Raw genomic sequence first — 115343 nt, forward strand, 5'->3', positions numbered from 1 at the left:
CCTGCAACGAGAGGCGGTCGATGTTGGCAGTGCCGACGGTCGACCAGTTGCCGTCGATGGTGGCGGTCTTGGCGTGCACCATCGCGTCCTTATAGCGCAGGATCCGTACGCCCGAGTTGAGCAGTTGGCTGAAGTATCCGCGGGAGAGCCAGTCGGCCACGATGTGGTTTGACTTCAACGGCAGCAGGATGCGTACGTCCACGCCACGCTGTGCGGCGTCGCGCAGCGCGTCGACGAAGTCCTGGTCGGGGATGAAGTACGCCTGGGTCATCCAGATGTTCTTGGTCGCCCGATTGATCGCTTCGAGATACATCGACCGAATCGGGAACATCCACAGGCGCGGGATGTTGCGATGCAGCCGGATCCGGGGCTCCCACACGCTGGGGGTCTCCAACAGCAGGGGTCGCTCGCTGCGGCCCAGACGACGACGGCAATAGAGATTCCAGAAGTCGGCGAACGCTCGCTTGAGATCCCACACGGCCGGCCCGGTGACGCGTACGTGTGTGTCGCGCCATTCGGTGGCGTAGGCCGTCCCGATGTTGTAACCGCCGATGAACCCGACCTCTTCGTCGACCACCAACAACTTGCGGTGATCGCGGCCATAGCGGCTGATCTTCCAGAAGCGCACAGCCAGCCGTTGTAGACGGGGATATCGCAACACCTTGACCTCGGGCGGGAAAGTGCAAGAAGGCCGGGGAGACCACCAGGTTGGCGAAGGCGTCGTAGATGACATAGACGTCGACGCCGCGGTCGGGCTGCCTTGATCAGTTCGGTCTTGAAGCGTTCGCCGACCTCGTCGCCCTTCCAGATGTAGGTCTCCAGCAGGATCTGGCGTCTGGCCGCCTCGGATGGCCGCCAGCATGTCGTCGTAGAGGTCCTGACCGTACGTGTAGGTCGTCACCGTGCCGTCGGCATCGCCGACCTTGACCGAGCGTGGGGTGAGTCACCGGGAAGGGACTCGGGCTTCTTGCCGCGACGGCGATAGGAGTCGACCAGGGTCAGTCGCCACTGCCAGGGCGAGCTGGGACGCCGAAGACGCGCGAGCAAGAGGCGCCGCAGGATCGTCAGGATGCGTCCTGAGTCACGCTGCCACAGGATAGCCAGACGGGGGCGCGTACGATCCCGCGGACTCTCGCGCGCGACGCGGTGGCGGGGCGCGGGTCGGGGAATGTCCGTGGTCGCGATCGTACGCTCGGTCAGACATGCGACCCGATCACCGATCTCGAACGCCGCGTTGGCGCCCTTCGAGCGTGCATCTCGGACTACCAGCCCAGCGGTGACCAGCCGGCGGCGATCGACGAGATCACCGAGCGGCTCAAGGCAGTGGTGAGAAGGACGTCGTGCTGCTCGGCGCGACCGGCACCGGCAAGACCGCGACGGTCGCGTGGGTCGCCGAGCAGGTGCAGCGCCCGATCCTGGTGCTGCAGCCCAACAAGACGCTGGCTGCGCAGTTCGCCAACGAGTTGCGCGAACTCTTCCCCGACAACGCGGTCGAATACTTCGTCTCCTACTACGACTACTACCAACCCGAGGCGTACGTCCCACAGACCGACACCTATATCGAGAAGGACTCCTCGATCAACGAGGAGGTGGAGCGGCTGCGGCACTCGGCCACCAACTCGCTGCTGACCCGGCGCGACACGATCGTGGTGTCGACCGTCTCGTGCATCTACGGCCTGGGCACCCCGCAGGAGTACGTCGACCGGATGCTTCGACTCAAGGTGGGCGAGGAGCTCGACCGCGACTCGGTGCTGCGACGGTTGGTGGAGATCCAGTACACCCGCAACGACATGGCGTTCACCCGCGGCACCTTCCGGGTGCGCGGCGACACGTTGGAGATCTTCCCGGTCTACGAGGAGTTGGCGATCCGGGTCGAGTTCTTCGGCGACGAGATCGAGCGGCTGATGATGCTGCACCCGATTACCGGCGAGGTGCTGACCGACGACCAGGAGTTGTACGTCTTCCCGGCCACCCACTACGTCGCGGGTCCGGAGCGAATGGAGCGCGCGATCCGCGGGATCGAGGCCGAACTCGAGGAGCAGCTGGCCGTCTTCGAGAGCCAGGGCAAGCTGCTGGAGGCACAACGGCTGCGGATGCGCACCACCTACGACATCGAGATGATGCGTCAGGTCGGGTCGTGCTCGGGGATCGAGAACTACTCGATGCACATGGACGGGCGTACCCGCGGCAGCGCGCCCAACTGCCTGCTCGACTACTTCCCGGAGGACTATCTGCTGGTCGTCGACGAGTCCCACGTCGCGGTGCCGCAGGTGGGCGGCATGTACGAGGGCGACATGTCGCGCAAGCGCAACCTGGTCGAGCACGGCTTCCGGTTGCCCAGTGCGATGGACAACCGGCCGCTGCGGTGGGAGGAGTTCCTGGATCGGATCGGCCAGACCATCTACCTCAGCGCGACCCCCGGCAACTACGAACTCGATCGACATCGGCGGTGCCGACGAATGCGGTCGAGCAGATCATCCGCCCCACCGGTCTGATCGACCCCGAGGTGATCGTCAAGCCGACCAAGGGGCAGATCGACGATCTGATCCACGAGATCCGAGTCCGTACGGAGCAAGAACGAGCGAGTGCTGGTCACGACGCTGACCAAGAAGATGTCGGAGGATCTCACCGACTACCTGCTCGACGCGGGCATCCGCACCCGCTACCTGCACTCCGAGGTGGACACCCTCAAGCGGATCGAACTCCTGCGTGATCTGCGACTGGGGGAGTACGACGTGCTGGTCGGGATCAACCTGCTGCGTGAGGGTCTGGACCTGCCCGAGGTGTCATTGGTGTCGATCCTGGATGCCGACAAGGAGGGCTTTCTGCGCTCGGACAAGTCACTGATCCAGACGATCGGTCGCGCGGCGCGCAACGTGTCGGGTCAGGTGCACATGTATGCCGACAAGATCACCGCGTCGATGGCAGCCGCGATCGATGAGACCAACCGGCGCCGCGCCAAGCAGGTCGCCTACAACACCGAGCACGGGATCGACCCGACACCCGCTGCGCAAGAAGATCGCCGACATCACCGAGATGCTCGCTCGTGAGGACGAGACCACCAAGGAACTGCTCCAGACCTGGGCCGACGTGGGGCAGAAGGGTCGCGCGGGTGGTGTGAAGCCGGGCAGGCAGCCGGTGCCGACCTTGGGACAGATGCACGAGCGGATGCCCGACACCGCCGGCATCCCGTCGGCAGACCTCGCGGAGTTGATCCAGGGTCTGACCGACCAGATGAAGTCCGCCGCAGCCGAGTTGCAGTTCGAGGTCGCGGCGCGGCTTCGTGACGAAGTGAACGAGTTGAAGAAAGAACTGCGCCAGATGATGGCTGCGACAAAGTGACGAAGCAGGGAGAAGTCGATGTCTTTGGTGCCCACGATCCAGGTCACGTTCGACTGTGCCGAGCCCGAGTTGCTCGCGCGATTCTGGGCGCAGGCCCTCTCGTACGAGATCCCGGCCCCGCCCGGTGTGCTCCTCGGGCCCGAGGAGGACGTTTTTGTCGCCTGGCGAGAGTTCCTGGCTGCAGCAGGTGTCCCCGAGTCTGAATGGAGCCGCGCGGCAGCCGCCCAAGATCCCGAGGGTGTGGGTCCGCGGCTGTTCTTCCAGCGGGTGCCGGAAGGCAAGACTGTCAAGAATCGCCTGCACCTGGACGTACGCGCTGCGCCTGGACTGTCGGGTGACGAGCGGATGGCGGCACTGGAAGCCGAGTGCATCCGCCTCGTGGCGTGCGGCGCTACGCGGCTGGCGAGGCACGAACCTGCGATGCCGCTTAGCGGCGGCCACATCGTGATGGCCGACCCGGAGGGCAACGAGTTCTGTCTCGACTGAGGACGCGTCAATCTCGGTCGTCGTGCGCGCGTGCGTCCCAGTCGGCTCGTTCGAGTTCCTTTCGATGCTTCTTCTCCAACTTCTTCACCCGGTCGGCGATCTCGTCCTCGCGTCTCACGATCACCTTGGCGACGTTGAGCCCGGTCACCGCGATCACGATCAGTGGCCAGGGGAATCCTGGGTTGGAGAGGTCACCGCCGCTGAGGAACAGCCAGATGGCTACGCAGAGGACGCTCGTGGAGATCATGCTCCACACTGCTTCACGCCGGGCTCGGATGTAGTGCCGAACGGCTTCGGCATGCAGGTCGGTCGGGGCGGGCAACCCAGCCGCAGGCAGTGGGGTCGGGACGACCAGGTCGGCCACGATCGCGGGAAGCTCGCCGAGCGTCTTGGCCGACGTGACGGCGGTAGTGCGCTCTTCGAGTTCCAGTTGGTTGAGTCGCCCCTCGGCGTAGCTCTGCGTGAGAACCTCGAAGATCACTTCGCGATCGCGGTCGGCGGCACGCAGCCCGGCGTTCTCTGCGCGCCGCGGGTCGCGAGGGAAACGCCCCCAGAAGTCAGTGCTCACGAGAAGGAGACTAACCAGCGGCGGCGGCAGCCGAGAGCGGTCGGCTCATCTGTGCGGGTGAACCGTGGTTGCGCCATGAGCGGCTAGCGTCGTCGACCATGACCACTATCGATCTGGGCCGGCCCGAGCAGGGTGACGTCGTGGACTTGATCCTGGCGGACCACCGCCGCTTCGAGGCGCTGCTGCGGGACCTGCGCGACAGCACCTCGGACCGTGATGCCGTACGCCAGGCCTTCGCAGCGCTGCACGTGGCGCATGCGCTCGCCGAGGAGGAGATCGTCTATCCGAAGTTGCGGCGCAAGGACGCGATCACCGCTCACGAGGAAGAGCACGGCGAGGAGGAGCACGCGGAGGGCAACGAGGCACTGCTCGCGGTGCTGGAACTCAAGGGCACCGACACTCAGGCTTTCGACGACGCCGTGGAGGAACTGGCCAAGGTGGTCAACCATCACCTGACCGAGGAGGAACTCACGATCCTCAACCCGGCACGCGAAGAGGTCGGGGAGCAGGTGCGCGCCGATCTGGGAGCGGCGTTCGCCGCGCAACGCAATCGACTACTCGATGAGGACTGCGGCGCGATCGGCAACGTGCGTCGTATCGTCGCCGCAGCCCGCAAGGAGGGCAAACTCGACGACGAGGAGGAGGCGTGAGGTGGACGACCTGCTCGCCTCTCGCAGCCAAGACCCGGGGCCGTCGACGAGTCCTCTCGTCCGATCGTGGGTGGACTGCCCAAGATGCACCAGCCGGAGGGAAGCATGAACGATGACTCGACACAGGCACTGATCGCGGAGATCGAATCGTCGAGGTTCGCCTCCGTACGCATGCGGCAGGGCTACGACATGCTGGCCGTGGACGAGTTCCTCGATCGGTTGATCGCCGATCTCAAAGCGGGCCGAGACGTGGCCAAACCGTTGAGCGAGGCGCGCTTCCCCCTGACACGGGGAGAGAGTTATGACGTGGCGGCGGTCGACGAGTTCCTGGCAACGCTGCTCCAGCGCGCCGGCGCACCGCTTCGTGGTGACACCCCGAATGCCGGGTCGGATCGTGGGCCACGGCTTGGGTCGGGCGCGTCGCTGGAGGCGCATGGCGGCCCGGACAGCAGGCCCGTGGTGGAGAGCAGCCCAGTGGTGGAGAACAGCCCAGTGGTGGAGAAGCAGCGATCCCTCTGGGAGCGGCTCACCGGCAAGGGCAAGGACAGCGCCGGTTCGTGGTGACTGCCGAGGCGTCACAAAATCCGGACGAGGAGTCACAAAATCCGGACGAGGGGTCAAGAACTCACCAGAGTTCTTGACCCCTCGTCGTAGGTCACGCGGAAGACCCCATGAGAGGCCCCCGCGTGACAGCGACCCACGTCAGCGCGCGCGAATCTTGAACTTCTTGCGCGACGACTTGATCTTCTTGTTTCCGCTGTAGACGACCTTCATCTTGTGAACGCCCTTGCGCAGGCGAGGCATCTTGAAGGTGATCTTGCCCTTCTTCTTCGCCTTGAGCTTGATCGTCTTGACCTTGCGCTTGCCGTCGAAGATCTTGATCTTCCCGGTCGGCTTCTTCACCCCGACCACCTTGACGGTGATGCGCAGTTTCGGCCGAGCGCCGGCGCGGACAGTCTTGGGAGCCTTGACCTTCACCTTTGACGCCTTCTTCGGCGGCGGTGCCGGTGGTGCCTGGATGATCACCGGGGCAGAGGTCGCTCCGATTGGCGCGAACACGCCCCCGGCGACAGACACCCGCACGCTCACGGCCGCGCCACCCGTGCCCGGCGGCACGGTGAAGGCAGTGCCGTTCGCCACGGCGACGTTGTTGAGATACCAGGTGAAGACGTGTCCTTGGGCGGGGCCGATCCATCCGACGTCGGTGGCAGCAAGCACGCTTCCCGGCAACGGCGTACCGCTGATCGACGGCGCGCCGACCGGTGCGGGAATCTTGGTGGAGTCCACGATGCCCGTGCCGCACTGGTTGGTGTTGCAGGGGATGAAGTACGTCTTCCCGCTGGTGGGGAACCCGGTGACGGAGGCCTTGAGCGCGGCTTCCATCTGGTCTGGGTTGAACGGGCCGAGAGCCGCCAGGAGCGCGGCGACGCCCGCTGCGGCCGGCGTTGCCATGCTGGTGCCCTGCTTAAACGCGTACGTCGGCGCAGTCGGGGTGGTGGTGCCCTGGTCGACCGTGGACAAGATCGCTTGGGTGCTGCCCCACGAACTGTCTCCGCCGGGGGCGGACACGTCGGCTGGCGTGCCGAAGTTGGAGTACTCCGCGTGGTCGCCGTACGGAGTTGTCGAGTGCACTCCGATCACACCTGGGCAGTTGGCGGGGGTGTAATTCACGGCGTCGGCGCTGCTGTTGCCGAGCGCGACCACGATGCTGGCACCCACGCTGCGAGCGGCGTTGATGGCGTCGATGGTGGGTTGAGCGCACGTGCCCTGTCCACCCAAAGACAGGTTCAAGATCTTGGCCGGCGTGGGGTTGGGGGGCAGTCCCGGCACCGGCAATCCGGCGGCCCACATGATCCCAGCCGCGATGTCGGCGTCCGTGCCGCCACACCGTCCCAGGACTCGGATCGGCTGGATCTTGGCCTGGGGTGCCACGCCGACCACACCTTGGGCGTTGTTGCCGACCGCCGCGATAGTGCCGGCCACGTGGGAACCGTGCCAACTGCTGTCGCGGGCGGGCTGACCGGTATAGCACAAGCTCGATGTCGCCCAGTCGCCCGGATCGGACGGGTTCGCGTCGCGTCCGTCGCCGTCGTTGGCGCTCACGAAGGACGTTCCCGGGTTGGCCGAGATCATGTCGAAGCCAGACACCAGATTAGGTGCCAGGTCGGGGTGGTTCTCCCGGATGCCGGTGTCGAGGACAGCCACCACCACGCCACCGCCCTGAGTGGCGGGCCAAAGGGCGGGGGCCTTGGTGCCGTAGCCGCCGTTGGGCCACGGGGTGGACCCTGAGTTGACCACATCGAGGTTCTCTGCGGTGCGGGTGTCCCAGATGTTGTGCAGGTTGGTCCAGTACGCGTCGTTGACGGGAACCGGCCAGGCAGTGTCCGCTGCGTACCGCACGGTGTTCGGGACCGCCCACGCCACGCCGGGCTCTGCGCTCAAGTCGTCGGCGATGCGTTGGGCTTGGGCCTGAGGAACCATCTCCGCGCCGGCATAGGCCCTGGTGCGCCGGGCAACGGCGACGCCTGCTGACTCCGGGGCGTCGAGTGCCTGGGCGACCTCGGAACGAACTGCTCCGAGGTCCGCGCCGGACCTGGTCTTGACGATGACTCCCGCCGCCATTGCGGGCGGCGCCGGCGGCAGCCCTGACGTATCACCGAAATCTCGGCGAGGATCAATCTTGGAATCTGCTGCCGACTGTGGTCCGGCACCAAGTGCTTGAGTGGTTCCCAGCACCGCGAGTGACAGGCTCACTGCGGCGATGAGAACTGGTTTGCGTGCGCGCATAGATACTCCCCGTGATGGACCTGCCCGTTCGGTAGGTGCGCACCAGGCTAGCGGCCGGGCTCACCGTACACATACGCAAAAAGTAGTGACTTAGTTCCTGCGCGCAGGTTTCATGGTCAACCCCACGATCCGCGCGATGACCAGGGCGATATAGAAGACCCCGACGAACTCCTCCACCATCACCAGCGAGCGCGCATGAGCCTGCACTGGCGCGATGTCGGAGAGCCCGGTGTTGGTCATCGTCGTGAACGACAAGAACAGCAACTCGAACCAACTCTGCGCGTCGCCCGACGTGCTGTCGAAACTGCCGGGCCACAGCACCTGCACGGCCGCGAAGATGTACGCGAACGCCCACGCCACCACGGTGAAGGCCGCTGCGGTCGCGAAGAGTTCGTCGCGGGTGACGATGTCGTCGTGGAAGAGGTAGCGCAGCATCGCGTACGACACATAGAGGTAGAACGGTCCGTGCAGAGAAGCTGAGACGAGCACGATCCAGTCGTCGTGTGGGTTGAAGGCTTCGAGCAGGGTGAAGACCATGGCGGGAACGCCCAGCACGACCACGAACCAACTGACCGCGGGCGTACGGCGTACGGCATAGACCGCGAGGGCGACAGCGGTCATCTGCAGGACGCCCATCGTCGCGCGCCCTGCGGTGGAATGGTCCAGGAACGGCCAGCCCAGCACGCAGATGAGTTGGACGCACAGCAGCATCGCGGAAGGGTGCTCGGTGATCGTGCGCAACCGCTGCGACATCCGTGCCTCCTTCGGGTCTGGCCAAGGGCAAGCCCGGCCGTTGGGGAGTCTGGCACACCGAGGCCACCTGCGCGTGTCCGTCGACTCAGTGAGCCGTGGTGTGGTTTCGAGACGCGCCTGCGGCGCTCCTCAACCACCGGTGGGCGGCCTGTGCTGGGCGTGGGTTTCTCGGGTGGTTTCGTGACGCGCCTGGGGCGCTCCTCAACCACCGGTGGGCGGCCTGTGCTGGGCGTGGGTTTCTCGGGTGGTTTCGAGACGCGCCTGGGGCGCTCCTCAACCACCGGTGGGGAGGGCCGTGACCTCGTGCGGGCTGGCTCGTTCTTCCACCAAACCCGTCAGGTCAAGGGGAGGTGACCGGTGAGTTTCTCACCCACATCCGTCGTGCGCGGGCCAGGAGAGCTGGCCGCGATGGTGATCGACGTGACCAAGCGGCTCTTCACGACGCCGTTCCAGGTCAGGGAGTTCATCGAGCAGGCCTGGTTCATCACCAGCGTCACCCTGCTTCCCACGATCTTGGTCTCCATTCCCTTCGGTGCGGTCATCTCACTTCAGGTAGGCAACCTGACCGGGCAGCTCGGCGCTCAGAGCTTCGCGGGTGCTTCCGCGGTGCTGGCAGTCGTACGAGAAGCCGCGCCCATGGCGGCGGCCATGATCATCGCGGGTGCGGCCGGATCGGCGATCTGCTCGGACCTCGGTGCGCGCAAGATCCGCGAGGAGATCGATGCCATGGAGGTCCTGGGGGTCGACCCGCTGGCCCGCCTGGTCGCCCCGCGAGTGGCGGCCTGCGTCTTCGTGGCCGTCATGATCGCCGGCATCGTGATCACTGCGGGGATCGGCGGTGGCTACTTCTTCACCGTCATTGTCCAGGGCGGCTCCGCAGGCGCCTTCTTGTCGTCCTTCACTTCCCTGGCGAGCCTTCCCGACCTCTATGTCGCGATCGTGAAGTCAGCAGTCTTCGGCTACCTGGCCGCCATCGTGGGCGCGTACAAGGGTCTGCGCGCCGGGGGCGGTCCGAGCGGCGTGGGTCGTGCGGTGAACGAGAGCGTGATCGCGGCCTTCATGTTGCTCTTCTTCCTGAACGCGATCATCACGGCCGTCTACTTCCAGCTCGTTCCCCAGGCAGGGGTGTGACGTGTCGACCAGCGAACAACTCGGTGGGATCCGCCTGCTCGACCTCGCCGCGGCGTACGTCCAAGAGCGCAAGGCCAGCCTGGAGGAGCGCGGGGACCGGCTGCTGTTCTATGTCACGGCGCTCGCCTGGACGCCACGGGCCATCCGGCGCTATCGCCGCGAGATCGCCTCGATCCTGGCCGAGGTCGCCTTCGGGGTCGGGGGACTGTCGGTCATCGCCGGCACCGTCGGCGTGATCGCGTTCATGGCCTTCTTCGCCGGCACCGAGGTCGGCATCCAGGGGTACGCCTCGCTGAGCCAGATCGGCGTCGCGAAGTTCACCGCGTTCATCTCCGCCTACTTCAACCCGCGAGGTCGCGCCGTTGGTCTCGGCGATCGCGCTCGCGGCCACGGTCGGGTGCGGCTACACAGCTCGGCTTGGCGCGATGCGGATCAGCGAGGAGATCGACGCGCTCGAGGTGATGGGGATCCCGTCGCTGCCGTTCCTGGTCACCACCCGGATGATCGCCGCGTTCATCGCCGTGATTCCGCTCTACATCGTCGCGCTGTGCGCCTCCTACCTCTCGCCGAGGTTGATCACCACGATGATCTATTCGCAAAGCGCGGGCACTTATGACCACTACTTCCTGCAGTTCCTGCCGCCGATCGACATCCTCTGGTCGTTCGTGAAGCTGATCGTGCTCGCCGTGGCCGTCATCTTGATCCACTGCTACTACGGCTACACCGCATCCGGTGGGCCGGCGGGCGTCGGCATGGCCGTCGGTCGGGCGATTCGTTCGTCGATCGTGACGGTCGTGGTCGCGGACTTCTTCCTCAGCTTCGCGATCTGGGGCTCCACCACGACCGTCCGGATCACGGGGTGACCTGATGTTGTTGCACGTGCGTCACGACACTCCTGCCGAGCACCGTCGGTTGCTGCTGTGTGGGGTCGTCTTCATGCTGACGGTCGCGATGATGGTCGGCCTGGCGGTCGCGATCTACGGCAAGGCGTTCGAGCGTTCGGTCGACATCGTCTTGAAGGCCCAACGCGCCGGACTGCAACTGCCCAAGAACGGCGACGTACGCCTGCACGGCGTGCTGATCGGGCGGGTCAAGGACATCGCCCAAGACGGCAAACAGGCCTCGATCACGCTGGCCTTGCAGCCCTCGGCAGCGCGGCAGGTGCCCGCGAACGTCTCGGCCGAGATCTTGCCGACGACCTTGTTCGGACAGAAGTTCGTCGCGCTCGTGCCGCCCGCCAACGCCGGTGAGCCGATCCGATCCGGCGCGGTCATCCCGGCCACACGCGTGCGTACGAACGTCGAACTCAACCGGATCCTGGCCAACCTCTTCCCGCTCCTGCGTGCGGTCCGGCCGGCAGACCTCAGCACCACGTTGACCGCCCTCGCGACCGCCTTGTCAGGACGCGGCGAGGAGATCGGCGAACTGATGGGTGACTTCGACGGGTTCCTGACCCGGTTCAACACCAAACTGCCGACCCTGCGCGAGAATATGAGGCTGCTCGCGGACGTGGCCCGGACCTATCAGGTCGCCACCCCGGACCTGATCCGGCTGTTGCGCTCCTCAACCAAGACGATGCGCACTCTCAAGGAGAAGGACACGGAGTTCCAGACGCTGCTCGCCGACGTGACGGGCTTGTCCGTGGTCACCACCCGCGTACTCAAGCGCAACGGCGACAGCATGATCCGGCTCGGTGAGTTGTCGCGGCCGCTGCTGCGACTGCTGGCTGCGTACAGCCCCGAATATCCGTGCCTGCTCCAGGGACTCGACCGCTACACCGGGCGCCTGAGCCAGATCTTCCAGGGACGCCGGGTCCGACAGAAGCTCAACATCGAGATCGAGCAACGCAAGCCGTATACGGCCGCAGACAAGCCTGTCTATGGCGCGGTGGGCCATGGCCCCTGGTGCCTCGGGCTGCCCAACAACACCCCGATCCCGTTCCCGAGCATCAACCTGGCCGACGGCTATCAGGATGGGGTGGGCGCAGGTGGAGGCGCTGCCTCCAGCGGCTTCGCGGGCTCACCGATGGAGCAGAAGTTCATCGGCACGCTGCTCGGTGGTGAGCAGGGTCGCGACGCCGCGTCGTACGGCGCGTTCTCCTCGTTGCTTGCCGGTCCGCAGCTGCGCGGAACGCGGGTGTCGCGATGAGCGCCACGTCCCAGCGCAGCACCCAGACAGCCGTTGCGGCGGTGAAGCTCGCCATCTTCACCGTGGTGTCGATCCTGGTCACCGGCCTGCTGACGGTGATCATGGGCAACTTCTCGTTCGGTGCCCACCGCACGTACGCCGCCGTCTTCACCAACGCCAGCCTGTTGCAGAAGGGGGACGACGTCCGGATCGCCGGCATCCCCGTGGGCGAGGTGAAGGAGGTCGAACTTCGCGAAGGCGGCGGCGCGAAGGTCACCTTCAAGGCCGAGGCCGACGTGCCGCTCACCACGGCCAGCCGCGCCGAGATCCGCTACCTCAACATCGTCGGCGACCGCTATCTGGCCCTCGTGGAAGGCCCCGACGGGGCCGAACGCCTCAAGGATGGTGCCACTTTCCCGACCTCGCGTACGACACCTGCGCTCAACCTCACCGAGCTCTACAACGGCTTCCAGCCGCTCTTTGCCGCCCTGGAGCCCACCCAGGTCAACGAGCTGTCGATGAACATCCTCAAGGTGCTCCAGGGCGAGGGCGGCACCATCGAGAGTCTGCTGTCGCGGACCGCTTCCCTTACCCACGCGCTGGCCGATCGGGACGCGCTCATCGGTGACGTGATCGACAACCTCACCAAGATGCTCGGCACGGTCAACGATCGGCGCACGCAACTCACCGAACTCGTCGTGGGCCTGGACGAGTGGATGGGCAATCTGGCCAAGGACCGTCTCGCCATCGGACGCTCGATCGGCAACATCAGTGCGCTCACCAAGAGCGTGGCCGGCCTGCTGACGCAGGCGCGACCGCTGCTCAAGCGCGACGTCAAGCAGTTGCGCACGCTGATGAACACGCTGGCCGAACCCGAGCACAAGAACACGCTCCAGGAGTTGCTGGTCCGCCTCCCCGAGGCGATCACAGACCAGACCCGGATCGGGACGTACGGCAGTTGGTACAACTACTACCTCTGCGACTTCCAGGGCGCGATCACGCTGCCGAAGTTGCCCGGCGTCGACATCGGCAGTCTCCAGAAGCAACTCGACGACCTGTCGTTCCACTCCACCGCGGCGAGGTGTGACTGAGATGTCTCGTGGTCGCAGTGATTCCTCGGTGTTTCGCCTCGGTGTGATCACCTTGTCGTTGCTCGCGGTGTTGATGATCGCGTCCTTCAACCTGCAGAAGTTCCCCGGATTCCGCGGCAGCGAGTTCCATGCGGAGTTCGCGGACGCCTCGGGTCTGCGCAAAGGCCAGATGGTGCAGATCTCCGGCATCCGGGTCGGTCGCATCTCCAAGCTCAACCTGCAGCAGGACCGGGTCGTCGTCGACTTCGAACTCGATCCCGGAGTCAAGATCGGTCAGGATTCCGAAGCGTCGGTCGAGGTATTGAACCTCCTGGGCGAGAAGTTCCTCGACATCACACCCGAGGGTGCGCCGATGGCCGCCGGCGGCACCATCGAGCTGGCCAACACCCAAGCCGGCTATGACATCGTCTCGGTGCTGGGCGACCTCACCCACACGACCGAGGGGATCGACTCTGATCGGCTCGGTCAGGCTCTCTCCACGGTCGCCGACACGCTCAATGCTGCCGGCCCGGAGATCAAGAACAGCCTGACCGGCTTGTCCCGGCTCTCGCGCACCATTGCCAGCCGCGACCAGAAGTTGGGGGAGTTGCTGACCGAGGCGCGGGCCGTGACGGACCTGTTGGCCGAACGGCGCGGGGATCTGGTGTCGTTGATGAAACGCAGCCGCAGGATCTTCGCCGAGTTGCAGCGTCGTCGCGACGACATCCACCTGCTCCTGGTCAACACCCGCCAGCTCGCGACGCAGTTGACCGGACTGGTGGCCGACAACAAGCGGGGCCTCGGTCCGGCGTTGAAGGACCTGCGCGATGTCACCAAGCTGCTCAAGGACCAGCGCGACAACATCGATGCCACTGCGGCAGCGATGGGCCCGTACGTCGACATCCTGATCAACATCATCGGCACCGGCCCCTGGTTCGACGGCTACGTGCCCAACCTCGGTGGCATCGGCACCGGTGAATTCGTCCCGGGGAGGCGCTGATGACGGACTCGAAATTGGCCCCGAAACTGACCGGGTTTCTCGACTCACTGAGGTCGAAGAAGTACGCCGCGCTTGCGCTCGTCCTCGCGCTCGTTGCGGTGACGCTGTTGTCGCTGGGTCGCGAGTCGGGCACGCGTACGGTCACCGCGCACTTCTCGCGAGCCGTCAGCATCTATGAAGGCAGCGAGGTGCGGATCCTGGGGGTCAACGTCGGCAAGGTGACCGCCGTAATCCCCGAGGGGCGCTCGGTGCGTGTGGTGATGGAGTACGACGACGAGTATCGGGTGCCTGACGACGCGAAGGCCGTCATCATCACGCCGACGCTCGTTGCCGACCGGTTCATCCAACTCGCCCCCGTCTTCGCCAAGGGCGACGACCTGATGGCCGACGGTGCCGAGATCCCGCTGGAGGCGACGGGTACCCCGATCGAACTCGACCGGATCTATGCCAGCCTCCAAGACGTTTCGAGCGCGCTCGGCCCCAACGGCGCCAACAAGGACGGCTCGCTCAACGCGGTGCTGAGGGCGGGAGCTCGTACGCTCGACGGCAACGGCAAGACCGCCAACCAGATGATCCTCGACATGGCCGACGCCGCGGAGGTGTTCGACCAGCACAGCGGCGATCTCTTCCAGACCGTGGAGAACCTCGACGCCGTCACCAGCACCCTGGCCAAGAACGACCGGGTGGTCGACGACTTCCTCAAGGAACTCTCCGGGGCGGCCGGCCTGCTCGCCGGGGAACGAAAGAACCTCGACGCAGTGCTGCGAGCACTTGCCCGCGCGCTGGGAGCAGTACGCGGGTTCGTCAAGGAGCACCGCGGGGACATCACCGCCGAGATCCGCGACCTGACCGACGTCCTCGACGTGCTGGTCAAGAACAAGGACTCGCTCGCCACGACCCTGGAGAAGGGGCCGCTGGGCGCCAACAACCTCGCGATCGGCTTCGACCCCAAGTCGGGTTCGATGGGTTCTCGTGTCCAGCTCGGCCCCAACATCGCCGACGCCGACCAACTGCTGTGCGCGATCGTGCAGAATGCCGGCATCCCGGCCGCCGACCTCGCCTGCAAGATCTTCGAGGACACCCTCGAACCGCTCGGCCTCGACCTGCCGCAGGACGGCGGTGGGCCTCCTCTCCCGGACGGCACGATGCCCGGCTCGCAGCGACCTGCCCAGGACCTCACCCAACTCTTGGGAGGCACCCCATGACCGTGCTGCGACGTCTGACCGCGTCCCTCGCTGCTGTGGCGATGACGTTGGGCCTGAGTGCCTGCGACTTCGACGGCGCGTACGACCTGCCGCTGCCCGGCAGTCCGGTCGACCACGACGACACCTTCGAGATCACCGCCGATTTCCGAGACGTACTCAACGTGGTGCCGCGCTCTCCCGTGCAGGTCAGCGACGTCACGGTCGGTGAGGTGACCGAGGTGGAACGGGTGGGGTGGCACGCCAAGGTCACGATGGTGGTGCGCAAGGACGTACGCCTGCCGGACAACACCGTTGCCGCGATTCGTCAGACGTCGTTGCTCGGGGAGAAGTACGTCGACCTCTCGGCACCAGCAGCCGGAGCGACCGGACGGTTGGGCGAAGGTGACGCACTGCCGCTCTCTGCCACGGGTCGCAACCCGGAGGTCGAGGAGGTCCTGGGTGCGCTTTCGTTCCTGCTCAGCGGAGGGGGACTCGGTCAGATCAAGACGATCTCGACCGAGCTCAACAAGGTGATGACCGGGCGGACCGACCGGCTGCGTCATCTGCTCGGCGAGCTGGACACCCTCGTCGGCACGCTCGATGGCCAGAAGGACGACATCATCGCGGCGATGGAGGCGATCAACTCCCTCACCAGATCGCTGAACAAGGAGAAGCGCACCATCCAGGCAGCCCTCGACGCGACCGGCCCCGCGCTCAAAGTGCTCAACAAGCAGCACCGGCAACTGATGAGGATGCTCGGTGAGCTCGACAAACTCGGCCGGGTCGGCACCCGCGTCATCAACGCGACACAGCAGTCGATCGTGGACGACCTGGCGTACCTCGAACCGATCTTGACCAAACTCAACGAGGCAGGTGACTCGCTGCCGCGTGGCCTGTCTCTGCTGATCAGCTTTCCCTTCCCGCAGGAGGCGGCCGACATCGCGATGGGCGACTACGCCAATACCGCGTTCGCCCTCAAGGTCGACCTCTCGACGATGCTGCCGGTGCCGACCCTGCCGTTGCCCACCGTGACCCTGCCGTCGCTGCCGACGCTGATTCCCACGCTGCCCACACCCACCCTCTCGCTGCCCACGATCCTGCCTTCGCTGCCGACCACACTGCCGAGTCTGCCGACATCGCTTCCCTCTGGTTTGCCTTCTGGATTGCCGACGGCACTGCCCACGCTGCTGCGGCAGCCGGGCGATGGTGGTGCGCCGTCCCGGCCGTTGCGGCGCTACGGCTCGGCGGCCGGATATGACGGCCTCGCCGATCATCTGCAGTCCTCTCGCGACGGCGGGCTGCTGGCCGCCGGCTTGGGTCAGGAGCCGACGCGATGACCCGGGGCGTACGCATCCGGCTGATCGCCTTCGCCGTGCTCGCCGCCGTCGGCGTGGTCTACGTCAGTTCGGCATATCTAGGCCTGATCGACAAGTTGCTCGGCCGCGGGCTGGCTGTCTACGCCACGCTGCCCACATCCGGCGGCCTCTTCGTCGGCAGCGAGGTCACCTACCGCGGGGTCAAGGTCGGCAAGGTCGGCGCGATGACGGTCCGCAAGGACGGCCTGCGCGCGCGGCTGGACCTGGCAGAAGGCACCAAGGTCCCGCGCGACTCCGAGATCTTCGTGCACAACCTCTCTGCGGTGGGGGAGCAGTACCTCGACATCGAGCCGCACAGTGCCGAGCCGCCGTACCTCAAGGCAGGCCAGACACTGCACGGCTCTCAGGCGAGCCTGCCCGTCGATGAAGCCGAGCTTTTGGTGGATCTCGACGAGTTCGTCAACTCGGTCGACAAGGCGAGCCTGCGCACGGTCGTACGCGAGGCAGGCACCATGTTTCGCGGCACCTCTCGTCCGCTCTCACGACTCGTGGATTCCGCAGACGGAGTGTTGCGCACGGCGATAGACCACGAGGAGGCCATGTACCGCCTGCTCGACAACGGCCAGACCGTGCTGCGTACGCAGAAACGCAACGCCGCGAACATCCGCACCTTCGCTCGCGACCTCGCCGCCCTCACCGGCACGTTGGAACGACGCGACCCCCAGCTGCGCACGATCCTCGAAGGCGGATCGTCCTCGGCTCGCGAGGTCGAGAAGTTGCTTACCGGGCTCGAACCCACCTTGCCGGTGTTCTTGGGCGATCTGGTCACGCTGAACCAGATCGTGACCGTACGCCTGCCCGCCGTCGAGCAACTGCTCGTCACCTTCCCGGTCCTGGTGTCGTCGGGCTTCGTGGGCACGCCGGGTGACGGGTACGGCCACGTGGGACTGCAGTTCGACCAGTCACCCGCCTGCCGTGACGGATACCTGCCCGCGAGCCAGTGGCGACGCCCCAACGACCTGACGGACTCCGACGCGTTCGCGGCGAAATGCAACTCCGGGCCGCCGTTGAACATGCGCGGCACGAAATACGCGCCGTCCTTCGCCGAAAGTCCGGCTCGGGTGGCGCCGTACGACCCGGCGACCGGTCGGGTGCTCGACGGCAAGTCGGGCCGTAACCGAACCCCGGACGTGGGCGTTGGTAAGGCAGGCGAACTAACCAGCCTCTTCGGCACCGAATCCTGGCAATGGATGTTGGTAGGACCGGTGTCGGGGGCGTTCCCGGAGGAGGGCCGATGAACGAATCGCCAACACCCCACGAGTCGAGGGCACAGACCCCCGTCAGCACCCGTTGGACCTACGCCACCGCCGTACTCGGACTCATGGCCGCGCTGCTGGCAGGCGCCTTGGCGTTGGTCACGGTCGAAGCCGCGGCCACGTCCGGCACCAGCACCGCTGGCGACCTGCTGCGACGGGCGGTGACCGATTTCGGTGCGGTCGACGTCAACGCAGAGTCGACCGAGCAGCGTGAGATCTCGCAGGCGGCCGCGAAGGTCACCGAAGCATTCCTGGCCGTGGACTACCGCGACATGGAGCCGAGACTCGATGCCGTGCGCAAACTGGCCACCGGTGAGTTCAAGGATCAGTACGACAGCAATGCCGAGCAGATCGTCGAACAGGTGACGCGGAACAAGTCGATCTCCGAGGGCAAGGTCGAGGCGCTCGGCGTCGGCGAGGTTGATGGTGACTCCGCACAGGTCTTCGTCGCGGCGAACTCCGCCGTACGCAACGTCGCCACCGAGGGCACGTCGCAGCCGCGCTACTACCGGTTGCAACTGACGATGCAGAAGGTCGACGGGCACTGGCTCGCCGCCGGCGTGGATTTCGTGGGCTGATCGCGATGACGAAGATCTCGACGAAGGTCCCGACCGGGGTTGCGGGGACGGTGAAGTTGCGCTTCGGGGGTGAGCCGCACGAGCCTGTGGAGTCAGACGAGCCCACGCCGACTCCCGATGCCGAAGAGTCTGTGGAGCCCGAGGGACGCCGCTCCGGCTGGCGCCGCAGTCGTACGGCCGTCGCCGTGCTCGCGCTGATCGCCTTGGTGCTCGGGGCCTTGACCTTGCGCGTACATCATCTCGCGGGCGAGGATCAACGTGCAGTAGCCCGGATCTCCTCTCTGACGCCGCACGGCGAAGACCGTGCGGGTGTCGCGGCCAGCGAGATGCGTGGTGCCGTCGTGTCCTCGGACGCCGCTCGCCGTGCCGGGCTGCTGGCGGCGACCGGCGCGGTGGAGAAGGTGCTCAGTTATGACGCCAAGACGCTGGACGACAACCTCGCGTCGGCACGCGAGGTGCTGACCGGGGAGATGCTGGAACAGTACGACACCACGATGGCCTCGATCCGGGACAAGACGCTGTCTCGGCAGACCTCCGTGGAGGCCGTCGTGGTCGCCTCGTCGGTGATCGTGGCGACCGACGAGCACATCAAAGCCTTGCTCTTCGTCAACCAGACCACCGACGACGCGAAGGCCCGGCGTCCGCGCGTGGATCTCAATCGTGTGGTCGTGACGCTGCGTCGCGGCGCGGGCGATTGGAAGGTCACGCGGCTGACGGCCCTGTGACCTGTGCGTGTGAGGCGAGTCCCATCCGAAGGGCTAGACTCAAAATAGAACGTGTTCTAACTTTGGGTGTCTAGCCGGGAATCGTTGCTCTGGCCCGGAGAGGGAGGAAGGATCGCGGCGTGAGCGCACACGAAACCGACCTCCTGATCATCGGCGCCGGCCCTACGGGACTGTTCGCGGCCTACTACGCCGGATTCCGCGGCCTGAGCGTGGCGGTGGTGGATTCGCTGCCCGAATTGGGCGGCCAGATCACCGCGATGTATCCCGAGAAGGCCATTCTCGACGTGGCCGGGTTTCCCCATGTCAAGGGACGGGACCTGGTCGCGGGCCTCGTTGCGCAGGCCGAGACGGCCGGGGCGACGTACTTCCTGGAGCGCACCGCCGCGACGCTTGTCGAGGACGGCGACGTGGTCGAGGTGGGTCTCGACGACGGTACGTCGATTCGGGCCAAGACGGTGATCATCACCGCAGGCATCGGCAAGTTCAGCCCGCGCCCGCTTCCTGCCGGGGAGGGCTGGCTGGGCCGCGGCATGGAGTTCTTCGTGCCGACCTTCGAGCCGTACGCCGGCAAGGACGTCGTGATCGTGGGCGGTGGTGACAGCGCCTTCGACTGGGCCGAGCACCTGGAACCGATCGCGTCCTCGGTGACGCTGGTGCACCGCAGAGACGCCTTCCGCGCCCACCAGCGTACGGTCGACAAAGTGCGCGCCTCGCGCGTGGAGATCGTCACCAAAGCCCAGGTCACCCGATTGCTCGGCACCGATCAGGTGGAGGCCGTCGAGATCACCGTCGACGGTGCCGAGCCGGTGCAACGCCCTGCCCAGGCAGTGGTCGCGGCTCTGGGATTCGTGGCCGATCTGGGGCCGATCCAGTCCTGGGGGCTGGAGACGGAGAAGAGGCACATCGTGGTCGACTCGTCCATGCGTACGAACCTCGCGCGCGTCTTCGCTGCCGGTGACATCACCGACTACCCCGGCAAGGTGCGGCTGATCGCGGTCGGCTTCGGCGAGGCGGCTACCGCTGTCAACAACGCTGCGGTCGTGATCGACCCGAGCGCCCATGTGTTCCCCGGCCACTCGAGCGAGGGCTGAGATGACCAGCGGACGCGCCGCCGTCGCGATGAGCGACCAGGAGACCCTCGACTTCCTGCGCTCCCAGCGCAAGGTGCAGGTCGCGAGCAACGGTCATGACGGCATCCCGCACCTGACCACGCTGTTCTATGTCGTGGACGACGCCGGACGGATCATGTTCTGGACCTACGGCCGCTCGCAGAAGATCAAGAACCTCGAACGCGACGACCGCATCTCGGCTCTGGTGGAGGGCGGAGACGACTACTTCGAGTTGCGTGGCGTCAGCATTCGCGGCCGCGCCGAGGTCGTCACGGACCCGCAACGGATCTTCGAGATCGGATCGGCCGTCGCCACCCGGATGGTCGACGCAGAAACTTTCGAGGACCTCGGCGATCTGGGCCGGACCGAAGTCGAGCGCCAGGCGCGCAAACGCGTCGCCGTCGTCATCAACCCCGAGCGGGTCGCCACCTGGGACCACGCGAAGATGCTCAACACTGGAGGAACATCATGAAGATCAAGGTCGATTTCGACCTGTGCGAGGCCAACGCCCTGTGCCAGGCCAACGCTCCCGCCTACTTCGAGGTGGACGACGACGACTACCTGCACGTCTTGAACGAGGACGTCGCCGAAGCCGATCTTCCGGCCGTACGACGGGCGGTCGCCGCGTGCCCGCGCTCTGCGATCTCGCTGGTCGACGACGCTGCGGGTGCGGCGGAGGACGACGCGTGACCCTGGACGGCAAAGTCGCGATCGTGACCGGAGCCGGAGCCGGTCTCGGGCGCGCCGAAGCGCTCGCCTTGGCCGCTCAGGGCGCGCAGGTGGTGATCAACGACGTCTCGAACGAACTGGCCGAGTCCGTCGTCGCCGAGATCGTCGCCGGCGGGGGCACCGCGGTGACCGCGTGTGGAGATGTCGGGGAGCGGGCCACCGCGGACGCCATGATGGCGGCTGCTCTCGACCTCGGCGGTCTCGATGTGGTGGTCAACAACGCCGGGGTTACGCGCGACAAGATGCTGTTCAACATGACGGACGAGGAGTTCGACCTCGTCACCCGGATCCACCTGCGCGGACACTTCCTGCTGACCCGCAGCGCGGCCGGTTATTGGCGAGACCGTGCCAAGCAGACTGGTGCTCCGGTCGAGGCCGCAGTGGTCAACACCGCGTCGGAAGCAGCCCTCTTCGGTCCGCCCGGACAGGCCAACTACGGCGCGGCCAAGGCTGGGATCATCGCCTTGACACTGTCGACGGCGCGGGCCTTGGGACGTTCGGGCGTACGCGCCAATGCGATCGCTCCGCGCGCCCGCACGGCGATGACGGCCGACGTCTTCGGCGAGGACACCTCCGGCAAGTCGATCGATCCGTACTCACCCGACCATGTGGCGCCGCTGGTCGCCTACCTTGCCTCCCCGGCCGCCGCGAGGATCACCGGCCAGGTGTTCGTGGTCTATGGCGGCATGGTGGCACTGCTGGCGCCGCCGGTGGTCGAGCAGCGTTTCGACACCTCGGCCGAGGTCTGGTCGCCCGCCGACCTGGACGCACAACTGGGCGGCTTCTTCGCCGACCGGGACCCAGCGCGGGGCTTCTCCGCCGATTCGCTGGCGTCCCTCACCATCTGACTATCTGAGCAGTTCTGGAGGAATTTTCGTGAGTACGACTGGCCGGCTCGCCGGCAAGGTCGCCATCGTGACCGGTGGCGCGCAGGGGCAGGGAGCCGAGATCGCCCGGGCATTCGTCGCCGAGGGCGCGAAGGTCGTCATCGCCGACGTAGCCGACGAGGCCGGAGCGGCGCTGGCCGCCGAGTTGGGGGAGTCGGCGTCGTTTCGGCACCACGACGTCACGGACGCGGCATCCTGGGCCGACCTGGTGGCCGAGACCAACGAGACGTACGGTCCGGTCAACGTATTGGTCAACAACGCGGGCATCCTGCGCTTCGGCGAGGTCGACAAGATGCCGTTCGAGGAGGCTCAGTTGCTCTGGCGGGTCAACCAGGGCGGCTGCTGGCTGGGCATGCAGGCCGTGGTGCCGACGATGAAACGCAACGGTGGCGGCTCCATCGTCAACGCGTCGTCGGTCGAGGGCCTGGGCGGGATGGGGTCGGTCTCGGCGTACTGCGGCTCCAAGTGGGCCATCCGCGGCATGACCAAGGCAGTCGCGCACGAGGTCGCGGCTCGCGGCATCCGGGTCAACAGCGTGCACCCCGGCATGATCGACACCGGGATGACCCGCGAGCACGGCGGAGACGCCGCCATGGAGTACGGCGCCACCAAGATCCCGATGCGTCGCGTCGGCTACCCCGACGACATCGCCCCGGCGTACGTGTTCCTCGCCAGCGACGAGTCGCGCTACGTCACCGGGGCCGAGTTGGCCGTCGACGGTGGGGTCACCGCGACGCACGCCTTCGGCGGTTGACCTGTCGCGTTTGCTTCGCGAATTGGGGTCGACCTGTCGCGTCTGCGTCGCGAGATGGCGCTGACCTGTCGCGTTTGCTTCGCGAGATGGCGCTGACCTGTCGCGTTTGCTCACCTTCTCGCGAGAAGTCGCGCAGATGCGACAGGTCGAGGGCTTCCGGCGGAGCAGATGCGACAGGTCGAGGGCTTCCGGAGCAGATGCGACAGGTCAGCGCAGGATGAGGTGGACGGCGCGATCCATGTGATCGGCCGTCTCCTCGGGGGTCGAGCGGCCGGTGACCCAGGCGACCAGGGAGGACAGCCAGACGTCACCGATGACCCGGGCGACAGCGATCTCATCCTCGGTCGGATCTTCGTCCAACGCAGTCTCGGGATTGATCGCGTACGTGATCATCTGAGTTAGCAGCAGTCCGACCCGACGGATCTCCGCCTCGACCGAGGCGTCGGCGAACATGAATGCCCTGGTCAGGGCCTCGGCGAGCCGCTGGTCTGCCTCCAACCCGCGAGAGGTGCGCTTGAGCACCCAGATCACCCGATCCGCGGGCGTGTCGCCCGGCACTGCACGACGTCGTACGGCCGCCTCGGCGGCGGCGAACTGGCGTCCTAGGGCGGTCACCAGGAGGTGGATCTTGGACGGGAAGTAGCGGTAGAGCGTGCCGAGGGCGACGTCGGCGCGTTCGGCGACGGCGCGCATCTGCACGGCCTCGAACCCGCCCTGCGAGGCCAGTTCGATCGTGGCCTCCAGCATCCGTTGGCGGCGCTCGCGCTGAGCGGCCGAGCCGGTGCCGTTCACCGTGGTCGCCGTGGTGGTGCTAGTCATCGACTGTTCTCAAACCTCTCTCGTGCGGTGGCGCTGTGGGCCACGCCACATTTGTGCCGCGGAACAGGCTGCCGCGTGGTCACGTTGAATCCAGCACGCGGAAACCCAGCGTTCAGGCTAGCCGCCCGGTCCGCCATAATAGGAACACGTTCCAGTTGAGCGCGCCTCGGCGTGTCAGAAAGAGGCCACTCATGCGCATCGCGCTGTTGAGCTACCGCAGCAAGCCACATTGCGGCGGGCAGGGGATCTTCATCCGCCATCTCAGCCGCGAGCTGGTCAGACTCGGACACGAGGTCGACGTATTCAGCGGTCAGCCCTACCCCGAACTCGACGAGGGCGTGGCTCTCACCAAGGTGCCGAGCCTCGACCTCTACCGCGATCCCGACCCGTTCCGGGTGCCCAAGCTCAAGGAGTTTCGCGACCTGATCGATGTCGAGGAATTCGTGACGATGTGCACGGCCGGGTTCCCCGAGCCGCGTACGTTCGGCAAGCGCGTGCTGCGTGAGTTGAGCAAGCGTCGCGACGAGTTCGACGTCGTGATCGACAACCAGGTGCTGGCCGACGGGATCCTCGACGTGGAGAAGATCGGCCTGCCGCTGCTCACCGTCCTGCACCACCCGATCACCCTTGATCGCAAGATCGACCTCGAGTCGGCGCGCGCGGCCAAGGACTGGAAGAAGTGGCTGTCGTTGCACCGGTGGTACGGCTTCTTGCGGATGCAGGGTCGGGTCGCGCGCAAGGCGCGACGCATCATCACGCCCTCGGAGTCGAGCAAGCGCGACATCGCGCGCGACTTCGGCGTCGACCCGGCGAAGATGACAGTCATCCCGCTCGGTGCCGACGACGGGTTCGTACCCCCGACCGAGCCCCGCGTGCCGGGCCGCATCCTCGCGATGGCCAGCGCCGACGCCCCGATGAAGGGCATCGCCACGCTGCTGGAGGCTTTCGCCAAGTTGCGCACCGAGCGTGAGCTCGAACTCGTGCTGGTCACCAAGCCGGTCGCCGGCGGACGTACGGAGCGCATGGTCGAGGACCTGGGCATCAAAGACCACGTGAGCTTCGTGCACGGCGTGAGCCAGGAGGAACTCGTACGCATCATGGGTTCGGCCGAACTCGGCGTCGTGCCTTCGCTGTACGAGGGGTTCTCGTTGCCGACCGCCGAGATGATGGCGACCGGCACTCCGTTGGTTGCCTCCCAGGCGGGCGCGATTCCCGAGGTGGTCGGGCCGGACGGCCTGTGTGCCGATCTGGTACCTCCTGGTGACGTCAGCGCGTTGCTGGCAGCGATCGAAGGATTGCTCGACGACCCCGAGCGACGGGCGGCCTACGGCCGTGCCGGTCGGGCACGCGTCGAGGAGAAGTTCTCTTGGCGCGCGGTCGCCAAGGAGGTGACCGCCACGTTGGAGGAGGTCACCGAGGAATATCGCCGCGAGCGAGCAGGCACGACTGAAGGAGAGACTCGCTGATGTTGACCGTCGATTTCGACCGCTTGGGCCTGGAGCCCGGCGACCGGGTGCTCGACCTGGGCTGTGGCGCAGGACGGCACGCATTCGAGATGTACAAGCGTGGCGCCGATGTGATCGCGTTCGACCAGAACGCCGACGACCTCGCGACCGTACGTGAGTGGTTCGCCGCCATGAAGGAGGCCGGCGAGGTGCCCGAGGGCGCCGAGGCCGACGTGAAGGAGGGCGACGCGCTGGCGCTGCCCTTCGCCGATGGCGAGTTCGACCGGATCGTGTGTGCCGAGGTGCTGGAGCACATCCACTCGGATGTCGACGCGATCAAGGAACTCGTACGCGTGCTGCGTCCCGGCGGCACCCTGGCGATCTCCGTGCCGCGCTGGCTGCCCGAGGTCATCAACTGGAAACTCTCCGACGATTATCACAACGCCGAAGGCGGGCACATCCGGATCTACACCTCCGAGGAGCTCATCGACAAGGTCACCAAGGCGGGCCGTTTCAACGACGGCACTCCCGGTGACGCGATGGTCTTCGAGGGCAAGTCGTACGCCCACGGGCTGCACACGCCGTATTGGTGGATCAAGTGCGCCGTCGGCGTCAACAACGAAGACCACCCGCTCGCCAAGGCGTACCACAAACTCCTGGTCTGGGAGATCATGAAGGCGCCCAAGACCCTGCAGTACGCCGGCAAGGTGCTTGACCCGGTCATCGGCAAGTCGATGGTGCTCTACTTCACCAAGCCCGAGCTCAAGGACGCCGCCGGTGCGGCCTGACACTCCCGCGGTCGAGCGGATCATCACCACCCACCAGATCGCGCAGACCGCGGACTCCATCGTCGCGATGCAGGAGGCCTCGGGCGCGATTCCGTGGACGACCGGGGAGCACACCGACCTGTGGAACCACGTCGAGGGCGCGATGGCGCTGCTGGTCGCGGGGCGCGTCGCCGAGGCCGAGAAGGCGTACGACTGGGCGCTCACCCAGCAACGTCATGACGGCTCGATGCCGCTGAAGATCGTGGACGGGGTCCTGGAGGACGCCTCGGGCGAGACCAACATGACCGCGTATCTGGCCGTCGGCGTCTGGCACCACTGGCTGATCCGGCACGACGAGGCTTTCGTACGCCGGATGTGGCCGGCCGTACGCGCCGGTCTCGACTGGGTCGTGTCGATGCAGCAGCCGTGGGGCGGCATCCGCTGGTCGCAGGAATGGACCTCAGTTGAGGTTGACGGGCAGCCCGCCAAGCGCAACGAGGAGTGCCTGCTCGCGGGTTCGTCTTCGATCTATCAGTCGCTGCGCGCCGCAGTGGCGATCGCCGAACTGCTCGGTGAGCCGCAACCGGAATGGGAGCTGGCCGGTGGCCGGCTGGGTCACGCGCTGCGTGAGCACCGGGACCGCTTCTTGGACAAGTCCGAGTTCTCGATGGACTGGTACTACCCGGTCCTGGGAGGCGCGGTCCGTGGCCAGGCGGCGCAGCGGTTGCTGGAGTCGCGTTGGGACGAGTTCGTGATGCCTGGGCTGGGAGCGCGCTGCATCCTGCCCAACGCGTGGGTGACCGGTGCGGAGACGTGTGAGCTGGTGATGTCGCTCGACGCGATCGGTGACCGTGAGCGGGCGTTGCAGTTGTTTGCCGACATGCAGCACCTGCGCCACGAGAACGGCTCGTACTGGACCGGTTCGGTGCATCCAGAAGGCGTGAATTGGCCCGTGGAACAGACGACCTATACGGCCGCGGCGATGATCTTGGCCGCGGACGCGCTGTCACTGTCGACCCCCGGCGCCACGATCATGCGGGGCACCACGCTGGCGCCGGACTTCGGCGAACTCGGTCTGGCCTGCGGCTGCGAACGCGCGGACGTACGTTGACCGCGTTCCCGGCCGATCTGGCACCGCACGTGGAGGCGGCGCGCGGGTTCATGCCCGAGGACGAGGGCCTCGCCCTCTTCGAGGCGGCCTGCTCGGCCCTGTCGCACGGGCCGGTGCTGGAGATCGGCACCTATTGCGGCAAGTCGGCGGTGATCCTCGGCGCGGCAGCTCGTACGGTCGGGGGTGTGGTCTTCACCGTCGACCACCACCGCGGTTCGGAGGAGAACCAGGCCGGCTGGGAGCACCACGACGCCACGACGGTCGACCCGGAGTTCGGGTTGATGGACACGCTGCCATTCTTCCGGCGCACGATCGCGCGCGCCGACTTGGAGGACGTGGTGGTGGCGATCGTCGGGCAGTCGACGACCGTGTCGGCGTTGTGGCGTACGCCGTTGTCGCTGGTCTTCATCGACGGTGGACATTCCGAGGAGCCGGCGCAGGCTGACTATGTCGGCTGGGCACGTTGGGTGCGCCTGGGTGGCCTGCTGGTGATCCACGACGTCTTCGAGCACCCTGAGGACGGGGGACAGGCGCCGTTCCGGGTGTGGCGGCGGGCACTGGATTCGGGCGACTGGGAGTCGTACGCGTCGTGCGGGTCCCTGCAGGTGTTGCGTCGGGTGCGCGGGGAAGCGGGCGACCCGGTCGGGTAGAGTTTTCTAGAACGTGTTCTAGTTATCGCCTACCCGGAGGTCTCCGTGCCCCTCGGCATCACCCCCGACCAGATCGAACTCGGCAAGGCCATCCGCGAGTGGGCCGCAGACCTCGAGGGTCGTGCGCTCGCGCGTGCCGCTGAGTCCGAGCCGGACGAGAAATTCGCCTCCACGTGGGGGGCTGTGACCGAGATGGGGCTGCACGCCGTCGCATTGCCCGACTCGGTCGGCGGCGGCGACGGGTCGGTGCTCGACCAGGCGATCGTGCTGGAGGCGTGTGCGCACGAACTCGTGCCGGGTGGGTTGTTGCCCGCGGTGTTCGCGTCGTTGCTGGCCCGCACGACGCCCGACCTGGCAGCCCGGCTGACCGCTGGCGAGCGGGCGGGCTTGGCGTACTCGAAGAGCCCGGCCTGGATCGCCGACGGCCGGATCACCGGTGAGTTGAGCGTGGCCTGGGATGTGCCAGGTGCGGACCTGGTGCTGCTGCCCGCGGGATCGTCGTGGTGGTGTGTGCCGGGCAGCGCCGTCACCTTTGTTTCGGGGTCGGGGCTCGACCTGACCCGGCGGTTGGGGACGGCTCGCGTTGACGCGGCCGTGACCGAGGCGATCGAGCTCGTGGGGGTCGAGGCGTCGCAGGTGCGGCGTACGCTCCAAGCGATGGCAGCGGCCGAGTGCGCGGGGATCGCACGCTGGTGTCTGGACACTGCGGTGTCGTACGCGAAGGTACGCGAACAGTTCGGTGCGCCGATCGGTTCCTTCCAGTCGATCAAGCACCTGTGTGCCCAGATGCTTGAGACCACCGAAGCGATCACCGCCGCCGCCTGGGATGCGGCCAACGCCCTGGACGAGGACCCGATCCAGGCGGGCTTCGCCGCCGAAGTCGCTGCGGTGACCGCGCTCGACGGCGCGGTGTCGGTTGCCGAGGACTGCATCCAGATCCTGGGTGGCATCGGGTTCACGTTCGAGCACGACGCGCATCTCTTCCTGCGCCGCGCGGTGGCACTTCGGGCTCTGGTGCCGAGTGGTCGTGCGGCCGCAGCTCGCGTGGCCGAGTTGGCGAAGGGTGGCGTACGTCGGCAGTTGCGGGTCGATCTTGAGGGACGTGACGCGTCGATCCGTCCCGGCGTACGCGACACCGTGGCAAGCATCGCCGCAGCCGCGGATCAGCGCGTGGCACTTGTGTCGACCGGCTATCTGACTCCGCACTGGGCCGCTCCCTACGGTGTGGACGCCGACGCCGTGACGCAACTGGTGATCGACCAGGAGTTGGCCGCAGCGGGGGTCACGCGCCCTGACCTCACGATCGGCGGCTGGGCGCTGCCGACCATCGTCGAGCACGGATCGGACGAGCAACGTGAGCGGTTCGTACTCCCGACTCTGCGCGGCGAGATCGAGTGGTGCCAGCTCTTCAGTGAACCCGGCGCCGGTTCGGACCTGGCGGCACTGCGTACGAAGGCCGAACGTGTCGACGGAGGCTGGCGCCTCACGGGTCAGAAGGTGTGGACTTCGCACGCGGGGCGCGCGCACTTCGGGATCTGCCTGGCGCGCACCGATCCGGAGGCGCCCAAGCACAAGGGGATCTCGTACTTCCTCGTGGACATGGCGTCCGACGGCATCGACATCCGCCCGCTGCGTGAGATGACCGGCGACGCCCTCTTCAACGAGGTCTTCCTCGACGGAGTGTTCGTGCCGGACGACATGGTCGTGGGGGAGTTGGGCGACGGCTGGCGCCTGACCCGTACGACGCTGGCCAATGAGCGCGTCGCGATGGGGTCCGCTCGACTCGACAAGTCAGCCGAGCAGGCCGTGGCGTTGGTGAGCCAGGACGGAGACCTGGAAGCGGTCGGCCGGTCCGTGGCCTTGGCGACGGTCTGCGCGCAGTTGGGTGTGCGTACGACCCTGCGGTCGCTGGCCGGACAAGGACCTGGCGCGGAGTCGTCGGTGGCGAAGTTGCTCGGGGTGAAGTCGCGTCAGGATTCGTCGGAACTCGTGGTCAGCCTCCTGGGCGATGCCTTGGCGACCGGCGGACCCGACGTCGACTCGGCCGTGCACGAGATGCTGTTGACGCGGTGCCTGTCCATCGCGGGCGGGACGACACAGATCCTGCGCAACGTGGCCGCCGAGCGGATTCTCGGCCTGCCCCGCTGACCTGTCGCGTCTGCTCCGCGAAGGTGCCTCGACCTGTCGCGTCTGCTCCGCGAAGGTGCCTCGACCTGTCGCGTCTGCTTCGCGAAGGTGCCTCGACCTGTCGCAAATGCGCAGATCACACCCGCGGTACGCCGATTCCGCTACAAACGCGGGCAACATGGACTAAGCCTGGATTATGCGATTGGGAGAGGGCTCCGCGGCCCACGACACTAAGGAAATCCTGTCGACCCTGTGGACCTCGATCTCCACTGGCGGACTGGTAGCAGGCATCGTCGCCACCGTCATGCAGTTCCTCGGCCAGTCCGGCTATCCCTCGGCTGTCGCCTTCGTGCTGATCCTGGTGTTCTTCTCGCTTACTGCCTTCAACGTGCTGCTCTTCCGAGCGGCCTTCCGAATGCGGCCGGTTTCGAGATTTATCGAGGGTTTCGACGACGTCTACGACACCATGACGCTCGCCATCGCAGGTGCGAAGGACAGCATCTGGGCAACCCGGGTGACTCGGTCCACGATGGCGCTGGACCATGAGTACTTCAACACGACGATCCGTCGGATCAAAGGCCAGAACTGCAAGCCCATCAACAACTATCGGCGAATCATGAGCGTCTCGACCGCCGACAAGGCCGAGTTGATGTGCAAGCTCTTGCACGAGCATGCGGGGGACCGCGGTTTCGCGTTGCGTACGACTGAACTCGAGACTGATTATGAGCTTGTCATCGTCGACCACGAGGTCGCTTTCATGTTGTTCCACGACCCGGAGTCTGCGAGTTCGGTGATTAACGGGGCCTTGCAGATTTATGACCGCGATGCCGTGGAACGGCTTCGCGGCCTCTTCAACGCGGTCTGGGCGCGGGGCGCGGTGATCAAGGACGGCCCGGTGCTCACCGACGCCCGACAGCAGCAGTTGCTGACCAAGTACGAGGCGCTAATGCAAGAGCTTCCTGACTGACCCACTTGTGCCCGGTCGGCGGGATTTACGCGTGCACCTGTGCCCGCTGAGCGGGATTTACGCGTGCACTTGTGCCCGGTCGGCGGATCGGTGGGTGTTCCACGACCAGGTCAGGAACCTGTCCACCGCGCGGATGGAGTGGGCGCCGCGGATCGAGTGGAAGATGTCGAAGGCGTGCTGGGCGCCGGGGAACTCGGCGTACGCCACCTTGTTGCGTGACACCTGGCGCAATCGATCCACGAACAGCCGGGCCTGACCGACGTCGACCAGGGTGTCGTTGGCGCCGTGCAGCACGAAGAAGTCCGGCGCCTGGTCGGTGATCCGCAGGATCGGTGAAGCGGCCTCGAAGGCCGCGGGGTCGTCGGCGAATTTCCGCTTCAGTACCCGCGGGGCCAGGAACCCGTCGCGCATCAGTTCGGCGCTGCGCAGCCCCGTCGAGCCCGCGAAGTCGTACACGCCGTAGAACGGCACCGCCGCCTGCACACTCGTGTCGACGTCCTCGAAGCCGGGCTGCCACTCCGGGGCGTTGGGAGTCAACGCCGCCAAGGCTGCGAGGTGACCGCCCGCCGAGCCGCCGGTGATGGCGACGTACGACGGGTCGCCGCCGTAGTCGGCGATGTGCTCCTTGATCCACGCCAGCGCCGCCTTCACGTCGAGGATCTGGGCGGGGAAGTAGTCGCGTGGCGCGAGCCGGTAGTTGATCGCGACGCAGATCCAGCCCTTGCGCGCCATCCGGTACATCAACGGCTGACCCTGCTGATCCTTGCGCCCCACCGTCCAGGCGCCGCCGTGCACCTGCAACAACACCGGAGCGCCGGCCAAGTCGTCGATGTCGGGACGCAGGATGTCGAGGTGCCCGCGCTTGCCGTAGTCGGTGAAGACCACGTCACGCTCCACGCGTACGCCCGGCTCGGGGAAGCGGAAGGGTCGTGCGACCTGACGCCACGGAGTGGCGAGTTCCGCGGGCGTGGGCGCTGCGTCGAGCCGCTCGACGTACGCTCCCAGGCCCTCCACCAACGCGTCCTCGGCGACCTGTTGGCTGCGCTGGCTCTGCTTCATCTTGTACGCCAACCCAGCCGCGCTCGCACCCGCAGCCAGGAGGCCCAACCGGCCCACGCGGCCGCGTACGACACTCAGGCCGGTATCCACGGCGATCAGACCCAGCAGGTGCGGCGCGAGTTCGTCGGTCAGCCAGCCGGCGAAGAACGACGGGACCCCCGAGCGGGGACCACGAGACGGTCGCAATGCATTGCCGACCAGAGCCGAGATGACCAGAGAACGACGCAGATATCCCACAACTTCAGCCTAACCAGAGACAAGTGAAACTAGAACGTGTTTCATTCGTTGTCATGGTCATGAACGACTTGGGATCCGCAGGCGTAGAGCGACTGAGCGGGCTGGATGCGAGTTTCCTCTATCTGGAGACGCCACAGCAGTTGATGCACGTGTGCGGGCTGCTGGTGCTGGACCCCGGCACCGTCCCGGGTGGGTACGACTTCGAGCGGATGCGGCGACTGATCGCACAACGGATGAGCAGCGTCCCCACCTTCACCCGCAAGTTGCGCCATGTGCCGTTCGACCTCGACCACCCGGTGTGGGTGACCGACACCGACTTCTCGATCAAGCGCCACGTGCACCGGATGGCGCTCCCGGCGCCCGGCGGCGAGAGCGAGTTGATCGAACTCGCCAGCCACCTCGCCGGACTGCCCCTCGACCGTGGTCGGCCGCTGTGGGAGATGGCGATCATCGAGGGCCTCGAAGGTGGCCGGATCGCCGTACTGACCAAGATGCACCATGCGACCGTCGACGGGGTGAGCGGCGCGAACCTGATCTCGCACCTGTGCAGTCTCGAGCCGGACGCACCGCCGCTGATGAGCGGGACCGCGTTGCCCAACACCGCCGAGCCCAGTGACCTCAACCTGCTCGCCCGTGCGGTGGTGAGCAACCTGGCTCGCCCGCTCGGCGCCGCCCGGTTGGTGCTGCCTTCGGTCAGCGCGCTGGGCAACACGCTGGGACGAGTCAGGCGAGGCAAGGCGATGGCGGCACCGTTCACGGCTCCCCGCACCTCGTTCAACGGCACCATCACCGGTCATCGGGTGCTCGGACTCGCCGAGATCCCCCTGGCTGCGGTCAAGGACGTCAAGAACGCGACCGGCTCGACGGTCAACGATGTCGTGCTGACGATCGCGGGGGGCGCGTTGCGTGCCTACCTGGAGCGGCGTGAGGAGTTGCCCGAGCACTCATTGCTCGCGACCGTGCCCGTGTCCGTACGCGAGATCTCGACGCACGGGGGCGGATCCAACAAGGTGTCCGCGCTCTTCGCCCGGCTGGGCACCGACATCGCGGATCCGTTGGAACGACTGGCGCAGATCACGGCCGCCAACGCGATCGCGAAGGAACACAACCAGTCGATCCCCGCCGACACGCTGCAGGACTGGGCGCAGTTCGCGGCACCTCGCACGTTCGGGCTCGCGGTGCGGGCGTACGCCGGTTGGCGACTCGCCGAGCGGCACCCGGTCGTACACAACCTGGTGATCAGCAATGTTCCGGGTCCACCGATGGCGTTGTTCTTCGCCGATGCGAAGGTGGAGCGGATGTATCCCCTTGGTCCGGTCTTCCACGGCGCGGGGCTCAACATCACGGCGATGTCGCACAACGACAAGATCGACATCGGCGCGATCGCGTGTGCCGAGCAGGTCCCCGACGTCGAGGACCTCGTCTCCGGGTTCCCGGTCGAACTTCAGCGGCTCCAGGAGACGCTGGCTGCCAAGACCCCGAAGGTCAAGAAGCGCCCCGCGCGTTCGCGCGCGCGTTGACGCTGTGCACCGCTTCGACGAAGACCGGAACGAAGCGCTCGGACTGCATCACGCACGAGGCGTGGCCCGCGTCGAGGTCGTGGATCGTGGCTCCGGGGATCCGACGCGCCAGGACGTACTGCCGCCCGGTGGGGATCACCCGGTCCTGGTTGTTGATCACCACGGCCGTGGGGACGTCGATCTGACGCAGCCACGGCACGGAGTGGTGCTTGCCGAGGCCCGCCAGCGCCTGCGCGATGCCGTACGGACTGGTGCTGCGCACCTGCTGCATCGCCCAGTCGTGGATGTCGTGGTCCACCAAATCGAGCGCCTCGGCGGAGTTGCGAGCCATTTCGGTGGCCGCGGGGGAGCGCGAGACGACCTTGGCACCGAGGATCGCGGTCGACATGCTGGCGAAGAACGCGTGCTCGGTGATGCTGCGCCGGAAGCGGTCGGTGCTGGCGGCCAGGATCAGCCCGCGTACGCGCGAGGGATGCTGGCGCCACACCCGCTGGGTGATGATCGAGCCCATCGAGTACCCCGCGACGATCGCCTGGTCGATCTCCAGCACGTCGAGCAGCGCGACGGCGTCATCGGCTGCGGCTCGCAGACTGAAGCCCTGGTCGCAGATGCCTTGTCCGTGCATCCGCTGGTCGAGGGTGATCACGCGATAGCGCTTGATCAGCGTCGGGATCGAGGGATACCAGGTCAGCAGTCCCGTGCAGCCAAGGGCGTGGAGCAACAGCAGCGCCGGTGCGTCGGGCGTGGGGCCGGGGGTGTCGGTGACGTACGTCGTGCCGCGTCCGGGCAACGTCACCATCCGGCCGTCGGGAATCGGGGCGTACGGCAGGTAGACCTGCTTGAGCAACCCTCGTGGCGACAGCAGTGACATGCCTCTAGACTAGAACACGTTCTAACTTTCTCAACCGAGGAGCACGCGTGAGTGTCGACCAGGAAGCTCTGGAGGCGATCGGAGAGGTCGCTCGCGAAGCCTTCGAACGTGGCGGCGGGTGGGAGCAACTGGCTGCCTCCGGTGTGCTCAGCGCCGGTGTGCCGGAGGAGTACGACGGCGCCGGTCTCGGCCTGGCAGGAGTCGCCGAGGTGCTGCGCATCCAGGGAGCCGCGGCCGACGAGTCGCCGCTGCTCTCCACGATGATCGGCGGGCTGGTCATCGAGGCTTTCGGGACGCCCGAGCAACGCGACACCTGGTTGCCTGCCATCGCGTCCGGTGCAGCGCGCCTCGGTCTCGCACTCAGCGAGCCAGGTCATGGACTGCTGTCGGGACCCGACACTCGACTTGAGAACGGCCGACTCACCGGCCGCAAGATCCGAGTCTCGAATGCGACTGACGCCGATCTGCTGATCGTCAGCGCCCGGGCGGCCGACGAGTCGGTGCTCGCGCTCGTGGACGCTTCGGATCCCGGAATCGGTGTCACCACAGAGCCCAGTTCGCTCGGTCTGATCAACCAAGACTCGTCCTACGCGACGGTGGTCTTCGACAACGTGCCGACCGTGGCGCTGGGCGCCGGTGCCGTGGACCAGACCCGCGCGCTGGTGATCGCCGGCATCCTGGCGCGTGCGGCCGGTCTGGTCGCGGGTGCGTGCGATCTGACTGCCGGTTATCTCAAGGAGCGGACGCAGTTCGGCCGCGCGCTGGCCGAGTTCCAGGCCGTCGCACAGCAGATCGCCGACGTGTACGTCGCCGCGCGCACCCTCGACCTGGTGGCCGCCAACGCGGTCGAACGCGTCGGGTCCGGCGCTGTCGAGGCCCGCGATCTCGACCTCGCCGTGGGTGCGTACTGGGCCTGCGTCGAGGCCCCGCAGGCGCTGCACACCTGCCATCACCTGCACGGTGGCATGGGCGTGGACGAGACCTATCCGCTGCATCGCTACTACAGCCAGGTCACCGACCTGGTGCACGTCCTGGGTGGTGCCGACGCGAACCTGGAGGCCATCGCGCCCGAGGACCCCTCCTGGAAGAACCCCGAACTGACCGAGGACCAGCGCACACTCAAGGCACAACTGCGGTCCTACTTCGCCGGACTTGCCTCTCCCGAGGAGCACCACGAGATGGGCCGCGACCGGCATGGCCCGGTCTATCAGCGCACCATCAAGCAGATGGGCACCGACGGCTGGATGGGCGTCGGCTGGCCCAAGGAGTACGGCGGGCACGGCTTCGGAGATCTGGAGCAGACGATCTTCGCCAACGAGGCGCAGTACGCCGACGTCCACCTGCCGTCGGTCACGCTGCAGACCGTGGGCCCGACGCTCCAGGCGTACGGCACCTCGGAGCAGAAGGAGCGCTTCCTCGGACCGATCCTGGCCGGTGACGTGCACTTCGCGATCGGCTACTCCGAGCCGGATGCGGGCACCGACCTGGCGTCGCTGCGTACCAGTGCCAAGTTGATCGACGACGGCGAGGGTGAGCCGTTCTATCTGGTCAACGGGCAGAAGATGTGGACCACCGGTGGCCACCAGGCCGACTTCGTCTGGCTCGCGGTGCGCACCGACGCCGACGCGCCCAAGCACAAGGGCATCTCGATCCTGATCGTCGACACCACCGATCCGGGCTATTCGTGGACGCCGATCATCACCGCTGACGGCTCCCACCACGTGAACGCCACCTTCTATCAAGACGTACGCGTGCCGGTGTCGATGCGCGTAGGTGAAGAGAACGCAGGCTGGCAGTTGATCACGACCCAGCTCAACCACGAGCGGGTCATGCTCGCTCCGGCTGGGCGGATCGAGGGACTGCGCGACCGCGTGGTGCGATGGGCCGAGAAGGCAGGGGTCGCCGACCGCGCCGACGTGCAGCGCGTGCTCGGGCAGGCCACTGCGGTCTTCCGCGTCAACGAGTTGCTCAACTGGGAGGTCGCGCACGCGGGGGAGCGCAACAAGACGATCCCGGCCGCGCAGGCCGCAGCCGCGCAGAAGCGCGCGGTCGCCGACGCGTCGTCCTCGAAGGTCTTCGCCGCCGACCGGATCCAGACGGTGGGCCGGGCCCTGGCGGGGATCGTGCACCGCTATGGCGATCCGGCCGACCCGGAGACGGCCGAGTTGATGAGCTATCTCGACGCCCAGGCCAAGCGCAACATCGTGCTCACCTTCGGCGGTGGTGTTACCGAGGTGCAGAAGGAACTGATCTCGATGTTCGGTCTCGGACTGCCGCGGGTGCCGCGATGAGCGCGCCCGAGGGGGTCGAGCCCTCCGAGGTGGTCGAGCAACGTCGAGACCACGACTGGATCATGGCGCAGGCAGCCGAGATGCAAGCTCGTGGTGAGACCGCGCCACGACCGGCGCTCGATGCCGTGAACCCCGCGATGATCCGGCACTGGGCGGAGGCGATGGGCGACACCGACCCTCGCTGGCAGGGTGCCGATGGCGTGGCGCCGCCCGCGATGGCACAGGTGTGGACGATGTACGGACTCGACCCGCATCGCCCGTCCGACGACCCGCTGCACGGCACCATGCAGGCACTAGATGCGGCCGGCTTCACCAGTGTGCTGGGCACCAACTGTGATCAGACCTACGCCCGTCCGCTCGCGATCGGGGAGCGTCCCGAGATCTCGACCCGGCTGACGTCGGTCGTCGGCCCGAAGCGCACGGGAGTCGGTGAGGGCTACTTCGTCACCACCGAGTCGATCTGGCGAGTCGACGGTGAAGAGGTCGCGACGATGACCTTCCGGGTGCTGAAGTTCAAGCCCGGCACCGGCCGTCCCAGCGTGGACCGTACGAAGACCGTGCGACCGGTGATCAACCGCGACAACGCGTTCTTCTTCGAGGGGACTGCGCTCGGCGAGGTGCGGATCCAGAAGTGCAACGCCTGCGGCGAGTTGCGGCACCCTCCCGGCCCGGTCTGTCCGTCGTGTCATGCCATGGATCGTGGCTGGATCGTCGCCTCGGGGCGTGGAGTCGTACATTCGTACGTCGTCCACCACGCGCCCCAACTGCCCGGCAAGCGGCTGCCGTTGCCGCTCGCGGTGGTGGAGTTGGAGGAAGGCGTACGCCTGGTCGGTGCCGTCCAGGGTGTCACCGAGGACGCACCCCTGGAGATCGGTGCGGCGGTCCGGGCGGTCTTCGACCGGATCGACGACGACCTGACCCTCGTCGCCTTCCGCCCCGAGTCGGCAGAAATCCCCGCCGAGTCGGCAGGAATCCCCGCCGAGTCGGCAGAAATCCCCGCCGAGTCGGCAGAAATCGCGCAGTGGTCCCTGCCGATCACGCCGACCCTGATCGTCTCGACCGCATTGGCCACCCGCGACTTCCAAGACGTCCACCACGATCGCGACCTGGCGATCAAGCGGGGCAGCAAGGACATCTTCCTCAACATCTTGACCACCACGGGTCTGGCGCAGAAGTACGTCGGCGACTGGGCGCGCGAGCAGCGCTGGGACGAGTTCAAGATCACCGCCTGCGCGCTGCGACTCGGCGCCCCCGCCTACCCGTACGACACCCTCACCTTCACCGGCGCCATCGTCGAGGAAGAGGGCAACACCCTGGTGGTCGACGTGACCGGCAAGGTGTCGCTCGGCGATCACGTCACGGCTCGGATCACCTTGGAGAAGTCATGAGTACGTTGCGCGGCGTCGCCGCCATCGCGGGCATCGGCGCGACCGAATTCTCCAAGGACTCGGGGCGATCCAGCTTCAACTCAGTGCCGAGGCCACGCTGCATGCCCTCGCCGATGCCGGGCTCACTCCCCAGGACGTCGACGGGCTGACCACGTTCACGATGGACACCTCGTCGGAGATCGCGTTGGCGCGCGAACTCGGTATGGGGGAGTTGCGGTTCTTCAGCCGGATCAACTACGGCGGTGGCGCGGCGTGCGCCACCGTCCAGCAGGCGGCGATGGCGGTCGCGACCGGGGTCGCCGATGTGGTGGTCGCCTACCGAGGCTTCAACGAACGGTCCGGCCAACGCTTCGGCCAGGTGCAGAACTGGGCCGCTCAGCAGGTCAACACCAACGGCCTCGACAACGCCTGGACCTATCCCCACGGCCTCTCCACGCCCGCCGCGACCGTGGCGATGCAGGCTCGGCGCTATCTGCACGAGTATGGCGCGAGCGCCGACGCCTTCGGCCATGTCGCCGTCGCGGATCGCCGTCACGCCGCCACCAACCCGGACGCGTTCTTCTACGGCAAGCCGATCACCCTCGACGACCACCGCAACTCGCGGATGATCGCCGACCCGCTGCGGCTGCTCGACTGCTGCCAGGAGTCGGACGGCGCGGTGGCACTGGTGATCACCTCGACCGAGCGTGCGCGTGACCTGGCCCAGGGCGCCGTACCGATCCTCGCCGCCGCGCAGGGCAGCGCCCCCGACCAGTTCGTGATGACGTCCTACTATCGCGACGACCTCGGCATCCCCGAGATCGGCATCGTCGGGCGCGAGTTGTGGCATCAGTCAGGCCTGGTTCCACGCGACATCCAGACCGCAGTTCTCTACGACCACTTCACGCCGTACGTGCTGATGCAACTGGAGGAACTCGGCTTCTGCGGTCGTGGCGAGGCACCGGATTTCGTCGCCGACGGCGCGATCGAGATCGGCGGCCGGCTGCCGATCAACACTCATGGCGGGCAACTCGGCGAGGCATACATCCACGGCATGAACGGCATCGCCGAGGGCGTACGACAGGTGCGCGGCACGTCGGTCAACCAGGTCGAGGACGTGGCTCATATCCTGGTCACCGCAGGCACCGGTGTGCCGACCAGCGGGTTGATCCTGGGCAGGGACTGAAGTCGTACGACGCGGCTGTCATGCTGCGTAGATGGAGCAACTGAATCGGCTGCGCGAGCGCGGACGCACGGGCCTTGGGGACCTCTACGCACTGCTCGACGAGGTGCCGTACGCCGTGCTGGCCACGGTCGGCGACGGTCGCCCCTGGCAGGTGCCGCTGCTGCATGCGCGAGATGGTGACCGGGTCCTGCTGCACGGCTCGACCGGTGCGGGGGCGTTGCGCGCGCTGGATGCCGGAGCGCCTGTCTCATTGTGCGTCACGGCCTTCGACGGCCTGGTGGTGGCGCACTCGACGTTCGACTCCTCCGCGAACTATCGCTCGGCAGTGATCTGGGGGCACGCGATCCGACTGACCGGTGACGACCAGGCTGCGGCGCTCGACCTGTTGAGCGACCGGCTGCTGCCGGGGCGTACGAAGGAGGTGCGGGCGTCGCGGCCCAAGGAATGGGCGGCGACCTTGGTGCTCGCGGTCCCGATCGTCGAGGGGTCCTGGCTGATGAAGGCCAGGTCTGGTGGACCGTCGGCGGCCGACGAAGAGCACGATGTCTGGACCGGCCTCGTGCCCGCGAGCCTGAGTTTCGGCACCCCGGAGCCCACGCCCGACAGTGTCGACCGGCCGATCCCGGCGTCGGTGCGTGCGCTCACCGCCGACTGACGAGGCAAACTCGCGGGCGGTTCGCCGGACATGAACAGCAGGTGAACGGCACACTAACGCCGTGCGAATCATGCGGCTGCCGGAGGGGCTTCGGCTGCTCCCCGGCTATCACCGCGAGTTGCTGCCCGGTGATCTGCTTGCCGGGCTGCTCGTCGCGGCGCTCGCCGTTCCGCAGGCGCTGGGCTATGCGGCGGTCGCCGGGGTCCCGATCCAGGTCGGTCTCTACACCTTGCCGCCGGCGCTGTTGGCGTACGCCGTCTTCGGCTCGTCTCGCTTGCTGTTCGTCGGGCCCGTGTCGACGGTGGCGGTGCTGTCGGGATCGATCGTACGAGGACTCTCCGGCGGGGATCCGGCGCTCGCGGCCGACCTCACCTCCGCACTGGCGGTCCTGGCGGGCATCGCGCTGCTGATCGCGGGGACCTTGCGCATCGGTTGGGTCGCCCAGTTCTTGAGTGAACCCATCGTCACCGGATTCGTCGCCGGACTCGTCGTGCTGATCGTGGTCGGGGAGATTCCGGGTCTTGCCGGGCTGCCGATGCCGTCGGGCCCCCTGCTGGAGCGCGTCGGCGAATTGGGGCGCACGCTCCCGGACGCGCACCTCACCACGTTGTGGCTCGGCCTAGGCGCTCTTGCGGTGCTGTTCGCTGGCCAACGGTTGCTGCCTCGCGCGCCCTGGTCGTTGTTGACGGTGGCGGTGGCCATCGTGCTGTCGGACCGTCTCGATCTCGCGGCACAAGGCGTACGCGTCGTCGGGTCCGTTCCCGCTGGGGTTCCGTTGCCGCAACTCCCGGCTGTCCCGCTGGAGACCTGGGCCGGGTTGATCACCGGGGGCCTCGCGATCGCCGCCGTCGGCATCGCGGAGGGTCTCGCCGCCGCGCGTACGTTCGCCAGCGAACGCCCCGGTGAGCAGGTGCGTGACGACACCGAACTTGTCGCTACCGGGGTGGCGGACCTGGCGTCGGGGCTCTTCGGCGGCATGGGTGTCGGGGGCAGTCTGTCCAAGACGGCCGCGAACGCCCGTGCCGGAGCGCGTACGCAGATAAGCGGCGTAGCAGCGGCGCTGATCGTGCTGCTGTTCGTCGCGTTCGCGACCCGACTGCTCGCCGCCCTCCCGCTCGCCGTGCTGTCGGCCGTGGTGATCAACGCCGTGTGGGGACTCGTACGCCTCTCGGCATTCCGGCACTTCGCGCGCGTGCGCCGCAACGACCTGGTGGCGGCGCTGGTGGCGTTCGGCGGGGTGCTGCTCGTCGGGCCGCTCAACGGACTGTTGCTGGCGGTCGCGCAATCCCTGCTGGGGCTGGTCTATCGCTCGATGCAGGTCGATCTCGACGAGATGGGCAAGGTCAAGGACGAGAAGGCGGCCTGGGGGTCGGTCCACAACGACGCGTCGCGCAGGACCTACCCAGGAGTGCTGGTGCTGCGGCCCGACGGCCCGCTGTTCTGGGCCAACGCGGCCAAGGTGACCGACGAGATCCAGGCGCGCGCGCTGGCGTACGAGGACCTGCGCGCCGTCGTACTAGACCTCGAAGCGACCAACCAGATGGACACCACCACCGCGGATCGGTTGGGGCATTTGCTGGCGCGCCTGCGTGGCCGGGGAGTCGACCTCTATCTGGTGCGGGTGTTCGGCAACGTACGAGGCGTGCTCGAAAGGTCGGGGTTCATCACCGAGTTGGGGGAGGGGCGGGTCTGGCATTCCATCGCCGCGGGCGTAAAGGCCGCGCTCTCGGCACCCACGAGGGTGCCGGATGGACCGTCTGCTTCAGCAGACGACCTGGAGGGATCTGGAGACGAACTGATCGCCAGCGAGCGCTAACCGCGCAACTTCTCCTCGAAGAACCTCAGCACCCGATCGACTCCCTCCTGCTGGCGCTGCTCGGTCACGGTCGAGTGGCCCTCGCCCTCGAACTCGACACGGAGGAAGCGGTCCCCGATCAGGTCGGTCAACGTGTCGAAGCGGGTGCCGGTCATCTTGTCGGACCGATAGCGCAGACCGAGCACCTCACACCCTGCCCGCGCGCGCTCGCGTACGGTCGACGCGTCAGCCGCACTGAGATTGAGGTCGGCGTTGCGCGCCTGCGACCCGAAGAACGGCACGCTCGGCTGACACAGCACGGGCGCCACGGTCGACTCGTCGAGCATCATCGCCAGCGCGAAGCCACCGGTGAAGCACATCCCCAGAGCGCCGACTCCGGGGCCGCCGAGTTCGGCATGCAGTGACCGGGCGAGTGACTGCAGCCAGCCGGCCATGGGGGTCGTGACGCCGGTCGCCAGTTTGGTGAACTCACGGCTCACGCAGATGCCGGGAAAGATGCGCAGCGTGTCCGCCGCCGCCCACGGCTTTCCCGCGGCACCGAAGAGATGGGGGAGCACCACCGTGAACCCTGCGTCGACGACCTCCTGACCGAAGCCGATCACGCCCTCGGTCAGCCCGGGCATCTCGTGGATGACGATCACGCCGGGGCCGGTGCCACGGCGATAGGTCGGGAAGGTCCGGGGCCGGCCGTTGACGTGCGCCGTGTGTTCGCCACTGACCCAGCCGTCGAGCGCGCTCATGGTGGCGATCGTACGAACTTCAGGCCTTGGTGACCACGCAGTCGGCCAGGGCGGGACGATCGTCTTGGCCCACAGTCGCGGCGACGACGATCTGCTCGCCCTCGTCCCACGCCTTGACCCGGATCGTCTCGCCGGGGAAGACGACACCGGCGAACCTCGCAGTGAACTCGCCGACCGCGTCCGTAGACCCACCGAGTAGAGCGTCGGTCACCTCGCGCAACACGATGCCGTACGAACACAGCCCGTGCAGGATCGGGGCCGGGAAGCCGGCCGCCTGCGCGAAGGCCGGGTCGGCATGCAGGGGGTTGCGGTCGCCGCAGAGGCGATAGAGCAACGCCTGCTCAGGACGTACGGCGTACGTCGTCTCGGCATCGGGCGTGCGGTCGGGGATCTCGATGGCGGTGGACTCGCCGCGTGAACCGCCCCAACCGCCCTCCCCGCGTACGAAGATCGAGGACCGCACGGTCCAGAGCTCTTCGCCGGACTCGGCGCGGGCGACGCCCTCCTGCCAGATCACGGCGGCCTTGCCCTTGTCCCAGACATCGCTGATGTGGGTGCTGAGCGTGGCCGTGCCCGCAGCCGGGATCGGCGCGTTCACCGAGATGGACTGGGCGCCGTGCACGACCTGCGCGAGGTTGATGTCGCAGCCGGGCAGGTCCAGCGGCGGCGGCTCGGAGGCATGGAAGGTCGGCGCGACGATGCCGAACGACGGCAGCACCTGGAAGCCGGCATCCGACTCCAGCGTGTAGCGCAGGTCGGTGGTCGCCCCCACCCCGAGGTGATAGAGCAGCACGTCGGAAGGGGTCCAGGAGAACGTACGGTCGGGCAGTGCGGCGCCGATCGCGATCTCGGGGTTGATGGGCATGCGTACTCCTCAGTGCATTAGCGACAGGTCGGACTAGTTTCGCGAAGCAGATGCGACAGGTCGGACTAGTTTCGCGAAGCAGATGCGACAGGTCAGTGGGCGGCGATGTCCTCGGCCGCGAGATAGCCGAACGTCAACGCGGGGCCGATGGTGGCGCCGGGGCCGGCGTACGTGTGACCCATCACCGCCGACGACACGTTGCCCGCGGCATAGAGACCGGCGATCACCGAGCCGTCCGGACGCAGCACCCGGGCCTTCTCGTCGGTGACCAACCCACCCTTGGTGCCCAGATCGCCCGGCACGATCTTGACCGCATAGAACGGGGCCTGATCGATCCGGTGCAGCGACGGGTTCGGCTTCACGGTCGGGTCGGAGTAGTAGCGGTCGTACGCCGACTCGCCGCGGTGGAAGTCCTCGTCGACGCCACGGTCGGCGAAGTCGTTGAACCGCTCCAGCGTGTCGCGCAGCGCTTCGAGCGGCACCTCGATCTCGGCCGCCAGCGCGTCGATGGTCGCGGCCTGCTTGATGGTGCCGTTCTTGAACCACCGACCGGGGATCTTCTGTCGCGGCGGAAGGCCGGCGAACAGATAGCGATTGCGGTAGCGCTGGTCGATGATCATCCACGACGGCACGTGCGAGACCCCGGTGGCCTCACCGGCGTACATCTCGTGCACGGCCTCGACATAGGGCAACGCCTCGTTCATATAGCGCTTGCCGGCGGCGTTGACGATCATCGAGCCGGGCAGGTTGCGCTCGGCGAGGAAGAACCACGGACCGCTCGGCAGCGGGATGGTCGGACCCCACCAGGCGTCGTCCATCAGATCGGTCGCCGCGCCGACCGCCACGCCGGCCTCGATGCCGGCGCCGGTGTTGAACTTCGAGGCCGGTCGACCACTCGGCGTTGGTGGGATGAGGGCAGATGCTTGTCTCGCATCTCGGGGTTCTTCTCGAAGCCGCCGCTGCCCAAGATCACGCCCCGGCGGGCGCGGATGTCGCCGCGCGAGGTGGTCACGCCGACGACCCGGCCGTCCTCGACGAGCAACCCGGTGAGCTCGGTTTCGTACTCCACCGGCACGCCCGCGTCGATCAGCCCCTTGCGCAGGCCGATCGCCAGCGCGTTGCCCATGGCGTACATCTTGCGCTTGCGCGCGGTCGCCACGACTCGCTTGCCGACGACCTTGGCCATCGTGATCGGACCCTTGAGGGTGCGCATCCCGAGACTGATCTTGCGGAAGTCGGCCTGGGTGACGATGAGGTTGGCGGGAGCCTTGGTGTACGCCGGGTGCAGCCGCTTCAACTCCTCGCCCAGGAAGGAGGCGTCCAGCGGGATCGGCTCGACGGAGCGACCGCGCGGGCGACCGCCGGGCTGCTCGGGGAGATAGTCGGCGTACTCCGGCACCCACGCGAAGCGCACGGGCGTCTTGTGCCGAATGAAGTCCATCACCTCGGCACCGCGGTCGAGGAAGGTGTCGCGGCGCGCCTTGGGGACGTCATCACCGACGATCGCGTCGAGGTAGCGCTTGGCGTTCTCGCTGTCGCGCGGCTCGACCTGATGGGCATCGCGCAAGGCGTAGTTGCCGGGGATCCACACGCCGCCACCCGAGCGAGCGGTCGCTGCCACCGAAGTAGCCGCTCTTCTCGATCAGCACGGTGTCCAGACCGCAGATCATGGGCTCGCAGGGCGGCAGTCATGCCGGCTCCGCCGGCGCCTACCACGATGACGTCGTACTCTTCCTTCACGCGAAAAACTGTAACAGGTTCTAGTTCTGCGACGGCGTGATCTGTGGCATGCCGACCCGTGTCGAATGTCGCGCGCGGAGACGTGACACGAAACTAGAACGTGTTCTAGTATTGCCCCATGACCACGCATGTTCTCGACGCCGTCCGCGATCTCCTTCCGACCTTCCGTGAGCGCGCCGACGAGGCCGAGCGACTCCGGGTCGTGTCCGAGGCCTCGGTCAAGGAACTTCAAGACATCGGCTTCTTCCAGATGCTCCAGCCCAAGCGTTGGGGTGGCCTGGAAGCCGACCCGATCGACTTCTACACCGGTGTGCGCGACATCGCGGGCGCCTGCGCCTCGACCGGCTGGATCTCCTCGGTGCTCACGGTGCACCCGTGGCAGATCGCGTTGTTCCCCGAAGAGGCCCAGCAGGCGGTCTGGGGGGAGGACAACAAGACGCTGGTGTCGAGCTCGTACGCGCCCACGGGCAAGGCGATCCAGACCGACGGGGGCTACCTGCTCAGCGGCAAGTGGTCGTTCTCGTCGGGCTGCGACCACGCCTCCTGGGTGCTGCTGGGCGGGTTGGTGTTCAACGCCGAGGGCAACGTCGTCGACTTCAAGACCTTCCTGATCCCGCGGGACAAGTACGAGATCAAGGACGTCTGGAACGTCGTGGGCCTGCGTGGCACCGGCTCCAACGACATCGTCGTGGCCGAGCACTTCGTGCCGGAGGCGTTCACGCTCTCCATGAGCGACACCGGCCGTTGCTATGGCCCCGGTCAGGAGCAGAACACCTCCGATCTCTACAAACTGCCCTTCCACTCGCTGTTCACCACCACGATCAGCACGCCGATCATCGGCATGGCGTACGGGGCGTACGTCGAGCACGTGGAGATGCAGCAGAGCCGGGTGCGGGCCGCCTACCTCGGGGAGAAGGCAAGCCTCGACCCGTTCGCCGCCGTGCGCGTGGCTCGTGCCGGCTCGGAGATCGACGCGGCCTGGGCGCTGACGATGAACAACATCCGCGAGGAGATGGCTCTGGTCGCCAAGGGCGAGAAGATCCCGCTCGGTCTGCGTCTGAAGGTCCGTCGCGACCAGGTGCTGGGCACCCAGCGGGCCATCGACGCGATCGACGCGCTCTTCGAGGCCTCCGGTGGTCGTGCGCTGGCCGAGGGGACGTACCTCCAGCGCGCCTGGCGCGATGCCCACGCGGGACGCGTACACGCCGCCAACGACCCTGAGCGTGCCTTGCAGATGTATGGCGCCCACGAGTTCGGCCACAAGGTCGACCCGGGGATGTACTGAGATGCCGCTGACCAAAGCGGACCTCCAGCGCTCGGCCCAGGTCGACGGGCTGACGATCAACTACTACGACACCGCAGGCACCCCGCTGCCTGAGGAGGCCTCGGCCGAACGCTCCCCGCTGGTTGAGGAGCGAGGTGAAGCCGAGCGTCTCGAAACCAAGCCCACCCTCATCCTGCTCCACGGCGGGGGGCCGGGCGCGTCGTCGTGGTCCAACTTCGGGTCGGCGATCGAGGGCTTCGCTCAGGACTTCCGCGTGGTGGCGATCGACCAGCCGGGCTTCGGCGGCTCCGACAAGCCGCCCGTCGAGGGCAACTACTACCGGTTCTCGTCGACGTACGTGATCGGTCTGATGGACCACCTGGGCATCGACAGCGCGCACGTGTTGGGCAACTCGCTCGGCGGCGGTACGGCGATGCGGCTCGCGCTGACCTGGCCTGATCGAGTCAAGCGATTGATCCTGATGGGGCCGGGTGGGCTGAGTCTCAACCTGTTCCACGCCGACCCCACCGAGGGCGTCCAGCGGCTGATGGACTTCAGCGCCAACGCCACGCGCGAGTCGCTCAAAGCTTTCATCTCGACCATGGTGGTCAACCAGAACCTGGTCACCGACGAACTGGTCGAGGAGCGGTTCGCCGATGCGACCGCACCCGGAGCCCAGGACGCGATGAAGTCGATGGGCTGGTCCTTCTGGAACCCCGAGACCGCCGAGGACGGCATGTTGTGGCGTGAGGCCCACCGCCTCAAGCACCACACCTTGCTGACCTGGGGTCGCGAGGATCGGGTGAACCCGCTCGACGGGGCTTTCGCCGCGCTCAAACTCATCCCCAAAGCCCAGTTGCACGTCTTCCCCCGCTGCGGCCACTGGGCCCAGATCGAGGCCGCCGACGAGTTCCGCGAGATCTCCACGGCCTTCCTCAAACGACACAAAGAGCGACCAACCGGTGGTTGAGCAACGCGCTCAGCGCGTGTCTCGAAACCACTCACGGGAGACAACATGATCGACATCAAGTCCATGGGCTACGTGCGCGTGGCCAGCACCGACCTCGACGCCTGGCGTACGTTCGCCGGCAAGGTCCTGGGCCTGGGCGAAGGCCGGGGCCCGAACCCCGACAACCTCTACTACCGCATCGACCAGGTCTCGGCCCGGCTGGTCGTCTTCCCCTCCGACGTCGACCGGCTCGAGGCGACCGGGTGGGAGTTGGCCGACCACCAGGCGCTCCAGGCGGCCCGCGAGCACCTGGGCCAGGCAGGTGTGGAGTTCGAGGAAGGCACCGCTGAGGAGTTGGCCGAGCGCCGGGTCCAGGAACTGATTCGCTTCAGCGACCCGTGGGACAACGTCTTCGAACTCTTCCACGGGATCACCTACGAATCACGGCCGGTCGTCACGCCGTACGCCGCGAAGTTCGTCACCGGCGACCAGGGGATGGGCCACATCGTGGTGCCCGTCACCGATGACGTGGAGGCGCTGCGGTTCTACACCGAGACCCTCGGGTTCCGACTGCGAGACTCGATGTCGATGCCGGGCGAGTTCGTCGGCAAGGAACCGGGCAGCAAGGTCTGGCTGCGCTTCCTGGGGATCAACCCGCGACACCACAGCCTGGCTTTCCTGCCGATGCCCAACCCCAGCCGTTGCGTGCACATCATGTTGGAGGTCGACAAACTCGACGACGTAGGCCGGGCACTGGAACGCGTACGCAAGCACAAGGCTCCGTTGTCGGCGACTCTGGGGCGACACATGAACGACGAGATGGTGTCGTTCTACGTCAAGAGCCCCGGGGGCTTCGACATCGAGTTCGGCTGCGAGGGTCTGCAGGTCGACGATGCCCGTTGGGTGGCGCGCGAGTCGACGGCCGTGTCCTATTGGGGGCACGTCTTCGGCGGCAGCTGAGCTGCTCGGGCTGCAAGGATGGGTGTCATGGCTGACGAGATCCCCGAGGGCATGTCCCCGGATGCGCGAGCGACCTGGCCGAGTCGTGAACTGATCGAGTCGTTCCTGGGTGACTCGTTCGCCGTGGAGATGTGGCCGGGCGAGACGATCGAGGTCGACTCGGCGGAGGAGGCTGCGGCCGCGCGTGAGTTCCGCGACGTGCTGTCTCGCTTTGCCTCCGGTGTCACGGTCGTCGCCTCGGTCAGCGGTGGGCAACCCGTGGGAATGACCTGCCAGAGCTTCATGTCAGTGTCGTTGCAGCCGCCGCTGGTGATGTTCTCTCCGGCCAAGTCGTCGGGTGCGTGGCCGCTGATGCATCGCTCGGGATCCTTCTGTGTCAACTTCCTCGCCGAGGACCAGGCCGACGTCTCCAACCAGCTTGCCGGGCGGGGCATCGATCCGGCGACGGGTGCTCGCGTCGACAAGTTCGCGGGTATCGACTGGGCTCCCACGCGTGAGAGCGGATCGCCGTTGATCAAGGGCGTCGTCGGTTACGTCGACTGCCGCATCCACGCCGTACATGAAGCCGGCGACCACTATCTGGTGATCGGCCGGGTGCTCGATCTGGCTGAGACCGACGCCGAGCACGGGTTGACGTTCTATCGGGGGAAGTACGGCTCGACGCGCTGAGCGTTCCCTCTTGGCGAACCGGGCCGCCGCCGCGCGTCGGTGGTGGTCGAGCGGACTCGGGTCCGCTCAACCCCTGGCCAGCCGGGGGCTGAGCGGCCAGAACGGGGGCTGAGTCGGCAATCGGCGACGCGTGGGGCTCGCGTACGTGCTGGCCCACGTGGGTGGGGTTATTCCGTTCGCCTGCTCGGCTATCGGCGTACCAGTTCACGCGTACGCTCGAACTGACACGCGTTAGATCGATCCAACCGGTGCCGCTTCGCGCATCTGCTCGAACGGGTACGGCGGGCAAGCGGACCTCCCGAGGTCGCGGCGAATCCCCCCGTCGCGTCGGTCGGGATGATCACAGCGCGTATCCCGAAGGCACTCAGCGCCACTCTCGCCTTCTCCGGACTCCCCGCCGGTTGGAGCATGACTGAGGAAGGCGGTGGGACGCAGTTGGAGTACGTCTTCCTCGACAATTCGACCCCCATTCCGATTGGGGGCAGTGTCACCTGGGACGGAACCGCGCGCTTTGGGTCAGGCGATCAGGGTGGACTCTGCGCCTGTCGCTCGATGCCGGCTCGGGTGGTGACTACAACACCGCCAACAACACCGCCGAGAACAAGTGGCGGATCTGGAAGACACCTGGCGGCGGTGGCGGCCCTTGTCGCACATCGCAATCGATCATCGTCTGCTGAGTCCCCTATGAGTTCCCCATACTCACAAGCACTTCAAACTCTTGTGAAGAGGCTCTAGCGCGGTCGTGACCCCGTGGTGCCAGACTGAGCCCTGTGACACAAGCCGCTGCTGCCGAGGGGCCGGGTTTCAATGGTGTCGGCCCCGCCCAGCGCGCTGCTGAGGCCGCCGGTACTAGCTCGGGCGTACGCGTACGTGCAGTCGAGGAAATGGACGACCTGCGCGAGGTCGCCCGACTCTTCGCGGACGTATGGGGACGCAGCGCGGAGGGAGTGCCGATCCCCAGCGAGATGCTGCGCAGCCTTGTGCACGCCGACGGTCTGGTGAGTGCCGCGTACGACCTGGGCACCGGTGACCTCGCGGGTGCCGCCGTGCTGGGACGTGGCGTGCCCGGTGCCTCGTACTCCTACATCGCGGCCGCCGCTCCAGGGGTCGGCGATCGGGGCATCGGTTTCACACTCAAGCAGCATCAGCGCGCGTGGTGCCTGGCACGCGCGATCACGACGATGCAGTGGACGTTCGACCCGCTGGTGAGCCGCAACGCCCGGTTCAATCTCAGCAAGTTGGGCGCCCGCGTGCGGACGTACGAACGCAGCTTCTATGGGCAGATGAGCGACGAACTCAATGGCCAAGACGAGGCGGACCGACTGGTCGCCGATTGGCGCCTGGACGCACCTGCGGCCGTAGCAGCCGCGGATCGTACGCTCGCAGAATCCAGCGAGCCGAGCGCGCACGCCGAAGCGCTGGCGAGCGGCCCGGATGGTGCACCATCGTTGGTGTCGGATGGCTCCAGCCGTTGGTGCCGCGTGCCTGCGGACATCGTGTCGCTGCGGCGTACGGACCCCGAGGCGGCTAGTGCGTGGCGCATGGGCGTGCGGGGTGCCCTGACCGCCGCCTTCGCCGAGGGGTTCGTCGCCATCGGCGCCAGCCGCACCGGCTGGTATCACCTGAGCAACTCTGAGGAGACCGTCGCGTGAAGATCGACCTGCTGGAGTTGCACTGGGTGAAGATCCCGTTGGTGACCCCTTTCCGCACTTCGTTCGGGACGTCGTACGACCGGGACACCTTCTTGGTGCGTCTGGTCACCGCCGACGGTGTCGAAGGTTGGGCCGAGTGCGCGGCCGAGCCCGACCCGCTGTATTCGTCGGAATACCTCGACGGGGCACAGGTGGTCTTGCGTGACCAACTCGTGCCACGACTTACCGCACTCGGCGACGACCTCTGCGCGACGCGGGTCAAGACGGCATTGGAGCCGGTCAAGGGGCACCCGATGGCCAAGCATGTGCTGGAGACTGCACTGCTCGACGCTGAACTCAAGCAGTCGGGGGTCTCCTTCGGGCGCTATCTCGGGGCCGTCAAGGAGCGCGTGCCGGCCGGTGTCTCGGTCGGCATCTATGACTCACTCGACGAGATGCTGGGACACGTCGACGACTACGTCGCCCAGGGGTACCTGCGGATCAAGCTCAAGATCGAGCCGGGCTGGGACCTGGAGCCGGTGCGGCTCGTACGCGAGAAGTACGGCGACGACCTGCTGCTGCAGGTGGACGCCAACACGGCGTACACCCTCGCCGATGCTCGTCACCTGGCCAAGCTGGATCCCTTCGATCTCCTGCTCATCGAGCAGCCGCTGCCCGAGGACGACCTGCGCGGCCATGCCGAACTCGCGAAGGTGATGTCGACGCCGATCTGTCTGGACGAATCGATCGAGTCGGCGCGCGATGCGGCCACCGCGATCGCGCTGGGCTCTTGCTCGGTGATCAACATCAAACCGGCCAGGTGCGGCGGCTATCTCGAAGCGCGCCGGATTCATGACGTCGCCGAGGCCAACGGTGTGCCCGTGTGGTGCGGCGGCATGCTGGAGACCGGGATCGGCCGGGCCCCCAATGTCGCCCTGGCCGCGCTGCCCGGCTTCGTACTTCCCGGCGACACGTCGGCCTCGAACCGCTATTACGCCACTGACCTGACCGCCCCCTTCGTACTCGACGAAGGTCATCTCGCGGTGCCGCAGGGCCCTGGCATCGGCGTCGAGATCCTTCCCGACGTCCTGGCAGAACTCACCACCTCGGTCGTCTCGATCCCGCTCGGGTGATCGGCGCGATCCTCACCACCATGAAAGATCCCAAGGAGAACCGATGAAGCACCTCACCCGTTCCAAGGCCGCCCGAGCCCTCGCCCTAGCCGCCCTCGGCGCTGTCGTGTTCGCCGGATGCGGCTCGTCGGATACACCGGCGAAGAAGGAGCCAGCAGCCACAGGCGACAAGGCGCCGCTGTTCAAGGACCTGCCCAAGGCGATCCAGGACGCCAAGACGATCAAGGTCGGCTCCGACATCGCGTACGCGCCCATGGAGTATTACGACAAGGACGGCAAGACCGTCCTCGGCTTCGACAAGGAGCTGACCGACCTGATGGAGCCCGAGCTCGGCGTCACCTTCACCTGGACCAACGCCGTGTTCGACAGCCTGATCCCTGCGCTGGATTCTGGTCGCATCGACGTGGCGATCTCGGGCATGAGTGACACCGCCGAGCGCCAGCAGAAGATCGACTTCGTCGACTACTACCAGGCCGGCGCGATGCTGTTGGTGAAGAAGGGCAACCCCGAGGGTCTGACCCAGATCGCCGACCTGTGCGGCAAGACGGTGGCGGTCCAGCGCGGCACGACGCAGGAGGGTTATGCCAAGGAGCAGAGCACCCAGTGCGAGGCCGACGGCAACGACAAGATCAACGTGCTGAGCTTCGACCGTGAGACCGAGGCGATGCTGCAGGTCAAGAACGGCCGCGCTGCCGCAGGCATGCAGGACTACCCGGTCGCGACCTACAACGCGCGTACGTCCGGTGGCGGCAACGACTTCGAGGTTGTCGGCGACCAGATCCAGGCCGGTCCGCTCGGTATCGGTGTCGGCAAGGACAACACCCAACTGCGGGACGCCCTGCAGAAGGCGCTGCAGCAGGTGATGGACGACGGCGACTACCAGAAGCTGATCGACAAGTACGAGACCCCGCTGGGCGCCATCGAGTCGGCGACCGTCAACGGCGGAGCTGAGCCGTTGAGCACGGCGTCCGAGGCCGACCTCGTCGCGATCCCCGTCCGGCACTACGGACGGTGGATCGGGGCGGTGGTCGTCATCGCCTTGCTGGGTCTGCTGGCGTACGCGTTCAGCCAGGGGCAGATCGACTACTCGATCACCAGGCAGTTCCTGACCGAGCCGACGATCCTGCGCGGCATGTGGAACACGCTGCTGATCAGCGTGCTGGCCCAACTGATCGGCATCGCGTTGGGGATCCTCGCGGCCGTGATGCGCAAGTCGGCCAACCCCGTGACCAGTGGGGTCGCCGGCCTCTACATCTGGTTCTTCCGCGGCACGCCCGTCCTCCTGCAGTTGCTGATCTGGTACAACCTGTCGCTGGTCTTCCCGACGATCTCGATCCCCGGGATCTGGTCGTCGCCGACCAACGACGTGATGACGCCGTTCCTCGCGGCCCTGCTGGGTCTGGGCATCAACGAGGGCGCCTACATGGCCGAGATCGTCCGGGCGGGCATCAACTCCGTCGACGAAGGCCAGACCGAGGCGGCGCACGCGTTGGGACTGTCACCGGCCAAGACGATGCGCCGCATCGTGCTGCCGCAGGCGATGCGCGTGATCATCCCGCCGACCGGCAACGAGTTCATCAACATGCTCAAGACCTCGTCGCTGGCCTACATCGTGCAGTTCCAAGAACTGATGTTGTCGGCGCAGAACGTCTACTCCAACAACCTCGCGGTGGTCGAACTCCTCTTCACCGTGGCGGTCTGGTATCTCGTGCTGACCTCGATCTTCTCGGTGTTCCAGTACTACCTGGAGCGACGCTTCTCGCGCGGCTCGAGTCGCAACGCACCCCAGGCCGGGGTGCTGTCCAAGGTGCTGGGCAATCTCAATTTCGGGAGGCGATGATGACCGGATTCGACGATCTGGTGGCCCACGACCAGGAGCCCTCCGTGCCCATGGTCGAGGCGGTCGGCGTACGCAAGCACTTTGGTCAGTTGGAGGTGCTCAAGGGCATCGATCTGACGGTCGGCAACGGCGAGGTGATGTGCCTGATCGGTGCGTCCGGGTCGGGCAAGTCGACTTTCCTGCGCTGCATCAATCACCTCGAAAGACTCGACGGTGGCTCCTTGCGCGTGCAGGGGCGCCGGGTGGGCTTCGCCGAGCGCGACGGAAGGCTCTACCAGCTGCGGGAGAAGGAGATCGCCGCTCAGCGCAAAGACATCGGCATGGTGTTCCAGCGCTTCAACCTGTTCCCGCACATGACGGCCATCGAGAACGTGATGGAGGCACCGGTGCAGGTACGCGGCGAGAGCAAGGCCTCCGCGCGGGCGAGAGCGACGGAGTTGCTGGAGCGCGTCGGCCTGGGCGACAAAGCCGCGGTCTATCCGGCGATGTTGTCCGGTGGCCAGCAGCAGCGGGTGGCGATCGCTCGGGCGCTCGCGATGGAGCCGAGCTTGATGCTCTTCGACGAGCCCACCTCGGCGCTGGACCCCGAGTTGGTGGGCGAGGTGCTCGACGTGATGCGCGGGCTCGCCCAGGCGGGCATGACGATGGTCGTCGTCACCCACGAGATGGGCTTCGCGCGCGAGGTCGGGGACTCCCTGGTCTTCATGGACGGAGGCGTCGTGGTGGAGAGCGGCGCGCCGCGCGAGGTGCTCGCCAACCCGCAGCACGCGCGTACGCAGGCGTTCTTGTCGAAGGTGCTCTGACTAACTCTCGAAGTGCCGCCAGGCGCCCTCGGAGATCACCCGGCTCTCGCCGTGGATCACCGTGATTGCGCTCTGGTCGTCCATTGCGTACGACTCGTGGCCGATCTCGCGGGCCCAGCGTTCGGCATGCGCCAGGGTGTTGCTGGGCATGTCGGGGTGCTCCAGGTGCGGGAAGATCGAGAAGTTGACCACCCGAGGGTCGTGTCGTCGGGTGCCTGACTCCAGCTGATGAAGTCCTCGCCGATGCGGGGCGTCATCACCATGCTGCCTGCGCTGACGCCGACCCAGACGGTGTTATTGAGCTCGCCGAAGAGGTCGACGAGGCCCGACGTACGTAGGTGGTGCGCGAGGTAGGTGGCGTCTCCGCCGTCGACGAGGAGGGCGTCCGCCTCGCGTACCCACGTCTGCCAGCGGTCTTGCTCGATCGTCGGCAGCGCGGTGAGTTCGAGCAGGCCGATGCTCTGCCAACCGAGGTCGGTCAGTGGCGCGGGGGAGTTGCCGCTCACGAAGCGCCAGGCAGACTGCGGCGTGCACGACCGGTGGCCCCACTCGGCGGTCGGGATGCACAGCGCCGTCGACGAACCGCGCCGACCGGGCGTAAACGCGCGCAAGAATCGCGCCGACCGGGCGCAAACGCACGCCGGAATCCCGCTGACCGGGCGCAAATGCGCGCGGTTCTTGCGGGGCCGGGGACCTGCAGAAATGTTGGACGTGTGTGCTGGTCAAACCTTGTGACACGAACGGAAGTTCGATAACGTGACTAGCACGTCACGGCAGTGGCCGGGCCACCGGATCACATGATCGGGTGCGCATTCCCGGGGGCTGTTGTCGCGAGTTGTGAGGTCGCCCGTAATTGTGCCGTGAGAATCGGCCCCCCTCCGACGTTGGGAATCAAGCGCGCCCGCTTGAGCCCGTCGTCCGGGAAGGGGAGTGGTGTCATGACCGCATCGGTGGCTGCGGCAATCACGCACCCCATTGAGCGCGCCGCCGAGGTTATCCACGAGTCGCTGGCCGAGGTGTCGGAGTCGAACCCGACGTTCATGTCCCCGGCTGACAAGGCGAGCGTGCTGGTAAAGCTCACGTCGGCGGCCTCGTCACTGCATGAACTCACGCTGCGTGTTCTCGCAGCCTCGGGTGAGGTCGCCGCACAGTCGTCGTTTCGTGGCGCCGGGGACTGGTGGGCTGCCGAGACTCGTACGCGTCGCGAAGACGGTCGGGCTGCACAACGCCTGGCCGAGGCGCTCGACCGGCGGTACGCCCAGGTCGCGGCCGGGATGGCCTCAGGTGAGGTCAACCCTGCCCAGGCCCATGTCATCACCACCGTGTTGGACGAGTTGCCCGATGACCTTGACCCGACGTTGTTGCCGAAGGCCGAAGCTCACCTCGTGGCGTTGTGCGCCGACCACGGCCCGCGCGAACTGCGCCGCCTCGGCGCCCACCTGATCGACGTGCTGGCACCTGAGATCGCCGAAGAGGCCGAACGCAAGCGTCTCGAAAGACTCGAGAGGGCAGCTGCCGCCAAGACCCGGCTGCGGATGCGCCGACTCGGGGACGGCACCACTCGACTTTCGGGCTTGATCCCCGACGCGTCCGCCACTCGGCTGGCGACCTTCCTCGAAGCGTTCACCAACCCCCGCAAGAACGCCGATGAACTCCCCGACCGGGTGGTGGGAGCCTCGCCCGCCCACGGCGGTGACCCACTGGCCAGGCTCACCCAACCCCGCCGACTCGGGGAGGCGTTCCTCCAACTCCTCGAGAGCCTCGACCCCACCCGGCTGCCCCTGCACGGCGGTGACGCCACCACTCTCACCATCACCATCGATCTAGAGGCCCTGCGCACCGGCCTGGGATCAGGCGACGTCGTCGGCGCATCCACCGTCCCGGGTGAGGACGCCAGTGGTGGTCGCATCACAGCAGCCGAGGTACGCCGGCTTGCGTGCAACGCCAAGATCATCCCGGCCGTCCTCAACAGCCAAGGCGAGATCTTGGACCTTGGCCGCGCCCAACGACTCTTCACCCACGCACAACGCCGAGCACTCCTCCAACGCGACCGCACCTGCCGCGCCGAAGGTTGCGACATCCCCGGCACCTGGACCGAAGCCCACCATTGGCTGGCCTGGTCACACGGCGGCGCCACGGACCTCGACAACGCCGTCTTGCTGTGTCATCACCATCACCAACGCGCACACGACGAGGCGTACGTCCACGACCGCATGCCCGATGGCAGCATCAGATTCCACCGGCGCAGATAGCACGTCGTGCCCGCAACGACGCCTCGATGCTCGGTTGCGAGCGCTGGGCGTCAAGCCAGGGCGGCGCGCAACTCGTGCGGCTGCCCGAAGAGCGTGGCGAGTGCGTGGGCTCGCTTGAAGATCAGGTGCGCGTCGTGCTCCCAGGTGATCGCGATGCCTCCGTGAAGTTGGACTACCTCGCCGGCGACCGCTTGCGCGGCTTCGAGCGCGTACGCGGCTGCGACATGAGCCAGGCGATCAGCCTCGGGATCGTCGCAGCCCAAGGCATTCGCGGCGGCCCAGGTGATCGAGCGCGCCATCTCCAGGCGTACGAGCAGGTCCGCCATCCGGTGCTTGAGCGCCTGGAAGGACCCGATCTGGCGGCCGAACTGCACGCGCTCCTTGCTGTAGGCCACCGTCATGTCGAGGCCGCGTTGCATGCAGCCCACCGCGAGGGAGGAGGCTGTGACGAGAGCCGTACGTCGACCTGCGGCGAGCGCGTTGGATCCATCTGTCGCCAGGATGGTTGTGGCGGCAGTCGCGGTGTCGTACGACGCCAACCGCAGCGTCGGATCCATTGCCGGGGTCGACGTCCAGTCGGCTGAGTCGATCTGGACGAGGGCGCCGTCCACGAAGCCGAGCACGATCTGCGCCGAATCGCCGAACAGCACGTCCGAGTCGTCGAAGGCCACCGTCGCGACCTCGCCCGCGGCGATCCGTGGGAGCAGGTCCGCGCAGGCTGAAGCGTTGCCCGACGCGAGCAGCGCCGCCGTCGCGAGCAACGTGCCCAGCAGTGGCGATGGCGCGAGGGAGCGCCCGACCTCCTCGGCTACCACCAGCGACTCGGCGAAGGTGAAGCCGGCCCCGTCGTACGACTCGGGGATCGGGAGTGCGGCGAGTCCGACCTGCTCACACAGCATCGACCACAGATCGGCGTCGTAGCCGGCCTCCGACTCCATCGCCGCGCGTACGGCGCCGCTGTCGGCGCGCTTGTCGAGCAGCGAGCGGACCATCGACGCGAGTTCGAGCTGTTCCTCGGTGCGGGTGACGTCCATCAGCCGCGCTCCGCCACCAGCGACTCGAGGATGCGCGCGCGGTGTTGCGCGGGTGTGCCCCACGCGTTGACCAGCGCGCGGGTGCGCAACAGCCATAGGGAGAGGTCGAGTTCGCGGGTGTAGCCGATCGCGCCGTGCACCTGGAGCCCAACCCGTGACGCCAGGTACGCCGCGTCGCCGGCCTTCACCTTGGCCGCCGAGACCGCTCGCGCGAACTCGGCGGTGCCGTCGGCCAACGCCGCCCCCCAAACCAGCGGGCGGGCGAAGTCGAGCGCGATGCGTACGTCCGCGAGTTGGTGCTTGATCGCCTGATAGGAACCGATCGCGCGACCGAACTGATGGCGCTGCAGGGCGTACGCCACCGTCTCGGCCAGGATCTTCTCGCCCAGCCCGAGCAGTTGCGCGGACGCGGCCAGTGCGGCCAGATCGAACGCCGGGTCGTCGGGCAGCGGGTCGGATGCGGGCTCGCTCGTGACGGCGAACAGCCGACGTACGGGGTCGATCGCCGACGTCGGCTCGTCCAGGGCGGAGGTGTCGAGGTCGGAGAGAGAACCAGCGGACGAGAGGTAGGCCTGCGCGGCCACGTCGGCATCCAATGCGTACGCCGACACCGCCGGCACCGCGACGGTAGCGACCAAGCCTTCGGCGACCTGCTCTTGCAACTCGCCGGTGGCGGCGCGCGCGAGATAGGCCGACGACTCGATCCACGGGCCGGGGACCACGTGGCGTCCGAGCACCTCGTGAGCGAGCACGAGTTCGACAGCAGTGGCACCGAAGCCGCCGGACTCCTCGGGGATCACCAGTGCGCTGACGCCCTGCTCGGCGAGCCGACTCCAGAGTGTCAGTCCCGGTTCGTGGTTGCCCCCGGCCCAGGCGCGCGCGGCGCCTGGGGTGTCGGCACCGGCAAGTAGTTTGTCGAGCGAGGCGACGAAGTCGGCCTGCTCGGCGGTGGGGGAGAACTTCATCCCCGGACCTCCCTTGGCACACTGTGTTGGATGGTTCGCCTTGCTGCGCACGGATAGTCCATCTGGATCACGAGCCTCACTGTCCGCCCCGTGCTTCGCGCGGCAAACGAAGGATCCGCTCGGCCACGATGTTGCGCTGGATCTCGTTGGTGCCCGCATAGATCGGGCCGGCGAGCGAGAAGAGATAGCCGTCAGGCCAGTGCCCCTCGGCCTCCTGCTCGGGACCGAGCAGGGTCAGAGCGGCCTCGTGGAGCGCCACATCGAGACCGGACCAGAACACCTTGTTGACCGAACCGGCCGCTCCGATGTCACCCCCGGCCGCGAGCGTGCCGACGGTGCCCCAGGTGTAGAGCCGGTACGCCTCCGCACCGATCCAGGCGTCGACGACATCATCGGCAGCCGCCGCGCGAGCCAGCGGTGACTCGGTGGCGGCGTACAACGAAAGCAGCCGATCCGCCGCCGCGCAGAAGCGCCCGGGCGAACGCAGCGACAATCCGCGCTCGTTGCCCGCCGTACTCATCGCGACCCGCCAGCCGTCGCCGACACCGCCCAGCACATCGGCGTCCGGAACGAAGGCGTCCTCGAAGAACACCTCGGCGAAGCCCGCCTCGCCGTCGAGTTGCTCGATCGGGCGGACCGTGATGCCGGGGGCGTCGAGGGGGAAGCAGAAGTAGCGTCAGCCCGCGGTGGCGTTCGGCGCTCGGGTCAGAGCGGAAGAGTCCGAATCCCCACTGCGCGAGGGCGGCCCGTGAGCACCAGGTCTTCTGGCCGTTGAGGACCCAGCCCCCACGCGCCTCGTCGCGGGTGGCGGTCGACGTGAGCGAGGCCAGGTCGGAACCGCTGCCGGGCTCCGACCAGCACTGGGCCCAGACCTTCTCGCCGGTCGCCATCGTCGGCAGCCAGCGGTCCTGCTGCTCGGGGGTGCCGTGGTCGTAGATGATCGGGGCGAGCAGGAAGATGCCGTTCTGCGAGACCCGAAGCGGTGCACCGGCGCGGTAGTACTCCTCCTCGAAGAGCACCCACTCGATCAGCGACGCGTCTCGCCCGTGATAGCGCTCCGGCCAGGACACGACCGCCCAGCGATCCTCGGCCAGCTTTGGCTTCCCACTCCTGGTGGGCGACGAAGCCCTCGGGCGTGTCGAGGGAGGGCAGCCGCTCCGCGGGCACATTGGCCGCCAGCCAGGACCGCGCTTCTTCTCGGAAGGCGAGTTCGGACTCGCTCAGTTCCAGGTCCATCAGTTTCCTTTGGTCGGTTCCTGTCGAAGGGCGTTCTTGAGCACCTTGCCGCCCAGATTGCGGGGGAGTGCGTCGACGAAGGTCACGGTGCGAGGCACCTTGAAGTTGGCGAGGCGTTCCTTGCAGAAGGTGATCACGTCGTCGGGAGTCAGGTCTTCGCGGGTGCGTACGACGAACGCCGCCCCCACCTCGCCCAAGCGCTCGTCCGGCACCCCGACGATCGCGGCCTCGACGACGCCGTCGAGCCGGGCGAGTTCCTTCTCGATCTCGGCCGGATAGACGTTGAAGCCGCCGGAGATGTACATGTCCTTCTTGCGATCGGTGATCGCGAGGTTGCCGTCGGCGTCGACAGTGCCGATGTCGCCGGTGTGCAGCCATCCGTCCGCATCGATGGCCTCGGCGGTCGCCTCGGGGTCGTCGAGGTAGCCGAGCATCACGAAGTCGCCACGCACCAGGAGTTCTCCGTCGTCGGCGATGCTCGTCTCCATGCCGTCGATCGCGCGCCCACACGTGGACGCGACGACCGCCGCGGTCTCGTCGCCGCGGCACATCGTGACCACGACCGCCTCGGTCATACCGAAGGCGGTGACCACCTGCTCGATCGCCAACTCGTCGCGCATCCGCTCGATGAGTACGACCGGCACCACCGCCGCGCCGGTGACGGCCAGCCGGAGGGACGAGAGGTCGTACGACTGCCTCTCGGGCGCGGCGAGCATCGACGAGAAGATCGTCGGTGCGCCGGGCAGGACGGTGATCTGCTCGTCCTGGATCAGCGCCATCAAGGTTGCCGGGTCGAAGGTCGCCATCGGGTAGAGGCAGGCGCCGGTCAACAGCCCGGTGACGATGCCGACCTTGTAGCCGAACGAGTGGAAGAACGGGTTGACCACCAGATAGCGGTCGTCCTCGCGTACGCCGCCGATGGTTCCCCACGCCCGTGCGACGCCCACCGTCTGGCGGTGGGCACTCATCACGCCCTTGGGCTGGCCCGTGGTGCCGGAGGTGAAGAGGATGTCGGCGACATCCTCGGGGGAGACCGCGTCGGCGCGCGCGTCGATGTCGGTGGTTGAGGAGCCGCGCAGCGGCGTCTCGAAACCACTCTCCTCAACCACCGGGGCGGCGCTGGATTCGGTGTGGTTTCGAGACGAGCCCTCCGGGCTCTCCTCAACCACCGGGGGCGTGGGGCTGGATTCGGTGTGGTTTCGAGACGAGCCCTCCGGGCTCTCCTCAACCACCGGGGGCGTGGGGCTGGATTCGGTGTGGTTTCGAGACGAGCCCTCCGGGCTCTCCTCAACCACCGGGGGCGTGGGGCTGGATTCGGTGTGGTTTCGAGACGAGCCCTCCGGGCTCTCCTCAACCACCGGGGGCGTGGGGCTGGATTCGGTGTGGTTTCGAGACGAGCCCTCCGGGCTCTCCTCAACCACCGGGGCGGCGCTGGATTCGGTGGTTGAGGAGCCGCGCAGCGGCGCCTCGAAACCATCCTGCAGGTTCCTCAACTCCAGGACCTCGATCACCGACTCCAAGGACGACGCCGCGCGCAGGTCGGCGGTCTGCGTACGCCCGAGGAAGCCGTCTTCGACGATCACCAGCCGCGCGGAAGTGCGGTCCACCAGCGCGGCAACCTCGTGGCCGGTGTAGCGCGAGTTGGCCGGGATCAGGGTGCCCCCGGCGTACGACACCGCGAGCGCCGCGACCACCCAGTCGACCGAGTTGGGCGCCCAGAGGACGACGCGATCGCCGGGCGCGAGACCCAGTGCGACATAGCGAGTCGCCACCGCACGCACCCGGTCCAGCAAACCCGCGAAGGTCGTGGTGACGCCCGCCTCGACGTACGCCGGACGGTCGGGCCAGCGCGCCGCAGCGGCACGCAGCACACCGGGGATGGTGTCGGGCTCCGTCATCGCGATCCTCTCGCCGTACGCTCCGGCTTGCTCCACACGAACCAAGCAAGTGCTTGGTAGGGTAGCACTCATGACCGCTGACGACGCCGCCTTCCGCGCGGAGATCCGCGACTGGCTGGCGACCCATCTGGTCGGCGAATGGGCCGAACTCAAGGGGCTCGGCGGTCCCGGCAAGGACCACCTGGCGTACGAGCAGCGCCTGGAGTGGAATCGTCTGCTCGCCGAGCACGGGTGGACCTGTGTCGGGTGGCCGAAGGAGTACGGCGGGCGCGGCCTGAGCCTGGCGCAGCAGGTGATCTTCCACGAGGAGTACGCCCGAGCCGACGCTCCCGCGCGCGTCAACCACCTGGGTGAGGAACTGCTGGGGCCGACCCTGATCGCGTTCGGCACCGAGGAGCAGAAGCAGCGATTCCTGCCCGGCATCGTGGCCGTCACCGAGTTGTGGTGCCAGGGCTATTCGGAGCCCAACGCCGGATCCGACCTGGCGAACGTCCAGACCAAGGCACGCCTCGAGGGCGATCACTGGGTCGTCGACGGACAGAAGATCTGGACCTCGCACGCCCACACGTCCGACTGGTGTTTCGTGATCGCGCGCACCGAGCCGGGCTCGCAGCGCCACGCCGGCCTGAGTTTCCTGCTGGTCCCGATGGACCAGGAGGAAGTGGACGTACGCCCCATCGAGCAACTCACCGGTGGCTCGGAGTTCAACGAGGTCTTCTTCACCGGTGCCGGCACCGACGCCAGCAACGTACTCGGCGAGGTCGGCGACGGCTGGCGGGTCGCGATGGCCCTGCTCGGGTTCGAGCGCGGCGTCTCCACGCTGGGCCAGCAGGTGGGTTTTCGTCGGGAGTACGAGTCGGTGCTGGCTCGTGCGAAGGACAACGGCGCCTGGGACGACCCTGTCCTTCGCGACCGCCTGCTCAAGTCTGAGGTCCAGTTGGAGACTATGGGCGCCAACGCGCTGCGCGTGCTCGCCGGCGACTTCCCGGGAGGCGACAACATCGCCAAGTTGGTCTGGGCCAACTGGCATCGCGACCTGGGTGAAGCTCGCGATGGCAGTCGCGGGGCGCGACGGGCTGACCGTACGACCCGGTGCCACCGACTACGACCTCGACGACCACCAACGGCTCTACCTCTTCACCCGCGCTGACACGATCTATGGCGGCAGTGACGAGGTGCAGAAGAACATCCTGGCCGAGCGGGTGCTGGGCCTGCCACGCGAACCACGAGGAGATGCCCGATGACCGTCCACCGCGAAGAGCAGCCGACCCCTGCGTACGTGCCCGGCCATGGCCTGCTGAAGGACAAGGTCGTCGTGATCACTGCCGCCGCCGGTGCCGGTATTGGTGCGGCAGCGACCCGACGCGCATTGGAGGAAGGCGCCACGCGGGTCGTCTTCTCCGATACCCACGAGCGGCGGCTCGCGGAGGCCGAGGAAGCCCTGGCGGGCGAGTTCGGCGCCGACCGGGTCAGCAGCGTCGTGTGTGACGTGACCGACGAGGCAGCCGTACAAGCGCTGTTGGATTCGGCTGAAGGTTTCGACGTGCTGCTCAACAACGCCGGACTCGGTGGCACCGCGCCGATCCAGGACATGACCGACGAGGCCTGGAGCCGCGTCCTCGACATCACCTTGACCGGCACGATGCGCGTCACGCGTGCGGCGGCACAACGCTGGATCGCGACTGGTACGCAGGGTGTGATCGTCAACAACGCCTCGGTCATCGGCTGGCGCGCCCAGGAGGGGCAGGCGCACTACGCGGCGGCCAAGGCGGGCGTGATGGCGCTGACACGTTGCTCCGCACTCGACCTGGCGCCGCACGGCATCCGGGTCAACGCGGTCTCGCCGAGCCTGGCGATGCACCCGTTCCTGGCCAAGGTGACCTCCGACGAACTGTTGGCCGAACTCAAGCAGCGCGAGGCGTTCGGGCGGGCGGCGGAGCCATGGGAGGTCGCCAACGTGATGGTGTTCCTCGCCTCGGCGTACTCCTCCTACCTGACCGGCGAGGTGATCTCGGTGAGCAGCCAACATGCCTGAAACGACCCTGACCCGGCGTGCCGAGTTGTTGCGGATCGCGGCCCACCTGTTTGCCACCAAGGGCTACCGCAACACGACCGTACGCGACATTGCCGACGCGGCCGGGATCCTCTCGGGCAGCCTCTACCACCACTTCCCGAGCAAGGAGTCGATGCTCGACGAGATCCTGCGGACCTTCCAGGATCAGCTTTTCGAGGAGTACGACGCGATCCTCGACGCCAGTGACGACGCCAGGACCAAGCTTGAGCGAGGCGTACGCGTGTCGTTCGCTGCCATCGCCGAGCATCACGACGAGGTCGCGATCTTCCAGAACGACTCGACCTTCATCGCCTCGCTCGACGGCTTCTCCTATATCAGTGAACGTCACGAACAGTCGCGCGACTTCTGGCTCCGCCTGCTGCACGAGGGGGTGGTGTCAGGCGTGCTGCGCAAAGACCTCGACGTCGATGTGGTCTACCGCTTCCTGCGCGACGGCATCTGGTTCGCCGTGAACTGGTATCGCCCCGACGGCTCCCTGACCACCGCCGAGGTGGCCGACCGCTACTCCGCGATGCTGCTCGACGGCATCGCCACCCCCGCACCCCCGGTGGTTGAGGAGGACGCGAAGCGTCCGTCTCGAAACCACGCCCCGGCACGACCCGCACCACCCGCTGGTTGAGGAGGACGCGCAGCGTCCGTCTCGAAACCCCGAAAGGAACTGACATGACCGAGGCCTACATCGTCGACGCCGTCCGTACGCCGGTCGGCAAGCGCGGCGGCTCGCTGGCTGCCGTGCACTCTGCTGATCTCGGGGCACACGTGTTGTCCGCGCTCGTGGAGCGCACCGGGATCGACCCTGGGCTGGTCGATGACGTGGTGATGGGCTGCTGCGACACGATCGGCTCGCAGGCGGGCGATGTGGCGCGTACGGCCTGGCTGGTCGCGGGCCTTCCTGATCACGTCCCCGGCGTGACCATCGACCGCCAGTGCGGATCGTCGCAGCAGGCGGTGCACTTCGCGGCGCAGGGAGTCATGTCGGGCACCCAGGATCTGGTCATCGCAGGTGGGCTGCAGAACATGAGCGCCATCCCGATCTCGGCGGCGATGCTGGTGGCAGATCAATATGGCTTCACGACCCCGACTGCGGAGTCGCCGGGCTGGCTGGCGCGCTATGGCGACGTCGAGGTATCGCAGTTCAACTCCGCCGAGATGATCGCGGAGAAGTGGGAGATCAGCCGCGAAGACATGGAAGCGTTCGCGTTGGCCTCACACCAGCGCGCACGAGTCGCCATCGACGAAGGCCGGTTCGCGTCCCAGATCGCGCCGGTGACGCTGCCCGACGGTCGGGTCTTCGACACCGACGAGACCGTACGCGACACCTCGCTGGAGAAGATGGCCGCGTTGCAGCCGCTCGCGCCCGGCGGGCGGATCACAGCCGGTGTCGCCTCGCAGATCTCGGACGGGGCGTCGGCGATGCTGATCGCTTCTGGAGATTTTGTGGACCGCCACGGCCTGACGCCGCGAGCGCGCATTCACCACCTGTCCGTACGAGGGGACGATCCGATCTGGATGCTGACCGGGCCGATCCGCGCGACCAGGTATGCGTTGGAGAAGTCCGGGATGTCGCTCGACGACATCGACCTCTTCGAGTGCAACGAGGCGTTCGCGTCGGTCGTGCTGGCGTGGATGAAGGAACTCGACATCCCGCACGAGCGCGTCAACGTCAACGGCGGCGGCATCGCGCTGGGCCACCCGATCGGCGCGACGGGCACGCGGTTGATGACCACGCTTTTGAACGAACTCGAACGCACCGGTGGTCGCTATGGTCTCCAAACCATGTGCGAGGGCGGCGGCCAGGCCAACGTGACGGTGATCGAGCGGGTCTGACGGAGCGCGGGACGAGCGTAGTCAGGGGCTCAACGCCCCCTCAAAGGAATGAGCGCTTCAGCCAATCGGGTGGCGATGTCGGGGACCTCAAGTGACCCTTCCGCCACGGACATCACCAGGGTGAAGGCATCATCGTCCGGCATCTCCACCCAGCTGTCATTCAAGGCGAGGAAAGCGACTGCGGCTGCCCAGGCGAGTCTCTTGTTGCCATCCACAAGAGCGTGGTTGCGACATATCGAGTGCAACAAGGCCGCGGCCTTGTCAGACAAGGTCGGGTAAGCGTCTTCCCCGAACACGCTCGATCGCGGCCGCGCCGCCGCCGAATCCAAGAGTCCTGGATCCCGGACTGGCCCAGCGCCTAGGCGCTTGGTGAGGAAGAGCAGGTCTTCGAGCGAGAGATAAGTCGTCGCCATCACGCGGAGCCGAGGCGGTCGAGCACGTCGCCCCACCGGTCGAGCACGTCGTCCATGATGCGATCGATGCGCTCGCGGTGTTCCGACCTCTCATAGCGCTCCAGCACCGCGCGGCGTACGACCTCCTGCTTGGACAAACCTTCCGCCGCGGCCAGGGCGGTGAGTGCCTTGTCAAGTTCGTCGTCGGTGCGCAGAGTCATGGCCACAAGCATCATGATACCAACTCGGTATCGAAACCCGACTTCTTTCACCCGTAGAGAACGCGGCGCTCAACGCAGCGGGTGACCCCGCGGGCGCGGCGGGTGACCAGCCCAGACGTGCGCCAGGGTCCCGACCGTCAGCAATCCGAACGCGACCACCCAGGTGACATCCCAGGTCGCCGGATACATCAACCAGCCCGGTGCCGCGAGATGTGGGTGCAGGTCGTATTCCCTAGGCACCGTCAGATAGCTCACCGAGACCCAGAGGAAGGGCAACATCCAGCCCAGTTGCGGTCCAACCGCAGCTCCGCAGAGCAAGCCGAGCCCCGACAGCCCGAGCGCGTTGCGCGCCATCTCCAGTCCGCCACGCTCCAAAGCGAGTTCGGGCAAGAGAGCCCAGGCGAGCAGGCAGCAGACCACGACGCCACCCACCACGACCGCGAGGTCAGCCCGCACGCTCGGTCGACCGGCCGAGCCGTCAACCTCATGCTGGACGTACGCTCCCGGTGCCAGCAGCACGGCGACCGCCAGACCGCCGAGCACCACCGCAGGCACTCGGCCCAGGTGATCGTCGTGCGCCCAGTCGCGCACCCAGTTGGCGAACCATGCGGAACCTACGACCGCTGCCAGGGCGCTCGGCCACGACCACCACAGGCCGCGCATCCGGACCCAGCGCGTCATGGTGATCAGACCTTGGGCAGCACGGCGGCCGCAGCTTCTGCTGCTTCGACATCGCATGAGCGCGCCGCAGCAAGGAGCAGGCTGGCGTACTCAGACTTCTGCATCTGTGTCGCGGCTGCGAACCTGGCACCCACCCGCTCCTCCGGGTAGACCTCGTCACTGTCGCTGAGCCAGTCGGAGACGGGAAAGGCCGCATAGAAGAAGACGTTGAGAACCTTCTCCTGCTCGGGGCTGGGCCTTCGGGCTTGGAAGTCGAACCGCTCAGGGCAATAGCCTTGCGGATCGAAGAGTGCACCGACATAGAGTGGATCCACGTTCCACAGGACCCCACCTGCGACATGGCCCCAAGGATCGATCGGGACGGACTGCGTCGGCAGTTGGGTGTGGTCCAGAGGGGCGTTGTATCTCGTCGGCCCCGCCCATGTTGGTGCTCCGCGGATGCCCTCCATCTGTTTGAGCATCCTGCGCGCGGCGTCCTTCGTGACATCCAGCGAGTGTTGGTTGGCGGCAAGCACGCACACCTTGGGGCCGGAGTCCTTCGTGCAGACGACGGCCACGTCCGTTGCTGCCTCGCCTTGGGCGCCAGCCGCCATGGCCGGTGCCACGCACGCGCCCCCGACAACCGCCCCCACGACTCCCAGTGTCAGTGCGCCTCGGCCCCGTCCAGGTCCGCGCTGCATCGACGAAAGCCCCCACGCCGCGAGAGCGCACGCGGTGAGCACGAGAGCACTCCATGCGACCGCGTCACGTTGGAAGACGGCGTACGTGTCCTCCCCCAAAGTGCCACTGCCCACCATCGCGTTCAGACCGTCGTTGCGATAAGCCGTCAGGCCGATCAGCAGATAGCCGAGCAATCCCGCCATCGGCGCCACCACCCGCCACCGCAGGAGCCGCCCGAGCGCGTAGCCGAAGGTGACGTACGCCAGCACGGTCGGCGCCATCGCGAGCACATACCAAGCCGCCGCGCTCGTGCCCCAGCCGCCGACGATCAGGATCGACGCGGCGGCGGTGCTCCAACCGAGAAGCACCCCTGCAAACACCGCGAGGGCCAACGCCGCGATCTCCGTTGAGGCGCGAGTCAGCGCCGCGGTCGGCATCGATTCCAGGGTTTCGGTGACGTCAGACCTGGCCGTACGCCCGCCCTGCCATGCGCCCAGGGTGAGCGCCACCGGGCCGATGACGATCGTGAGATCGCGCAGCAGCATGCCCAGGTCGTTCCAGCGAGTGCCCCACGAAGCCCCCTTGGACCAGAGCAGCACCGTCACGAGCAGCGTCAGCGCCGAGACTGCGAACACGCAGGTGCCATGTCTCAGTTCGCGACGGACCGCGCCTGCCCACCCTCTCATCGGATCGCCCGACTCGTACGCAGAGTTGCGGTGTAGCCGCGCTCGACCGCTGAGTCTCCTGCGGACTCAGAGTCGAGTCCGCGTGCGGCGAGCGCGTGCGGGTCGGTGCGCTCGACGACCCGGCCCTCGTCCATGATCGTCACGGTGTCGCAGGCGTGCGCGACGTCTTCGACCAGATGGGTCGAGACCACAACACACGTGTCGGAGCCGAGTTCACGAAGGAGTTCGCGGAATCCGACTCGTTGCTCGGGGTCGAGCCCCACTGTCGGCTCGTCGAGCAGCAGCAGTCGCGGATCGTTGACGATCGCCTGCGCCACGCCGACGCGGCGCTGCATGCCACCCGACAGTTTGCGCAACTTGGTGTCGGCGCGGTCGGCAAGGTCGACTCGAGACAACGCGCGGTCCGCCGCGAGCGGGATCTCGCTGCTGGGCATCCGGCGCAACCAGGCGACGTACTCGACGTACTCCCGAGCCGTGAAGCCCCGATAGAAGCCCAGGGTCTGGGGGAGGTAGCCGAGTTGCTCGCGCACCTTGCGTACGCCGGCCGCATCGGTGAAGGAATGCCCCAATACCTCGACTGTGCCGCCGTCATGGCGCAACGTGGTGGCGAGCACCCGGATCAAGGTGCTCTTGCCGGCCCCGTTGGGGCCGAGCAGTCCGTGTACGCCCGCAGCGAGGTCTAGGTCGACCTCGCGCAGCACCTCCGTACGCCCGAAGCTCACGCTGACTCCCTGCAGATCGATCATCTGGTGCTCCTCGGGATCGAGTTGACGCGATGTTGGATCACCCACGCGAGCAGCCCGGCGACGACGCAGGACCACAGCACCACCCCCGCGCCGGAAGGAGCCACCAGCCAGGTGCCGCCGTGCAGGGCGAAACGAGGGGTGAAGACTGCGATCACGGCCATGGACCACACGACGAAGAGGCCCTGTGCGGCTCGCTCCACTCCCGCCCAGGTGCCGAGAACGAGCGCCCCGAGGCTGAGGCCGAGTCCGGGCAGCAGCCAGACGACGAGTTGGCCAGGTGCCGCCCCGACGAGATGCAAAACCAAGATCCCGCACGGGATGCTCAAGGCGAGCACCGCTCCCGTACGAAGCAAGGCGATCTCGAGCCCGCCGCGAGGAGAAGCATCCGTGACCGCGTCGCGGTCGGCCGCTGCGTAGACGGTGGCGACGAGCGCGAGGGGGAGGAGGGGAGCCAGGCCGACCGCCCAGGGAGCCGATCCGCCTGGTCCGCTCCACGCGTCCGCGATCAGCAGCACCCCTATGCCGACGAAAAGGGTGCCGATCCAGGCCCACCACGGTCCGAGGACTCCCGCGACGATCGCGGAGATCGGCGTACGTGCGTAGGAGCGTTCTTGCAATGCCAGTGCCTCGCGGGCCGACGCCAGCGTGTTGCGGTCCTGGGCGGTCAACAGTCGGGTGAGGACCTGTCTGCATTCGACGCAGGTCGGCAGGTGCGTCTCGATGGACCAGGCAACCGCGTCCGTGGCGCCGCCCGTGGCGTACGCCTGAAGTGCGGCGGCATCTGCATGCCATTGTGCCGGTTGCGTCATGACTCCTCCTGCAGTCGGTTGGGGTGGGCCAGCCACTCGCGCAGTGAGCCGCGAGCGCGAGACACGCGCGACTTCACGGTGCCTTCGGCGACGCCGAGCAGTACGGCGGCATCACGAGTGCTCAGCCCGTCGATCACGGTGGCTTGGAGTGTGGCGATGAGTTCGGGGGAGAGGTTGTCGAGTGCCAGCGTCAGACGAGGATCGACCATTCCGGCCAGTGCCTCGTCCTCGCTGGACGCACTGGTGGCCTGTGGAGCGGAGTCGCTCGGCACTGCCCGGTTGGCGCTGCGGCGGTGGAGGTCGATCAGGCGACGAGACGCGATCGTCCAGAGCCAACCGCCGGCGTCTTCGCCCTTGAAGGATGCCGCGTTGCGCCAGGCAGCCAGGAACGTCTCCTGGAGCAGGTCGGCCGCGTCGTCGGGCGCGCGGCGCTTGAGCCGGAGCAACAGCGTCGAGGCGTGGCGCGACCACAACTCGTCGAACGCGCCCTCATCCCCGCGCGCGATGAGCCGCAGCAGGTCGCCGTCGCTCTGGTAGTCGCTCACATCGGGTCAATCGCACCACACCGCCCCCCGGTTCCGCCGAACTGTCGCGTCTGCTCCGCGAAAACACGCTGACCTGTCGCGTCTGCTTCGCGAAAACACGCTGACCTGTCGCATCTGCTTCGCGAAAACACGCTGACCTGTCGCATCTGCTTCGCGCACGGAGACTTTGACTCGTCCGGAGGGGAGCAGCAGGGTGACGTACATGAACTGGCTCGTCGCGGACGAACGTACGACCTTGCGAGCGCTAGTGGATGACCAGCGCAACGCGATCGCCGACCTCCTCGATGGACTTACCGAGGAAGAGGCCCGAGCATCCTTGGTGCCGTCGTTGACCACCGTGCTGGGTGTTGTGAAGCACGCAAGTTTCGTCGAGAACGTGTGGTTTGCTCATCGCATCGGAGGTTCAAGTCGTGAATCACTCGGACTCCCAGAGACGGTCGACGAGAGTTTCCTGTTGACTGCAGACGACACGATCGACTCCGTTCGCGCGCGGTTTCTCGCCACATGCGAAAGATCTCGCCAGATCGAGGCCCAGCGTTCGCTCGACGAGATCTTCGATTGGCGCGGGACGCCCGTGAGCCTGCGCTGGATCCAGGGACACATGGTGCGCGAACTGGCCCGGCATGCAGGTCATGGCGACATCCTGGTCGAGCAACTCAGGGCGAGACGCGCGACCTGACCGGAGCAGATGCGACAGGTCGACGCCATTGCGCGGAGCAGATGCGACAGGTCGACGCCATTGCGCGGAGCAGATGCGACAGGTCGACGCCATTGCGCGGAGCAGATGCGACAGGTCGAGGCCGTTCCGCGGAGCAGATGCGACAGGTCGAGGCCGTTCCGCGGAGCAGATGCGACAGGTCAGCGTACGGCGGCGGCTGCGGCGCTCAACGCCTCCACAGCGCCGAGCACTACGCGATCGATCAGTTCCTCGCACGACGGAAGGTCGTCCAGCAGGCCGACGACCTGGCCGCTCGCCAAGACTCCGGCCGACACGTCACCTTCGACGAGGCCCGCCTTGAGCATCATCGGCGTGTTGGCCGCCGCAGCGGTCTGCGCCAGCGAGCGCTCGCCCGAGCGAGCCAGGCGTACGCCGTCGCGCGCCAGTGCGCCCCATGACATGCCGGACGAGCGCTTGAACTCCAATGTCCGGCGCACCGTGGGCGCCACCCGGCGTACGACCGAGGTCTCCAACAGCGACTCGACGTACGGCGTGCGCAGCATCCGGTGCGGCATCCCGTCGGCCTTGTCGGTGACGACCGTGCCGTTGAGGTCGTACGACAGGTAGAGCCTCCTTGACCGCCTGCGGCACCGCGGAGTCCGAGGTCAGCAGGAAGCGGGTGCCCATCCCGATCCCGGCGGCGCCGTACGACAAGGCCGCAGCCAATCCGCGCCCGTCGAAGAAGCCACCCGCCGCGATCACCGGGATCGAATGACCTGCGGCAGCCAGCCCGTCCAGGACGGAGGGCAGCAGCAATGTCGTCGGAGTCGAACCCGTATGACCACCACCCTCGCCGCCCTGGATCATCACCGCGTCGGCGCCCCACGACGCGACCTTGATCGGCGTGCTTGGGCAGGCCCACGCTCGGGATCACGACGATGTCGTGTTCCTTCAGGCGAGCGATCAGTTCGGGCTTGGGCGCGAGCGCGAACGACGCCACCTTCACGCCGTGTTCGATCAACAACGAGCAGCGGTCGCCCGCGTCACCGGCATCGGCGCGCAGATTGACCCCGAACGGCGCAGACGTTCGTCCGCGAACCTCGACGATCGCCTTCTCCAACTCCGGCAACGTCATGGTCGCCGAGGCCAGGATGCCCGAGCCCGCCGGCATTCGCGGTGGCGGAGACCAGTCGTGGCCCGGCCACCCAGCCCATCCCCGTCTGCACGACCGGGTGTCGTACGCCCGCCAATTCCGTCAAAGCAGTCGACAATCGCTGCTCAATCATTGGGGACCTCCTTGAAGCGCAGCCCCTTCGGGTCGAGCATCTCGCGGATGAGTACGAGCTCGTCCACGGCGCGGCGCCGCGGGTCTCGGGCACGGAGGCCGGGCAGGTGGATCTCGAAGCCGGACGCCTCCTGCACCTCCGAGACGGTCACCCCCGGATGCACCGACAGCAACTGCACGGTGTCGTCAGGGCCGTTGACGTCGAACACGCCCAGGTTGGTGACGATCCGGTGGATGTCGTTGAACTCCGAGGCGCCGCGGCCGGCCGCGCGCGCCCGCGCAGGCCCGACGCCCGAGACGATGTCGACCGCCTCCACGAAGACCCGAGGCGATTGCCGCGGCACCCAGTAGGAGGTCCGGTTGTTGACCGTGTTGCCCGGTGCGCCGCGCGACCCCAGCAGTTGCCGCTTGGGTTGGGTGAAGGAGCCGATCGCGGAGATGTTCTGGTTGCCGTGCTTGTCGATCTGGGTCGCACCCATCATCACGTGACGCTTGCCGTACGCCACCACGTCGAAGACGCGGCGAAACGGGATCCAGCCCTCGACCACGTCCGCGCGCGCGAACAGCGGGGGAGTGCCCGCCAAGAACAGCGACTCGCCATCGGAGATCACCAGGTCGGGGTTGGACGTGAGCTTGGCCAGCCTCGCCCCGAGCATCGGCATGATGCCCATCGGCGACCCGAAGATCTCTCCGTCCTCAGCGAAGGCATCCGCGACCGCACAGGCGCAGACCTCGGCGCGAGCGAATTCGTCCAGGTTCATGATTCCTCCCCAAAAGCGCGTACGGCGTCCTGATAGGCAGCCTCGTCGCCGGCCAGGAAGCGCGACTCGAAGGCCGCCCATTCGTCGTCGGTTCCAGATGCCGCTGCGGCGTACGCCTTCTGGAACGCCTCGTCGCGTTCGTAGTCGGGCACGCAGTTGGTGAAGTGCGCACCGTTCGGCGTCTCCACCACCCCGGTCACCATCATCCGGTTGAGCAGCAGCCGCTGCACGGGGGTGTCTACCGTGAGGCCGGCCGTGTCCACGATCTGCTCGACGGACACGTAGGTCTGCGACGCGGCCATCGCGAACAGGTCGTCGAAGTACGGGTCCGGGCCCAGGTAGGACGCGTTGCCGTGCACGTCGGCGCGGTTGAGATGCACCAGGGCGACGTCGAGACGCAGCGCCGGCATGGCGACGAGTTCGGTGCCGTCGGAGTACGGCGAGGTGACGGTCTGCAACCACGGGTTGTTGACCATCACGTCCGAACCCAGCCCCGCTCGCACCGGCAGGAACGGCAGCCGCTGAGCGGCGGCTTGCAACCCGGTCATGAACATCCCCTCGTCCAACTCGACGATCTCGGGGATGGTCGCGTTCTGCCGCGCACGCTGGAAGTTGGGCTCCAGTGGGATCGAGTCCAGCGAGACGAACGCGTAGATCAGTTTGCGGATCTTGCCCGCGCGCGCGAGCAGGCCGACGTCGGCACCGCCCCACGACACGATCGTCAGATCTTTGAGGTCCGAGCGCAGGATCGCGCGTACGAGTGCCATCGGCTTGCGCCGCGGTCCCCAGCCGCCGATGCCGATGGTCATCCCGTCGGACAGCGACGCGACGATCTCCTCGATCGTCATCGTCTTGTCGCGTGGCTTGCTCATGCATCCTCCGTTGACTCTGAGTGTGTGCTTGACGCCTTGGAAGTCCCGGCGAACTTGTCGCGCAGCTCGTCGCTGACGCCCATCAGGTTGAGTTCGAACGTGAAGCCCTGCTCCCAGCGGTAGGACTTGTTCACGTCGATCGGGTCGATCCCGTTGAGCGCTTCCTTGGCGGCCCGGATCACGCGCGTGTCCTTGGCCGCGATCTCTTGGGCCACCTCGAGCGCGGCGTCGAGGAGCTCGTCACTCGGCACCACCTGAAGCACCGAGCCGTACGACACCAGATCGCGCGCCGGGATCGTACGCGCGGTGAAGTAGAGGGTGCGCATCATGTGCTGCGGCACCAGCCGGGCCATATGCGTCGCGGCACCCAAAGCGCCCTGATTTACCTCGGGCACCCCGAAGTACGCATCGTCGGACGCGACCACCACGTCGGCGTTGCCGACGAGTCCGACACCGCCGCCGAGACAGAAGCCGTTCACCGCCGCGATCACCGGAACCGAGCACTCGTACACCGCCTTGAAGGTCGCGAAGCAGCCGCGGTTGGCGCCGAGCAGGTGCTCGAAACCGGAGTGGTGCTGCATCTCCTTGATGTCCACGCCGGCGTTGAAGCCGCGCCCCACCGCGCGCAGGATCACCACATGCGTGTCGGGATCGGCGCTCGCCTCGTCGAGTGCGGCAGCCACGTCGAACCAGCCCTGCACCGTCAGTGCATTGACCGGCGGAGCCTCCATCGTGATGACGCGGACGTGATCGTCACGCAGGACAGATGAGATCGACACGGAACCTCCATCGGCAACCAAGCAAGTGCTTGGTAGGGTAGCACCGTGCCGATCTCACTGAACCTCACCGAGCGCGTCGCTCTCGTCACAGGCGGAGCCAAGGGCGTCGGCGCGGGCATCACCCGCCGACTCCTGGACGCGGGCGCGACCGTGATCACCTGTGGGCGACGCGAAGTCGACCCCGTGAAGGGCAGCACGCACCGCACCTGCGACGTACGCGACCCCGAGTCGGTGAAAGCCCTGATCGACGGCATCGTCGCCGAGCACGGTCGTCTCGACATCCTGGTCAACAACGCGGGCGGATCGCCCTGGGGGTTGGCCAGCGAGATGGGCTTCGCCCGCCAGGCCAAGATCATCGAACTCAACCTCACCTCGCCGATGCTGGTCTCGTTGGAGGCCAACCGGGTGATGCAACAGCACGGCGGCGGCTCGATCATCAGCATCTCGTCGGTCTCCGGCGTACGCCTCAGCCCCGGCACCAGTGCGTACGGCGCTGCCAAGGCGGGCCTGGACCACCTCACGCGCTCCCTGGCAGTGGAGTGGGGACCGAAGGTGCGGATCAACACCATCGACCTGGGCATGACCCGGACCCATGGGCTGGAGGAGTTCTACGGCGCCGATGGCGCGGCCGAACTCGAACGCCTCGAAGGCACCGTCCCGCTGGCCCGGCTCACCGACCCGACGGATGTCGGTGACCTCGTCACCTTCCTGGCCTCCCCACTGGCCAAGCACATCAGTGGCGCTTGCATCGAACTTCACGGCGGCGGCGAAGCCGGCGACTTCCTCAACGAACAGCGCAGGCTCAACGAACAGCGCAGGCTCAACGAACAGCGCAAGAAGGAGAACAACCTATGACCGGCATCCTCGACGGCCGCATCGCCATCATTACCGGGGCGGGGCGCGGCATCGGCCGCGAGCACGCCCTCGAGTTCGCCCGCCAGGGCGCCAAGGTCGTCGTCAACGACTACGGCGTCTCGCTGTCCGGCGAAGGTACGGGCGACACCCCCGCCGAAGAGGTCGTCAAAGAGATCCAGGCGTTGGGCGGCGAGGCCGTCGTCAACACCGCGGACGTCGCCGACTTCGGCCAGGCCGAGGCGATGATCCGCCAGGCGATCGACACCTTCGGAGGGCTCGACATCCTGGTCAACAACGCGGGATTCGTCCGCGATCGGATGCTGGTCAACGCCACCGAGGACGAGTGGGACGCCGTCATCCGGGTGCATCTGAAGGGCCACTTCGCGCCGCTTCGTCACGCGGCTGCCTACTGGCGTGCCGAGTCCAAGGAAGGACGCCAACGCGTCGGCCGCGTCATCAACACGTCCTCGGGTGCCGGGCTTCAAGGCTCGATCGGTCAGAGCGCCTACAGCGCAGCCAAGGCCGGGATCGCGGGACTCACCCTCGTGGCGGCTGGAGAGTTGGGTCGAGTCGGTGTCACCGTCAACGCGATCGCTCCGGTCGCGGCCACCCGGATGACCGAAGGGCCGTTCGGCGCAGGTCTGCCCGACGCGGGCGACAACTCGCCGATCGTGGCCTGGCTGGCGAGCGAGGAAGCCGGTCACGTCACGGGTCGAGTCTTCGAGATCGAGGGCGGCAAGCTCACGCTCGAGGACGCCTGGCGGCACGGAGCCAGTCGCGACAACGGCTCGCGTTGGAGCGCCGCAGACCTGGGCGAGGTCGTCGATGCTCTGATCGCCGAGGGAGCGGTGCCGGAGAAGGTGTACGGCAGCTAATCCCGGTTGCCTCAGCGGCGCAGCAGTCCCTTCGCGACGTGCGTCGTCTGCACCTCGTTCGACCCGCCGTAGATCATCAGCACCTTGGCGTCACGGGCGAGTTGCTCCACGCCGTACTCCGCCATATAGCCGTTGCCCCCGAGCAACTGCACGGCTTCGAGAGCAACGTTGGTCGCTTCGCGGGAGGCGTACAACTTCATCGCCGAGGCCTCGGCCATATCGAGCAGGACCCCACGTCGACGCGCGTCGATCGCCTTGAGCACCATGTTCTCGACGTTGACCCGCGCGATCTCCATCTCGGCCAGCTTGACCTGGATCAACTGGAAGTCGCTGATCGGCTTGCCCCACAGTTCGCGACCCTTGGCGTAGTCGACCGAGATCCGCAGGCACTCCTCGATGATGCCCAGCGCGAACGTCGCGATGCCGACCCGCTCGGCGACGAAATTCGCGCGCGCCGAGTCGCGGCCGTCGGTGCCTTTGGCCCCACTGCCCGCCAGCAGCCGGTCGCGCTCCACGCGGACGTTGTCGAAGAACAGTTCGCCAGTAGGGGAGGAGTGCATCCCCATCTTGCGAAACGGCTTGCCCTGAGTCAGGCCCCCCATGTCCTTGTCGAGCACGAAGATCAGTACGGGTGCCTGGCGGCGCTCGGCCTCCGTCGCCGGTTGACCGGCCCGGGTCGAGGGGTCGTCGAGCTTGGCGTAGACGACCATCGTGTCGGCGTACGGCCCGTTGGTGATGAAGGTCTTCTGGCCGTTGAGCACCCAGCCGTCACCGTCGGGTCGGGCGGTCGTACGCATCCCGCCGAAGGCGTCGGAGCCCGCGTCGGGCTCGGTGATCGCCCAGGCGCCGACCTTGTCGAGGGTGATCAGGTCGCGGGCCCAGCGCAGCCGCTGCTCGACCGTGCCCATCGCATTGATCGTGCCCGCGGTCATCCCCGTCGAAATGCCGATGGCGGTCGGGATGCCGGGGCAGACCTTCACCAACTCGATGTTGGCCACCGAGCCCAGTGCTGGGTCGAAGTCGTCGGGTTCGGGCTCTGCGAACGATTCACCGGCCGCCTCGGCCTGCAGGCGTCGGATGTCCCAGTCGAAGCGCTCGGCGTACTGCTCACCGATGCCGAAGGTGTCCCAATACTTCTTCGCGATCGCGTACGGCGGCACGCCGCCGTGCTCCAGATCGTCTCGGATCGGGCGCACCTCGTTGTCCACCCAGTCGCGCACCGCGGCGCGGACCGTACGGTCGTCCTCGCTCCAGTCGAACATCTATTCCACTCTCTGTTTCGTCTTGCGAGCGGACCCTGACTCCGCTCGTGCCTCGCTGCGTCAGATCCGCCCTGTTTGTCTGTGAGCGGACCCTGACTCCGCTCGTGCCTCGCTGCGTCAGATCCGCTCAATCACTGTGCCGGACGCCTGCGCGCCACCCGCGCACATCGAGATCAGGGCGGTAGCGGCGTCCCGGCGCTCAAGTTCGTGCAGGGCGGTGGTGATCAGTCGGGTGCCGGTCGAGCCGACGGGGTGGCCCAGGGCGATCGCGCCGCCGTTGACGTTGACCCGGTCCTCGGCCGGTCCGTGCACCTTCGCCCAACTCATCACGACACCGGCGAACGCCTCGTTGACCTCGAAGAGGTCGAAGTCGTCCATCGCCATGCCGGTGTCCTTGAGCAACTTCTCGGTCGCCTGGACCGGCCCGTCCAAGTGGTAGTACGGGTCCGAACCCACGAGGCACGACGACACGATCCGGGCCTTGGGTGTCAGCCCGAGCGAGTCGGCCAGGTCGGAGTCCATGAAGAGCACCGCCGAAGCGCCGTCGGAGATCTGCGAGGAGGTGCCCGCCGTGTGCGTGCCGCCCTCCAGCACGGGCTTCAGCGCTGCCAAGCCCTCGAGCGTGGTGTCGCGAGGGCCCTGGTCGGTCGTGACCGTACGCATCTCGCCGGTCGGCTTGCCCTCGTCATCGAGTACGGGGGCCTCAAGTGCCATGGTCTCGCGGTCGAAGCGCCGCTCGTCCAGGGCGACTCGAGCCTTCTGCTGCGACGCCAGCCCGAACGCATCCACATCGGCTCGCGAGAAACCCCGGTCCTTGACGATGCGGTCGGCGCCCTCGAACTGATTGGGCAGATCGATCGACCAGTCGGCCGGGCGTGGGTCTCCCATGCCGGCCGGGACGTTGGCGCCCAGGGGGACGCGTGACATGGCCTCGACGCCACAGGCGATCCCGACCTTGATCTGGTCCGCGCCGATCAGCGCGTTGATCAGATGGGCCGCCTGCTGGCCCGACGAGCACTGAGCGTCGAGCGCGGTGGAGGCGGTGTGCAACGGCAGCCCCGCGTGCATCCAGGCGCGGCGCACCATGTTGTTGGACTGCTCGCCCGCCTGGGTCACACAACCTCCGATGACCTGGTCGACCAATGTGGGATCGATCCCGGACCGGCGTAGCACCTCGGACTGCACCGCGCCCAGGAGTACGGCCGGGTGCAGACCCGCGAGCCAACCTCGGCGTTTTCCAAGCGGCGTACGGACGGCGTCGATGATGACTGGTGTTCCCATAATCGGGAGCCTAACGGAAAAACTAGAACGTGTTCTCGTTTGGTCCTTCCGAAACGCGCCACCGAGCGTTAGCCTTCGGACTAGAACATGTTCTGATTTTGGAGGGAAGCTGTGACTTCTACCGCGTTGCCCGTCGACTTCGACCCCACGGAGCCGGACATCAACCTCGTCGCGATTCCGCACGAGCAGTTCAAGGCCCTGCGTGAGACCTCTCCGGTCCACTGGGTCGCCCAGGACGCAGCCGCTTCTGCCGGTTTCGTCGATGTCGCCGCCGAGGGCTATTGGGCGGTGACGCGGCACGTGGACATCTCGGCGGTTTCCAAGAACAGCAAGGACTTCTCCACCAACGTCAACGGCGCGATCATTCGCTTCGCACCGGACATGACCCGAGACCAGGTGGAACTCCAGCAGGTCATGCTGATCAACCAGGATGACCCGGGCCACGGCACTCTCCGCCGGATCATCAGTCGCGGCTTCACGCCGCGTGCGGTCAACAGCCTCAAGGACGCCCTGGAGGGGCGCGCCCGCAAGATCGTCGCCGACGCCAAGGCCAAGGGCGCCGGCTGCTTCGTGGAGGACATCGCGGCCGAACTTCCGCTGCAGGCGATCGCCGACCTGCTCGGCGTGCCGCAGGAGGACCGTCGCAAGCTGTTCGACTGGTCCAACCAGATGCTGTCGTACGACGACCCGGAGATCGAGGGCGACGCGACGCTCGCGTCGATGGAGATCCTCGACTACTTCATGCCGATCGCCGAGGACCGCAAGGCCAACCCGCGCGACGACATCGTCTCCAAGCTGGTCAACGCCGGCGAGGACGGCGAGGGCCTGACCGCCGACGAGTTCGGGTTCTTCGTGATCTTGCTGACCGTCGCGGGCAACGAGACCAGCCGGAATTCGATCACGCACGGCATGAAGGCGTTCTTCGACCACCCCGAGCAGTGGGAGCTCTTCAAGGCCGAGCGCCCGGAGACCGCGGTCGACGAACTCATCCGTTGGGCCACTCCGGTCAATGCGTTCCAGCGTACGGCCCTCAACGACGTGCAGGTCGGCGACCAGTTGGTCAAGAAGGGCCAACGCGTCGGCATCTTCTATGGCTCGGGCAACTTCGACGAGAGCGTCTTCGAGGACCCCTACACGTTCAACATCCTGCGCAACCCCAACCCGCACCTGGCTTTCGGCGGACACGGCGCGCACTACTGCATCGGCGCCAACCTGGCGCGGCTGACGGTCGGGCTGATGTTCAACGCCATCGCCGACGAGTTGCCGGACATCTCGCTGGTCTCCGACCCGCGCCGGCTGCGGCACTCCTGGATCAACGGCATCAAGGAGATGCAGGTCAAGTACGTCTGAGACCGTGGCGGACCACCTCGGTCCGGACAGGCTCAGGATTTGTGGGCGGGGCTTCGGCCTCGCCCACGCCTGAATTCAGGCGCCCGAGTGACGCGACGCCGTCACGCGCGGGCTAGCCGGCGACGAGCGACACCACCGCCACGACGACCGTGGACACGATCTCGCCGATCCCCAGAGCGCGCGGCGACCAGCGCCTCGGCGGGACCGCCCACGCGCGCACCGTGAGCAGCGCGAAGACTGCTGCCAGCGGCCACGACAACGTGGCCACGAGCACCGTCGAGAGTGCGTGGAAGGCCACCGACAACGCCAGGATGCGCGGATTCTCGCGCTCGCGGATGGCGCTCTTGACATAGAACACAGTGCCGGCGAAATACAGGAACTGCACCAGGGCCAACTGCCACGCCCGCTCGAGTGAGGCCGAGCTTCCCGGCGTCGTAGGCGACCACCGTCATCAGGGCCGAGCCCACGACGGTGGTGAGCCCCGCGAGCAGGTCTCGCTCTCGGCGCGCCGCCGCAGCCCAGAGTCCGACCGCGAGCGGCACGACGAACAGCGGTGCCCACCGCAGCAGGTCTGGTCGTGCGAGAGCCACGACGAGACCCAGCACGGCCGCGAGACCGGCGTACGCGCGCACGGGTGGCCAGAACCGCTCGCGGCGCCCGCTCTTGAGCCACAGTGAGGTCGCGAAGAAACAGAAGTACCCCGCGAACCAGAACACCGCCAGCGGGAGGTCCACCCATGTCCAGCCCCCCGCGATGATTCCCACCAGCAACGGCGAAGCGAGCATCGCCCAGGCGCCGTGCTGATTGGGGATCCACCCCGGCGAGCGTCTGCGCGCGCGGGCGTCCGTTCTCTTCGCGCGCAGGCTCGGGGACGCGTTCATGGTGTCAGTCGCGCGCGGTCAGGATGATCGGGCCGTCGGGCGTGATGGCCACCGTGTGCTCGCTGTGCGCGCCCCGCGATCCGTCCTTGCTGCGCAGCGTCCAGCCGTCCTTGTCGGTGTAGATCTCGTCGGTGGTCTGCAGGAACCACGGCTCCAGGGCCAACACCAGACCAGCCTTGAGGGGCAGCCCGCGACCCGCGCGACCGTCGTTGGCCACGTGCGGGTCGCCGTGCATCGTGCGCCCGACCCCGTGGCCGCCGAACTGCAGGTTGATGCCGAGGCCGGCCGCGCGTGCGACGTCACCGATCGCGGCGGAGATGTCACCCATCCGGTTGCCGACCCGGGCCTGCTCGATGGCGGCGTCCAGGGCACGACGGGTGGTGTCGATCAGGGCGAGATCCTGCGGGTCGGCGTTGCCGGCGACCACACTGAGCGCCGAATCAGAGACCCACCCGTCGACCGCGACCGCGAAGTCCACCGACACCAGATCACCGTCTGCGATCACGTAGTCGTGGGGAAGGCCGTGCAGCACGGCGTCGTTGACGCTGGTGCACAGCACGTGACCGAACGGCGAGGCTCCGAAGGACGGGTGATAGTCGAGGTAGCACGACTCCGCGCCCCGGTCACGGATCATCTGGTGGGCCAACTCGTCGAGTTCGAGGAGATTCACCCCGACGTCGATCTTGGCCTCCAGCGCGGTGAGCACCTCGGCCACGAAACGGCCGGCGGGGCGCATCTGCTCGATCTGGGCAGGCGTACGGAACTCGATCACCCGACAACCCTAGGCGACAGTGTCACTGCGGCTTCTGGCTCCCCACCACCCACATCGAGAAGAACTGCGAGCCCCCGCCGTACGCATGCCCAAGCGCCCGGCGTGCCCCGTCGACCTGGTGCTCACCGGCCTGCCCGCGCACCTGCAGCGCGGCCTCGGCGAAGCGCAACATTCCCGACGCGCCGATCGGGTTGGAGGACAGCACCCCGCCGCTCATGTTGACAGGCAGGTCCCCGCCGAGCGCCGTGACACCCCGCTCGGTCAACTGCCAACCCGTGCCCTCGTCGGCGAAGCCGACATTCTCCAACCACATCGGTTCGAACCAGGAGAAGGGCACATAGATCTCGGCGCAGTCGATCTGGCGCCGCGGGTCGCTGATCCCGGCCTGCTTGAAGACCGCGGTCGCTGCCGCCTGTCCAGCCTGGGGGTTGACCTGGTCGCGCTCGGCTGCCGTCGTGGGCTCGCTGCGCATCGCGGTGCCGTGGATCCAGGCGGGCGCGTCGGCGGCGTCGGCGGTCCGCTCGTCGGCGATCACCAGTGCGCAGGCGCCGTCCGAAGACGGGCAGGTCTCGTCATAGCGGATCGGGTCCCACAACATCTGACTCGCCAGCACCGACTCGACGGTGGTGTCGGGGTTCTTGAGGTGGGCGTACGGATTGCGCAGCGCGTTCTGCCGGTCCTTTGCCGCCACGATCGCGCCGATATGGGTCGGTGCACCGGAGCGGCGGATGTACGACCGGACGTGCGGCGCGAAGTAGCCGCCCGCTCCGGCGTGCACCGGCATCACGAACGGGATCGGCACGCTCAGTGCCCACATCGCATTGGACTCGGACTGCTTCTCGAAGGCTACGGTCAGCACCCGGCGGTGTACGCCCGACTGCACCAGCGAGGCCGCCACGATCGCCGTCGACCCGCCCACCGAACCGGCGGTGTGCACGCGAATCAACGGCTTGCCGGCGGCACCCAGCGCCTCGGCCAGATAGAGCTCGGGCATCATCACGCCCTCGAAGAGGTCGGGCGCCTTGCCCACCACGACCGCGTCGATGTCCGCGAAGCCGAGACCGGCGTCGGTGAGTGCTCGGTCGATCGCCTCGCGGCACAGGCCTGCCATCGAGACGTCCTCGCGCTTGGCGCGATGGTGTGTCTGGCCGATGCCGATCACGGCTGCCCGCTGCTTGCTCATGCCCAGACTCATGATTGGGCTCCCATCACGCACAGGAGGTTTTGTTGCAACAACGGCCCGGAGGTCGCGTGCCCCAGGGTTCGGTTGGCCGCGCCCGACCAGATCCGTGCCGCCGCCTCACCGATCCGGTTGGCACCGCCACCGAACATCGGATTCCCGGCGAGCGCCCCGCCGCTGGGATTGACGCGTACGTCGTCGGCCAGCCCGAGTGCGTGCCGCAAGATCAACTCCTGGTGAGAGAACGGGGCGTGGAGTTCGGCGATTTCGATTCCGGCCAGATCAAGCCGCGCCGCCGCGTTGGTCGCACTGGCCGAGACGGTGAGATCGCGGTGCCCCAGGTGATGGGGGTCGATCGCATGAGCGAAACCCGTGATCCACGCGGGTTGTTCGCGCACCTCGCGTGCCCGGTCACCCGCAGCCAGCACCAGCGCCGTGGCTCCGTCGGTGACCGGCGCGCAGTCGGGCTTGCGGAGCGGGTCGGCGTACACCTCGTGCGCCAGCACCTCCTCGGGCGTGATCGCCCCCTTGCGTACGGCGTGCTCGTTGCTCGCCGCGTCCGTCAGGGACCGCGCGACGACCTCGGCCATCGCGCGTTCGTCCCACAAGCCGGCATCCAGCCCGAGCCGGCACTGCAGCGCCGCCAGGGACACGCTGTCCGGCCACAGCGGTGTCATCGTGTAGGGGTCCAGTTGCAGCGCGAGCGTACGGCGCAGCACCCCCGCGCTGGACTTGCCGAAGCCGTAGACGATCGCCGTGTCGACCTCGCCGGTCTGGATCTTGAGCCAGGCCTCGTACAAAGCCCACGCCGCGTCCATCTCGACATGGGACTCGTTGACGGGAGGGAGGACGCCGATCGAGTCGACGGCGCTGACGAAGGAGAACGAGCGCCCGGCCAGATAATCCGACGAGCCACTGCACCAAAAGCCGACGTCGTCCTTGGTCCACCCGGTCTGTTCATAACACTCGGCGAGTACGGGCACGAGCAACTCCACGCACTGCGGGGAGCCGTCGAAGTTCTGTATCTGTCGGTGGGCGAAGCCCACGACTGCGGTGTCTCTCATGATCGCCTCAGAGGTGCTTGCGGTAGGTGTCGTAGTCCGCGTCGGGTTCGCCGGTCGGCCGGAAGTACGCGATGTTCTCGATCGAGGTGGTCCACTCGTCCTCCGGGCGCCACACGGCTTCGACCCGCATCCCCATCCGCACCTCGTCGGCCGGGATCTCCTGGATCAGGTGCTGGATCGCGATGTCCGCGCCGTCGAGCAGGACGTACGCCGAGACGTACGGCGGCTGGATCCGTTGACCCAGGAACGGCACGTTGACCACACAGAAGGTGGTGATGGTGCCGGTGCTCGGCAACTCGATCTCGCCCGCGGTCGGGACCCCGTCGACGGGGCACGCGCCGCGCGGGGGGACGTAGACCTTGTCGCAGACCGGACAGCGCTGGGCGAGGATCCGCCCTTGGGCGAGGCCCGAGAAGAACGCGGACTCCTCCGGCGAGGCCGAATACACGTAGTCGAGGGACACCGGCGTGACGATCCCGGTGACCGGCTCGTCGCCGCCTTCCGGTGGTTGAGGAGGCCGCGCAGCGGCCGTCTCTGGTTCCCGTGCCGCAGCTTCCGGTGGTTGAGGAGGCCGCGCAGCGGCCGTCTCGAAACCACGTCCGGCCGCGCTCATAGGCTCGAAGCAGGCGATGTCGGTCATCGCGCCCACTCGTTCCTCGGACCAGCGCACGCGTACGCGCTGCCCCGTCGCGACCTCCGCGGCGGTCGCGACGTCCAGAGCATGCAGCATCGGGGCATCCGCCCCGTCGAGTTGCACCAGCACCCACGCGAACGGCCGGTCGAACGGCTGTCCTGCCACCGGCTCCGGCACCCAGGTCCACGAGGTGACGACGCCTTCGGGTCCGACCTCGACGAACTCGCTGATCGGCTCGTGGTTCGCCGGGTCGAACTCAGGTGGAGGCACCAGCGTGCGTCCCTCGGACGTACGACCCGCCAACACCACGCCGTCGCGCAGTCCCGAGAAGAACCGACCCAGGACCGGTCCTGTCGAGCGGGTGTAGTCGAACGACACGGTCACGGGCTTGGACAGTGTGCGTGGAGCCATTGGTCGAAACTAGAACATGTTCTAGAACTCGGCAAGGGAACCTGGCAGGCTGTGAGCCATGAAGCTCGGTCTGCAACTGGGGTACTGGGGCGCACAGCCCCCGCAAGGGGTCGCCGAACTCGTGGCGGCCGCGGAGGCAGCCGGCTTCGATGCCGTCTTCACTGCCGAGGCGTGGGGGTCGGATGCCTTCACGCCACTGGCCTGGTGGGGACGCGACACCGAGCGGATCAGACTCGGCACCTCGATCGTGCAGATGTCGGGACGCTCGCCGACGTCGATCGCTATGCACGTACTCACGCTCGACCACCTCAGCGGCGGCCGCGTGATCCTCGGCATGGGCGTGAGCGGGCCGCAGGTCGTCGAGGGGTGGTACGGCGCCCCGTTCGGCAAGCCGCTCGCGCGCACGCGCGAGGTGGTCGACATCATCCGTCAGGTGCTGCGACGGGAAGGCCCGGTCACCAACGACGGCCCGCACTACCCGTTGCCGTACGCCAGTGAGGGCAGCACCGGTCTGGGCAAGCCGCTCAAGCCGATCGTGCATCCACTGCGCGCCGACGTGCCGATCTGGCTGGGCGCGGAAGGTCCCAAGAACGTCGCGCAGACCGCCGAGATCGCCGACGGGTGGATCCCGATCTTCTATACGCCCAAGTCCGCGGCCATGTATCAACCGTGGCTCGACGAAGGCTTCGCCCGCCCCGGTGCGCGGCACACCCGCGACACTTTCGAGATCGCCGCGACCTGCCACCTGCAGATCACCAGCGGCCCGGAGGAGACCCAGGCGGTCGTCGATGCGATCAAGCCGATCGTCGCGCTCTATATGGGCGGGATGGGCGCCAAGGACGCCAACTTCCACAAGAACGTCTTCGACCGGATGGGCCTGGCCGACCTGACCGAGGAGGTGCAGCGGCTCTATCTGAGCGGCGCCAAGGATCAAGCCACCGCCCTGATTCCCGACGATCTGGTCCACGACATGCACATCATCGGCACGCAGGACGAGGTGCCTACGAAGATCGCTGCCTGGGAGGCCACCGGCGTCACCACGCTGCTGCTGTCGTGCCGTACGCCCGAAGAGGTCCGTCGCGTCGCCGAGGTGGTCGGCTCGTGAACGATCTGCACGCAGGCACCCACAACGGACAACTGATGGTCGCGGCGTTGAAGCGACAACGCCACGAGCCGGTCGTGTCGTTGGGCGAGGTGACGCTGACCGGCGCCGAGGTGGCCGACGAGATGAGTCGCTACATCCAGGCCTTCGAGGCTCTCGGCGCAGGTGCGGACTCACCCGCCGCGCTGCTCGCACTCAACCGTCCCGAGGTGCTGTTCATCCTCGGTGCCGGGCAGACCCAGGGCTACCGGCGCACGAGTCTGCATCCCCTCGGCTCGGCGGACGACCACGCGTACGTCCTGAGCGATGCCGGCATCGAGACCCTGGTGGTGGATCCGGTCTTCGCCGAGCGCGCGGTCGCGCTGTTGGAGAAGGTCGACGGGCTACGACAGATCCTCACGATCGGTCCCGTTCCCCAGCCGGTGACTCAGGCCTGCGAGCGGCTGGGCCGTCAGGCTCACGACCTCGTCGAGGCCGCGAATTCGTACGACGCGCGCCCGTTGACCGCGGCTGTGCTCGCCGACGACCACGTCGTGTCGATCACCTACACCGGCGGCACCACCGGACGCCCGAAAGGAGTCCTCGGCACCGCGCGCCAGATGGCGACGATGACCCAGATCCAACTCGCCGAATGGGAGTGGCCCGACCGTCCGCGCTTCCTGCTCTGTACGCCGCTGAGCCATGCCGGTGCCGCGTTCTTCGTGCCGACCATCGTCAAGGGTGGCAGCCTGCTGGTCCTGCCCAAGTTCGACCCGGCCGAGGTGCTGCGCACGATCGAGGAGCAGCACATCACCGCCACGATGCTGGTGCCATCGATGCTTTATGCCCTGCTCGACCACCCGGATTCGCGCACCCGCGACCTGAGCAGCCTGGAGACGGTCTACTACGGAGCCGCGGCGATCAACCCGACCCGCTTGCAGGAGGGGATCGACCGGTTCGGACCGATCTTCGCGCAGTACTTCGGCCAGTCCGAGGCCCCGATGGTGATCACCTACCTCGGTCGCCACGAGCACGACTCGGCTCGCCTGACGTCGTGCGGGCGGCCCTCCGCGTTCTTGCGTACGGCCCTGCTCGACGAGTCCGGCTCGGTCGTGTCGCCGGGGGAGCCGGGGGAGATCTGCGTAGCCGGACCACTCGTGGCCGCGGGCTATCGCGAGCGACCCGAGGAGACCGCCGAGACCTTCCGCGACGGGTGGTTGCACACCGGCGATGTTGCGCGTGAGGACGACGAGGGCTTCTGGCACATCGTCGACCGGACCAAGGACATGATCGTCACGGGCGGTTTCAACGTCTTTCCTCGTGAGGTCGAGGACGTGATCGCCGCTGACCCGGCAGTGGCCCAGGTGGCGGTGATCGGGACTCCCGACGAGAAGTGGGGCGAGGCCGTGACCGCACTGGTCGTCCTGCGTGACGGCGAGGTGCTGGACCAGACGGTGGTCGAGCGGATCACTGCGCGCGTCAAGGAGGCCAAGGGCAGCGTCCAGGCGCCCAAGCAGGTGCTGGCGATCGATGCGATCCCGTTGACCGGACTCGGCAAGCCGGACAAGAAGGCGCTGCGCGCGGCGTACGCCTGAGTGCCCGGCGTCAGTAGCCGGTGCTCGGAGCCTGTCGTGCCGCCGGATCACGCAGTTCGAAGAACTGGGCTGGACGGAAACTGAACAGCGAGGCCACGATGTTGGAGGGAAAGGTCGCGCACCGGGTGTTGTACGCGCGCACGTTGCCGTTGTAGAAGCGCCGGGCCGCCGCGATCCGGTCCTCGGTGACGGTGAGTTCGCGCTGCAGTTGCAAGAAGTTCGCCGACGCTTTGAGGTCGGGGTACGCCTCGGCGCGTACGAACACCTCCTGTACGGCCCCGCCCAGCGACTCCTCGTACGACTGCCGGTTCCCTGGTGGTTCGCTGCGGTGCGCCGTGGCAGCTTCACGGGCAAGTGTGAGTCGTTCCAACACCTCGTGCTCGTGGGCGGCGTACCCCTGCACGGTGCGCACCAGGTTGGGGATCAGGTCATGGCGGCGGGTGAGTTCGACGTCGGTCTGCCCCCAGGACTCCGACACCAAGGTGCGCTGACGCACGAAACGGTTATAGCTGGTCATCACCAACAGCGCCGGGATCAGCAGCAGCACAAAAGGCAGACACAACACCCCGATGATGCCGAACTCGGCACCGCCGATTCCGAAGACAAGAGCGTCCACGTCATTCACCCTTCAAGTTGCGCCACACGTGCTCCGGCACCCGATCGATGATCGCATCGAGCATCGCCAACCGGGCGGTGATCTCGGGAATCTCCGACGCTCCGGGACGCGACGACATGATCGACGGGCCGTCGAAGCAGAACGCGAAATGCGGCTCTTGCATCAGCAGTTCCATCATCTGCGGATGCAGCAGGTCGCTGGCGAAGCGTCGGCTGTCCGAGGTGACGGTGAACATCCGGTTGAAGTCCTCGGACTCCAACTCGATATCGGTATTGGTCAGCCGCCCGATGAAGCGGCCGAAGAACCCCTCGGGCGTCACCGAGAGCGGCGGGAAGTTGGCGCCGGTGTTGAGGACCACCACGCCGTACGGGTGCGCCACCTCGCTGCTGCGGGAATTTCCGTCGGAGTCTGTCGAATGCTCGGTCGTGTAATACAGGTAGTCCATCGCGACGAAGCCACGGCCTTCGAACTGACCGGCGATGATGTTGTGTGCCTGGCGGTTGTGGCCCTGTTGGAATGGCGCCACGTTGAAACGCTCGCTCCAGGCGTCGTCGCGTTGGACGTACGTCCACCCGCGCGCCTGGGCGAGCCCCGCGATGGACTGGCGGCGTTGCTCGGCGAGTTTGTTGTTGCGGATCACCAAGAAGATGATCACGACGAGCCCGACGACGAAGAGCAGGCACGGCAGCAACATCCCGGCGCCCATGATCATTTCCACGGGCGTGAGTGTAGAAGTCAGGACCCAGCAGTCAGGACCCGGTGAACTCCGGGCGTCGCTTCTCGACGAACGCGCGTGGGCCTTCCTTCGCGTCGGCGCTGGCGAAAACGGCTGCCCCTACGCGGGCATCCTCGGCCCAGCAGTCGTTCTCGTGCTTGCCTTCGCTGTCGCGGATCGTCTGGAGCACTGACCTCACTGCGAGAGGTCCGTTGGCGGCGATCAGCTCTGCGAGCTCGTGCGCCTTGGCCAATGCCTGGCCGTCGGGGACGACGTGGCCGATCAGGCCGACCTCCTTTGCTTCGGGTGCCTTGATGTGGCGCCCGGTCAACAAGAGATCGGCGGCGACGGTGGCCGGGATCTGACGGGGCAGGCGTACGGCCGACCCCCCGAGCGGATAGAGCCCCCAGCGGACCTCGGAGACCCCGAACCGTGCAGATTCGCCCGCGACCCTGATGTCGGTGGCCTGCAGGATCTCGGTGCCGCCCGCGATCGCCGGGCCCTCGACAGCCGCGATCAGGGGCTTGGTCAACCGAAAACCCTTCAGCAGCGACTTGATCACGCTCGGGTCGAACTCGCCGGACTCGAAGGAGTCGCTGGGTGCCTTCGCGCTCATGGCCGAGAGGTCGGCGCCGGCGCAGAAAGACCCTCCGGCGCCGGTGAGGATGCACACGCGTACGTCGTCGTCCTCGTTGACCCGGTCCCAGGCCTGGCTCATGATGGCGAGCATCTCGCCCGAGAGTGCGTTGCGCTTCTCAGGGCGGTTCATGGTGACGACGAGCGTGTGTTCGTGCAGCTCGACGAGGGCGTGCGGAGCGTCCGACATGAGGGAAACCGTAGCGAGAAAATAGAACGTGTTCTAGTCTTCCGCCCATGGCGCTGAACATCGCAGACATCTTCGAGCACGCGGTCGACGTCGTACCCGACCGTGGAGTGATCCAGGTGGGGGACCGGATCGTCACCTACGCGGAACTGGAGGCCGACGCCAACCGTCTCGCCCACTATCTGCGCGCGCAAGGTGTCGGCGCGGGCGATCACGTCGGCATCTATGCCAAGAACAGCGTCGAGCACGTCGTGGCATTGCTCGGGATCTTCAAGATCCGCGCCGTCGCGATCAACGTCAACTACCGCTACGTGGAGGCCGAGCTCGACTACCTGGTCGAGAACTCCGACATGGTGGCGCTGCTGCACGAGCGGACGTACGCCCCCCTCGTCTCGGTGATCGCGCCCAAGCACCAGGCGCTCAAGACCATCGTGGCGATGCCCGACCCGACCGCACTGGACGACGCCTCGGACGTGTCGGCGTACGGCGGGGTGCTCTGGGAGGACGCCCTGGCCGGTCAGAGTGCGGAGCGAGACTTCGAGCCGCGCAGCGATGACGACCTCTACATCGTCTACACCGGCGGCACGACCGGCTTCCCCAAGGGCGTGATGTGGCGCCACGCCGACTTCTGGCGCGTGCTCGGTGGCGGCATCGATTTCATGTCCGGCAACCGGTTGGAGGAGTACGACCAGTCCAAGCAGGCCGCGAGCAACGAGCCGATGGTCACGTTCCCGCTCAGCCCGCTGATGCACGGCGGCGCACAGGCCGCGATGCTGATGCACCTCTTCGCGGGACACCGGACGATCCTGGCGCCGAAGTTCGACCCCGACGAGGTCTGGCGCACGATCCAGGACAACGGCGTCCAGTTGATCTTCATGACCGGCGATGCGATGGCGCGACCGCTGATCGAGGCGTACGAGGCAGGGGAGTACGACGCCTCGACGCTGGTCGCGGTGGCGTCGTCGGCCGCGATCTTCAGCCGCCCGGTCAAGGAGCGCTGGATGAAGGCGTTCCCCAGCACCTTCTTCACCGATTCGATCGGCTCTTCGGAGACCGGCTTCTCCGGCACGGGACTCCAAGACAGCGAGAACATCAAGGGCGAGGGCCCCATGGTCTCGCTGGGACTCGAAACCGTCGTCCTCGACGAGGACAACCAGGTGATCGACCCGAGCCGGGTCGGCGCGATCGGGCGCCTGGCGAGATCGGGGAGTGTCCCGGTGGGCTACTACAAGGACGAGAAGAAGTCTGCGGAGACCTTCATCAACGTCGACGGTGTGCGCTACTCGGTCCCGGGCGACTTCTGCCGGATCGAGGCCGACGGCAAGGTGACGATGCTGGGCCGTGGCTCCAACTGCATCAACACCGGAGGCGAGAAGGTCTATCCCGAAGAGGTCGAGATGGCACTCAAGGGCCACCCCGACGTCTATGACGTGCTGGTGGTCGGGGTCGCCGACGAGACGTACGGCAGCCATGTCTCCGCGGTCATCCAGCCGCGGGGGGAGGCGCGCCCGACCGCCGAGGAGCTGCGTACGTTCCTGAGCGGCCAGCTCGCCTCCTACAAGATGCCGCGCTCGGTGTCGTTCGTCGAGGAGATTCCGAGGTCCGCGACAGGCAAGGCCAACTATCCGATGGCCAAGCAGATCGCGAACGACGCACACGGAGGCTGACATGCGTACCCCTATCTGTGACCTCTTCGGCATCGAACTGCCGATCTTCGCCTTCACTCCCTCGGAGAAGGTGGCCGCGGCGGTGTCGCGCGCGGGCGGTCTGGGCGTGCTGGGGTGCGTCCGTTTCAACGACCCCGACGAGCTCGACAAGACCCTGACCTGGCTCGACGACAACACCGACGGCTTGCCCTACGGCGTCGATGTCGTGATGCCGATGAAGATCCCGACCGAGGGCGCGGCGGTCGACCTGAAGGCGATGATTCCGCCCGAGCACGTGACGTTCGTGGAGCGCACGTTGCAGCAACTCGGCGTGCCGCCCCTGCCCGAGGGAGAGGGTCGCGAGGGCGTGTTGGGGTGGTTGCACTCGGTCGCGCGCTCGCATGTGGACGTGGCGCTGGCGCACCGACCGGTGTTGATCGCCAACGCGCTGGGGTCGCCGCCGGTCGACGTGATCGAGCAGGCGCACGCGGCCGGCGTGAAGGTCGCGGCACTCGCCGGCGCGGCCAAGCATGCGTTGTCACACGTGGCCAACGGCGTCGACGTGATCGTCGCCCAGGGTTATGAGGCCGGTGGGCACACAGGCGAGATCGCCTCGATGGTGCTGACTCCCGAGATCGTCGACGCGGTCGGCCCGTCCGTACCCGTCCTCGGTGCCGGCGGGATCGGCTCCGGCCGTCAAGTCGCGGCCTCGTTGGCGCTCGGAGCCCAGGGTGTGTGGACGGGCTCGATGTGGCTGACGGTGGAGGAGTACGACCTCTCGTCCGGCACCGGCATCCGTGACGGCCTGCTGCGCGCGAGCTCGGCCGACACCGTGCGTACGCGGGTCTACACCGGCAAACCTGCCCGGCTTCTCAAGACCAAGTGGACCGAGGCATGGGCCGCATCCGATGCCCCCTCGCCCCTGCCGATGCCGCTGCAGAACCTGCTCGTAGCCGACGCGCACAACCGGATGAACTCCGGCGACAATCCCGACACGGTCTCCATGCCCGTAGGTCAGATCGTGGGCCGGATGAACGACGTACGCCCCGTCGCCGACGTGATCGCGCAGTTGGTCGCGGAGTACGAGGCCGCCGTCGCCGCCCTCCCGCGCTGACTCACGTGGGGGAGTAGGACGTGCCGCGCTCGGCGCGCACCCACGTCGCCGCGCTCGCCCCACCCCGGGCCAGCTCCCGCTTGAGGATCTTGTGTGTCGCGGTCTGCGGGAGCTCGTCGAGCAGGCGTACGAACCGCGGCCACGCCTTGCCGGACAGGTCGTCTTGCGCCGCGAGGAAGGTCTCGAATTCCTCGGGGGTCAAGCCAGCGCGGGGCGCGTCCTGCGAACTCGAAGCAGCCTCGGGCGCCAGCCACAGCGCGGCCATCACCTGGTCGCCCACCGAGTCGTCCGGCACGGCGTACACCGCAGCTTGGGCGATCGAGGCGTGTCGCATCAGGATCCGCTCGATCGGTGCGGCGGCGAGGTTCTCGCCGTCGACGCGCAGCCAGTCAGCCGTACGACCCGCAAAGTAGAGCCACCCGGAAGCATCGCGATAGGCCAGGTCCCCGGACCAGTACATCCCGCCGCGCATCCGCTCCAGATCGGCCGCCTCGTTGTTGTAGTAGCCCGCGAAGGCGCCCGCGCCGGAGGTGTTCACCAGTTCGCCGACCGCCTCGTCACCGTTGAGCAACGCCCCGGTCGAATCGAAGACGGCGTCGGGTACGCGCTCTCCGGTGTCGGAGGACAGCACCTCGACTCCCGGTAGGCCGCGACCCAGCGACCCCGGCGGCATCCCCGGGAGGCGCTGCACGATCACCGCGTTCTCCGTCGAGGAGTACGAATCCACCACCTCGCACGCGAACCGTGAGGCGAACGCCGCGATGTCGCGCTCGTTGGCCTCGTTGCCGAACACGAGACGCAGTGGGTTCTCCGCGTCCTGGGCCCGTGCCGGGGTCGCCAGCACGTACGACAGCGGCTTGCCGACGTAATTGGCGTACGTCGCGCCGTACTCCCGCACGTCGTCGAGGAAGTGCGTGGCCGAGAACTTCTTGGCCAGACCCATCGTGGCGCCCGACGCGACCGCCAACGCCCAGCCGGCCATCACGGCGTTGGAGTGGAACAGCGGCATCGACAGATAGCAGCAGTCGTCGTGGGTGAGGCCGAAGCGCCCAGAGAGCAGGACGCCCGGCACCGTCACCTTCTCGTGAGTGACGCGTACGGCCTTCGGGTCGCCGCTGGTGCCCGAGGTGAAGATCAACATGAAGAGCGTGTCAGGATCGATCGAAGCCGCCCACCAGGACGGGCCCGCCTCCCAGTTGTGGGTCGACGCGTCGATCACCGGGATGTCCAAGGACAGGCCGTCCAGCAACGCCGCCGGGCCGGGTTCGGTGACGATCACCTGACAATCCGAAGCCGCGATGTCAGCCGCCAAGGCCGAACCCCGCCGAGTGGTGTTGAGACCCACGACCACATGCCCACCCAGCCCAGCTGCGGCGAGCTGCGAAACCATCTCAGGGGTGTTGTCCATCAGCAGTCCCACGTGCGGCGGCCGATCGGGCGACAGCATCGACGCGAGCGCACGGGCACGGCGGTCGGCACCCGCGATGTGCCTGCGCCAGGACCACGACGCGGAGCCGAACCTGACGCCCACGCCCTCGTCGTGCGCCAACGCCAAGAGTTGCTCTCGCAGGGTGACAGGTCGCTCGTTCATCTCATTCCTTCACATAGAGCCACGCGGCTGCGTACGGCGCGAGTCGCACCCGGCCCTCGACCAGGTCGACGGTGCCGAGCGCGTCGAACCAGTCCGGGGCGGTGCAGGCCCAGCCAGTGCAGCACATCGGCCTCGATCCAGCGTTCGGTTGCCGTTACGTTGGCCGCACAGAGGATGGGGCCGTGCGCGGCCCGGCGTACGACCAACAGCACCCCGTCGTCGCGGGGATCCCAGATCTCGGTCGGAGTGGCGGCGTGCAATTCGGGCAGTTCTCGCCGAGCGCCGACCAGAGAGGCCAGCCCGGTGGCGATTCCTTCTGAGACCGGCGGCGAACCCCACGGCATCCGGGGCCGATGCACCCACCGGTTGTCCTCGGCATGCCCCGGCTCGCCGGCCCAATCCGGATCGTTGAGCAGGCCGATCTCGTCGCCCATCCACAGCACCGGGAGACCACCGAACGACAGTGCGATGGCGTACGCCAACAGCACCCGGTCGGCGCCGTACGGATCGCCGCACTCGACACCGGCCAGCGACGCCGCCATCCCGCAGATCCGCCGGTCGCCCGTGGCAGGATTCTCCTGGAAGACCAGGCCACGAGCCCATGACCCCGGGAACTCGCCCGAGTACCACGAGGACAGGAAGTGTCGGTGGCTCGCTCCGTCCACACCCGCCCGCCAGGCATCGGTGTCGTCGATCGCCCAGCCGATGTCGTCGTGGCAGCGGACGTAGGTGATCCACGAGGTCGTCGATGGCGGCTGGGGTAGCCCCTGCAAGGCGAGGGTCCCGACCGAAGCCGACCCGGACGCGAGCATCGACCAGATCTGCACCATCAGACTGTTGTGGTACGCCAGATCACTGACCTTGCCAACATGCGACCCCACACCGAGATAGGCCGGAAGGTCCGCCGGCCCGACGATTGCCTCGGCCTTGAAGAGCAGGGCTGGGCAGGCGATCCGGGCAAACGTACGCAGGGCTTGCGTGAGGTCGTGGACCTCGGGCTGGTTCTGACACGTGGTGCCCAGGCGCTTCCAGATGAACGCGATCGCGTCCAGCCGAAGAATCTCGACGCCAAGGTTCGCCAGGAATCCGACGATCGAGGCGTACTCACACAGCACATCCGGGTTGGCCCAGTTGACGTCCCACTGATAGTCGTTGAAGGTCGTCCACACCCAGCCGTTCACGTCGGCGTCCCAGGTGAAGTTGCCCGGTGCAAAGTCCGGGAAGACCTCGGGGAGTGTCTCCTCGTACGTGTCGGGGGTGCGGCGATCCGAGAAGACGTGGAAGAACTGCCGCTTGGCCACGTCGCCCGCCCGCGCCGCGACGGCCCATTCGTGTTCGCGCGCCACATGGTTGAGCACCAGGTCGAGGCACACGCTGATGCCGTGTCGGCGCAGCAGGGCGGTGAGCCCGCGCAGATCGTCGATATCGCCGAGGTCCGCTCGGATCGAGCGATAGTCCTGCACCGCGTACCCGCCGTCACTGGGCGCTGGTCGCGGAGTGAGCAGCGGCATCAGATGCAGGTAGGTGACTCCCAGGTCCTGGAGGTACGCCGCGTGCTTACCGACACCCGCGAGTGTGCCGGCGAATCGATCCGCGTACGCCGCGTAGCCCAGCATCGAGGACCGTTGGAACCAGTCGGGCTCGGCCAGGCGTCGCTGATCGAGTTCGTGGAGATCGTCGGGGCGCTGGTCGTGCACCTCGCGCGCGATCGCGATCAGGCGATCGGCGATGTGCTCGGCCCGCTCAGAGCCGTACGCACTCGCGAGCGCGGTGAGGAGATCGGGTCGCCATTGGCGGATGCGGTCTTCGAGCACGGAGTCAGTATGGCGAAGACGATTCAGCCGTCTGCCAGCGCACGACCGATCGTGAGGGCCTGAGCCGTCGCACCTGCGAAGGTGAATTCCCAGCGCTTCGCGGCAGTGAAGTATCGGTGTGCCTCGCCGTCGAGATCGATGCCGACGCCGCCGTGGACGTGTACGGCGGTGTGCGCGACGCGGTGAGCGGCGTCGGCGGCCCAGAGCAGGGCCGTCGCGACCTCCGTGGTGGCGGGCAGGCCCTCGGCCACGCGCCACACCGCCTGCCACAGCGTGAGTCGTTGGCCGAGCACGTCGATGTGTCCGTCGGCCAGGCGGTGACGCACACCTTGGAAGGTGCCGATCGGGCGACCGAACTGCTCGCGCGTGGTGGCGTACGACGCCGTCAGTGCCAGGGCGCCTTCGGTGATCCCGAGGAGTTCTGCGCACGAGGTCACCGCGAGCAGGTCGTGAAGTCGGGTGACCGTGCTGCCGTCGAGGGAGCCGACGAGTTCTGCGGTCGTGTCGGCGAAGGTGACCAGGCCCGCGCGGTCGCGATCACTGGTGTGTTGGTCGGCAATCTCCATGCCGTCCGCGAGCGCCTCCACCAAGAACACGCCGACCCCGTCATCGGTGTTCGCGGTGACCAGAATGGCGTCGCTGTGCGCAGCGGCGCGTACCAGCGTCTTGGTGCCGGTGAGCGCCCAAGACTCGCCGCGGCGTACGGCGCGCACCTGCGGCAACGCGGGCGCAAACGCGAGATCCTCGGCCACCGCGGCGCTGAACCGGCGCTCACCGGTGGCGGCGCCGAAGAGCCAGAGGTGCTGCTGTTCGTCGCTGCCGAGCTCTGCGACCAATTGCGCAGCGGCGATATGCGTCGCGACCGGCGCCGGGGCAAGTGCCCGACCGCACTCGACGATCACCGGGCACGCGTCGACGAGCCCGAGGCCGGCACCGCCCCACTGCTCGGCCAAGGAGAGTGAGAGCAGTCCGGCGTCGGCCAACGTGTTCCACACGTCTAGGTCATATCGATCGCCCTGCGTTTCGAGCGCTTTGAGCATGGCGGGGGAGCATTGCTCACCGAGGATGCTGCGTACGAGGGCCACAGCCTCGTCGGATTCTGGGGTGAAGGTGAAGTCCATCAGGCCCTCTTCTCGAACGGCAGCCCGAGGGCCACATAGCCGATGATGTCGCGTTGGATCTCGTTGGTGCCACCGCCGAAGGTCATCACCAACGACGAGCGGAAGAAGCGCTCGAGGCGGCCCGTGATCGCGGCGCCTGGGGAGTCGGCGGTGACGAGCGCGCCGGGTCCGACGATCTCCATCAACGTCCGATAGACCTCGGTCGCCAGCTCGGAGCCGTAGATCTTGATCGCGGACGCGTCCGCAGGCGAGAGCGCAATCCCGTGGTCGGCGTCGGTCGCGAGTTTGTAGTTCATCAGCGCCAGCGCTTCTGCTCGCGCATGTGCTCGGCCGAGCAGTCCTTGCACCCACTCCTGGTCGATCACCCGTCGACCATCGGGCAGCGTCGTCTCGCTGGCCCAGTCGACGACCAACTTGATCGAGTGCCGTAGGGGCGCGGCCGACGTCAGCGCGACCCGCTCGTGGTTGAGCTGGTTGGTCATCAGCCGCCAGCCGCCGTTGAGATCCCCGACCAGGTTGCTCGCGGGCACGCGTACGTCCTGGTAATAGGTCGCGCTGGTGTCCACGCCTGCGACCGTGTGGACAGGGGTGTACGACACGCCGGGCGCGTCGGCCGGAACCAGGATCATCGACAGGCCCTTGTGGCGGGGCAGGTCCGGATCGGTGCGACACGCCAGCCAGAGCCAGTCGGCGTACTGGATCAACGACGTCCACATCTTCTGGCCGTTGATCACCCATTCGTCGCCCTCTCGCACCGCGCGGGTCTTGAGCGAGGCCAGATCGGTGCCCGACTCCGGCTCTGAATAGCCGATCGAGAAGTGCAGTTCGCCCGCCAGGATCTTCGGCAGGAAGTACGCCTTCTGCTCGTCGGTGCCGTAATGCATGATCGTCGGCCCCACGGTGTTGAGCGTGAGGTAGGGGATAGGTACGCCTGCCACCGCCGCCACGTCGGTGAAGATCAACTGCTCGATCATCGGCCGGTCCTGGCCGCCGTACTCCTTCGGCCAGCCGATCCCGAGCCAGCCGTCGGTGCCGAGTTGACGGATCACGGACTTGTACGTCTCGGTGTCCCCGAACTCGCCACTCATCGCCGAAAGACCGGCGCGACGCTCCGGTGTGAGCAGAGTCTCGAAGTATTCGGTGAGTTCTGAGCGCAGTCGGACCTGTTCTGGAGTCAAGTCGAGGTGCAAAGCCACGCTCAAAACTATAACGTGTTCTAGTATTGAGAGCACGGGTCGGTCGAGCAGAGTCGAGACCAACCCAGCAGTCGGTCGAGCAGAGTCGAGACCAACCCAGATGGAGGACCCCCGATGCCCAACAGCACCCGCGCCCTTGACCGCGGACTTCCGCCGGAGCGCTTCGCGCGTGGCTGGCACTGTCTCGGTCCGATCGCCGACTTCCGCGACGGCAAGCCGCACTCCGTCGAGGCGTTCGGCGGCAAGTTGGTGGTGTGGTCCGACACCCAGGGCAACGTCCACGTGCTCGACGGCTATTGCCGCCACATGGGCGGCGACCTGACCCAAGGCACCGTGAAGGGCGACGAGATCGCCTGCCCGTTCCACGACTGGCGCTGGGGTGGCGACGGCAAGTGCAAGTCGATCCCGTACGCCCGCCGGGTGCCTCTGCGCGCGCGCACGCAGAACTATCCGACGCTGGAGCGCAACGGTCTGCTGATGGTCTGGCACGACCCCGAGGGCTCGGCTGCCGACCTTGAGATCGCGCCGCCCGAACTCGAAGGGATCATGGACCCCGAGGTCTATACCGACTGGAACTGGAACGTCCTCGACGTCCCGACCGCCCACTGTCGCGAGATCGTCGACAACGTCGTGGACATGGCGCACTTCTTCTACATCCACTTCGCTTTCCCGACGTACTTCCGCAATGTCTTCGAGGGCACCCAGGCCTCGCAGTTCATGGAGTCCACCGGCCGTCCGGACAAGATCGGCGAGGGGTACGGCGACGAGTCGCTACTGCTGAAGTCCGAGGCGACGTACTTCGGTCCGGCGTTCATGGTGAACTGGCTCAAGAACGACTACAAGGGCTTCATTACCGACGTCGTGCTGATCAACTGCCACATCCCGACCTCCAACAACTCGTTCAAGTTGATGTTCGGTCTCAAGGTGCTCAAGCCTGAGGGCATCGACGCGAAGACGACGAAGTACATCGGCGACAAGTACTCCCAGATGTTCGGCGACGGCTTCATGCAGGACGTCCAGATCTGGCTCAACAAGGCCCCGGTGCAGAACCCGCTGCTGTGCGAGGAGGACGGGCCGGTCTATCAGTTGCGTCGCTGGTACGAGCAGTTCTACGTCGACGTGGCCGAGGTGACGCCCGAGATGCAGGAGCGTTTCGAGTTCGAGGTCGACACGACCAAGGCCAACGAATACTGGCGCGCCGAGGTGGCCGAGAACCTGGCCGCGAAGGCGGCCCAGGACGCCGAACCGCTGGTTGAGGAGCCGGCGCAGCCGGCGTCTCGAAACCACCCGGACGTCGAACCGCTGGTTGAGGAGCCGGCGCAGCCGGCGTCTCGAAACCACGCGGAGGCCTGATGGTCTCCTTCGCGCCCCTTTCGAACGACACGTACGAGGACCAGCGCCTCTACACCGAAGCGCGCCTGGTGGATGTGGCGTGTCTGGACTGCCTGGTGCACGTACGCGTGAAGAAGAACAGCGATCACCAGACCTCGATCCAGTGGGGCGAGGACGGTCCGTCGCAGTGTCCGGAGTTCGCCCGGATGGCGGCTGAGTCGGGCGGTCGGCACATCTACCAGCGCTGTGAGCGCCTGGCCGCCTCCATCGAGGGTGCGGTACGCGACGGCGCGGTGACGATCGGAGCAGAAGATGGCTGGTGAGGAGTCCTACTTCCTGACCGTCACCGAGGTGACCCACGAGATCGACGACGCGGTGTCGGTCGAGTTCTCGGTGCCGGAGGGCGCCGAGGCGGAGTTCGCGTTCAAGCCGGGACAGTTCCTGACGCTCGGCGTTCCCTCGGACGAGACCGGCTTGGCCGCACGGTGCTACTCGCTGTGTGTGCCTCCTGGCGAGGCGCTGCGGGTGGCGGTGAAGCGTACGGCTGACGGGTACGCCTCCAACTGGATCAACGACAACCTGGCCGTGGGTGACACGGTCCGCGTGCTGCCCCCGTCAGGGATCTTCTCGCCCAAGTCGCTGGACGACGACCTGTTGTTGTGGGCAGGCGGGTCGGGGATCACCCCGATCATGTCGATTCTGCGCACAGTGCTGCGCGACGGCACCGGACGGGTCGTGTTGTTCTACGCAAACCGCGACGAACGCTCGGTGATCTTCGCCTCGGCGTTGGCGGCGCTGTCGCTCGAATTCCCCGATCGGCTCCAGGTGGTGCATTGGCTGGAGTCGGTGCAGGGGTTGCCGTCGATGGAGCAGTTGCGCGCGTACGCCTCGACGTACGACACCTGGACCTCCTTCTGTTGCGGTCCGGCGCCCTTCATGAAGGCGGTCTCGGACGCGTTGCGCTCCTTGGACTTCCCGCGCGAACGGCGACACCAGGAGAAGTTCGTCTCGCTGGGCGGCAACGTGTTCGGCGACGTCGAGGAAGTGCAAGCTTGCGGCCCGTACGTTGGCCGAGGCCGATGATGCGGAGCACAGCACAGCCGAAGGCGGCGATACGGTCGAGCAGTCCGCAGACTCGGTCGAGCAGAGTCGAGACCACTTCCCCGGCCCGATCGCGGTCGAGGCCGAACTCGACGGTGAGACCTACTCCTTCGTCGACTGGTCCGGCAAGGAATCCCTGTTGGAGTTCTTGGAGTCCAAGGGCATCGAGGCGCCGTACTCCTGCCGGCTGGGCCAGTGCTCGGCCTGCGCTTGCATGGTGCTGGAGGGCGAGGTCACGCTCGCCAACAACGAGGTGCTCGATGACGCCGACCTCGCCGACGGCATCCGCCTGGCGTGCCAGGCGCATCCGGCGTCGGAGAAGTTGCGCGTCACCTACAACGGCTGACGTCGGGACGCTTGACGCAGGGTGCAGCCACGCAAGCCGACCGCCGCCTACGTCACGGTTCCTGCAAGTTGGGTTCTGAAATTTCTCGGGACGACCGTTCGACTTACTGTTGACCGGTGAGTATGTCTCCCACGCCCGAACGTCGCCTCAACCGTCGCCAACTGACTCGCGGAGCGGCGTGGAGCGCCCCCGCTGTGGTCCTCGCCACGTCTGCCCCCGCCACGGCGGGCTCGGCCTCGCTGTGCAGCCCGATCTCAGTCTCGGCAGCGGGTCAATGGACCTATGACAGCAACGGTTGGGGGACCGGGCGCCAGCGCACAATTACGGTGACGAACATCGCTGCCGAGACTCTGCCCGCTGGTTACTTCAACATCGAGGTGAAGGACGCCAGGGTGTTTTGGTCCGATGGGGAGCCTGAGGTCACGACCACTGTCACGCTGGCCTACGACGAGACGCTCCTAGGGTTGACCGGCAGTCCCAACCCCTTCACGTCCACGGTGGAGGCTCCGAACAGTTACGGATTTGCCACGGCTCTCTGGACGCTGACTCCCCTCGGTCCGCTAGCGCCCGGTGAGTCCGTGACTGTCATTGAAGTCAATCCCCGCACGGAATCGTTGGACTTCCTGGCCACTGTCTCGGTGCAAGGCCAAGTGTGTTCGATGTACCCCGAAGGCGGAGGAGAGTAATCTTCGCCTGACCTACCAGCCGCGCTCGCGCCATTCCTCCAGCGACGGCTTCTCGTCCCCGAGCATGCCGTCGTTGCCGTGGCCAGGATAGAAGCGCGTGTCGTCGGGGAGCGGGAACAACTTGGTCTCCACCTCGCCGATCAACTGGTCGAACGCGGCAGCCTCGCCAAACGTCGCCCCGACCCCGCCAGGGAAGAGGCAGTCGCCGGTGAAGAGATGGTGCGATCCGTCGGAGGCTTCGAGATAGAGACAGATCGACCCCGCGGTGTGGCCGGCAATCGGGATCACCGTGAGGGAACAAGCCCCGATCGGCACGGAGTCCCCGGCGCCCACGCGGCGATCGATCGCCACACCGGTCTGCTCGGTGATCGCGTCCGCGTCCGGGATGCCGGCAACCGTGGTGGCACCAGAGGACGCGACTACGGAAGCGAGCGCCCGGTGATGGTCCCAGTGCTGATGAGTCGTCACGATCGAGGACACCGGGCGCCCGTCGATCAGGGCGAGCAGGGCAGCGGAGTCGTCGGCCGCATCGATCAGCACGAGATCGTCCTCACAGGCCAGCAGATAGCAGTTGTTGGACATCTCCGGGTCGACGGCCAGCTTGGTCACCGTCAGGCAACCGGCCGTGAACGTCTGCGGGTCCCCGCCGGGCTTGACCTTGCCGTCGTACGCACTCATCGCCATGGCCCCAGGGTAGGCAGGTCGCCAGTGAGCCCTTCGCCAGACCCGCGCCCAAGCAGCCACCAGGTCAGGTCCGGGACAGAGCCGGTCACCTCGGGTCCGCCGCCGGCGAGCGTCACGTCGCCGGTGGGCGTACGCAACACCGCCCCGGGTCCGGAAGCACGATCCGCCACGACCTCCTCGAAGAGCCCAGACGCAAATGATGGCGGCCACGACGCAGCGCCATAACCGCACAACAGGTCCGCGTGATGCACCTCCACCTCACGCAACCGCATCGCCGGAATATTGACGCGGGGGAGTTGCTCGCCACCGGGCGTACGCCAGAAGGTGCCGACCCAGCCGCCCTTGGCCACGTCCACCACGGCATCGACGAAGCGAGTCGTCGAGCCCAGGAAACGCTCGCGCATCTCGGGTGGGACCGCCACGGCCAGCGCCTCGATGTCGGCGTCGCGAGACTCGGGCGAGGCATACATCGGTACGTCCTCGTGCTCGAGCAGTCCCTCCAGCACTCCGGACAACCCCTCGGCGTTCAACGCCAGATGCGCGACCACATGCGCGCGCGACCACCCGGGAAGTGCCGAAGGCGCTGCAAGGTCGTCCTCCGAGAGCCCATCGACGCTGCGGATGAGCCCTTGCGTCGCCTCGATCAGCGGTTCCAACGAGAGTTCCATGGCGTCATCGTGGCTCACACCCCTTCGGTGGCGTGAGAGGCTAGGGCAGTTCGGCGTGGCGGGTTGCTTCCCCGGCGCTGCGCGACGAACATCTGTTCGAACACGCGTGCGTACGCCACGACAACTTACGAAGGACTCACCCGTGAGCAACCAGCTCATCATCCGCGGAGCCCGGGAGCACAACCTCAAGGATGTCTCGCTCGACCTGCCCCGCGATGCCCTCATCGTCTTCACCGGCCTGTCCGGCTCCGGCAAGTCCAGCCTCGCCTTCGACACGATCTTCGCCGAGGGGCAGCGGCGTTATGTCGAGTCGCTCAGCGCGTACGCCCGCCAGTTCCTCGGCCAGATGGATAAGCCCGACGTCGATTTCATCGAGGGGCTGTCGCCCGCGGTCTCGATCGATCAGAAGTCCACGAGCAAGAACCCTCGCTCGACAGTCGGCACGATCACCGAGGTGTACGACTACCTGCGCCTGCTCTATGCGCGCGCCGGTCGCCCGCACTGCCCGACCTGCGGTGCCCCGATCGAACGCCAGACCCCACAGCAGATCGTCGATCGTGTCCTGGCTCTCGAAGAAGGTGCGCGGTTCCAGGTGCTCGCACCTGTCATCCGTGGTCGCAAGGGGGAGTACGTCGAACTCTTCAAGCAACTCCAGACCCAGGGCTACTCCCGCGCGCGCGTCAACGGCGAGACGATCCAACTCAGTGAGCCGCCCAAACTCGACAAGCAGAAGAAGCACACCATCGAGGTCGTGATCGACCGGCTCGCGGTCAAGGCGAGCAGCAAGCGCCGCCTGACCGACTCCGTCGAGACCGCGCTGCAACTCGCGCAGGGCCTGGTCGTCTTCGACTTCGTCGACCGCGACGCGAAGCATCCCGACAGAGAACTCAAGTTCTCCGAGAAGATGGCCTGTCCCAACGACCATGCCATCGAGACCGACGACCTCGAGCCGCGCAGTTTCTCGTTCAACAGCCCCTTCGGCGCGTGCCCGGCCTGTCACGGCCTCGGCACCCGGATGGAGGTCGACCCCGAACTCGTCATCCCCGACCCGACCGCGAGCATCGGCGAGGGCGCGATCTCGCCCTGGTCGAGCGCGCACGTCGCCGACTACTTCCTCAAGCTCCTCAACGCGCTCGGCGAAGAGGTCGGCTTCGACCTCAACACCCCGTGGGAGAAGATCCCGGCCAAGGCGCAGAAGGCGATCCTCTTCGGCCACCCCACCAAGGTGCACGTCGTCACGACCAACCGATATGGGCGCCAGCGCGCCTATTACGCCGACTACGAGGGCGTGCAGTCCTACGTCGAGCGCCGCCACCGTGAGGCCGAGTCCGACACCAGCCGCGAACGCTTCGAGGGCTTCATGCGCGAGGTGCCCTGTCCGGCCTGCGCCGGCAGCCGCCTCAAGCAGGTCTCGCGGGCGGTCACCCTGCCCGGCAAGGACGGCGACAAGAACATCGCCGAGGTCTGCGCGCTGCCCATCAACGAGACGGCCGACTTCCTGCGTACGCTCGACCTCTCCACCCGTGAACGCCAGATCGGCGAACGCGTGCTCAAGGAGATCCAGGAGCGGCTCAACTTCCTGCTCGACGTGGGGCTCGACTATCTGAGTCTGGATCGGCCCAGCGGGTCGCTCTCAGGCGGTGAGGCGCAGCGGATCCGGCTCGCCACCCAGATCGGTGCGGGTCTGGTCGGCGTGCTCTATGTCCTCGACGAGCCCAGCATCGGCTTGCACCAGCGCGACAACCAGCGGCTGATCGAGACGTTGATCCGGCTCAAGGACCTCGGCAACACCCTGATCGTGGTAGAGCACGATGAGGACACCATCAAGGTGGCCGACCACATCGTCGATATCGGCCCGGGCGCCGGTGAGCACGGCGGCCAGGTGGTGCACTCCGGCAGTGTCGAGGACCTGCTCACGCATCCTGACTCGATGACCGGGCAATACCTGTCCGGTCGCCGTCAGATCAGCGTTCCCGACGTACGCCGTCCGCGCACCAAGGGCCGCGACCTCGTCGTCCACGGCGCCAGGGAGAACAACCTCAAGAACGTCACCGTGAAGTTCCCGCTCGGCACCTTCACCGCCGTCACCGGCGTCAGCGGGTCGGGCAAGAGCACGCTGGTCAACGACATCCTCTACACCAGCCTCGCGCGCCAGATCTACAACGCTCGTGCCATCCCGGGCCGGCACCAGAAGATCACCGGGCTGGAGAATGTCGACAAGGTGATCCATGTCGACCAGAGCCCGATCGGCCGCACCCCGAGATCCAACCCGGCTACTTACACCGGTGTGTTCGACCACGTCCGCAAACTCTTCGCCGCGACCCCCGAGGCGAAGATGCGTGGCTACCTTCAAGGGCGTTTCTCGTTCAACGTCAAGGGTGGACGCTGCGAGGCGTGCGCGGGTGACGGCACGATCAAGATTGAGATGAACTTCCTGCCCGACGTCTACGTCCCGTGCGAGGTCTGCCACGGCGCGCGCTACAACCGCGAGACGCTCGAGGTGCACTACAAGGGCAAGACCATCGCCGAGGTGCTCGACATGCCGATCGAGGAGGCCGCCGAATTCTTCGCAGCCGTCCCTGCGATCGCACGACACATGAAGACTCTGTGCGAGGTCGGGTTGGGATACGTACGCCTGGGTCAGCCGGCCACGACTCTGTCGGGCGGTGAAGCCCAGCGCGTCAAACTGTCCAGCGAGCTGCAAAAACGCAGCACCGGCCGCACTGTCTACGTGCTCGACGAGCCGACGACCGGCCTGCACTTCGAAGACATCCGCAAACTGCTGCATGTGCTCAGCGGCCTGGTCGACAAGGGCAACACGGTGCTGGTGATCGAGCACAACCTCGATGTGATCAAGACCGCCGACTGGATCATCGACATGGGTCCGGAGGGTGGCTCGCGAGGTGGCACCGTGGTGGCCGAGGGCACGCCGGAGCAGGTGGCCAACGTCAAGGGCAGCCATACGGGTGCGTTCCTCAAAGGTGTGCTTTAAGCAAAACGCCAGGTTCGTTCGCTAGCCTCGCCGCGATCGCCCGCCACGAAGGAGAACCCATGAGTGAAACCGCCCCGCACCTCGGTCGTCGTACGGCACTGACCGGTCTCGCGGTGGCCGGTCTCTCGGGCGGCGCGCTGACCGCGTGTGGCAGCGAGGAGACCGATACCGCGAGCGACCCGACCTCTCCGGAGACCACGCCGGCGTCTTCGGCCGATGCCGGTGAGTCGCAGGCTCCAGCCGGAGAGGCACTCACCAAGACGGCCGACATTCCCGAGGGAGGTGGCGTGATCTTCCAGGACCAGGAGGTCGTGGTCACCCAGCCGACGGCGGGGGAGTTCAAGTGCTTCTCCGCGATCTGCACTCATCAAGGCTGTCTGGTCTCCAGCGTCACCGAGACGATCAACTGCAAGTGCCACAACAGCACGTTCGCGCTGGCGGACGGGGCGCCGGTGAGCGGCCTGGCCCGCATGGCGTTGGAGGAGAAGTCCATCACCGTCGACGGAGACTCGATCGTCCTGGGCTGATGTGACAGTCTCGCGCGTACGCTTCGTACAACTGGAGTTGTAGGCGAGATGACACGCGAGACCAAGGCTGGGGCTTCTGCGCGCCCCGAGATGGCGACATCGCGCGTGCGGCTGTGTGCCATCGCGCGGGACGAGGGCGCATATCTTGCCGACTGGATCTTCCACCATCTCTATTTCGGCTTTGACTCCATAGAAATCTGGGTCAACGGGACATCTGACACCTCGATCGAGATCCTGACGCGCACTCAGCGACACCATCCGGAAGTGCGATACGAGGTCGTCGACGAGCTGCTCGCCCAGTGCGTCAGCGAAGGCAGGGTGTTCCAGCACGAGGCGTACGAGCGCATGGCACGTCGGGCTCGTCACGACGGATTCAGCCATGCGGCATTTCTCGATCTGGATGAGTGGTGGCTTGCGCGCGATTTTCGTACGCCGATCCAAGACTTCCTCGGACGAAGCGGGCGGCGTCCGAGCGTCGTGTCTTTTCCATGGCTGATGGATGTTCCGGATCGAAATCGCGAGCCGTTTCGGCACGCGGTCCTCGACGCCGGGGCATTTCAGCTTGATTCGCACGTCAAGTCTGTGATGAGCCTTGACGACCGACTAGGCGCGATCTCCGTGCACACCGCCCGCGCGCGTGGCGGGCGCCGACTGATCCGCGAGCGCTTCCCTCGGGAGGATGGAGCGCGGCAACTCGGCTGGAGCGTCGTGTCGAGTGCCTGGCTGGCGAGCAACAGTGCAGCCGTGCCCGAGGCCTTCGTGCTGCATGCCGCCCATCGCTCGCAAGAAGAGTATGTCTCCGGTCTGGCCAAGGGGCTGCGGCAAACCGGACGTGACATCTCCTTCAAGAACACCAGGGGCGGGTTTTCACCGAGCGTGCAGCCTCGGTTGACGTGGGAAGTCGACGCTAGGGATTCGGCGCGCTATCGCGAGAGGCTGGACGAGTTTCGCCGGAATGCTGACGTGAACGAACTGACGACCGCGGCCGAGTTGCAAAGCACGAGGCGATACGAAGCCGCCATGCATCGATTGCGCACCGAGCCCGACTTCCTTCGCGCTCACGTCGAAGCGTTGCACGGAATCTGCGACGAGGGACTCGATCGTGCGTTTCCTGGCTGGGATGTCGCACTCAACAGTTGGGTGGATAGCGCAGCCATCGTGGGAGATCGTCTCGAAGTCACCGGCTGGGCGTTTCGGGACGATCGCCAAGGTGGCATCGAGTTCGCGATCGAGGCTGGACCGATCGAGACTGGACAGGGCGTCGCGCTGGCGCCGCTCTCGTGCGTTTCACAGAGTCGACCCGAGGTCGGAAACCTGTTCAAGGGTGCCCCTGATGAGTGTGGCTTCCGACTGGAATTCCCAGCACTCGCAGCCCCGCTCGTCCTGCTGATGAGGCTGGAAGGACGAACGCACTGGCGGCGCACGCCGCTCTCGCCTCTTCTTTCCGGCGAAGGCGGAGAATCGCTGTGAGGTGGTGCGGTCCGCGCCCGTAGGCTGGTCGAGTGCCCGTCAGCTATCGCCCCGAGCCGGGGGAGATCCCCACTCAGCCCGGGGTCTACCGGTTCCGCGACCGGCACGGGCGGGTGATCTACGTCGGCAAGGCCAAGAACCTGCGCGCCCGGCTGTCGTCGTACTTCCAAGACGTCGCCCACCTGCACCCACGCACCGCGACGATGGTCGCTACGGGCGCCTCGGTCGAGTGGACGGTCGTGAAGACCGAGGTCGAGGCGCTGCAACTCGAATACTCCTGGATCAAGGAGTTCGACCCGCGCTTCAACGTCAAATACCGCGACGACAAGTCCTATCCGTGGCTCGCGGTGACGGTGGGCGAGGAGTTTCCGCGGGTGATGGTCGGGCGCGGTGCCAAGAAGCGTGGCACCCGCTACTTCGGCCCCTATAGCCACGCCTGGGCGATCCGGGAGACCGTCGACCTGCTGTTGCGCGTCTTCCCGATGCGCTCGTGCAGCAACGGGGTCTTCAAGCGCCACGGCCAGATGGGGCGGCCGTGCCTGTTGGGCTACATCGACAAGTGCTCGGCACCCTGCGTGGGGGAGATCAGCGCGGACGACCACCGCGAGATCGTCGAGGACTTCTGCGACTTCGTCGCCGGCCGGACCGGAGCGTTCACCAGGCGGTTGGAGCAGGAGATGTACGCCGCGTCGGAGGCGCTGGACTTCGAGAAGGCCGCGCGGCTGCGCGATGACCTGGGGGCGCTCAACAAAGCGCTGGAGAAGCAGGCCGTCGTACTCGCCGACGGCACCGACGCCGACGTGATCGCCCTCGCCGAGGATCCCCTCGAAGTCGCGGTGCAGATCTTCCACGTCCGTGGTGGCCGGATCCGCGGCCAGCGCGGGTGGGTCGCGGATCGGGCGGACGATTCCGACACCGGCGGGCTGGTCGACAACTTCCTGCTCCAGCTCTACAGCGCCGAGCCCGACGCGATCCCGCGCGAGGTGCTCGTGCCGGCACTGCCGCCCGACCATGCAACGTTCGAGCAGTTGCTCAGTGATCTGCGCGGCTCCAAGGTGCAGATCCGGGTGCCCCGGCGCGGGGACAAGCTGTCGTTGCAGGAGACCGTGGCGCGCAACGCGGCGCAGGCGCTGGCCATGCACAAGACCAAACGGGCCTCGGACCTGACGACGCGCAACCGGGCGCTGGAGGAGATCGCGCAGGCACTGGAGTTGCCGGAGGCGCCGCTGCGCATCGAGTGCTACGACGTCTCCAACCTGCAAGGCACCGAGGTCGTGGCGTCGATGGTCGTGTTCGAGGACGGCTTGGCACGCAAGAGCGAATACCGCCGCTTCGTGATCAGAGGTGTCGACGGGCAGAACGACGTCGCCTCGATGCACGAGGTGATCACGCGCCGATTCCGCCGCCTTCTCGACGAGTCCGACTCGCGCACGGTCACCACCGAGGAAGGCCCGATGCTGGTTGACCCCGAGACCGGTCGACCGCGCAAGTTCGCGTACGTCCCGGCCTTGGTAGTCGTCGACGGTGGCCCGCCCCAGGTGGCGGCAGCCAGCGACGCCCTGGCGGGGCTGGGCCTGACCCAGATCCCGGTGTGTGGCCTGGCCAAGCGGCTGGAGGAGGTCTGGTTGCCCGACGACGAAGATCCCGTCATCTTGCCGCGCACCAGCGAAGGCCTCTACCTGCTCCAGCGGATCCGTGACGAGGCGCACCGGTTCGCCATCACCCACCACCGCAATCGGCGCTCCAAGTCGATGGTCGAGAGCATGCTCGATGAGGTGTCCGGCCTTGGCGAGATCCGACGCAAGACGCTGCTCAAGCACTTCGGCTCGCTGAAGAAGTTGCGCGTCGCGACCGTCGAGGAGATCGCACAGGTGCCCGGGATCGGACTGCGTACGGCCGCTGCCATCAAGCATGCCGTCGACGCGCGAGCAGACATTGGCAAGATGAGCGTCAACACCGCTACGGGTGAGATCGAGGAAGGCTGAGCCGTGAGTCAACGCAACCCTGGGGCGACCGGAGGCGAACTCGTCGTCGTGACGGGCATGACCGGCGCCGGACGCAGCACCGCGGCCAAGGAATTGGAGGATCTGGGCTACTTCGTGGTCGACAACATCCCGCCGTCCTTGGTGCGTGACGTGGTGCGTCTGGTCGACGAGAGCCGCGGCGTCGAACAGCCCATCGGCGTGGTGGTGGACGTACGCTCCGGCAACTTCTTCGACCGACTCCAGGCCATCATCGATCAGGGCCAGATGGGCCGTCGTACCTCCCTGCTCTTCCTCGAGGCGTCCGACGACGTGCTCGTCCGTCGTCAAGATGCCGCCCGTCGCCCGCATCCGTTGCAAGGCAGTGGGCGTCTGCTCGACGGCCTGTTGCGTGAGCGCAAGGTGTTGGAGGGACTGCGCGGCAACGCCGACCTGGTGATCGACACGACCAACCTCAACGTGCATCAGTTGAGCAAACGGATCGCCGAGGCCTTCGGGTCGCCGAAGTCGGTCAGCCTCAAGGTCAGCGTGATCAGCTTCGGCTTCAAGTACGGCATTCCGGTCGATGCGGACTACGTCGCCGACATGCGGTTCCTGCCCAACCCGTTCTGGGTTCCGGATCTGCGCCCGCAGAGCGGCAAGGACGCCCCCGTCGCGGACTATGTGATGAGCCAGCCAGGTGCCGCCGAATTCCTCGAGGGCTACCTGCCCGTGCTGGAGACGGTCGCCGACGGCTTCTTGCGCGAAGGCAAACGATTCATGCAGGTCGCGATCGGGTGCACCGGCGGCAAGCACCGCAGCGTGGCCATGACCGAGGCCATCGTGGCGCGGCTCAAGGACCGCGGGTACGACACCCGGGCCGCGCACCGCGACCTCGGACGGGAGTGAGGTGGATCGCCGAGCGGTCGCCCTAGGGGGTGGCCACGGCCTGGCGGCGACGCTCACCGCTCTGCGAGCCCTACGCGACGTCGGCGCTGTCGACGAGGTCACCGCCATCGTGACGGTCGCAGACAACGGCGGCTCGTCCGGTCGACTCCGCGGAGAGTTCGGGGTGCTGCCCCCGGGCGACCTGCGGATGGCGCTGGCCGCGCTCTGCGCAGATGACGAGTGGGGGCAGACCTGGGCCGAGGTGATCCAGCACCGCTTTGCCGGCGACGGGGACCTGCGCGGTCATGCACTGGGCAACCTGCTGATCGTGAGCCTGTGGGAGCTGATGGGCGACCACGTCCGTGCGCTTGACTGGGTCGGCAGGCTGTTGGGCAGTCAGGGGCGCGTCTTGCCGATGGCGATCACGCCGATGGACATCCGAGCGCGCGTACGCGGGGCGGATCCTGCTGCCCCCGACCAGGTCGTCGATGTACGCGGCCAGGTCGCGGTGGCCGGCACCGACGGACTGATCGAATCGGTGAGCCTTGAGCCCGCAGATCCTGCTGCGTGTCCTGAAGCCGTTCAGGCCGTGCTCGACGCGCAGTGGGTCTTCCTCGGGCCTGGTTCGTGGTTCACCTCGGTGATCCCGCACCTGATGGTGCCGCAGTTGCGCGAGGCGCTAGAACGTACGCAGGCCAAGTTGGTCGTCCTGCTCAACCTGGCCGAGCAGGCGGGCGAGACGAGCGGGTTCGGGCCGGTCGACTATCTGTCCGCCTTGCGCGAGCATGCGCCCGGTCTTCAGGTCCACACCGTGCTGGCCAACATCGCGTCGGTGGCCGAGCCCGACGAGCTTGCGCGAGAAGCGGCGCGGATGGGGGCCTGCCTGGTGTTGGCCGACCTCGAGGTGCCCGGCGAGCCTCGCCACGACACGAGCAAACTCGCGCGGAGTTTCGGCGATCTCTGGGCCTGATCCGGCACCGGGCTGCCACACGGGTCGTTGACGTGCATGGCAGGATTCCCGGCATGGCGATGACGGCTCAGGTGAAGGCAGAACTGGCGGCCATCGAGGTCACGAAACCCTGCTGCCGCAAGGCAGAAGTCGCCACCATGTTGCGGTTCGCGGGTGGTCTGCACATCGTCTCGGGCCAGATCGTGGTCGAGGCCGAACTCGACACCGGCGCCGCTGCCCGACGGCTGCGTACCGACCTACAGGAGATCTTCGGTCACTCCTCGACCATGGTCGTGGTGCAGGGCGGGGGACTGCGCAAGGGCACCCGCTTCATCGTGCGGGTGGTCAAGGACGGCGAAGCACTGGCGCGCCAGACAGGCCTGCTCGACACCCGCGGACGTCCCGTACGAGGGCTGCCCCCTGCGGTCGTCAACGGGGGAAACTGCGATGCCGTCGCGGCCCTGCGAGGGGCGTTCCTGGCCCATGGCTCGCTCACGGAACCGGGGCGTTCGTCGAGTCTCGAGATCACCTGCCCAGGCCCCGAGGCCGCGCTTGCTCTCGTCGGCATCATTCGCCGGCTCGGTGTGCAGGCCAAGCCGCGTGAGGTACGCGGGGTGGACCGGGTCGTCGTACGCGATGGCGACGCGATCGGCGCGCTGCTGACCCGTCTGGGCGCCCACGAGGCGCTGCTGGTGTGGGAGGAGCGGCGGATGCGCCGCGAGGTGCGGGCCACTGCCAACCGGTTGGCGAACTTCGACGACGCAAACCTGCGTCGTTCGGCCCAGGCGGCCGTCGCGGCCGGGGCTCGCGTACAGCGGGCGATGGAGATCCTGGGCGACGAGGTTCCCGACCACCTCCGACTTGCAGGTGACCTTCGTCTGGAGCACGCCAACGCGTCGCTGGAGGAGCTTGGCCAACTGCACCAGCCGCCGCTGACGAAGGACGCGATCGCCGGCCGGATCCGGCGACTTCTCGGGATGGCAGACAAGCGCGCGGAGGAGTTGGGGATCCCCAACACCGAGGCCTCCCTGACGCCGGAAATGTTCGCAGACGACGCCTGAATGACGACAAGGTGAACGCTGGGCAGGCCCGTTTCTGTCTACTACTCAGTAGTGAGTAGGGTCGGTCTTGTAGCTCACAGATCGCTACGAATCCACCGAGCAAACAGGAGCACCACCCGTGACCGTTCGTGTAGGCATCAACGGCTTCGGCCGCATCGGCCGCAACTTCTTCCGCGCTGTCCAGGCTTCCGGCGCCGACATCGAGATCGTCGCCGCGAACGACCTGATGGACAACAAGTCCATCGCCCACCTGCTGAAGTACGACTCCGTGCTCGGCGTCCTCAAGGACGACGTCAGCGCGACCGACGAGTCCATCACCGTCGGTGACAAGACCATCAAGGTCTTCGCCGAGCGCAACCCCGCCGACATCGCGTGGGGCGACGCCGGTGCCGACATCGTGATCGAGTCGACCGGCATCTTCACCGACGCCACCAAGGCGCACGCCCACATCGACGGCGGCGCCAAGAAGGTCATCATCTCCGCGCCCGCCAGCAACGAGGACGCGACCTTCGTGATGGGCGTCAACCACGCCGACTACGACCCGGCCAAGCACCACGTGATCTCCAATGCGTCGTGCACCACCAACTGTCTCGCTCCGATGGCCAAGCCCCTGTCCGATGAACTCGGCATCGTCAAGGGCCTGATGACCACCGTGCACGCGTACACCCAGGACCAGAACCTGCTCGACGGTCCGCACAAGGACATGCGTCGCGCCCGCGCCGCAGCGCTGTCGATCATCCCGACCTCCACCGGGGCGGCGAAGGCCATCGGCCTGGTCATGCCCGAGCTCAAGGGCAAGCTCGACGGGTACGCCCTGCGCGTTCCGACCCCGACCGGTTCGGCTACCGACCTGACCTTCGAGGCCGGGCGCGAGACCACCGTCGAAGAGGTCAACGCGATCGTCAAGTCTGCCGCCGAGGGTGCGCTGAAGGGCTTCCTGAAGTACACCGAGGACCCGATCGTGTCGGCTGACATCGTCACCGACCCGTCGTCGTGCATCTTCGACTCCGGTCTGACCAAGGTGATCGGCAACCAGGTCAAGGTCGTCGGCTGGTACGACAACGAGTGGGGCTACTCCAACCGCCTCATCGACCTGACCGAGCTCGTCGGCAAGTCGCTCTGAGTCGTCTGACCCAGGTTTCGTTCGAAGCAAGGAGAGCGCCAGCATGTCCGGAATCGAGTCGTTGGGTGACGTACGCGGCAAGCGCGTGCTGGTCCGTTCGGACCTGAACGTCCCGCTGGACGGCACCACCATCACCGATGACGGTCGGATTCGCGCGAGCGTGCCGACCATCAAGGCGCTCTCCGACGCGGGGGCCCGGGTCGTCGTCACGGCGCACCTGGGTCGCCCGACGGGCGAACCCGACCCGAAGTACTCCCTTGCGCCCGTGGCGGCTCGGCTCGGCGAGCTGCTCGGTCGCGACGTCTCGTTCGCGACCGACACGGTGGGCGACTCGGCCCGCGCGACCGTCGCGGGTCTGTCCGACGGCGACGTCGCCGTGCTGGAGAACGTGCGCTTCAACGCGGGCGAGACCAGCAAGGACGACGCCGTGCGGGCTGCCTTCGCCGCTGAACTCGCCGCCCTCGCGGATGCGTTCGTCTCCGACGGGTTCGGAGTAGTCCACCGCAAGCAGGCCAGCGTGTACGACGTCGCGCAGATCCTCCCGTCCGCCATGGGCGGTCTGGTCGCCAAGGAGGTCGATGTGTTGCGTCGCCTCACAGTGGACCCGGCCCGCCCGTACGTCGTGGTGCTGGGTGGCTCGAAGGTCTCCGACAAGCTCGGCGTGATCGACAACCTGCTGGAGAAGGCCGACAAACTGCTCATCGGCGGCGGCATGGTGTTCACCTTCTTGAAGGCCAAGGGCTTCGAGGTGGGCAAGAGCCTGCTCGAAGAGGACCAGGTCGAGGTGTGCCGGCGTTATCTGGACGAAGCCGCCGAGCGCGGCGTCGAGTTGTTGTTGCCGACCGACATCGTGGTCGACACCGCGTTCCCGTCGGGAGAGCGTGAGCCGCAGCCCCAAGTCGTGGCGGCGGACGCCATCCCGGCCGACGCGCTGGGTCTCGACATCGGACCGGAGTCGGCGGCTGCCTTCGCGGCGGCGCTGGCGGACGCTCAGACGGTGTTCTGGAACGGGCCGATGGGCGTCTTCGAGACCGATGCCTTCGCCGGGGGCACCCGAGCCGTGGCGCAGGCCCTCACCGAGGCCCCTGGTCTCACCGTCGTCGGTGGCGGCGACTCGGCGGCGGCCGTACGCACTCTCGGATTCGACGAGGCCGCGTTCGGCCACATCTCCACGGGCGGCGGCGCGTCCCTGGAGTACCTCGAGGGCAAGGAACTGCCCGGCATCGCCGTGATCGAAGGGAACTGACATGGCTCGCACGCCGCTGATGGCCGGCAACTGGAAGATGAACCTGAACCACCAGGA

Annotated in this window: 111 protein-coding genes and 7 pseudogenes (2 of these 118 running past the window's edge); 69 read left to right on the forward strand and 49 right to left on the reverse strand. The window is 67.0% G+C overall.

What is annotated here, in order from left to right:
- On the reverse strand, positions 1-661 hold the 5' portion of the coding sequence (locus V9G04_06465; GenBank protein MEI2712937.1) for a phospholipase D-like domain-containing protein. The gene continues 176 nt to the left of window position 1, outside the view; only the first 661 of its 837 coding nucleotides appear in the window; its start codon is at positions 659-661; its stop codon lies beyond the left edge, outside the window.
- Between the two features lie 551 nt (positions 662-1212).
- Between V9G04_06465 and uvrB the strand changes: the two are divergent.
- Both uvrB and V9G04_06475 read left to right on the forward strand, forming a co-directional pair.
- Positions 1213-3342: pseudogene (uvrB, locus tag V9G04_06470) on the forward strand (excinuclease ABC subunit UvrB).
- Between the two features lie 24 nt (positions 3343-3366).
- On the forward strand, positions 3367-3828 hold the full coding sequence (locus tag V9G04_06475; GenBank protein ID MEI2712938.1) for a VOC family protein: 462 nt from the start codon (positions 3367-3369) through the stop codon (positions 3826-3828).
- A 7-nt stretch (positions 3829-3835) separates the two neighbouring features.
- Here V9G04_06475 and V9G04_06480 read toward each other — a convergent pair whose 3' ends face one another.
- On the reverse strand, positions 3836-4396 hold the full coding sequence (locus tag V9G04_06480) for a DUF1707 domain-containing protein (GenBank protein MEI2712939.1): 561 nt from the start codon (positions 4394-4396) through the stop codon (positions 3836-3838).
- 98 nt (positions 4397-4494) lie between these two features.
- On the opposite strand from V9G04_06480, the gene V9G04_06485 reads away from it, so the two are divergent.
- Positions 4495-5046, forward strand: coding sequence for a hemerythrin domain-containing protein (locus V9G04_06485; GenBank protein MEI2712940.1), 552 nt, complete (start codon positions 4495-4497; stop codon positions 5044-5046).
- A 105-nt stretch (positions 5047-5151) separates the two neighbouring features.
- Entirely contained in the window at positions 5152-5610 is a 459-nt protein-coding gene (locus tag V9G04_06490) for a DivIVA domain-containing protein (protein MEI2712941.1), read from the forward strand.
- Positions 5611-5748: 138 nt separating this feature from the next.
- On the opposite strand, the gene V9G04_06495 is transcribed toward V9G04_06490, so the two are convergent.
- Positions 5749-7668, reverse strand: a complete 1920-nt coding sequence (locus V9G04_06495; GenBank protein ID MEI2712942.1) for a S8 family serine peptidase — start codon at positions 7666-7668, stop codon at positions 5749-5751.
- 255 nt (positions 7669-7923) lie between these two features.
- A complete protein-coding gene (locus V9G04_06500; protein MEI2712943.1) occupies positions 7924-8586 on the reverse strand; it encodes an ion channel in 663 nt (220 codons plus the stop codon).
- 408 nt (positions 8587-8994) lie between these two features.
- Between V9G04_06500 and V9G04_06505 the strand changes: the two genes are divergently transcribed.
- The 15 genes and pseudogenes from V9G04_06505 to V9G04_06575 all read left to right on the forward strand — a co-directional run bounded on the left by V9G04_06505 (position 8995) and on the right by V9G04_06575 (position 22512).
- Positions 8995-9717, forward strand: a complete 723-nt coding sequence (locus V9G04_06505; protein MEI2712944.1) for an ABC transporter permease — start codon at positions 8995-8997, stop codon at positions 9715-9717.
- 34 nt (positions 9718-9751) lie between these two features.
- Positions 9752-10580, forward strand: a pseudogene (locus V9G04_06510) (ABC transporter permease).
- A gap of 4 nt (positions 10581-10584) precedes the next feature.
- Positions 10585-11865, forward strand: coding sequence for an MCE family protein (locus V9G04_06515; GenBank protein ID MEI2712945.1), 1281 nt, complete (start codon positions 10585-10587; stop codon positions 11863-11865).
- Positions 11862-12935, forward strand: a complete 1074-nt coding sequence (locus V9G04_06520; protein ID MEI2712946.1) for an MCE family protein — start codon at positions 11862-11864, stop codon at positions 12933-12935. Before V9G04_06515 ends, V9G04_06520 begins: the two co-directional genes overlap by 4 nt.
- A gap of 1 nt (position 12936) precedes the next feature.
- Positions 12937-13914, forward strand: a complete 978-nt coding sequence (locus V9G04_06525) for an MCE family protein (GenBank protein MEI2712947.1) — start codon at positions 12937-12939, stop codon at positions 13912-13914.
- The gene (locus V9G04_06530; protein MEI2712948.1) at positions 13914-15119 is read left to right on the forward strand and encodes an MCE family protein; all 1206 of its coding nucleotides are present in this window, start codon (positions 13914-13916) and stop codon (positions 15117-15119) included. The genes V9G04_06525 and V9G04_06530 overlap by 1 nt, the downstream gene beginning before the upstream one ends.
- Positions 15116-16435, forward strand: a complete 1320-nt coding sequence (locus tag V9G04_06535; GenBank protein ID MEI2712949.1) for an MCE family protein — start codon at positions 15116-15118, stop codon at positions 16433-16435. The genes V9G04_06530 and V9G04_06535 overlap by 4 nt, the downstream gene beginning before the upstream one ends.
- Entirely contained in the window at positions 16432-17712 is a 1281-nt protein-coding gene (locus tag V9G04_06540) for an MlaD family protein (GenBank protein MEI2712950.1), read from the forward strand. The genes V9G04_06535 and V9G04_06540 overlap by 4 nt, the downstream gene beginning before the upstream one ends.
- Entirely contained in the window at positions 17709-18308 is a 600-nt protein-coding gene (locus tag V9G04_06545; protein ID MEI2712951.1) for a hypothetical protein, read from the forward strand. The genes V9G04_06540 and V9G04_06545 overlap by 4 nt, the downstream gene beginning before the upstream one ends.
- A 5-nt stretch (positions 18309-18313) precedes the next feature.
- On the forward strand, positions 18314-19033 hold the full coding sequence (locus tag V9G04_06550; protein MEI2712952.1) for a hypothetical protein: 720 nt from the start codon (positions 18314-18316) through the stop codon (positions 19031-19033).
- Between the two features lie 119 nt (positions 19034-19152).
- On the forward strand, positions 19153-20124 hold the full coding sequence (locus V9G04_06555) for an NAD(P)/FAD-dependent oxidoreductase (protein ID MEI2712953.1): 972 nt from the start codon (positions 19153-19155) through the stop codon (positions 20122-20124).
- Position 20125: 1 nt separating this feature from the next.
- On the forward strand, positions 20126-20614 hold the full coding sequence (locus V9G04_06560) for a pyridoxamine 5'-phosphate oxidase family protein (GenBank protein ID MEI2712954.1): 489 nt from the start codon (positions 20126-20128) through the stop codon (positions 20612-20614).
- A complete protein-coding gene (locus V9G04_06565; protein MEI2712955.1) occupies positions 20611-20832 on the forward strand; it encodes a ferredoxin in 222 nt (73 codons plus the stop codon). Before V9G04_06560 ends, V9G04_06565 begins: the two co-directional genes overlap by 4 nt.
- On the forward strand, positions 20829-21719 hold the full coding sequence (locus V9G04_06570) for a 3-oxoacyl-ACP reductase (protein ID MEI2712956.1): 891 nt from the start codon (positions 20829-20831) through the stop codon (positions 21717-21719). Before V9G04_06565 ends, V9G04_06570 begins: the two co-directional genes overlap by 4 nt.
- A 28-nt stretch (positions 21720-21747) precedes the next feature.
- Positions 21748-22512 carry a glucose 1-dehydrogenase gene (locus tag V9G04_06575; protein MEI2712957.1) on the forward strand — a complete coding sequence of 255 codons (765 nt, stop codon included), beginning with the start codon at positions 21748-21750 and terminating at the stop codon, positions 22510-22512.
- A 207-nt stretch (positions 22513-22719) separates the two neighbouring features.
- Here V9G04_06575 and V9G04_06580 read toward each other — a convergent pair whose 3' ends face one another.
- Positions 22720-23331, reverse strand: a complete 612-nt coding sequence (locus tag V9G04_06580) for a TetR family transcriptional regulator (GenBank protein ID MEI2712958.1) — start codon at positions 23329-23331, stop codon at positions 22720-22722.
- Between the two features lie 191 nt (positions 23332-23522).
- Between V9G04_06580 and V9G04_06585 the strand changes: the two genes are divergently transcribed.
- The 6 genes from V9G04_06585 to V9G04_06610 all read left to right on the forward strand — a co-directional run bounded on the left by V9G04_06585 (position 23523) and on the right by V9G04_06610 (position 30398).
- Complete coding sequence (locus V9G04_06585) at positions 23523-24797, forward strand: glycosyltransferase family 4 protein (protein ID MEI2712959.1); 1275 nt, start codon at positions 23523-23525, stop codon at positions 24795-24797.
- Entirely contained in the window at positions 24797-25564 is a 768-nt protein-coding gene (locus V9G04_06590) for a methyltransferase domain-containing protein (protein MEI2712960.1), read from the forward strand. The genes V9G04_06585 and V9G04_06590 overlap by 1 nt, the downstream gene beginning before the upstream one ends.
- A complete protein-coding gene (locus tag V9G04_06595) occupies positions 25554-26654 on the forward strand; it encodes a prenyltransferase (GenBank protein ID MEI2712961.1) in 1101 nt (366 codons plus the stop codon). The genes V9G04_06590 and V9G04_06595 overlap by 11 nt, the downstream gene beginning before the upstream one ends.
- On the forward strand, positions 26651-27304 hold the full coding sequence (locus tag V9G04_06600) for a class I SAM-dependent methyltransferase (protein MEI2712962.1): 654 nt from the start codon (positions 26651-26653) through the stop codon (positions 27302-27304). The genes V9G04_06595 and V9G04_06600 overlap by 4 nt, the downstream gene beginning before the upstream one ends.
- 45 nt (positions 27305-27349) lie before the next feature.
- Positions 27350-29452: an acyl-CoA dehydrogenase gene (locus V9G04_06605; protein MEI2712963.1), complete on the forward strand. Its 2103-nt coding sequence runs from the start codon at positions 27350-27352 to the stop codon at positions 29450-29452.
- A 175-nt stretch (positions 29453-29627) separates the two neighbouring features.
- Entirely contained in the window at positions 29628-30398 is a 771-nt protein-coding gene (locus V9G04_06610; protein MEI2712964.1) for a hypothetical protein, read from the forward strand.
- A gap of 57 nt (positions 30399-30455) precedes the next feature.
- On the opposite strand, the gene V9G04_06615 is transcribed toward V9G04_06610, so the two are convergent.
- Positions 30456-31694 carry an alpha/beta hydrolase gene (locus tag V9G04_06615; GenBank protein MEI2712965.1) on the reverse strand — a complete coding sequence of 413 codons (1239 nt, stop codon included), beginning with the start codon at positions 31692-31694 and terminating at the stop codon, positions 30456-30458.
- A gap of 53 nt (positions 31695-31747) precedes the next feature.
- On the opposite strand from V9G04_06615, the gene V9G04_06620 reads away from it, so the two are divergent.
- Positions 31748-33214 carry a wax ester/triacylglycerol synthase family O-acyltransferase gene (locus V9G04_06620; protein ID MEI2712966.1) on the forward strand — a complete coding sequence of 489 codons (1467 nt, stop codon included), beginning with the start codon at positions 31748-31750 and terminating at the stop codon, positions 33212-33214.
- On the opposite strand, the gene V9G04_06625 is transcribed toward V9G04_06620, so the two are convergent.
- Positions 33180-34085 carry an alpha/beta hydrolase gene (locus V9G04_06625; protein MEI2712967.1) on the reverse strand — a complete coding sequence of 302 codons (906 nt, stop codon included), beginning with the start codon at positions 34083-34085 and terminating at the stop codon, positions 33180-33182. The genes V9G04_06620 and V9G04_06625 overlap by 35 nt on opposite strands.
- 47 nt (positions 34086-34132) lie before the next feature.
- Here V9G04_06625 and V9G04_06630 point away from each other — a divergent pair, with 47 nt between their 5' ends.
- The 6 genes from V9G04_06630 (at position 34133) to V9G04_06655 (ending at position 41400) form a co-directional block, all read left to right on the forward strand.
- Positions 34133-36376 (forward strand): acyl-CoA dehydrogenase, encoded by a 2244-nt coding sequence (locus V9G04_06630; protein ID MEI2712968.1) that lies wholly within the window; start codon positions 34133-34135, stop codon positions 36374-36376.
- Positions 36373-37764, forward strand: a complete 1392-nt coding sequence (locus V9G04_06635) for an OB-fold domain-containing protein (protein MEI2712969.1) — start codon at positions 36373-36375, stop codon at positions 37762-37764. Before V9G04_06630 ends, V9G04_06635 begins: the two co-directional genes overlap by 4 nt.
- Entirely contained in the window at positions 37761-37913 is a 153-nt protein-coding gene (locus V9G04_06640) for a hypothetical protein (GenBank protein MEI2712970.1), read from the forward strand. Before V9G04_06635 ends, V9G04_06640 begins: the two co-directional genes overlap by 4 nt.
- Positions 37862-38929, forward strand: a complete 1068-nt coding sequence (locus tag V9G04_06645; protein MEI2712971.1) for a lipid-transfer protein — start codon at positions 37862-37864, stop codon at positions 38927-38929. Before V9G04_06640 ends, V9G04_06645 begins: the two co-directional genes overlap by 52 nt.
- A gap of 31 nt (positions 38930-38960) precedes the next feature.
- On the forward strand, positions 38961-39584 hold the full coding sequence (locus tag V9G04_06650) for a pyridoxamine 5'-phosphate oxidase family protein (protein ID MEI2712972.1): 624 nt from the start codon (positions 38961-38963) through the stop codon (positions 39582-39584).
- Between the two features lie 70 nt (positions 39585-39654).
- Positions 39655-41400, forward strand: a complete 1746-nt coding sequence (locus V9G04_06655) for a SulP family inorganic anion transporter (protein MEI2712973.1) — start codon at positions 39655-39657, stop codon at positions 41398-41400.
- Here V9G04_06655 and V9G04_06660 read toward each other — a convergent pair.
- The 5 genes and pseudogenes from V9G04_06660 to V9G04_06680 all read right to left on the reverse strand — a co-directional run bounded on the left by V9G04_06660 (position 41397) and on the right by V9G04_06680 (position 44745).
- On the reverse strand, positions 41397-42140 hold the full coding sequence (locus tag V9G04_06660; GenBank protein ID MEI2712974.1) for a dienelactone hydrolase family protein: 744 nt from the start codon (positions 42138-42140) through the stop codon (positions 41397-41399). The two genes, V9G04_06655 and V9G04_06660, sit on opposite strands and share 4 nt — an antisense overlap.
- Before the next feature lie 19 nt (positions 42141-42159).
- Entirely contained in the window at positions 42160-43005 is an 846-nt protein-coding gene (locus tag V9G04_06665; protein ID MEI2712975.1) for a MaoC/PaaZ C-terminal domain-containing protein, read from the reverse strand.
- Positions 43006-43097: 92 nt separating this feature from the next.
- Positions 43098-43850, reverse strand: a complete 753-nt coding sequence (locus tag V9G04_06670; GenBank protein ID MEI2712976.1) for an FAD-binding protein — start codon at positions 43848-43850, stop codon at positions 43098-43100.
- Positions 43823-44626, reverse strand: a complete 804-nt coding sequence (locus tag V9G04_06675; protein ID MEI2712977.1) for an FAD-binding protein — start codon at positions 44624-44626, stop codon at positions 43823-43825. The genes V9G04_06670 and V9G04_06675 overlap by 28 nt, the downstream gene beginning before the upstream one ends.
- Before the next feature lie 71 nt (positions 44627-44697).
- Positions 44698-44745 (reverse strand): annotated as a pseudogene (locus tag V9G04_06680) (hypothetical protein).
- Between the two features lie 118 nt (positions 44746-44863).
- Here V9G04_06680 and hsaA point away from each other — a divergent pair.
- The 8 genes from hsaA to V9G04_06720 all read left to right on the forward strand — a co-directional run bounded on the left by hsaA (position 44864) and on the right by V9G04_06720 (position 53994).
- The gene (gene hsaA / locus V9G04_06685; protein ID MEI2712978.1) at positions 44864-46030 is read left to right on the forward strand and encodes a 3-hydroxy-9,10-secoandrosta-1,3,5(10)-triene-9,17-dione monooxygenase oxygenase subunit; all 1167 of its coding nucleotides are present in this window, start codon (positions 44864-44866) and stop codon (positions 46028-46030) included.
- 1 nt (position 46031) lies between these two features.
- A complete protein-coding gene (gene hsaD, locus V9G04_06690) occupies positions 46032-46979 on the forward strand; it encodes a 4,5:9,10-diseco-3-hydroxy-5,9,17-trioxoandrosta-1(10),2-diene-4-oate hydrolase (protein ID MEI2712979.1) in 948 nt (315 codons plus the stop codon).
- A 45-nt stretch (positions 46980-47024) separates the two neighbouring features.
- Positions 47025-47918, forward strand: coding sequence for an iron-dependent extradiol dioxygenase HsaC (gene hsaC, locus V9G04_06695; GenBank protein ID MEI2712980.1), 894 nt, complete (start codon positions 47025-47027; stop codon positions 47916-47918).
- Between the two features lie 27 nt (positions 47919-47945).
- Positions 47946-48587, forward strand: coding sequence for a flavin reductase family protein (locus tag V9G04_06700; protein MEI2712981.1), 642 nt, complete (start codon positions 47946-47948; stop codon positions 48585-48587).
- A 770-nt stretch (positions 48588-49357) separates the two neighbouring features.
- The gene (locus V9G04_06705; protein ID MEI2712982.1) at positions 49358-50239 is read left to right on the forward strand and encodes a hypothetical protein; all 882 of its coding nucleotides are present in this window, start codon (positions 49358-49360) and stop codon (positions 50237-50239) included.
- Positions 50236-51351, forward strand: a complete 1116-nt coding sequence (gene menC, locus V9G04_06710; protein MEI2712983.1) for an o-succinylbenzoate synthase — start codon at positions 50236-50238, stop codon at positions 51349-51351. Before V9G04_06705 ends, menC begins: the two co-directional genes overlap by 4 nt.
- 43 nt (positions 51352-51394) lie before the next feature.
- Positions 51395-53191 (forward strand): ABC transporter permease subunit, encoded by a 1797-nt coding sequence (locus V9G04_06715; GenBank protein MEI2712984.1) that lies wholly within the window; start codon positions 51395-51397, stop codon positions 53189-53191.
- Entirely contained in the window at positions 53191-53994 is an 804-nt protein-coding gene (locus V9G04_06720; protein ID MEI2712985.1) for an amino acid ABC transporter ATP-binding protein, read from the forward strand. The genes V9G04_06715 and V9G04_06720 overlap by 1 nt, the downstream gene beginning before the upstream one ends.
- Here the strand turns inward: V9G04_06720 and V9G04_06725 are convergent, their stop codons facing one another.
- Together V9G04_06725 and V9G04_06730 are read right to left on the reverse strand one after the other, a co-directional pair.
- The gene (locus tag V9G04_06725; GenBank protein ID MEI2712986.1) at positions 53995-54186 is read right to left on the reverse strand and encodes a hypothetical protein; all 192 of its coding nucleotides are present in this window, start codon (positions 54184-54186) and stop codon (positions 53995-53997) included.
- Positions 54187-54290: 104 nt separating this feature from the next.
- Positions 54291-54500, reverse strand: a pseudogene (locus tag V9G04_06730) (peptidase E).
- A gap of 432 nt (positions 54501-54932) precedes the next feature.
- Here V9G04_06730 and V9G04_06735 point away from each other — a divergent pair.
- Positions 54933-56246, forward strand: a complete 1314-nt coding sequence (locus V9G04_06735; GenBank protein MEI2712987.1) for a DUF222 domain-containing protein — start codon at positions 54933-54935, stop codon at positions 56244-56246.
- 50 nt (positions 56247-56296) lie between these two features.
- Here V9G04_06735 and V9G04_06740 read toward each other — a convergent pair whose 3' ends face one another.
- The 5 genes and pseudogenes from V9G04_06740 to V9G04_06760 all read right to left on the reverse strand — a co-directional run bounded on the left by V9G04_06740 (position 56297) and on the right by V9G04_06760 (position 61379).
- Positions 56297-57280: an acyl-CoA dehydrogenase family protein gene (locus V9G04_06740; GenBank protein ID MEI2712988.1), complete on the reverse strand. Its 984-nt coding sequence runs from the start codon at positions 57278-57280 to the stop codon at positions 56297-56299.
- Positions 57280-58245, reverse strand: a complete 966-nt coding sequence (locus V9G04_06745; protein MEI2712989.1) for an acyl-CoA dehydrogenase family protein — start codon at positions 58243-58245, stop codon at positions 57280-57282. Before V9G04_06745 ends, V9G04_06740 begins: the two co-directional genes overlap by 1 nt.
- Before the next feature lie 76 nt (positions 58246-58321).
- The gene (locus V9G04_06750) at positions 58322-58837 is read right to left on the reverse strand and encodes an acyl-CoA dehydrogenase family protein (protein ID MEI2712990.1); all 516 of its coding nucleotides are present in this window, start codon (positions 58835-58837) and stop codon (positions 58322-58324) included.
- A 115-nt stretch (positions 58838-58952) separates the two neighbouring features.
- A pseudogene (locus V9G04_06755) lies at positions 58953-59414 on the reverse strand (acyl-CoA dehydrogenase family protein).
- 66 nt (positions 59415-59480) lie between these two features.
- Positions 59481-61379 (reverse strand): AMP-binding protein, encoded by a 1899-nt coding sequence (locus tag V9G04_06760; protein ID MEI2712991.1) that lies wholly within the window; start codon positions 61377-61379, stop codon positions 59481-59483.
- Between the two features lie 70 nt (positions 61380-61449).
- Here V9G04_06760 and V9G04_06765 point away from each other — a divergent pair, with 70 nt between their 5' ends.
- The 5 genes from V9G04_06765 to V9G04_06785 are packed head-to-tail and all read left to right on the forward strand — an operon-like array spanning position 61450 to position 65280.
- Positions 61450-62529: an acyl-CoA dehydrogenase family protein gene (locus V9G04_06765; GenBank protein MEI2712992.1), complete on the forward strand. Its 1080-nt coding sequence runs from the start codon at positions 61450-61452 to the stop codon at positions 62527-62529.
- The gene (locus V9G04_06770; protein ID MEI2712993.1) at positions 62456-62623 is read left to right on the forward strand and encodes an acyl-CoA dehydrogenase family protein; all 168 of its coding nucleotides are present in this window, start codon (positions 62456-62458) and stop codon (positions 62621-62623) included. The genes V9G04_06765 and V9G04_06770 overlap by 74 nt, the downstream gene beginning before the upstream one ends.
- On the forward strand, positions 62620-63414 hold the full coding sequence (locus tag V9G04_06775) for an SDR family oxidoreductase (GenBank protein ID MEI2712994.1): 795 nt from the start codon (positions 62620-62622) through the stop codon (positions 63412-63414). Before V9G04_06770 ends, V9G04_06775 begins: the two co-directional genes overlap by 4 nt.
- Positions 63407-64072: a TetR/AcrR family transcriptional regulator gene (locus tag V9G04_06780; protein ID MEI2712995.1), complete on the forward strand. Its 666-nt coding sequence runs from the start codon at positions 63407-63409 to the stop codon at positions 64070-64072. Before V9G04_06775 ends, V9G04_06780 begins: the two co-directional genes overlap by 8 nt.
- Positions 64073-64116: 44 nt before the next feature.
- Entirely contained in the window at positions 64117-65280 is a 1164-nt protein-coding gene (locus tag V9G04_06785) for an acetyl-CoA C-acetyltransferase (protein MEI2712996.1), read from the forward strand.
- A gap of 29 nt (positions 65281-65309) precedes the next feature.
- Here the strand turns inward: V9G04_06785 and V9G04_06790 are convergent, their stop codons facing one another.
- The 7 genes from V9G04_06790 to V9G04_06820 form a co-directional block, all read right to left on the reverse strand.
- Positions 65310-65693: a type II toxin-antitoxin system death-on-curing family toxin gene (locus V9G04_06790; GenBank protein ID MEI2712997.1), complete on the reverse strand. Its 384-nt coding sequence runs from the start codon at positions 65691-65693 to the stop codon at positions 65310-65312.
- On the reverse strand, positions 65693-65893 hold the full coding sequence (locus tag V9G04_06795; protein MEI2712998.1) for a CopG family transcriptional regulator: 201 nt from the start codon (positions 65891-65893) through the stop codon (positions 65693-65695). The genes V9G04_06790 and V9G04_06795 overlap by 1 nt, the downstream gene beginning before the upstream one ends.
- A 69-nt stretch (positions 65894-65962) precedes the next feature.
- On the reverse strand, positions 65963-66574 hold the full coding sequence (locus V9G04_06800) for a hypothetical protein (GenBank protein MEI2712999.1): 612 nt from the start codon (positions 66572-66574) through the stop codon (positions 65963-65965).
- 5 nt (positions 66575-66579) lie between these two features.
- Positions 66580-67869 (reverse strand): hypothetical protein, encoded by a 1290-nt coding sequence (locus V9G04_06805; GenBank protein MEI2713000.1) that lies wholly within the window; start codon positions 67867-67869, stop codon positions 66580-66582.
- Positions 67870-67916: 47 nt separating this feature from the next.
- On the reverse strand, positions 67917-68666 hold the full coding sequence (locus V9G04_06810) for an ATP-binding cassette domain-containing protein (protein MEI2713001.1): 750 nt from the start codon (positions 68664-68666) through the stop codon (positions 67917-67919).
- Positions 68663-69475 carry a hypothetical protein gene (locus tag V9G04_06815; GenBank protein MEI2713002.1) on the reverse strand — a complete coding sequence of 271 codons (813 nt, stop codon included), beginning with the start codon at positions 69473-69475 and terminating at the stop codon, positions 68663-68665. The genes V9G04_06810 and V9G04_06815 overlap by 4 nt, the downstream gene beginning before the upstream one ends.
- Positions 69472-70020, reverse strand: coding sequence for an RNA polymerase sigma factor (locus V9G04_06820; GenBank protein ID MEI2713003.1), 549 nt, complete (start codon positions 70018-70020; stop codon positions 69472-69474). The genes V9G04_06815 and V9G04_06820 overlap by 4 nt, the downstream gene beginning before the upstream one ends.
- Before the next feature lie 202 nt (positions 70021-70222).
- Here V9G04_06820 and V9G04_06825 point away from each other — a divergent pair, with 202 nt between their 5' ends.
- Positions 70223-70699 (forward strand): DinB family protein, encoded by a 477-nt coding sequence (locus tag V9G04_06825; protein MEI2713004.1) that lies wholly within the window; start codon positions 70223-70225, stop codon positions 70697-70699.
- A 179-nt stretch (positions 70700-70878) separates the two neighbouring features.
- On the opposite strand, the gene V9G04_06830 is transcribed toward V9G04_06825, so the two are convergent.
- The 7 genes and pseudogenes from V9G04_06830 to V9G04_06860 form a co-directional block, all read right to left on the reverse strand.
- Complete coding sequence (locus tag V9G04_06830) at positions 70879-71253, reverse strand: hypothetical protein (protein ID MEI2713005.1); 375 nt, start codon at positions 71251-71253, stop codon at positions 70879-70881.
- A gap of 109 nt (positions 71254-71362) precedes the next feature.
- A pseudogene (locus V9G04_06835) lies at positions 71363-71545 on the reverse strand (nitronate monooxygenase).
- Positions 71546-71639: 94 nt separating this feature from the next.
- A pseudogene (locus tag V9G04_06840) lies at positions 71640-71798 on the reverse strand (nitronate monooxygenase).
- Complete coding sequence (locus V9G04_06845) at positions 71722-71964, reverse strand: nitronate monooxygenase (GenBank protein MEI2713006.1); 243 nt, start codon at positions 71962-71964, stop codon at positions 71722-71724. The pseudogene V9G04_06840 and the gene V9G04_06845 overlap by 77 nt, the downstream one beginning before the upstream one ends.
- Positions 71957-72724: a CoA-transferase gene (locus V9G04_06850; GenBank protein MEI2713007.1), complete on the reverse strand. Its 768-nt coding sequence runs from the start codon at positions 72722-72724 to the stop codon at positions 71957-71959. Before V9G04_06850 ends, V9G04_06845 begins: the two co-directional genes overlap by 8 nt.
- Complete coding sequence (locus V9G04_06855) at positions 72721-73596, reverse strand: CoA-transferase (GenBank protein MEI2713008.1); 876 nt, start codon at positions 73594-73596, stop codon at positions 72721-72723. Before V9G04_06855 ends, V9G04_06850 begins: the two co-directional genes overlap by 4 nt.
- Positions 73593-74375 carry an enoyl-CoA hydratase family protein gene (locus V9G04_06860; protein MEI2713009.1) on the reverse strand — a complete coding sequence of 261 codons (783 nt, stop codon included), beginning with the start codon at positions 74373-74375 and terminating at the stop codon, positions 73593-73595. The genes V9G04_06855 and V9G04_06860 overlap by 4 nt, the downstream gene beginning before the upstream one ends.
- A 45-nt stretch (positions 74376-74420) precedes the next feature.
- On the opposite strand from V9G04_06860, the gene V9G04_06865 reads away from it, so the two are divergent.
- Positions 74421-75230: an SDR family oxidoreductase gene (locus V9G04_06865; protein ID MEI2713010.1), complete on the forward strand. Its 810-nt coding sequence runs from the start codon at positions 74421-74423 to the stop codon at positions 75228-75230.
- Positions 75227-76105 carry an SDR family oxidoreductase gene (locus V9G04_06870; GenBank protein ID MEI2713011.1) on the forward strand — a complete coding sequence of 293 codons (879 nt, stop codon included), beginning with the start codon at positions 75227-75229 and terminating at the stop codon, positions 76103-76105. Before V9G04_06865 ends, V9G04_06870 begins: the two co-directional genes overlap by 4 nt.
- Before the next feature lie 11 nt (positions 76106-76116).
- On the opposite strand, the gene V9G04_06875 is transcribed toward V9G04_06870, so the two are convergent.
- Together V9G04_06875 and V9G04_06880 are read right to left on the reverse strand one after the other, a co-directional pair.
- Positions 76117-77367 carry an acyl-CoA dehydrogenase family protein gene (locus V9G04_06875; GenBank protein ID MEI2713012.1) on the reverse strand — a complete coding sequence of 417 codons (1251 nt, stop codon included), beginning with the start codon at positions 77365-77367 and terminating at the stop codon, positions 76117-76119.
- A 117-nt stretch (positions 77368-77484) separates the two neighbouring features.
- A complete protein-coding gene (locus V9G04_06880) occupies positions 77485-78648 on the reverse strand; it encodes a steroid 3-ketoacyl-CoA thiolase (GenBank protein ID MEI2713013.1) in 1164 nt (387 codons plus the stop codon).
- 111 nt (positions 78649-78759) lie between these two features.
- Between V9G04_06880 and V9G04_06885 the strand changes: the two genes are divergently transcribed.
- Positions 78760-79998, forward strand: a complete 1239-nt coding sequence (locus V9G04_06885; protein ID MEI2713014.1) for a cytochrome P450 — start codon at positions 78760-78762, stop codon at positions 79996-79998.
- A 112-nt stretch (positions 79999-80110) separates the two neighbouring features.
- Here V9G04_06885 and V9G04_06890 read toward each other — a convergent pair whose 3' ends face one another.
- The 5 genes from V9G04_06890 to V9G04_06910 all read right to left on the reverse strand — a co-directional run bounded on the left by V9G04_06890 (position 80111) and on the right by V9G04_06910 (position 84940).
- Positions 80111-80383, reverse strand: a complete 273-nt coding sequence (locus V9G04_06890) for a hypothetical protein (GenBank protein ID MEI2713015.1) — start codon at positions 80381-80383, stop codon at positions 80111-80113.
- A 500-nt stretch (positions 80384-80883) separates the two neighbouring features.
- Positions 80884-81651 (reverse strand): type I methionyl aminopeptidase, encoded by a 768-nt coding sequence (map, locus tag V9G04_06895; protein MEI2713016.1) that lies wholly within the window; start codon positions 81649-81651, stop codon positions 80884-80886.
- Positions 81652-81673: 22 nt separating this feature from the next.
- Positions 81674-82846: a thiolase domain-containing protein gene (locus V9G04_06900; protein MEI2713017.1), complete on the reverse strand. Its 1173-nt coding sequence runs from the start codon at positions 82844-82846 to the stop codon at positions 81674-81676.
- Positions 82843-83895, reverse strand: a complete 1053-nt coding sequence (locus tag V9G04_06905; protein ID MEI2713018.1) for a thiolase domain-containing protein — start codon at positions 83893-83895, stop codon at positions 82843-82845. Before V9G04_06905 ends, V9G04_06900 begins: the two co-directional genes overlap by 4 nt.
- Before the next feature lie 7 nt (positions 83896-83902).
- Positions 83903-84940, reverse strand: coding sequence for an OB-fold domain-containing protein (locus V9G04_06910; GenBank protein ID MEI2713019.1), 1038 nt, complete (start codon positions 84938-84940; stop codon positions 83903-83905).
- 58 nt (positions 84941-84998) lie between these two features.
- Here V9G04_06910 and V9G04_06915 point away from each other — a divergent pair, with 58 nt between their 5' ends.
- Positions 84999-86045, forward strand: coding sequence for an LLM class F420-dependent oxidoreductase (locus V9G04_06915; GenBank protein ID MEI2713020.1), 1047 nt, complete (start codon positions 84999-85001; stop codon positions 86043-86045).
- Positions 86042-87616: a fatty-acid--CoA ligase FadD8 gene (fadD8, locus tag V9G04_06920; GenBank protein ID MEI2713021.1), complete on the forward strand. Its 1575-nt coding sequence runs from the start codon at positions 86042-86044 to the stop codon at positions 87614-87616. The genes V9G04_06915 and fadD8 overlap by 4 nt, the downstream gene beginning before the upstream one ends.
- Before the next feature lie 10 nt (positions 87617-87626).
- Here the strand turns inward: fadD8 and V9G04_06925 are convergent, their stop codons facing one another.
- Genes V9G04_06925 through V9G04_06935 form a run of 3 tightly spaced genes read right to left on the reverse strand, consistent with a single transcriptional unit; the run spans position 87627 to position 89773 of the window.
- Positions 87627-88232 (reverse strand): LemA family protein, encoded by a 606-nt coding sequence (locus tag V9G04_06925; GenBank protein ID MEI2713022.1) that lies wholly within the window; start codon positions 88230-88232, stop codon positions 87627-87629.
- 1 nt (position 88233) lies between these two features.
- Positions 88234-88944: a DUF3137 domain-containing protein gene (locus V9G04_06930; protein ID MEI2713023.1), complete on the reverse strand. Its 711-nt coding sequence runs from the start codon at positions 88942-88944 to the stop codon at positions 88234-88236.
- 37 nt (positions 88945-88981) lie between these two features.
- On the reverse strand, positions 88982-89773 hold the full coding sequence (locus V9G04_06935; protein ID MEI2713024.1) for a crotonase/enoyl-CoA hydratase family protein: 792 nt from the start codon (positions 89771-89773) through the stop codon (positions 88982-88984).
- Between the two features lie 47 nt (positions 89774-89820).
- On the opposite strand from V9G04_06935, the gene V9G04_06940 reads away from it, so the two are divergent.
- Together V9G04_06940 and V9G04_06945 are read left to right on the forward strand one after the other, a co-directional pair.
- A complete protein-coding gene (locus tag V9G04_06940; GenBank protein MEI2713025.1) occupies positions 89821-91437 on the forward strand; it encodes an acyl-CoA synthetase in 1617 nt (538 codons plus the stop codon).
- A gap of 1 nt (position 91438) precedes the next feature.
- Positions 91439-92530 carry a nitronate monooxygenase family protein gene (locus tag V9G04_06945; GenBank protein MEI2713026.1) on the forward strand — a complete coding sequence of 364 codons (1092 nt, stop codon included), beginning with the start codon at positions 91439-91441 and terminating at the stop codon, positions 92528-92530.
- 1 nt (position 92531) lies between these two features.
- On the opposite strand, the gene V9G04_06950 is transcribed toward V9G04_06945, so the two are convergent.
- The 4 genes from V9G04_06950 to V9G04_06965 are packed head-to-tail and all read right to left on the reverse strand — an operon-like array spanning position 92532 to position 98252.
- Entirely contained in the window at positions 92532-94121 is a 1590-nt protein-coding gene (locus tag V9G04_06950; GenBank protein ID MEI2713027.1) for an AMP-binding protein, read from the reverse strand.
- Positions 94118-95935, reverse strand: a complete 1818-nt coding sequence (locus tag V9G04_06955; protein MEI2713028.1) for an alpha-amylase family protein — start codon at positions 95933-95935, stop codon at positions 94118-94120. Before V9G04_06955 ends, V9G04_06950 begins: the two co-directional genes overlap by 4 nt.
- Positions 95936-95958: 23 nt before the next feature.
- Positions 95959-97056, reverse strand: coding sequence for an acyl-CoA dehydrogenase family protein (locus tag V9G04_06960; protein MEI2713029.1), 1098 nt, complete (start codon positions 97054-97056; stop codon positions 95959-95961).
- Positions 97056-98252 carry an acyl-CoA dehydrogenase family protein gene (locus tag V9G04_06965; protein MEI2713030.1) on the reverse strand — a complete coding sequence of 399 codons (1197 nt, stop codon included), beginning with the start codon at positions 98250-98252 and terminating at the stop codon, positions 97056-97058. The genes V9G04_06960 and V9G04_06965 overlap by 1 nt, the downstream gene beginning before the upstream one ends.
- A gap of 114 nt (positions 98253-98366) precedes the next feature.
- Between V9G04_06965 and V9G04_06970 the strand changes: the two genes are divergently transcribed.
- From V9G04_06970 to V9G04_06990, 5 genes are all read left to right on the forward strand, one after another.
- Positions 98367-99605: a Rieske 2Fe-2S domain-containing protein gene (locus tag V9G04_06970; GenBank protein ID MEI2713031.1), complete on the forward strand. Its 1239-nt coding sequence runs from the start codon at positions 98367-98369 to the stop codon at positions 99603-99605.
- Entirely contained in the window at positions 99605-99907 is a 303-nt protein-coding gene (locus V9G04_06975) for a hypothetical protein (GenBank protein ID MEI2713032.1), read from the forward strand. Before V9G04_06970 ends, V9G04_06975 begins: the two co-directional genes overlap by 1 nt.
- Positions 99897-100667: an FAD-binding oxidoreductase gene (locus V9G04_06980; protein MEI2713033.1), complete on the forward strand. Its 771-nt coding sequence runs from the start codon at positions 99897-99899 to the stop codon at positions 100665-100667. Before V9G04_06975 ends, V9G04_06980 begins: the two co-directional genes overlap by 11 nt.
- Positions 100651-101031, forward strand: a complete 381-nt coding sequence (locus tag V9G04_06985) for a 2Fe-2S iron-sulfur cluster binding domain-containing protein (GenBank protein ID MEI2713034.1) — start codon at positions 100651-100653, stop codon at positions 101029-101031. Before V9G04_06980 ends, V9G04_06985 begins: the two co-directional genes overlap by 17 nt.
- Before the next feature lie 326 nt (positions 101032-101357).
- Positions 101358-101717, forward strand: a complete 360-nt coding sequence (locus V9G04_06990) for a hypothetical protein (protein MEI2713035.1) — start codon at positions 101358-101360, stop codon at positions 101715-101717.
- A 12-nt stretch (positions 101718-101729) separates the two neighbouring features.
- Here the strand turns inward: V9G04_06990 and V9G04_06995 are convergent, their stop codons facing one another.
- Together V9G04_06995 and V9G04_07000 are read right to left on the reverse strand one after the other, a co-directional pair.
- Entirely contained in the window at positions 101730-102401 is a 672-nt protein-coding gene (locus V9G04_06995; protein MEI2713036.1) for an MBL fold metallo-hydrolase, read from the reverse strand.
- Positions 102392-103069, reverse strand: a complete 678-nt coding sequence (locus V9G04_07000) for a maleylpyruvate isomerase family mycothiol-dependent enzyme (GenBank protein ID MEI2713037.1) — start codon at positions 103067-103069, stop codon at positions 102392-102394. Before V9G04_07000 ends, V9G04_06995 begins: the two co-directional genes overlap by 10 nt.
- A 142-nt stretch (positions 103070-103211) precedes the next feature.
- On the opposite strand from V9G04_07000, the gene uvrA reads away from it, so the two are divergent.
- The 10 genes from uvrA to tpiA all read left to right on the forward strand — a co-directional run.
- Positions 103212-106061, forward strand: coding sequence for an excinuclease ABC subunit UvrA (gene uvrA / locus V9G04_07005; protein MEI2713038.1), 2850 nt, complete (start codon positions 103212-103214; stop codon positions 106059-106061).
- A gap of 59 nt (positions 106062-106120) precedes the next feature.
- Positions 106121-106588 (forward strand): Rieske (2Fe-2S) protein, encoded by a 468-nt coding sequence (locus tag V9G04_07010; GenBank protein MEI2713039.1) that lies wholly within the window; start codon positions 106121-106123, stop codon positions 106586-106588.
- A 48-nt stretch (positions 106589-106636) separates the two neighbouring features.
- Positions 106637-108058 carry a glycosyltransferase family 2 protein gene (locus V9G04_07015; GenBank protein ID MEI2713040.1) on the forward strand — a complete coding sequence of 474 codons (1422 nt, stop codon included), beginning with the start codon at positions 106637-106639 and terminating at the stop codon, positions 108056-108058.
- A gap of 32 nt (positions 108059-108090) precedes the next feature.
- Positions 108091-110043 (forward strand): excinuclease ABC subunit UvrC, encoded by a 1953-nt coding sequence (gene uvrC / locus V9G04_07020; GenBank protein ID MEI2713041.1) that lies wholly within the window; start codon positions 108091-108093, stop codon positions 110041-110043.
- Between the two features lie 3 nt (positions 110044-110046).
- Positions 110047-110928 (forward strand): RNase adapter RapZ, encoded by an 882-nt coding sequence (rapZ, locus tag V9G04_07025; protein MEI2713042.1) that lies wholly within the window; start codon positions 110047-110049, stop codon positions 110926-110928.
- Position 110929: 1 nt separating this feature from the next.
- Positions 110930-111877: a uridine diphosphate-N-acetylglucosamine-binding protein YvcK gene (gene yvcK / locus V9G04_07030; GenBank protein ID MEI2713043.1), complete on the forward strand. Its 948-nt coding sequence runs from the start codon at positions 110930-110932 to the stop codon at positions 111875-111877.
- A 53-nt stretch (positions 111878-111930) separates the two neighbouring features.
- Positions 111931-112917, forward strand: coding sequence for a DNA-binding protein WhiA (whiA, locus tag V9G04_07035; protein MEI2713044.1), 987 nt, complete (start codon positions 111931-111933; stop codon positions 112915-112917).
- Positions 112918-113035: 118 nt separating this feature from the next.
- Positions 113036-114040, forward strand: a complete 1005-nt coding sequence (gene gap, locus V9G04_07040) for a type I glyceraldehyde-3-phosphate dehydrogenase (protein ID MEI2713045.1) — start codon at positions 113036-113038, stop codon at positions 114038-114040.
- 43 nt (positions 114041-114083) lie between these two features.
- Complete coding sequence (locus V9G04_07045; GenBank protein MEI2713046.1) at positions 114084-115286, forward strand: phosphoglycerate kinase; 1203 nt, start codon at positions 114084-114086, stop codon at positions 115284-115286.
- Position 115287: 1 nt separating this feature from the next.
- Positions 115288-115343, forward strand: partial view of a triose-phosphate isomerase gene (gene tpiA, locus V9G04_07050; GenBank protein MEI2713047.1) — the 5' portion only. It continues 733 nt past the right edge of the window; 56 of the gene's 789 nt are visible here — the first part of the coding sequence; its start codon is at positions 115288-115290; its stop codon lies beyond the right edge, outside the window.

The sequence above is a fragment of the Nocardioides sp. genome (assembly GCA_037045645.1).
Classification (GTDB): Bacteria; Actinomycetota; Actinomycetes; order Propionibacteriales; family Nocardioidaceae; genus Nocardioides.

Coding starts and splice junctions, on each gene's coding strand:
- V9G04_06485 (MEI2712940.1), top strand. CDS start 4,495: ATGACCACTATCGATCTGGGCCGGCCCGAGCAGGGTGACGTCGTGGAC.
- V9G04_06490 (MEI2712941.1), top strand. CDS start 5,152: ATGAACGATGACTCGACACAGGCACTGATCGCGGAGATCGAATCGTCG.
- V9G04_06495 (MEI2712942.1), bottom strand. CDS start 7,668: ATGGCGGCGGGAGTCATCGTCAAGACCAGGTCCGGCGCGGACCTCGGA.
- V9G04_06500 (MEI2712943.1), bottom strand. CDS start 8,586: ATGTCGCAGCGGTTGCGCACGATCACCGAGCACCCTTCCGCGATGCTG.
- V9G04_06505 (MEI2712944.1), top strand. CDS start 8,995: ATGGTGATCGACGTGACCAAGCGGCTCTTCACGACGCCGTTCCAGGTC.
- V9G04_06515 (MEI2712945.1), top strand. CDS start 10,585: ATGTTGTTGCACGTGCGTCACGACACTCCTGCCGAGCACCGTCGGTTG.
- V9G04_06520 (MEI2712946.1), top strand. CDS start 11,862: ATGAGCGCCACGTCCCAGCGCAGCACCCAGACAGCCGTTGCGGCGGTG.
- V9G04_06525 (MEI2712947.1), top strand. CDS start 12,937: ATGTCTCGTGGTCGCAGTGATTCCTCGGTGTTTCGCCTCGGTGTGATC.
- V9G04_06530 (MEI2712948.1), top strand. CDS start 13,914: ATGACGGACTCGAAATTGGCCCCGAAACTGACCGGGTTTCTCGACTCA.
- V9G04_06535 (MEI2712949.1), top strand. CDS start 15,116: ATGACCGTGCTGCGACGTCTGACCGCGTCCCTCGCTGCTGTGGCGATG.
- V9G04_06540 (MEI2712950.1), top strand. CDS start 16,432: ATGACCCGGGGCGTACGCATCCGGCTGATCGCCTTCGCCGTGCTCGCC.
- V9G04_06545 (MEI2712951.1), top strand. CDS start 17,709: ATGAACGAATCGCCAACACCCCACGAGTCGAGGGCACAGACCCCCGTC.
- V9G04_06550 (MEI2712952.1), top strand. CDS start 18,314: ATGACGAAGATCTCGACGAAGGTCCCGACCGGGGTTGCGGGGACGGTG.
- V9G04_06560 (MEI2712954.1), top strand. CDS start 20,126: ATGACCAGCGGACGCGCCGCCGTCGCGATGAGCGACCAGGAGACCCTC.
- V9G04_06565 (MEI2712955.1), top strand. CDS start 20,611: ATGAAGATCAAGGTCGATTTCGACCTGTGCGAGGCCAACGCCCTGTGC.
- V9G04_06580 (MEI2712958.1), bottom strand. CDS start 23,331: ATGACTAGCACCACCACGGCGACCACGGTGAACGGCACCGGCTCGGCC.
- V9G04_06585 (MEI2712959.1), top strand. CDS start 23,523: ATGCGCATCGCGCTGTTGAGCTACCGCAGCAAGCCACATTGCGGCGGG.
- V9G04_06590 (MEI2712960.1), top strand. CDS start 24,797: ATGTTGACCGTCGATTTCGACCGCTTGGGCCTGGAGCCCGGCGACCGG.
- V9G04_06610 (MEI2712964.1), top strand. CDS start 29,628: ATGCGATTGGGAGAGGGCTCCGCGGCCCACGACACTAAGGAAATCCTG.
- V9G04_06620 (MEI2712966.1), top strand. CDS start 31,748: ATGGTCATGAACGACTTGGGATCCGCAGGCGTAGAGCGACTGAGCGGG.
- V9G04_06625 (MEI2712967.1), bottom strand. CDS start 34,085: ATGTCACTGCTGTCGCCACGAGGGTTGCTCAAGCAGGTCTACCTGCCG.
- V9G04_06635 (MEI2712969.1), top strand. CDS start 36,373: ATGAGCGCGCCCGAGGGGGTCGAGCCCTCCGAGGTGGTCGAGCAACGT.
- V9G04_06640 (MEI2712970.1), top strand. CDS start 37,761: ATGAGTACGTTGCGCGGCGTCGCCGCCATCGCGGGCATCGGCGCGACC.
- V9G04_06650 (MEI2712972.1), top strand. CDS start 38,961: ATGGAGCAACTGAATCGGCTGCGCGAGCGCGGACGCACGGGCCTTGGG.
- V9G04_06655 (MEI2712973.1), top strand. CDS start 39,655: ATGCGGCTGCCGGAGGGGCTTCGGCTGCTCCCCGGCTATCACCGCGAG.
- V9G04_06660 (MEI2712974.1), bottom strand. CDS start 42,140: ATGAGCGCGCTCGACGGCTGGGTCAGTGGCGAACACACGGCGCACGTC.
- V9G04_06665 (MEI2712975.1), bottom strand. CDS start 43,005: ATGCCCATCAACCCCGAGATCGCGATCGGCGCCGCACTGCCCGACCGT.
- hsaA (MEI2712978.1), top strand. CDS start 44,864: ATGACCACGCATGTTCTCGACGCCGTCCGCGATCTCCTTCCGACCTTC.
- hsaD (MEI2712979.1), top strand. CDS start 46,032: ATGCCGCTGACCAAAGCGGACCTCCAGCGCTCGGCCCAGGTCGACGGG.
- hsaC (MEI2712980.1), top strand. CDS start 47,025: ATGATCGACATCAAGTCCATGGGCTACGTGCGCGTGGCCAGCACCGAC.
- V9G04_06700 (MEI2712981.1), top strand. CDS start 47,946: ATGGCTGACGAGATCCCCGAGGGCATGTCCCCGGATGCGCGAGCGACC.
- V9G04_06715 (MEI2712984.1), top strand. CDS start 51,395: ATGAAGCACCTCACCCGTTCCAAGGCCGCCCGAGCCCTCGCCCTAGCC.
- V9G04_06720 (MEI2712985.1), top strand. CDS start 53,191: ATGACCGGATTCGACGATCTGGTGGCCCACGACCAGGAGCCCTCCGTG.
- V9G04_06735 (MEI2712987.1), top strand. CDS start 54,933: ATGACCGCATCGGTGGCTGCGGCAATCACGCACCCCATTGAGCGCGCC.
- V9G04_06740 (MEI2712988.1), bottom strand. CDS start 57,280: ATGGACGTCACCCGCACCGAGGAACAGCTCGAACTCGCGTCGATGGTC.
- V9G04_06745 (MEI2712989.1), bottom strand. CDS start 58,245: ATGAAGTTCTCCCCCACCGCCGAGCAGGCCGACTTCGTCGCCTCGCTC.
- V9G04_06760 (MEI2712991.1), bottom strand. CDS start 61,379: ATGACGGAGCCCGACACCATCCCCGGTGTGCTGCGTGCCGCTGCGGCG.
- V9G04_06765 (MEI2712992.1), top strand. CDS start 61,450: ATGACCGCTGACGACGCCGCCTTCCGCGCGGAGATCCGCGACTGGCTG.
- V9G04_06775 (MEI2712994.1), top strand. CDS start 62,620: ATGACCGTCCACCGCGAAGAGCAGCCGACCCCTGCGTACGTGCCCGGC.
- V9G04_06780 (MEI2712995.1), top strand. CDS start 63,407: ATGCCTGAAACGACCCTGACCCGGCGTGCCGAGTTGTTGCGGATCGCG.
- V9G04_06785 (MEI2712996.1), top strand. CDS start 64,117: ATGACCGAGGCCTACATCGTCGACGCCGTCCGTACGCCGGTCGGCAAG.
- V9G04_06790 (MEI2712997.1), bottom strand. CDS start 65,693: ATGGCGACGACTTATCTCTCGCTCGAAGACCTGCTCTTCCTCACCAAG.
- V9G04_06795 (MEI2712998.1), bottom strand. CDS start 65,893: ATGACTCTGCGCACCGACGACGAACTTGACAAGGCACTCACCGCCCTG.
- V9G04_06800 (MEI2712999.1), bottom strand. CDS start 66,574: ATGACGCGCTGGGTCCGGATGCGCGGCCTGTGGTGGTCGTGGCCGAGC.
- V9G04_06810 (MEI2713001.1), bottom strand. CDS start 68,666: ATGATCGATCTGCAGGGAGTCAGCGTGAGCTTCGGGCGTACGGAGGTG.
- V9G04_06815 (MEI2713002.1), bottom strand. CDS start 69,475: ATGACGCAACCGGCACAATGGCATGCAGATGCCGCCGCACTTCAGGCG.
- V9G04_06825 (MEI2713004.1), top strand. CDS start 70,223: ATGAACTGGCTCGTCGCGGACGAACGTACGACCTTGCGAGCGCTAGTG.
- V9G04_06830 (MEI2713005.1), bottom strand. CDS start 71,253: ATGCCGCACCGGATGCTGCGCACGCCGTACGTCGAGTCGCTGTTGGAG.
- V9G04_06845 (MEI2713006.1), bottom strand. CDS start 71,964: ATGATTGAGCAGCGATTGTCGACTGCTTTGACGGAATTGGCGGGCGTA.
- V9G04_06850 (MEI2713007.1), bottom strand. CDS start 72,724: ATGAACCTGGACGAATTCGCTCGCGCCGAGGTCTGCGCCTGTGCGGTC.
- V9G04_06855 (MEI2713008.1), bottom strand. CDS start 73,596: ATGAGCAAGCCACGCGACAAGACGATGACGATCGAGGAGATCGTCGCG.
- V9G04_06870 (MEI2713011.1), top strand. CDS start 75,227: ATGACCGGCATCCTCGACGGCCGCATCGCCATCATTACCGGGGCGGGG.
- V9G04_06875 (MEI2713012.1), bottom strand. CDS start 77,367: ATGTTCGACTGGAGCGAGGACGACCGTACGGTCCGCGCCGCGGTGCGC.
- V9G04_06880 (MEI2713013.1), bottom strand. CDS start 78,648: ATGGGAACACCAGTCATCATCGACGCCGTCCGTACGCCGCTTGGAAAA.
- V9G04_06900 (MEI2713017.1), bottom strand. CDS start 82,846: ATGAGTCTGGGCATGAGCAAGCAGCGGGCAGCCGTGATCGGCATCGGC.
- V9G04_06905 (MEI2713018.1), bottom strand. CDS start 83,895: ATGAGAGACACCGCAGTCGTGGGCTTCGCCCACCGACAGATACAGAAC.
- V9G04_06910 (MEI2713019.1), bottom strand. CDS start 84,940: ATGGCTCCACGCACACTGTCCAAGCCCGTGACCGTGTCGTTCGACTAC.
- V9G04_06915 (MEI2713020.1), top strand. CDS start 84,999: ATGAAGCTCGGTCTGCAACTGGGGTACTGGGGCGCACAGCCCCCGCAA.
- V9G04_06930 (MEI2713023.1), bottom strand. CDS start 88,944: ATGATCATGGGCGCCGGGATGTTGCTGCCGTGCCTGCTCTTCGTCGTC.
- V9G04_06935 (MEI2713024.1), bottom strand. CDS start 89,773: ATGTCGGACGCTCCGCACGCCCTCGTCGAGCTGCACGAACACACGCTC.
- V9G04_06940 (MEI2713025.1), top strand. CDS start 89,821: ATGGCGCTGAACATCGCAGACATCTTCGAGCACGCGGTCGACGTCGTA.
- V9G04_06945 (MEI2713026.1), top strand. CDS start 91,439: ATGCGTACCCCTATCTGTGACCTCTTCGGCATCGAACTGCCGATCTTC.
- V9G04_06950 (MEI2713027.1), bottom strand. CDS start 94,121: ATGAACGAGCGACCTGTCACCCTGCGAGAGCAACTCTTGGCGTTGGCG.
- V9G04_06960 (MEI2713029.1), bottom strand. CDS start 97,056: ATGGACTTCACCTTCACCCCAGAATCCGACGAGGCTGTGGCCCTCGTA.
- V9G04_06970 (MEI2713031.1), top strand. CDS start 98,367: ATGCCCAACAGCACCCGCGCCCTTGACCGCGGACTTCCGCCGGAGCGC.
- V9G04_06975 (MEI2713032.1), top strand. CDS start 99,605: ATGGTCTCCTTCGCGCCCCTTTCGAACGACACGTACGAGGACCAGCGC.
- V9G04_06980 (MEI2713033.1), top strand. CDS start 99,897: ATGGCTGGTGAGGAGTCCTACTTCCTGACCGTCACCGAGGTGACCCAC.
- V9G04_06995 (MEI2713036.1), bottom strand. CDS start 102,401: ATGGCGATGAGTGCGTACGACGGCAAGGTCAAGCCCGGCGGGGACCCG.
- V9G04_07000 (MEI2713037.1), bottom strand. CDS start 103,069: ATGGAACTCTCGTTGGAACCGCTGATCGAGGCGACGCAAGGGCTCATC.
- V9G04_07010 (MEI2713039.1), top strand. CDS start 106,121: ATGAGTGAAACCGCCCCGCACCTCGGTCGTCGTACGGCACTGACCGGT.
- V9G04_07015 (MEI2713040.1), top strand. CDS start 106,637: ATGACACGCGAGACCAAGGCTGGGGCTTCTGCGCGCCCCGAGATGGCG.
- whiA (MEI2713044.1), top strand. CDS start 111,931: ATGGCGATGACGGCTCAGGTGAAGGCAGAACTGGCGGCCATCGAGGTC.
- V9G04_07045 (MEI2713046.1), top strand. CDS start 114,084: ATGTCCGGAATCGAGTCGTTGGGTGACGTACGCGGCAAGCGCGTGCTG.